Origin of the sequence: Nonomuraea helvata (genome assembly GCF_039535785.1) — a bacterium.
GTDB lineage: Bacteria > Actinomycetota > Actinomycetes > Streptosporangiales > Streptosporangiaceae > Nonomuraea > Nonomuraea helvata.
Genome location: NZ_BAAAXV010000012.1, coordinates 1 through 112,290, shown reverse-complemented (window position 1 = coordinate 112,290; position 112,290 = coordinate 1). Strand labels below are relative to the sequence as shown.

Annotated in this window: 111 protein-coding genes and 4 pseudogenes (1 of these 115 only partly in view); 67 read left to right on the top strand and 48 right to left on the bottom strand. The window is 71.1% G+C overall.

The window, feature by feature from the left end; all coding sequences use genetic code 11:
- On the bottom strand, positions 1-1,001 hold the 5' portion of the coding sequence (locus tag ABD830_RS50570; protein ID WP_345002774.1) for a globin domain-containing protein. Its footprint begins 118 nt before the window's first position; 1,001 of the gene's 1,119 nt are visible here — the first part of the coding sequence; its start codon is at positions 999-1,001; its stop codon lies beyond the left edge, outside the window.
- Between the two features lie 293 nt (positions 1,002-1,294).
- Between ABD830_RS50570 and ABD830_RS50565 the strand changes: the two genes are divergently transcribed.
- Positions 1,295-1,585, top strand: coding sequence for a hypothetical protein (locus tag ABD830_RS50565; protein WP_345002773.1), 291 nt, complete (start codon positions 1,295-1,297; stop codon positions 1,583-1,585).
- Between the two features lie 20 nt (positions 1,586-1,605).
- Here ABD830_RS50565 and thyX read toward each other — a convergent pair whose 3' ends face one another.
- The 3 genes from thyX to ABD830_RS50550 form a co-directional block, all read right to left on the bottom strand.
- A complete protein-coding gene (gene thyX, locus ABD830_RS50560; protein WP_345002772.1) occupies positions 1,606-2,340 on the bottom strand; it encodes an FAD-dependent thymidylate synthase in 735 nt (244 codons plus the stop codon).
- Between the two features lie 109 nt (positions 2,341-2,449).
- Entirely contained in the window at positions 2,450-3,601 is a 1,152-nt protein-coding gene (locus ABD830_RS50555) for an amidohydrolase family protein (protein WP_345002771.1), read from the bottom strand.
- A gap of 61 nt (positions 3,602-3,662) precedes the next feature.
- Positions 3,663-5,789, bottom strand: coding sequence for an anthranilate synthase component I (locus ABD830_RS50550; protein WP_345003457.1), 2,127 nt, complete (start codon positions 5,787-5,789; stop codon positions 3,663-3,665).
- Positions 5,790-6,034: 245 nt separating this feature from the next.
- Between ABD830_RS50550 and ABD830_RS50545 the strand changes: the two genes are divergently transcribed.
- The 7 genes from ABD830_RS50545 (at position 6,035) to ABD830_RS50515 (ending at position 16,378) form a co-directional block, all read left to right on the top strand.
- Positions 6,035-7,225 (top strand): cytochrome P450, encoded by a 1,191-nt coding sequence (locus ABD830_RS50545; protein WP_345002770.1) that lies wholly within the window; start codon positions 6,035-6,037, stop codon positions 7,223-7,225.
- A complete protein-coding gene (locus tag ABD830_RS50540) occupies positions 7,222-8,079 on the top strand; it encodes an oxidoreductase (RefSeq protein WP_345002769.1) in 858 nt (285 codons plus the stop codon). The genes ABD830_RS50545 and ABD830_RS50540 overlap by 4 nt, the downstream gene beginning before the upstream one ends.
- Positions 8,076-8,705: a TetR/AcrR family transcriptional regulator gene (locus ABD830_RS50535; RefSeq protein WP_345002768.1), complete on the top strand. Its 630-nt coding sequence runs from the start codon at positions 8,076-8,078 to the stop codon at positions 8,703-8,705. Before ABD830_RS50540 ends, ABD830_RS50535 begins: the two co-directional genes overlap by 4 nt.
- 11 nt (positions 8,706-8,716) lie before the next feature.
- Positions 8,717-10,144 carry a glycosyltransferase family 39 protein gene (locus tag ABD830_RS50530; protein ID WP_345002767.1) on the top strand — a complete coding sequence of 476 codons (1,428 nt, stop codon included), beginning with the start codon at positions 8,717-8,719 and terminating at the stop codon, positions 10,142-10,144.
- A gap of 139 nt (positions 10,145-10,283) precedes the next feature.
- Complete coding sequence (locus ABD830_RS50525; RefSeq protein ID WP_345002766.1) at positions 10,284-13,778, top strand: S8 family serine peptidase; 3,495 nt, start codon at positions 10,284-10,286, stop codon at positions 13,776-13,778.
- Positions 13,779-13,874: 96 nt separating this feature from the next.
- The gene (locus tag ABD830_RS50520) at positions 13,875-15,455 is read left to right on the top strand and encodes a CocE/NonD family hydrolase (protein WP_345002765.1); all 1,581 of its coding nucleotides are present in this window, start codon (positions 13,875-13,877) and stop codon (positions 15,453-15,455) included.
- On the top strand, positions 15,437-16,378 hold the full coding sequence (locus tag ABD830_RS50515; protein ID WP_345002764.1) for a helix-turn-helix transcriptional regulator: 942 nt from the start codon (positions 15,437-15,439) through the stop codon (positions 16,376-16,378). The genes ABD830_RS50520 and ABD830_RS50515 overlap by 19 nt, the downstream gene beginning before the upstream one ends.
- 1 nt (position 16,379) lies before the next feature.
- Here the strand turns inward: ABD830_RS50515 and ABD830_RS50510 are convergent, their stop codons facing one another.
- The gene (locus ABD830_RS50510) at positions 16,380-17,270 is read right to left on the bottom strand and encodes an SDR family oxidoreductase (RefSeq protein WP_345002763.1); all 891 of its coding nucleotides are present in this window, start codon (positions 17,268-17,270) and stop codon (positions 16,380-16,382) included.
- 305 nt (positions 17,271-17,575) lie between these two features.
- Between ABD830_RS50510 and ABD830_RS50505 the strand changes: the two genes are divergently transcribed.
- From ABD830_RS50505 to ABD830_RS50485, 5 genes are all read left to right on the top strand, one after another.
- Positions 17,576-17,785, top strand: coding sequence for a DUF3311 domain-containing protein (locus ABD830_RS50505; protein ID WP_345002762.1), 210 nt, complete (start codon positions 17,576-17,578; stop codon positions 17,783-17,785).
- Complete coding sequence (mctP, locus tag ABD830_RS50500) at positions 17,782-19,395, top strand: monocarboxylate uptake permease MctP (RefSeq protein ID WP_345002761.1); 1,614 nt, start codon at positions 17,782-17,784, stop codon at positions 19,393-19,395. Before ABD830_RS50505 ends, mctP begins: the two co-directional genes overlap by 4 nt.
- A gap of 133 nt (positions 19,396-19,528) precedes the next feature.
- On the top strand, positions 19,529-20,323 hold the full coding sequence (locus tag ABD830_RS50495) for a CPBP family intramembrane glutamic endopeptidase (RefSeq protein ID WP_345002760.1): 795 nt from the start codon (positions 19,529-19,531) through the stop codon (positions 20,321-20,323).
- 299 nt (positions 20,324-20,622) lie between these two features.
- Positions 20,623-21,342 (top strand): ABC transporter ATP-binding protein, encoded by a 720-nt coding sequence (locus tag ABD830_RS50490; RefSeq protein ID WP_345002759.1) that lies wholly within the window; start codon positions 20,623-20,625, stop codon positions 21,340-21,342.
- Complete coding sequence (locus tag ABD830_RS50485) at positions 21,339-22,160, top strand: ABC transporter permease (protein WP_345002758.1); 822 nt, start codon at positions 21,339-21,341, stop codon at positions 22,158-22,160. The genes ABD830_RS50490 and ABD830_RS50485 overlap by 4 nt, the downstream gene beginning before the upstream one ends.
- Here ABD830_RS50485 and ABD830_RS50480 read toward each other — a convergent pair.
- Positions 22,114-22,767, bottom strand: a complete 654-nt coding sequence (locus ABD830_RS50480) for a TetR/AcrR family transcriptional regulator (RefSeq protein ID WP_345002757.1) — start codon at positions 22,765-22,767, stop codon at positions 22,114-22,116. The genes ABD830_RS50485 and ABD830_RS50480 overlap by 47 nt on opposite strands.
- A 65-nt stretch (positions 22,768-22,832) precedes the next feature.
- Positions 22,833-23,270, bottom strand: a complete 438-nt coding sequence (locus tag ABD830_RS50475) for a hypothetical protein (protein ID WP_345002756.1) — start codon at positions 23,268-23,270, stop codon at positions 22,833-22,835.
- A gap of 165 nt (positions 23,271-23,435) precedes the next feature.
- Here ABD830_RS50475 and ABD830_RS50470 point away from each other — a divergent pair, with 165 nt between their 5' ends.
- Genes ABD830_RS50470 through ABD830_RS50455 form a run of 4 tightly spaced genes read left to right on the top strand, consistent with a single transcriptional unit; the run spans position 23,436 to position 28,031 of the window.
- Positions 23,436-24,206, top strand: coding sequence for a hypothetical protein (locus ABD830_RS50470; RefSeq protein WP_345002755.1), 771 nt, complete (start codon positions 23,436-23,438; stop codon positions 24,204-24,206).
- A complete protein-coding gene (locus tag ABD830_RS50465) occupies positions 24,203-25,333 on the top strand; it encodes a hypothetical protein (protein WP_345002754.1) in 1,131 nt (376 codons plus the stop codon). Before ABD830_RS50470 ends, ABD830_RS50465 begins: the two co-directional genes overlap by 4 nt.
- Positions 25,330-26,757, top strand: coding sequence for a hypothetical protein (locus tag ABD830_RS50460; protein WP_345002753.1), 1,428 nt, complete (start codon positions 25,330-25,332; stop codon positions 26,755-26,757). Before ABD830_RS50465 ends, ABD830_RS50460 begins: the two co-directional genes overlap by 4 nt.
- The gene (locus ABD830_RS50455; protein WP_345002752.1) at positions 26,754-28,031 is read left to right on the top strand and encodes an AAA family ATPase; all 1,278 of its coding nucleotides are present in this window, start codon (positions 26,754-26,756) and stop codon (positions 28,029-28,031) included. Before ABD830_RS50460 ends, ABD830_RS50455 begins: the two co-directional genes overlap by 4 nt.
- 45 nt (positions 28,032-28,076) lie before the next feature.
- On the opposite strand, the gene ABD830_RS50450 is transcribed toward ABD830_RS50455, so the two are convergent.
- Both ABD830_RS50450 and ABD830_RS50445 read right to left on the bottom strand, forming a co-directional pair.
- Positions 28,077-29,018 (bottom strand): GNAT family N-acetyltransferase, encoded by a 942-nt coding sequence (locus tag ABD830_RS50450; RefSeq protein ID WP_345002751.1) that lies wholly within the window; start codon positions 29,016-29,018, stop codon positions 28,077-28,079.
- A 74-nt stretch (positions 29,019-29,092) separates the two neighbouring features.
- Positions 29,093-30,631, bottom strand: coding sequence for an MDR family MFS transporter (locus ABD830_RS50445; RefSeq protein WP_345003456.1), 1,539 nt, complete (start codon positions 30,629-30,631; stop codon positions 29,093-29,095).
- A 134-nt stretch (positions 30,632-30,765) separates the two neighbouring features.
- Here ABD830_RS50445 and ABD830_RS50440 point away from each other — a divergent pair, with 134 nt between their 5' ends.
- Both ABD830_RS50440 and ABD830_RS50435 read left to right on the top strand, forming a co-directional pair.
- Positions 30,766-31,311: a TetR/AcrR family transcriptional regulator gene (locus ABD830_RS50440; RefSeq protein ID WP_345002750.1), complete on the top strand. Its 546-nt coding sequence runs from the start codon at positions 30,766-30,768 to the stop codon at positions 31,309-31,311.
- A 43-nt stretch (positions 31,312-31,354) separates the two neighbouring features.
- Positions 31,355-31,849: an ATP-binding protein gene (locus ABD830_RS50435; RefSeq protein ID WP_345002749.1), complete on the top strand. Its 495-nt coding sequence runs from the start codon at positions 31,355-31,357 to the stop codon at positions 31,847-31,849.
- Positions 31,850-31,931: 82 nt separating this feature from the next.
- Here the strand turns inward: ABD830_RS50435 and ABD830_RS50430 are convergent, their stop codons facing one another.
- Positions 31,932-32,288: a hypothetical protein gene (locus ABD830_RS50430; RefSeq protein ID WP_345002748.1), complete on the bottom strand. Its 357-nt coding sequence runs from the start codon at positions 32,286-32,288 to the stop codon at positions 31,932-31,934.
- A gap of 58 nt (positions 32,289-32,346) precedes the next feature.
- Positions 32,347-33,309 (bottom strand): Ppx/GppA family phosphatase, encoded by a 963-nt coding sequence (locus tag ABD830_RS50425; protein ID WP_345002747.1) that lies wholly within the window; start codon positions 33,307-33,309, stop codon positions 32,347-32,349.
- A gap of 321 nt (positions 33,310-33,630) precedes the next feature.
- On the opposite strand from ABD830_RS50425, the gene ABD830_RS50420 reads away from it, so the two are divergent.
- The 3 genes from ABD830_RS50420 (at position 33,631) to ABD830_RS50410 (ending at position 38,337) form a co-directional block, all read left to right on the top strand.
- On the top strand, positions 33,631-34,446 hold the full coding sequence (locus ABD830_RS50420; RefSeq protein WP_378521074.1) for a formylglycine-generating enzyme family protein: 816 nt from the start codon (positions 33,631-33,633) through the stop codon (positions 34,444-34,446).
- A 4-nt stretch (positions 34,447-34,450) separates the two neighbouring features.
- Positions 34,451-35,581 (top strand): UDP-N-acetylglucosamine--N-acetylmuramyl-(pentapeptide) pyrophosphoryl-undecaprenol N-acetylglucosamine transferase, encoded by a 1,131-nt coding sequence (locus tag ABD830_RS50415; RefSeq protein WP_345002745.1) that lies wholly within the window; start codon positions 34,451-34,453, stop codon positions 35,579-35,581.
- 128 nt (positions 35,582-35,709) lie between these two features.
- Positions 35,710-38,337 carry a SpoIIE family protein phosphatase gene (locus ABD830_RS50410; RefSeq protein ID WP_345002744.1) on the top strand — a complete coding sequence of 876 codons (2,628 nt, stop codon included), beginning with the start codon at positions 35,710-35,712 and terminating at the stop codon, positions 38,335-38,337.
- 19 nt (positions 38,338-38,356) lie between these two features.
- Here the strand turns inward: ABD830_RS50410 and ABD830_RS50405 are convergent, their stop codons facing one another.
- The 4 genes from ABD830_RS50405 to ABD830_RS50390 form a co-directional block, all read right to left on the bottom strand.
- Positions 38,357-39,238, bottom strand: coding sequence for a hypothetical protein (locus tag ABD830_RS50405; protein ID WP_345002743.1), 882 nt, complete (start codon positions 39,236-39,238; stop codon positions 38,357-38,359).
- A gap of 21 nt (positions 39,239-39,259) precedes the next feature.
- Positions 39,260-40,180, bottom strand: coding sequence for a hypothetical protein (locus ABD830_RS50400; protein ID WP_345002742.1), 921 nt, complete (start codon positions 40,178-40,180; stop codon positions 39,260-39,262).
- 23 nt (positions 40,181-40,203) lie between these two features.
- Positions 40,204-41,106 (bottom strand): hypothetical protein, encoded by a 903-nt coding sequence (locus ABD830_RS50395; RefSeq protein WP_345002740.1) that lies wholly within the window; start codon positions 41,104-41,106, stop codon positions 40,204-40,206.
- A gap of 269 nt (positions 41,107-41,375) precedes the next feature.
- Positions 41,376-42,749 (bottom strand): phospholipid carrier-dependent glycosyltransferase, encoded by a 1,374-nt coding sequence (locus ABD830_RS50390; RefSeq protein WP_345002738.1) that lies wholly within the window; start codon positions 42,747-42,749, stop codon positions 41,376-41,378.
- Between the two features lie 149 nt (positions 42,750-42,898).
- On the opposite strand from ABD830_RS50390, the gene ABD830_RS50385 reads away from it, so the two are divergent.
- Both ABD830_RS50385 and ABD830_RS50380 read left to right on the top strand, forming a co-directional pair.
- Positions 42,899-43,555 (top strand): response regulator transcription factor, encoded by a 657-nt coding sequence (locus ABD830_RS50385; protein WP_345002737.1) that lies wholly within the window; start codon positions 42,899-42,901, stop codon positions 43,553-43,555.
- Positions 43,552-44,727, top strand: coding sequence for a sensor histidine kinase (locus ABD830_RS50380; protein WP_345002736.1), 1,176 nt, complete (start codon positions 43,552-43,554; stop codon positions 44,725-44,727). The genes ABD830_RS50385 and ABD830_RS50380 overlap by 4 nt, the downstream gene beginning before the upstream one ends.
- On the opposite strand, the gene ABD830_RS50375 is transcribed toward ABD830_RS50380, so the two are convergent.
- Positions 44,719-47,541: an NACHT domain-containing protein gene (locus ABD830_RS50375; RefSeq protein WP_345002735.1), complete on the bottom strand. Its 2,823-nt coding sequence runs from the start codon at positions 47,539-47,541 to the stop codon at positions 44,719-44,721. The genes ABD830_RS50380 and ABD830_RS50375 overlap by 9 nt on opposite strands.
- 75 nt (positions 47,542-47,616) lie before the next feature.
- Positions 47,617-49,482 carry a propionyl-CoA synthetase gene (locus ABD830_RS50370; protein WP_345002734.1) on the bottom strand — a complete coding sequence of 622 codons (1,866 nt, stop codon included), beginning with the start codon at positions 49,480-49,482 and terminating at the stop codon, positions 47,617-47,619.
- A 45-nt stretch (positions 49,483-49,527) separates the two neighbouring features.
- Here ABD830_RS50370 and ABD830_RS50365 point away from each other — a divergent pair, with 45 nt between their 5' ends.
- Positions 49,528-50,166 (top strand): nucleotidyltransferase domain-containing protein, encoded by a 639-nt coding sequence (locus ABD830_RS50365; RefSeq protein WP_345002733.1) that lies wholly within the window; start codon positions 49,528-49,530, stop codon positions 50,164-50,166.
- Positions 50,163-50,918 carry a nucleotidyltransferase domain-containing protein gene (locus tag ABD830_RS50360; protein ID WP_345002732.1) on the top strand — a complete coding sequence of 252 codons (756 nt, stop codon included), beginning with the start codon at positions 50,163-50,165 and terminating at the stop codon, positions 50,916-50,918. The genes ABD830_RS50365 and ABD830_RS50360 overlap by 4 nt, the downstream gene beginning before the upstream one ends.
- 129 nt (positions 50,919-51,047) lie before the next feature.
- Here ABD830_RS50360 and ABD830_RS50355 read toward each other — a convergent pair whose 3' ends face one another.
- The gene (locus ABD830_RS50355; protein ID WP_345002731.1) at positions 51,048-51,509 is read right to left on the bottom strand and encodes an arylamine N-acetyltransferase; all 462 of its coding nucleotides are present in this window, start codon (positions 51,507-51,509) and stop codon (positions 51,048-51,050) included.
- Positions 51,510-51,545: 36 nt separating this feature from the next.
- Positions 51,546-52,481, bottom strand: coding sequence for a GNAT family N-acetyltransferase (locus ABD830_RS50350; RefSeq protein WP_345002730.1), 936 nt, complete (start codon positions 52,479-52,481; stop codon positions 51,546-51,548).
- Between the two features lie 133 nt (positions 52,482-52,614).
- Between ABD830_RS50350 and ABD830_RS50345 the strand changes: the two genes are divergently transcribed.
- Complete coding sequence (locus ABD830_RS50345) at positions 52,615-53,553, top strand: hypothetical protein (RefSeq protein WP_345002729.1); 939 nt, start codon at positions 52,615-52,617, stop codon at positions 53,551-53,553.
- Positions 53,554-53,574: 21 nt separating this feature from the next.
- The gene (locus ABD830_RS50340; RefSeq protein WP_345002728.1) at positions 53,575-54,090 is read left to right on the top strand and encodes a hypothetical protein; all 516 of its coding nucleotides are present in this window, start codon (positions 53,575-53,577) and stop codon (positions 54,088-54,090) included.
- 78 nt (positions 54,091-54,168) lie between these two features.
- Here the strand turns inward: ABD830_RS50340 and ABD830_RS50335 are convergent, their stop codons facing one another.
- Positions 54,169-54,963, bottom strand: a complete 795-nt coding sequence (locus ABD830_RS50335; protein ID WP_345002727.1) for a class I SAM-dependent methyltransferase — start codon at positions 54,961-54,963, stop codon at positions 54,169-54,171.
- A gap of 499 nt (positions 54,964-55,462) precedes the next feature.
- Between ABD830_RS50335 and ABD830_RS50330 the strand changes: the two are divergent.
- Positions 55,463-56,518 (top strand): annotated as a pseudogene (locus ABD830_RS50330) (RNA-guided endonuclease InsQ/TnpB family protein); the annotation flags it as partial.
- Between the two features lie 8 nt (positions 56,519-56,526).
- Complete coding sequence (locus ABD830_RS54550) at positions 56,527-56,736, top strand: substrate-binding domain-containing protein (RefSeq protein ID WP_378521148.1); 210 nt, start codon at positions 56,527-56,529, stop codon at positions 56,734-56,736.
- Here ABD830_RS54550 and amaB read toward each other — a convergent pair.
- From amaB to ABD830_RS50315, 3 genes are all read right to left on the bottom strand, one after another.
- Entirely contained in the window at positions 56,726-58,252 is a 1,527-nt protein-coding gene (gene amaB, locus ABD830_RS50325) for an L-piperidine-6-carboxylate dehydrogenase (protein ID WP_345002726.1), read from the bottom strand. The two genes, ABD830_RS54550 and amaB, sit on opposite strands and share 11 nt — an antisense overlap.
- Positions 58,253-58,267: 15 nt before the next feature.
- Positions 58,268-59,422, bottom strand: a complete 1,155-nt coding sequence (locus tag ABD830_RS50320; RefSeq protein WP_345002725.1) for an NAD(P)/FAD-dependent oxidoreductase — start codon at positions 59,420-59,422, stop codon at positions 58,268-58,270.
- Positions 59,423-59,545: 123 nt separating this feature from the next.
- Entirely contained in the window at positions 59,546-62,404 is a 2,859-nt protein-coding gene (locus ABD830_RS50315; protein ID WP_345002724.1) for an FAD-binding and (Fe-S)-binding domain-containing protein, read from the bottom strand.
- Between the two features lie 70 nt (positions 62,405-62,474).
- Here ABD830_RS50315 and hglS point away from each other — a divergent pair, with 70 nt between their 5' ends.
- Positions 62,475-63,884 (top strand): 2-oxoadipate dioxygenase/decarboxylase, encoded by a 1,410-nt coding sequence (gene hglS, locus ABD830_RS50310; protein ID WP_345002723.1) that lies wholly within the window; start codon positions 62,475-62,477, stop codon positions 63,882-63,884.
- Between the two features lie 7 nt (positions 63,885-63,891).
- On the opposite strand, the gene ABD830_RS50305 is transcribed toward hglS, so the two are convergent.
- Positions 63,892-64,638, bottom strand: a complete 747-nt coding sequence (locus ABD830_RS50305) for a GntR family transcriptional regulator (protein WP_345002722.1) — start codon at positions 64,636-64,638, stop codon at positions 63,892-63,894.
- A gap of 118 nt (positions 64,639-64,756) precedes the next feature.
- On the opposite strand from ABD830_RS50305, the gene def reads away from it, so the two are divergent.
- From def to ABD830_RS50280, 5 genes are all read left to right on the top strand, one after another.
- The gene (def, locus tag ABD830_RS50300) at positions 64,757-65,296 is read left to right on the top strand and encodes a peptide deformylase (protein WP_345002721.1); all 540 of its coding nucleotides are present in this window, start codon (positions 64,757-64,759) and stop codon (positions 65,294-65,296) included.
- A gap of 7 nt (positions 65,297-65,303) precedes the next feature.
- Positions 65,304-65,924, top strand: a complete 621-nt coding sequence (locus ABD830_RS50295) for a helix-turn-helix domain-containing protein (RefSeq protein ID WP_345002720.1) — start codon at positions 65,304-65,306, stop codon at positions 65,922-65,924.
- Positions 65,917-67,440 carry a pyridoxal phosphate-dependent decarboxylase family protein gene (locus ABD830_RS50290; RefSeq protein WP_345002719.1) on the top strand — a complete coding sequence of 508 codons (1,524 nt, stop codon included), beginning with the start codon at positions 65,917-65,919 and terminating at the stop codon, positions 67,438-67,440. Before ABD830_RS50295 ends, ABD830_RS50290 begins: the two co-directional genes overlap by 8 nt.
- Positions 67,441-67,527: 87 nt before the next feature.
- Positions 67,528-67,944, top strand: a complete 417-nt coding sequence (locus ABD830_RS50285; protein WP_345002718.1) for a CBS domain-containing protein — start codon at positions 67,528-67,530, stop codon at positions 67,942-67,944.
- A 10-nt stretch (positions 67,945-67,954) separates the two neighbouring features.
- Entirely contained in the window at positions 67,955-68,317 is a 363-nt protein-coding gene (locus tag ABD830_RS50280; protein ID WP_345002717.1) for an MmcQ/YjbR family DNA-binding protein, read from the top strand.
- Between the two features lie 345 nt (positions 68,318-68,662).
- On the opposite strand, the gene ABD830_RS50275 is transcribed toward ABD830_RS50280, so the two are convergent.
- The 3 genes from ABD830_RS50275 to ABD830_RS50265 form a co-directional block, all read right to left on the bottom strand.
- On the bottom strand, positions 68,663-69,190 hold the full coding sequence (locus ABD830_RS50275; RefSeq protein WP_345002716.1) for a hypothetical protein: 528 nt from the start codon (positions 69,188-69,190) through the stop codon (positions 68,663-68,665).
- A 78-nt stretch (positions 69,191-69,268) separates the two neighbouring features.
- Positions 69,269-69,994, bottom strand: a complete 726-nt coding sequence (locus ABD830_RS50270; protein ID WP_345002715.1) for a helix-turn-helix transcriptional regulator — start codon at positions 69,992-69,994, stop codon at positions 69,269-69,271.
- A 22-nt stretch (positions 69,995-70,016) separates the two neighbouring features.
- On the bottom strand, positions 70,017-70,871 hold the full coding sequence (locus ABD830_RS50265; protein ID WP_345002714.1) for a D-alanyl-D-alanine carboxypeptidase family protein: 855 nt from the start codon (positions 70,869-70,871) through the stop codon (positions 70,017-70,019).
- An 88-nt stretch (positions 70,872-70,959) separates the two neighbouring features.
- Here ABD830_RS50265 and ABD830_RS50260 point away from each other — a divergent pair, with 88 nt between their 5' ends.
- From ABD830_RS50260 to ABD830_RS50205, 12 genes are all read left to right on the top strand, one after another.
- Positions 70,960-71,721 (top strand): DeoR/GlpR family DNA-binding transcription regulator, encoded by a 762-nt coding sequence (locus tag ABD830_RS50260; RefSeq protein ID WP_345002713.1) that lies wholly within the window; start codon positions 70,960-70,962, stop codon positions 71,719-71,721.
- On the top strand, positions 71,718-72,698 hold the full coding sequence (pfkB, locus tag ABD830_RS50255; protein ID WP_345002712.1) for a 1-phosphofructokinase: 981 nt from the start codon (positions 71,718-71,720) through the stop codon (positions 72,696-72,698). The genes ABD830_RS50260 and pfkB overlap by 4 nt, the downstream gene beginning before the upstream one ends.
- Before the next feature lie 33 nt (positions 72,699-72,731).
- On the top strand, positions 72,732-73,865 hold the full coding sequence (gene mtlA, locus ABD830_RS50250; protein ID WP_345002711.1) for a mannitol-specific PTS transporter subunit IIC: 1,134 nt from the start codon (positions 72,732-72,734) through the stop codon (positions 73,863-73,865).
- A gap of 3 nt (positions 73,866-73,868) precedes the next feature.
- Positions 73,869-74,177, top strand: a complete 309-nt coding sequence (locus tag ABD830_RS50245) for a PTS sugar transporter subunit IIBC family protein (protein WP_345002710.1) — start codon at positions 73,869-73,871, stop codon at positions 74,175-74,177.
- Positions 74,170-74,598 carry a PTS mannitol transporter subunit IIA gene (locus tag ABD830_RS50240; RefSeq protein ID WP_345002709.1) on the top strand — a complete coding sequence of 143 codons (429 nt, stop codon included), beginning with the start codon at positions 74,170-74,172 and terminating at the stop codon, positions 74,596-74,598. Before ABD830_RS50245 ends, ABD830_RS50240 begins: the two co-directional genes overlap by 8 nt.
- A complete protein-coding gene (locus ABD830_RS50235) occupies positions 74,595-75,599 on the top strand; it encodes a zinc-dependent dehydrogenase (protein ID WP_345002708.1) in 1,005 nt (334 codons plus the stop codon). Before ABD830_RS50240 ends, ABD830_RS50235 begins: the two co-directional genes overlap by 4 nt.
- 10 nt (positions 75,600-75,609) lie before the next feature.
- Positions 75,610-75,903, top strand: coding sequence for an HPr family phosphocarrier protein (locus tag ABD830_RS50230; RefSeq protein WP_345002707.1), 294 nt, complete (start codon positions 75,610-75,612; stop codon positions 75,901-75,903).
- Positions 75,896-77,572, top strand: coding sequence for a phosphoenolpyruvate--protein phosphotransferase (ptsP, locus tag ABD830_RS50225; protein ID WP_345002706.1), 1,677 nt, complete (start codon positions 75,896-75,898; stop codon positions 77,570-77,572). The genes ABD830_RS50230 and ptsP overlap by 8 nt, the downstream gene beginning before the upstream one ends.
- A gap of 81 nt (positions 77,573-77,653) precedes the next feature.
- Entirely contained in the window at positions 77,654-78,151 is a 498-nt protein-coding gene (locus tag ABD830_RS50220) for a SigE family RNA polymerase sigma factor (protein WP_345002705.1), read from the top strand.
- The gene (locus tag ABD830_RS50215; protein ID WP_345002704.1) at positions 78,148-78,903 is read left to right on the top strand and encodes a hypothetical protein; all 756 of its coding nucleotides are present in this window, start codon (positions 78,148-78,150) and stop codon (positions 78,901-78,903) included. Before ABD830_RS50220 ends, ABD830_RS50215 begins: the two co-directional genes overlap by 4 nt.
- A gap of 99 nt (positions 78,904-79,002) precedes the next feature.
- Positions 79,003-79,620 carry a hypothetical protein gene (locus tag ABD830_RS50210; RefSeq protein WP_345002703.1) on the top strand — a complete coding sequence of 206 codons (618 nt, stop codon included), beginning with the start codon at positions 79,003-79,005 and terminating at the stop codon, positions 79,618-79,620.
- Positions 79,568-79,753: a hypothetical protein gene (locus ABD830_RS50205; RefSeq protein ID WP_345002702.1), complete on the top strand. Its 186-nt coding sequence runs from the start codon at positions 79,568-79,570 to the stop codon at positions 79,751-79,753. Before ABD830_RS50210 ends, ABD830_RS50205 begins: the two co-directional genes overlap by 53 nt.
- A 100-nt stretch (positions 79,754-79,853) precedes the next feature.
- Here the strand turns inward: ABD830_RS50205 and ABD830_RS50200 are convergent, their stop codons facing one another.
- From ABD830_RS50200 to ABD830_RS50190, 3 genes are all read right to left on the bottom strand, one after another.
- Complete coding sequence (locus tag ABD830_RS50200) at positions 79,854-80,342, bottom strand: ricin-type beta-trefoil lectin domain protein (protein ID WP_345002701.1); 489 nt, start codon at positions 80,340-80,342, stop codon at positions 79,854-79,856.
- A gap of 197 nt (positions 80,343-80,539) precedes the next feature.
- Positions 80,540-81,175 carry a response regulator gene (locus tag ABD830_RS50195; RefSeq protein ID WP_345002700.1) on the bottom strand — a complete coding sequence of 212 codons (636 nt, stop codon included), beginning with the start codon at positions 81,173-81,175 and terminating at the stop codon, positions 80,540-80,542.
- Positions 81,172-82,263: a sensor histidine kinase gene (locus ABD830_RS50190; protein WP_345002699.1), complete on the bottom strand. Its 1,092-nt coding sequence runs from the start codon at positions 82,261-82,263 to the stop codon at positions 81,172-81,174. The genes ABD830_RS50195 and ABD830_RS50190 overlap by 4 nt, the downstream gene beginning before the upstream one ends.
- 123 nt (positions 82,264-82,386) lie before the next feature.
- Here ABD830_RS50190 and ABD830_RS50185 point away from each other — a divergent pair, with 123 nt between their 5' ends.
- Complete coding sequence (locus ABD830_RS50185; RefSeq protein WP_345002698.1) at positions 82,387-83,175, top strand: CPBP family intramembrane glutamic endopeptidase; 789 nt, start codon at positions 82,387-82,389, stop codon at positions 83,173-83,175.
- Between the two features lie 104 nt (positions 83,176-83,279).
- Here ABD830_RS50185 and ABD830_RS50180 read toward each other — a convergent pair whose 3' ends face one another.
- From ABD830_RS50180 to ABD830_RS50165, 4 genes and pseudogenes are all read right to left on the bottom strand, one after another.
- A complete protein-coding gene (locus tag ABD830_RS50180; RefSeq protein ID WP_345002697.1) occupies positions 83,280-85,778 on the bottom strand; it encodes an ATP-dependent Clp protease ATP-binding subunit in 2,499 nt (832 codons plus the stop codon).
- Positions 85,779-85,855: 77 nt separating this feature from the next.
- Entirely contained in the window at positions 85,856-86,134 is a 279-nt protein-coding gene (locus ABD830_RS50175) for an aldo/keto reductase (protein WP_378521146.1), read from the bottom strand.
- 277 nt (positions 86,135-86,411) lie between these two features.
- Positions 86,412-86,891, bottom strand: coding sequence for an aldo/keto reductase (locus ABD830_RS50170; RefSeq protein WP_345002696.1), 480 nt, complete (start codon positions 86,889-86,891; stop codon positions 86,412-86,414).
- A gap of 5 nt (positions 86,892-86,896) precedes the next feature.
- Positions 86,897-87,570 (bottom strand): annotated as a pseudogene (locus tag ABD830_RS50165) (NAD(P)H-binding protein).
- A 24-nt stretch (positions 87,571-87,594) separates the two neighbouring features.
- On the opposite strand from ABD830_RS50165, the gene ABD830_RS50160 reads away from it, so the two are divergent.
- A complete protein-coding gene (locus tag ABD830_RS50160) occupies positions 87,595-88,287 on the top strand; it encodes an HAD family hydrolase (protein WP_345002694.1) in 693 nt (230 codons plus the stop codon).
- Positions 88,288-88,350: 63 nt separating this feature from the next.
- Positions 88,351-89,775 carry an NADP-dependent phosphogluconate dehydrogenase gene (gene gndA, locus ABD830_RS50155; RefSeq protein WP_345002693.1) on the top strand — a complete coding sequence of 475 codons (1,425 nt, stop codon included), beginning with the start codon at positions 88,351-88,353 and terminating at the stop codon, positions 89,773-89,775.
- A gap of 254 nt (positions 89,776-90,029) precedes the next feature.
- On the opposite strand, the gene ABD830_RS50150 is transcribed toward gndA, so the two are convergent.
- Entirely contained in the window at positions 90,030-90,908 is an 879-nt protein-coding gene (locus ABD830_RS50150; RefSeq protein WP_345002692.1) for a potassium channel family protein, read from the bottom strand.
- Positions 90,909-91,170: 262 nt separating this feature from the next.
- Between ABD830_RS50150 and ABD830_RS50145 the strand changes: the two genes are divergently transcribed.
- The 3 genes from ABD830_RS50145 to ABD830_RS50135 are packed head-to-tail and all read left to right on the top strand — an operon-like array spanning position 91,171 to position 92,626.
- Positions 91,171-91,509, top strand: coding sequence for an ArsR/SmtB family transcription factor (locus tag ABD830_RS50145; protein WP_345002691.1), 339 nt, complete (start codon positions 91,171-91,173; stop codon positions 91,507-91,509).
- Positions 91,506-91,976, top strand: coding sequence for an SRPBCC domain-containing protein (locus ABD830_RS50140; protein WP_344998904.1), 471 nt, complete (start codon positions 91,506-91,508; stop codon positions 91,974-91,976). The genes ABD830_RS50145 and ABD830_RS50140 overlap by 4 nt, the downstream gene beginning before the upstream one ends.
- Positions 91,973-92,626, top strand: coding sequence for a dihydrofolate reductase family protein (locus ABD830_RS50135; protein ID WP_345002690.1), 654 nt, complete (start codon positions 91,973-91,975; stop codon positions 92,624-92,626). The genes ABD830_RS50140 and ABD830_RS50135 overlap by 4 nt, the downstream gene beginning before the upstream one ends.
- Before the next feature lie 381 nt (positions 92,627-93,007).
- Here the strand turns inward: ABD830_RS50135 and ABD830_RS50130 are convergent, their stop codons facing one another.
- Together ABD830_RS50130 and ABD830_RS50125 are read right to left on the bottom strand one after the other, a co-directional pair.
- On the bottom strand, positions 93,008-95,287 hold the full coding sequence (locus ABD830_RS50130) for a heavy metal translocating P-type ATPase (protein ID WP_345002689.1): 2,280 nt from the start codon (positions 95,285-95,287) through the stop codon (positions 93,008-93,010).
- Positions 95,288-95,479: 192 nt separating this feature from the next.
- Positions 95,480-96,565 carry a saccharopine dehydrogenase family protein gene (locus tag ABD830_RS50125; protein WP_345002688.1) on the bottom strand — a complete coding sequence of 362 codons (1,086 nt, stop codon included), beginning with the start codon at positions 96,563-96,565 and terminating at the stop codon, positions 95,480-95,482.
- Positions 96,566-96,636: 71 nt separating this feature from the next.
- Between ABD830_RS50125 and ABD830_RS50120 the strand changes: the two genes are divergently transcribed.
- Positions 96,637-97,584 (top strand): helix-turn-helix domain-containing protein, encoded by a 948-nt coding sequence (locus ABD830_RS50120; RefSeq protein WP_345002687.1) that lies wholly within the window; start codon positions 96,637-96,639, stop codon positions 97,582-97,584.
- Positions 97,585-97,671: 87 nt separating this feature from the next.
- On the top strand, positions 97,672-98,022 hold the full coding sequence (locus tag ABD830_RS50115; protein ID WP_345002686.1) for a VOC family protein: 351 nt from the start codon (positions 97,672-97,674) through the stop codon (positions 98,020-98,022).
- Between the two features lie 4 nt (positions 98,023-98,026).
- Here ABD830_RS50115 and ABD830_RS50110 read toward each other — a convergent pair whose 3' ends face one another.
- From ABD830_RS50110 to ABD830_RS50100, 3 genes are read right to left on the bottom strand one after another with little or no spacing between them, the layout of a single operon-like run.
- Positions 98,027-98,971, bottom strand: coding sequence for a helix-turn-helix domain-containing protein (locus tag ABD830_RS50110; protein WP_345002685.1), 945 nt, complete (start codon positions 98,969-98,971; stop codon positions 98,027-98,029).
- Between the two features lie 35 nt (positions 98,972-99,006).
- Positions 99,007-99,789 (bottom strand): acyl-CoA thioesterase domain-containing protein, encoded by a 783-nt coding sequence (locus ABD830_RS50105; protein ID WP_345002684.1) that lies wholly within the window; start codon positions 99,787-99,789, stop codon positions 99,007-99,009.
- A 4-nt stretch (positions 99,790-99,793) separates the two neighbouring features.
- Positions 99,794-100,738 (bottom strand): helix-turn-helix transcriptional regulator, encoded by a 945-nt coding sequence (locus ABD830_RS50100; protein ID WP_345002683.1) that lies wholly within the window; start codon positions 100,736-100,738, stop codon positions 99,794-99,796.
- A 51-nt stretch (positions 100,739-100,789) separates the two neighbouring features.
- Between ABD830_RS50100 and ABD830_RS50095 the strand changes: the two genes are divergently transcribed.
- Both ABD830_RS50095 and ABD830_RS50090 read left to right on the top strand, forming a co-directional pair.
- The gene (locus ABD830_RS50095) at positions 100,790-101,866 is read left to right on the top strand and encodes an epoxide hydrolase family protein (protein WP_345002682.1); all 1,077 of its coding nucleotides are present in this window, start codon (positions 100,790-100,792) and stop codon (positions 101,864-101,866) included.
- 46 nt (positions 101,867-101,912) lie between these two features.
- Positions 101,913-102,344, top strand: coding sequence for a type II toxin-antitoxin system PemK/MazF family toxin (locus tag ABD830_RS50090; RefSeq protein ID WP_345002681.1), 432 nt, complete (start codon positions 101,913-101,915; stop codon positions 102,342-102,344).
- Here ABD830_RS50090 and ABD830_RS50085 read toward each other — a convergent pair.
- A complete protein-coding gene (locus tag ABD830_RS50085) occupies positions 102,341-103,339 on the bottom strand; it encodes a LacI family DNA-binding transcriptional regulator (RefSeq protein ID WP_345002680.1) in 999 nt (332 codons plus the stop codon). The genes ABD830_RS50090 and ABD830_RS50085 overlap by 4 nt on opposite strands.
- 84 nt (positions 103,340-103,423) lie before the next feature.
- Here ABD830_RS50085 and ABD830_RS50080 point away from each other — a divergent pair, with 84 nt between their 5' ends.
- The 4 genes and pseudogenes from ABD830_RS50080 to ABD830_RS50070 all read left to right on the top strand — a co-directional run bounded on the left by ABD830_RS50080 (position 103,424) and on the right by ABD830_RS50070 (position 105,465).
- On the top strand, positions 103,424-104,053 hold the full coding sequence (locus ABD830_RS50080; RefSeq protein ID WP_345002679.1) for a GAP family protein: 630 nt from the start codon (positions 103,424-103,426) through the stop codon (positions 104,051-104,053).
- A gap of 390 nt (positions 104,054-104,443) precedes the next feature.
- Positions 104,444-104,599 (top strand): annotated as a pseudogene (locus ABD830_RS54545) (IS5/IS1182 family transposase); the annotation flags it as partial.
- Positions 104,600-104,716: 117 nt separating this feature from the next.
- Positions 104,717-104,959 (top strand): annotated as a pseudogene (locus ABD830_RS54540) (hypothetical protein); the annotation flags it as partial.
- Positions 104,842-105,465, top strand: a complete 624-nt coding sequence (locus ABD830_RS50070) for an IS5 family transposase (protein ID WP_378521135.1) — start codon at positions 104,842-104,844, stop codon at positions 105,463-105,465. The pseudogene ABD830_RS54540 and the gene ABD830_RS50070, both read left to right, overlap by 118 nt.
- A gap of 14 nt (positions 105,466-105,479) precedes the next feature.
- Here the strand turns inward: ABD830_RS50070 and ABD830_RS50065 are convergent, their stop codons facing one another.
- Together ABD830_RS50065 and ABD830_RS50060 are read right to left on the bottom strand one after the other, a co-directional pair.
- Positions 105,480-105,956 (bottom strand): hypothetical protein, encoded by a 477-nt coding sequence (locus ABD830_RS50065; protein ID WP_345002677.1) that lies wholly within the window; start codon positions 105,954-105,956, stop codon positions 105,480-105,482.
- A 244-nt stretch (positions 105,957-106,200) separates the two neighbouring features.
- The gene (locus ABD830_RS50060) at positions 106,201-106,632 is read right to left on the bottom strand and encodes a hypothetical protein (protein WP_345002676.1); all 432 of its coding nucleotides are present in this window, start codon (positions 106,630-106,632) and stop codon (positions 106,201-106,203) included.
- A 63-nt stretch (positions 106,633-106,695) separates the two neighbouring features.
- Here ABD830_RS50060 and ABD830_RS50055 point away from each other — a divergent pair, with 63 nt between their 5' ends.
- Positions 106,696-106,797 (top strand): VOC family protein, encoded by a 102-nt coding sequence (locus ABD830_RS50055; protein ID WP_344993115.1) that lies wholly within the window; start codon positions 106,696-106,698, stop codon positions 106,795-106,797.
- Positions 106,798-107,304: 507 nt separating this feature from the next.
- On the opposite strand, the gene ABD830_RS50050 is transcribed toward ABD830_RS50055, so the two are convergent.
- Positions 107,305-107,448: a hypothetical protein gene (locus ABD830_RS50050; protein WP_344993112.1), complete on the bottom strand. Its 144-nt coding sequence runs from the start codon at positions 107,446-107,448 to the stop codon at positions 107,305-107,307.
- A gap of 256 nt (positions 107,449-107,704) precedes the next feature.
- Between ABD830_RS50050 and ABD830_RS50045 the strand changes: the two genes are divergently transcribed.
- A complete protein-coding gene (locus ABD830_RS50045; protein WP_344993110.1) occupies positions 107,705-108,151 on the top strand; it encodes a hypothetical protein in 447 nt (148 codons plus the stop codon).
- Between the two features lie 223 nt (positions 108,152-108,374).
- Positions 108,375-108,656 (top strand): PIN domain-containing protein, encoded by a 282-nt coding sequence (locus tag ABD830_RS54535; protein WP_378521134.1) that lies wholly within the window; start codon positions 108,375-108,377, stop codon positions 108,654-108,656.
- Between the two features lie 29 nt (positions 108,657-108,685).
- Here ABD830_RS54535 and ABD830_RS50040 read toward each other — a convergent pair whose 3' ends face one another.
- Positions 108,686-108,907, bottom strand: a complete 222-nt coding sequence (locus ABD830_RS50040) for a hypothetical protein (protein WP_344993108.1) — start codon at positions 108,905-108,907, stop codon at positions 108,686-108,688.
- A 239-nt stretch (positions 108,908-109,146) separates the two neighbouring features.
- Here ABD830_RS50040 and ABD830_RS50035 point away from each other — a divergent pair, with 239 nt between their 5' ends.
- Entirely contained in the window at positions 109,147-109,758 is a 612-nt protein-coding gene (locus ABD830_RS50035; RefSeq protein WP_344993106.1) for a hypothetical protein, read from the top strand.
- Between the two features lie 109 nt (positions 109,759-109,867).
- Here ABD830_RS50035 and ABD830_RS50030 read toward each other — a convergent pair whose 3' ends face one another.
- Both ABD830_RS50030 and ABD830_RS50025 read right to left on the bottom strand, forming a co-directional pair.
- Positions 109,868-110,017, bottom strand: coding sequence for a hypothetical protein (locus ABD830_RS50030; protein WP_344993103.1), 150 nt, complete (start codon positions 110,015-110,017; stop codon positions 109,868-109,870).
- Between the two features lie 69 nt (positions 110,018-110,086).
- Positions 110,087-110,644: a hypothetical protein gene (locus ABD830_RS50025; protein WP_344993100.1), complete on the bottom strand. Its 558-nt coding sequence runs from the start codon at positions 110,642-110,644 to the stop codon at positions 110,087-110,089.
- Between the two features lie 61 nt (positions 110,645-110,705).
- Between ABD830_RS50025 and ABD830_RS50020 the strand changes: the two genes are divergently transcribed.
- On the top strand, positions 110,706-111,155 hold the full coding sequence (locus ABD830_RS50020; RefSeq protein ID WP_305917685.1) for a hypothetical protein: 450 nt from the start codon (positions 110,706-110,708) through the stop codon (positions 111,153-111,155).
- Between the two features lie 541 nt (positions 111,156-111,696).
- Here the strand turns inward: ABD830_RS50020 and ABD830_RS50015 are convergent.
- Positions 111,697-112,158: a hypothetical protein gene (locus ABD830_RS50015; RefSeq protein ID WP_344993094.1), complete on the bottom strand. Its 462-nt coding sequence runs from the start codon at positions 112,156-112,158 to the stop codon at positions 111,697-111,699.
- Positions 112,159-112,290 lie beyond the last annotated feature (132 nt).

The window sequence follows — 112,290 nt, the reverse complement described above, 5'->3', positions numbered from 1 at the left end:
TCGGCCCAGGAGTGGAAGCGCTGCGTGACCTCGGGCAGGTGGCCGCGCATCCCATCGTACGAGGGCTCGTCCGACACCACGGGCAGCACCCGCAGCCAGGGGAACGACGACTCCATCCTGATCAGGTCCGGCAGGTCGTACAGCTCCTCGGACGTGCGCGCGCCGTACAGCAGGTGGATGTTGGGGCGGCGGCCCGAGGCGATGATGTGCTCGATGATCGCCTTCAGCGGTGCCAGCCCGGTGCCGCCCGCCACGCAGAGCACGTCACGGGTGCTGTGGTCGCACGGGGCCATCGTGCCCATCGGCGGGCCCAGCATGAGCGTGTCCCCGATGCGGGTGTGCCTGGCGAGCGTGGTGGAGACCCAGCCGCCGGGGACCGAGCGGACGTGCAGCCTGATCGTGTTGTCGGGGCGCGGCGCGTTCGCGATGGAGAAGGTCCGCCAGACGCGGGGCCAGCGCGCGGTCTGCACGGTGACGTACTGCCCCGGTGTGAACGGCAGCTGCTCCGTGGGCCGCAGCGTGAGGACCGCGATGTCGTGATGGCGCTGCTCGTGGTCGATCACGTCGGCCAGCCACCAGGCGGGCGCGGCTCCCGAGTCCGACCCGGCCGCCTCGATCATGAGATCCGCGGCCGCCGTGTACGCCGCCACCCAGGCGGCCTCGATCTCGTGGTTCCAGACGTCGGCCGCGAAGCGGCGGACGGTGGCGAGCAGCGCGTTGCCGACGGCGGTGTAGTGCTCGGCGAGCACGCCGTACTTGCGGTGGTCCCTGCCCAGCTGGCCCAGGTAGGCCGCGAGGCTGTCCGGGCTGTCCAGGCTCCACACGATCCGTGTCAACGCGCTGAACAGGCGGTCCCGCTGGACGTCCATGGCGGGCGGGAACATGCCGCGCAAATGCGGGCTTTCGGCGAACAGCCGGCCGTAGAAGTAGGCCGTGGCCTTGTCGGCCTGCGGTTCGATGACGGAGAAACTCTCTTTTACCAGGCGCGGATTCAACGACATTTACCAACCCCACCTAGGGACCGGAAAGGCTTTCCGGTCGTGTCGTTCACCTCCTTGACGGCTCCGGGTGTTGAGCGCCCGGTCCCCTCCCCGGCACTCCGATGCGCTCGAAATTGAGTCTTACACCACCGATGACCCGCCACAACCGTTTCTCCCCAATACGGTGCGATGCGAGCTATCCGTAGCCGTCTGGTGATTTTCCGTGCCTGTTTTTCGGTCGGTGAATGCGAGTAAAAATCACATTCAATGCCCGCGGCTGGTGGAAGCGGAGCGGGCGGGCGTACCATCCGGCCATGGCAGCCCTCCATCCCCGCCGGGTGGCCTGGGAAGGCGCGCGGATCTTCGTCTGCGCCGCGAACACGGACGCCTACTGGTGGCTCAGCGACACGATCGGCCGCGGTCTGGGGAACATCTACCAGCTGCAGCTGCGCGAGACGCGGCTGCGGTTGCAGGCGGAGGCGGAGGCGGTCCACGCCGAGGCGGGTGTCTGGCGCGCCCGGTTGGACGAGCTGCTCGACACCCACCCCACGGCGGCGGAGATCCTCACCCAGATGATCAGCGAGACCACCTCCCGCCTGCCCTGACAGCCGATCAGGCGCCTGGTTCAGGGACAGACGCGCCCGTTGGCCTCGAACGCCTCATGGGTGAGCGGCATGAGCTCCGCCCACAGCGCCTCCATCTTCTCGGCGACCATCTCGATCTCGCGCTGCGGGAACGACGGGAACGTGGAGTCCTCCCGTTTCACCCGCAGCGACAGGAAATTCATCAGGGCACGGGCGTTGCAGGTGGCGTACATCGAGGAATAGAGGCCCACGGGCAGGACGGTGCGGGCCACCTCGCGCGCCACCCCCGCTTCGAGCATTTCCAGATAGGCCCGGTAGGACTGCCGGCAGCTTTCCTGGGTCGCCTCCGTCACCAGCTTGTGCTGCTCGGCCGTGCCGTCCAGGAACACATACTTGCCGGGCTTTCCCTCTTGCACCAGCTTCCGGTCGGGCCCCGGCACATAGAAAACCGGCGTCAACTTCCGGTATCTTCCGGACTCCTCGTTGTAGGAAAAGGTGCGGTGCCGCATGAACTCCCGGAAAACGAAGATCGGCGCGCTGATGTAGAAGGTCATGGAAGAGTGCTCGAACGGCGTGCCGTGCCGGTCGCGCATCAGGAAGTTGATGAGGCCCTTGGACCGCTGCGGATCGGCTTCGATCTCCGCCAGAGAGCTCTCACCCTTCGTGGAGACGCGGGCGGCCCACAGCACGTCGGCGTCGGACGCGGCGGCCTTCACCAGCTCGACGTCCACATCGCTGCGGAACTTGATCTCGGTCTCGGGTTCGGCGTTGCCCATGAAGCCCCCGCTCAGGTTGGGTGTCGTGACGGCCTCAAGCAAACCAGGTCGGGGCCACTCGGCGCGAGTCGGCGGCGGCCGGCCACCTGATCATGCCCGTGAGGGGGGTTCACAAGCGGTAGACGCGGCGGGCGTTGCCTGAGCCGATCATGTGGGCGACCCGGGCCGCGTCGGCGGGGCTCCACTCCCCCGACGCGAGCCGCGACGCGAGCGACGCGCCCAGCGCCCGCCGGAACGAGAGCGCGCCCAGGTAGCCCGTCTCGGCCACGCTGTGGCAGCCGGAGCCGAACAGCTGCTTGTGGAAGGGGGCCAGCTCGAGCAGCTCGTCCACGACCCTGGCGGAGGCCGCGGCGGTGTGCGGGAGTGTGAGGCCGACGTCCACGTACACGTGCGGGTAGACGCCGGCAAGATAGGCGGCCTGGCGATGGTACGGGTAGCAGTGCAGCAGGATGAGCGGCACGCCGAGCGGCTGCAGCATCCCGGCGAACTCGCCCAGCCTGCCCGGGTCGGTGCGGTGCAGATCGAGCCCCGAGCCGCCGAACCCCGTGTGGAACTGCACGGGCAGCCCCCGCTCCCTGGCCACGTCGACCGCGCTCCACAGCAGGTGGCGCAGCATGACCTCGTCGGTCAGCGGCCGCTTCGGGTCCGACAGCCGCCGGTTGGCGGCCGCGATCACCGATCCCCTGCTCGGCCTGGCCGGGTCGAAGTCGAGGCCGCACAGCGCGCCGATGACGGTCTTGAGCCCGACCGCCCTGGCGGCCCTGGCGGCCAGCTCCTCGCCGAGCGCGTCCAGGTAGTCCACGGCGAGCTGGGCCGTCTCGGCCACGTCCCGTTCGATCTGCTCGATCCGTACGAGCTCGTCGGCGGCGGCCCCGCCGTGGCGGCCCATCTCGGTGGCCGTCAGCACCTCCATGTCCTCCGCCCCGGGGGCGGTGTCCACGAGGAACGCCACCACCCCGGCCCCCGCCAGCAGCCGCCGGTTGACCTCGGCCGCGCCCAGCTCCTCACGGCGGGAAAGGTAGACGGCGGGCGGCGCGTGCGGCTCCAGGTCGAGCACCGGGGCGCACCAGCGGCGCACGGCCGCGCCGAACGGCGTGTCGAAGTGGGTGGTGCCGGGCGGCGCCGGGCTGCCGCCCTCGTTGATGAGCAGCTCGAACCGGGCTCTGCTCAGGTCGTCCCGCCGCACCCCGTGACAGTGGTGGTCGACGAGCGGGGCGAGCAGCGCGTCACGCACCGTGGAGGGTAGATCTACGGGGAGCATGCGGAGACTCTAGGGGAGCCCCGCATGCCCCCGCGGCGGTTTTACCTACGCCAGGGACCGCTCACCTGCGGCACAGGCGCAGCACGTTCGCGATGACCTTCGCGCCCGCGCCGCCCTCCTGCGTGAGGATCGACTCGGGGTGGAACTGCACGGCGAAGCGCCGCCGCTCGACGTCCTCGATGGCCATGACGTTGCCGTCGGGCGTGAGCGCGGTCGCCGTGAAGCCGACCACGCCCGGCTGCTTGGCGTGCAGCGAGTGGTAGCGGGCCGCGGTGAACTCCTCGGGCAGCCCCTCCAGCAGCGCGCTGTCGCCCAGCCGGGAGACCTGGCCGCGCTTGCCGTGCTCGGGGTAGTCCAGCAGCTCCAGCGAGCCGCCGGCCTGCTCGACCATGGCCTGCAGCCCCAGGCAGACACCGAAGACGGGCAGGTCACGGGCGTAGATCTGGTCGATCAGCGCCGACATGCCGAAGTCGGAGGGCCAGCCGGGCCCGGGCGAGAGCACCACCAGGTCGGGGGCGATCTCGTCGATCATGTGGGCGGGGAAGCCGTGGCGCAGCGTCACCACGGCGGCGCCTTCCTGCCGGAAGTAGTCGGCCAGCGTGTTGACGAAGGAGTCCTCGTGGTCGACGAGCAGCACCTTCATGCCCTGGCCCGGCTGCGGCCTGACCTCGGGCGCCGGCACGGAGTCCGGCCGGTTGACCGCGGCCAGGGCGCCGAGCAGGGCGCTGGCCTTGAGCTCGGTCTCGCGCTCCTCCGACTCGGGGTCGGAGTCGAACAGCAGGGTGGCCCCGGCCCGCACGGTCGCCACGCCGTGCTTGACCTGTGCGGTACGCAGGGTCAGTCCGGTGTTCATGGAGCCGTCGAAGCCGATGAAGCCGATGGCGCCGCCGTACCACCTGCGGGTGGTGGCCTCGTGGTCCTCGATGAACTGCATGGCCCACGTCTTGGGCGCGCCGGTCACCGTGACGGCCCACATGTGGGTGAGGAACGCGTCGAGCGCGTCGAACTCGGGGCGCAGCCGCCCCTCGATGTGGTCCACCGTGTGGATCAGCCGGGAGTAGAGCTCGATCTGGCGGCGGCCGATGACCTTGACGGTGCCCGGGACGCAGATGCGCGACTTGTCGTTGCGGTCGACGTCGGTGCACATGGTCAGCTCCGACTCCTCCTTGACGCTGGACAGGAGGGTGCGGATGGCCTCGGCGTCCTCGACCGGGTTGCTGCCGCGGGCAATGGTGCCGGAGATGGGGCAGGTCTCCACGCGGTCGCCGCTGACCCTGACGTACATCTCGGGCGAGGCGCCGACCAGGTGCTCGCCCTCGCCGAGGCTGATGATGAACTCGTACGGCGCGGGATTGCTGTGCCGAAGGCCGCGGTAGAAGGCGGACGGGTCGGCGCAGACGGCGTGGAAGACCTGGCCGGGCACGACCTCGAACAGGTCGCCGCGCTTGAACCGCTCCTTCGCGGCGGCCACGACCTTGGCGTATTCGCCCTTCTCCGGGTCCTTGGGCAGCTCGCGCGGGATCACGGGCTCAGCGGTGGCGCCGGTGCGCTCGAGGCCGCGGGTGGTGGCGCCGTCGACGGTGAACTCGTAGCGGTATTCGACGCTGGTCTCGCGCTGCCGGTCGATCACGACGAGCCGGTCGGGCAGGTGGAGGACGAGGTCGCGCTGGTCGTCGGGGCGGACGAGCTCCTGCCTGATGGGCTCGAACTGGAAGGCCAGGTCGTAGCCGAACGCGCCGTACAGGCCGAGGTGCGGGTCGTCGCCCTTGAAGGCGGCGATGACCTCGCGGATCGCGGTGAACACGGTGGGCCGGCGGCTGCGCTGCTCCTCCGGCAGCAGATCCTCGGATTCCGGTACGTGCACCGCGACGTGGCCGGGCGTGGGCTCGGAGACCGGCTTGCCCGCGGCCAGCAGGCAGGAGGCGACGGCGGGCAGCACGACCCTGCCGCGGTCGTTGAGCGCGGTCGCCGAGATGACGCGGCCCTTGGCAACCAGCTCGATGCAGGGGTCGACGTAGCCGAAGGCCCATCGGCTGTAGCGGCCCGGGTAGTCCATGCCCGAGGAGAACGCGCCGCCGCGCCTGGTCCCGAGCGCGGTCACGATCTCTTCCAGCGCGGCCTCGTCCACCTCGCGCGCCTCGCGCTCGACCCCGATGCCCCCGGCGGTGGTATATCCGCTCGTCTCCACTTCGTGCCCCTTCACCAGGTCAAATGATCGAGCCCCGGGGGCGGACACACGAAAGGCCGCCATCCGGGGCGGCCGTCCGTTCAGAAATGCGAAACACAACGCCGCCTAGGAGCGGCGCCACCACTGCAGCTGGACGTGATTTCGCATGAGGACAGACTAACCGCCGGACCATGATCGCGCAACGCGAACCCGGTTCCGCTATTTCAATACAGAGCTGTACTGTATTCATAGGAAGGAGATCCGACATGACCGAGACCGAGGCGATCACGTTCCCCACCGAGCGGCCCACCCCGTTCGACCCGCCAGAAGACCTCGCCAAGCTGCGCGAGACCCGGCCCATAGCCCGGCTGGCCTACCCCGACGGCCACCAGGGCTGGCTCGTCACCAGCCACGCGCTGGTGCGCGCGGTGCTGGCCGACCGCCGTTTCAGCACCCGCTCCGAGCTGCGGCACACGCCCATCGAGAGCACGAGCGAGGCCCGGCCCGCGCCTCCCGGGTTCTTCATCGGGATGGACCCGCCCGAGCACACCCGCTACCGCCAGCTGCTCACCGGCGAGTTCACCGTGCGCAGGATGCGCCTGCTCACCGAGCGCATAGAGGAGATCACCAAGGAGCAGCTGGACCTCATGGAGCGGCAGGGCCCGCCGGCCGACCTGGTGCAGGCGTTCGCTGCTCCGGTCCCCGCGGTGGTGATCTGCGAGCTGCTCGGCGTGCCCGATGAGGACCGGGCCGGCTTCATGACCGGGGCCGACGCGCTCCTGCGGCCGGATCTCCCGCAGGAGGAGAAGGTCTCCGCGTTCCTGTCCATGCAGGCGCAGATGCGCGAGCTGGTGACGGCCAAGCGGGCGGCGCCCACCGACGACATGCTGAGCGGCCTCACCAAGAGCGATCTGAGCGACGAGGAGCTGGCCAACATCGGTTTCATGCTGGTGGGCTCCGGTCTTGACACGACGGCGAACATGCTCGCCCTGGGCACGTTCGCGCTGCTGCGCCACCCCGACCAGCTGGCCGTCCTGCGCGACGAGCCCGAGCGGGTGGACCAGGTGGTGGAGGAGCTGCTGCGCTACCTGAGCATCGTCCCCTTCCTGGTGCGTACGGCGCTGGAGGACGTCGAGCTGGGCGGCGAGCTGGTCAGGAAGGGTGAGACGGTCACCGTCTCCATCCCGTCCGCCAACCGCGACCCGGGCCGCTTCCCCGACCCCGACACCCTCGACCTGCGCCGGGACACCGCCGGGCACGTGGGCTTCGGCCACGGCGTGCACCAGTGCCTCGGCCAGCAGCTGTCCAGGGTGGAGATGCGGGCGGGCTATCCCGCGCTGTTCCGGAGGTTCCCGTCACTGCGGCTGGCTGTCGAGCCGAGCGAGGTGCCGCTCCACACCGACATGCTCATCCACGGGGTGCACAGCCTCCCGGTGACCTGGGACACGGCACGATGACCGGCGCGATGACCGGCACGATGACCGGCACGATGACCGGCAAGGTGTGTCTCGTCACCGGCGCGTCGTCCGGCATCGGCCGGGCCACCGCGCTGGAGCTGCTGCGCGCCGGCCACACCGTCTACGGCCTGGCACGCCGGGTGGAGAAGATGGACGTCATCCAGGACGCCGGCGGCCACGCGATCGGCGCCGACGTCACCAGCGAGGCCGACCTCGACCGTGCCGTGCAGGCCGTCCTCGACCAGCACCAGCGCATCGACGTGCTGGTGAACAACGCGGGCACCGCCGTGCACGGCGCCGCCGAGGAGGTGCCGATGGAGCGCGCCAGGCAGGTGTTCGAGGTCAACCTCTTCGGCCTGGCCCGGCTGACCCAGCTCGTGCTACCGCAGATGCGCGAGCGGCGCTCGGGCACGATCGTCAACATCTCCTCGATCGCGGGCGAGATCTCGCTGCCGCTGGGCGCCTGGTACCACGCCTCCAAGCACGCGCTGGAGGCGTACTCGGACTCGCTCAGGCAGGAGGTGGCCCGGTTCGGCGTGCGCGTGGTGGTGGTGCAGCCGGGGATCATCAAGACCGGGTTCGAGGACGACACGCCGCGCCAGCTCAGGGAGATCTCGGGGCACGGCCCGTACGCGGAGGTCGCGGAGTGGATGGCACGGCGGGCCGAGGAGGGGTTCGGGCCGGGCAGCAAGGCGTCCGACCCCCGCGTGGTGGGCCGGGCCGTTGCCGAGATCGTGGCCGCGCGCGACCCGAAACCCCGCTACGCCGTCGGCCACCTGGCCGATCTGCTGCTGTGGGTCAATAGACTCCTGCCGGACCGCCTCTACGACAAGATGGTGACCCGCCAGGCATGATGACCACCGACGACCTCGCCGCGCGAGCACCGCGGCCCGCCGGCCGGCCGCGCAGTCAGGAGGCCGACCTGGCCATCCTCACGGCCGCGCTCGACCTGCTCATCGAGCAGGGCGCGACCCAGACCAGCATCGAGCAGGTCGCCAAGCGGGCCGGGGTGACGAGAGCGACGGTCTACCGCCGGTACGCCGACAAGACCGCGCTGCTCGTGCAGGCCCTGCAGTTGGCGCACCACGACGACGACCCCGCTCTCACCGGCTGGCGCGACCTCGACGACATGTTCGGTGACTGGGCGGGGCACATATCCGTGCCGCGCAACCGGGTCCTGCTGCGCCGGGTCTTCGGCACGGTCGACGACTATCCCGAGCTGATCAGGGCGTACCACGAGGCCAACACCGGGCGGCGGGCGGCGGTGGTGCGCGAGGCGCTCCTCCTCGCCCGCGACCGCGGTGAGCTTCCCGCGCACATCGACGTCGACGTGGTGGCGGACGTCCTGAGCAGCGCGGTGATAGGCCATCTCGTCGGCCGCCCCGACGACCAGAGCGCCGAGCAGATCAAGGCGTACTTCCTGACGATCATGAAACAGTTCGGCTATCGACCGGTGACAAAGGGGTCCGAAAAGATCTAGCTTTGGGGGCCATGGAGCGGCCCTTAGCCTGGCGTCCGGTGACGGTGATCGCGGTCCTGCTGTTCGGGGTGCTGCTGGCGCTGAGCCCCTGGTACGGCTATCACCGTGACGAGCTGTACTTCCGCGTGCTGTCCGAGCATCCCGCCTGGGGGTACGTCGACCAGCCGCCGCTGACGCCGATGCTGGCCAGGACCGGGATCGCGCTGTTCGGCGACACGCTCACCGGCATCAGGGCGTTCCCGGCGCTGGCCGTCGCGATCCTGGTCGTGCTCATGGCCCTGATCGCGCGTGAGCTGGAGGGCGGCAGGGCGGCACAGGTGATGGCCGCGCTGGGCACGGCGACGGGCGCGTACTCGCTGATCGCGGGGCACTCGCTGCTGACGCTCAGCTTCGACCTGCCGCTGTGGGCGGCGGCCATCCTGTTCCTGCTGAAGGCGCTGCTGCGCGAGCAGCCGCGCTGGTGGCTCGCGGCGGGCGCCGTCATCGGGCTGGCCACGTTCAACAAACACCTCATCGCGCTGCTGGTGATCGGGCTCGCGGTGGGGCTGCTGACAGCGGGGCCGCGGCGGATTCTGGCGAGCCCGTGGCTGTGGGCGGGGGCGCTGGTCGCGGTGGTGATCGCCCTGCCCAACCTCATCTACCAGGTGACCCACGACTGGCCGCAGCTCAAAATGGCGGCGGCGCTCAGCGCGAACAAGGGCGCCGAGATGCGGGTGCTGTTCGTGCCGATGCAGCTGACGCTGTTCGGCCCGGTGGTGTCGGTGCTCGCGGTGTGGGGGTTCGTGCGGCTGTGGCGCGACCGGCGGGTGCGGGCGCCGGCCGTCGCCTACCCGGTGGCGGCGGCGCTGACGCTGATCAGCGGCGGGCGCTTCGACTACACGGCCGGGCTGATCCTGCTGCTGTTCGCCGCGGGCTGCGTGGGCGCCGAGAAGGCCTGGCGCCCGTGGCTGGCGGGCCTGGTGCTCAGCGGCCTCGGCTCGGCCGTGATCGCGCTGCCGCTCATCCCGGTGGCCGAGCTGGCCTCGAGCCCGGTGCCGGCGATCAACGAGGTGGCGCGCGAGTCGGTCGGCTGGCCGCGGTTCGTCGCCGCGGTCAACGGCGTCCTGGGCGCGCTCCCCCCTGACGAGCGGGCCAGGGCGGTGATCGTGACCGGCAGTTACGGCGAGCACGGCGCTCTGGCCCAGGCCGGGGTGCCGCGCGTCTACTCGGGCCACAACCAGCTCTGGGAGTACGGCCCGCCGCCCGAGACCGCCACGACCGTGATCCTGGTGAACTTCGGGCCACGTGGCCTCGCACAGTTCGGCTCCTGTGAGGAGAAGGCCAGGATCGACAACGGCGCGGGCGTCGACAACGAGGAGCAGGGCCTGCCGGTCTACCTGTGCAGGGGGCCAAAACAGCCCTGGTCCACCATGTGGCCTATGTGGCGACATTTCAGCTGACCAGATTACATTTCTGCCAGTCACGTTACATTTCGCGGCACCTCTTGCTTTCCAGACAAGATCTCTTCACGCTTCTCGACAGAGGCGTGAAGATCACCTCTTGTCTCGAAAGTCTCAGAAGTCTCGAAGGAGAGGCGCGGTGCCCCACACCCCCCGCTGGCGGGCGATCCTCACCGGGATCGTCGTCATCGCAGGCTTATCCGTTCCGCAGGCCGCGGCCCACGCGGCGCCGGATCCCGCGAAAATAGACGCGACCGTCCAAGCGAAACTGGCACGGGACGACAAAGCCACTTTCTGGGTCCGGATGAAAGGGGCCGCCGACCTGAGCGGCGCCCGCCGGGCCGTCACCAAGGACGCGAAGGCCGAGCTCGTCTTCGAGGCGAAGACCGACCGGGCCAAGAACTCGCAGCAGAACCTGCGCAAGCTGCTCGACTCCCGCCACGCCGACTACACCCCGTACTGGATCGTCGACGCGGTGCGGGTGACCGCCGACGAGAAGCTGGCGGGCGAGATCGCCAAGCTGCCCGAGGTCCAGAGCCTCGAGCCGGTCCGTACCTACACCCTCCCCGAGCCTGTGTCCGGGAGGGCGGAGGCCAAGGTGAACGCGGTCGAGTGGAACATCGACCGGATCAACGCGCCGCGTGTCTGGAGTGAGCTGGGCAACCGCGGCGAGGGCATCGTCGTCGCCCACATCGACTCCGGCGCCCAGTTCGACCACCCCGAGCTGGTCCAGAGCTACCGGGGCAGGAACCAGGACGGCACGTTCACGCACGACTACAACTGGTTCGACCCGGCGCACGTGTGCCCGACGGCCGCGCCGTGCGACAACAACGGCCACGGCACCCACACCATGGGCACGATGGTCGGCGCGAACGGCATCGGCGTCGCGCCCGGCGCCAAGTGGATCGCCGCCAAGGGCTGCGAGGTCAACACCTGCACCGACGCCTCCCTGCTGGCGGCCGGCCAGTGGATCCTGGCGCCCACGGACCTGAACGGCCGTAACCCGCGCCCCGACCTGGCGCCCGACATCGTCAACAACTCCTGGGGCGGGCCGGGGAACGACTTCTGGTACAAGGAGATCGTCGAGGCCTGGGTCGCGGCCGGGATCTTCCCGGCGTTCGCCAACGGCAACGAGGGCCCCGCCTGCCGCACCAGCGGCTCGCCCGGCGACTACGTGAGCAGCTACAGCGCGGGCGGTTTCGACGTCAACAACACGCTGTACAGCCGGTCGAGCAAGGGCGAGGGCGAGAACGGCGAGATCAAGCCGAACATCGCGGCCCCGGCCGTCAACGTGCGCTCCTCGACCCCCGGCAACACCTACAGCAGCTACACCGGCACGTCGATGGCCTCGCCGCACGTGGCGGCCACGGTCGCGCTGATCTGGTCGGGCTCACCGGGGCTGCAGGGCAACGTGGCGGCCACCCGGCCGCTGCTCGACAGCACCGCGATCGACGTCAGCGACACCAGCTGCGGCGGCACCGCCACCGACAACAACGTCTGGGGCGAGGGCAGGCTAGACACGTACGCCGCCGTGCAGGCCGCGCCCCACGAGGGCGTCGGCGACCTGCGCGGCACGGTCACCGCGGGCGGCGCGCCCGTGGCCGGGGCGACGGTCACGGTCTCCGGGCCGCTGAGCCGCACGGTGACGACCGGCCAGGACGGCACGTACGCCGTCCCGCGCCTGCTGCCCGGCGACTACCAGGTCAGCGCGGAGAAGTTCGGCTACGACAAGGCCACCGCGCCGGCCACGATCACGGCCGGGCAGTCCACGACCGCGGACGTGGCCATGACCAGGCAGGCGGCGGGCACGGTCTCCGGCACGATCAGCACGGCGGGCACGCCCGAGCAGGGCGCGACGGTGGCGGCCACCGGCACGCCGGTGAGGGCCGTGACCGACGCGGCGGGCCGCTACAGCCTGACGCTGCCGCACGGCGACTACGAGCTGACGGTCACGCCGGTCTCCCGCTGCTCCAGCGGCACGACGGCGTCCGTCTCGGTGGCCGGCGACGTGGTCAAGGACATCGAGCTGCCGCTGCGCGGCGACAACTTCGGCTACACCTGCAAGAGCGGCGCGCAGGCGTACGTGGCGGGCACCGAGAAGCTGGCGCTGACCGGTGACGACGACGCCCAGCAGGTGACGCTGCCGTTCCCGGTGCCGTTCTACGGCACGGGGTACGGCAAGGCGTGGATCGGCACGAACGGCAACATCTCGTTCGCCACCGACAAGGCCACCACCGGCAGCAACGGCCGGCTCCCGACGACGACCGCACCCAACAACGCGATCTACGCGTACTGGGACGACCTCACGGTGGACGCCCAGGCCGGCGTCTACACCGCGGTGACGGGCACGGCGCCGCACCGGACGTTCGTGGTGGAGTGGCGCAACGTCGGCTTCTACAACGCGAGCGACCAGCGGGTGTCGTTCTCGGCGCTGCTGGGCGAGGACGGCTCGATCGGGTTCCGGTACAAGGACATCGACAGCGAGCGCGAGCAGGGCTCCAGCGCGACCGTCGGCATCGAGAACGCGGCGGGCGACGACGCCATGCTGTACGCGTACGAGGAGCCCGTGCTCTCCACCGGGCAGGGCCTGACGTTCACGGCCAGCAGGCACGGCCTGGTCATCGGCGCGGTCACCGACGCCAACGACGGTCAGCCGCTGGCCGGGGCGACGGTGAAGGTGGGCGACGTGGCCACGTTCACGCCCGGCGCGGACGGCTCGTTCTACGGGCAGGTGCCGGCCGGCGACTACGAGGTCGTGGTCTCCAAGGAGCACTACGGCACCTTCACCAAGGCCGTCACGGTGGCGGCCGCCACGGTGACGCGGATCGACACGGCGCTGGTCACCGGGCGGGTGAGCGCGTCAGCCGCCGAGCTGACCGTGGTGATGCCGGCCGGGTCCACCCGTACGCGGACCCTGGAGCTGACGAACCTGGGCTCGCCCACGCCGTACACGGTGGTCTCGGAGCCGTGGTTCGCCACGACGCCGGCCTCGGGCAGCCTGGCCAAGGACCAGAAGGTGACGCTGAAGGCGACGCTCTCCAGCGCCGGCGTCGCGCCAGGAACGGTGAAGACGGGCAAGCTGCTCGTTCAGTCGGCCAGCGGCCGGCAGCCGACCATCGAGATCAAGGTGACGGTCGTGGTGCCCAAGCTGCAGGTGGCCGTCGACGTGGGCGCCGGCAAGAACGTGGTCGACAGCGCCGGTGACACCTGGACGCCCGACAAGAAGTACGCGGCCGGGAGCTACGGTTACGTGGCCACCTCGACCAGCACGTCGAGCACGTCCAGGACCATCGCGGGGACCGCCGACCAGGCGCTCTTCAAGACCGCGCGGGAGAAGATGCTGGAGTACCGGTTCGACAACGTGCCCGCCGGCACGTACACCGTCGAGCTGGACTTCGCCGATCTCAAGAGCACGCAGCCGGGCAAGCGCGTCTTCGACGTGCTGGTCGAGGGGCAGCTGGCGATCCCGGCGCTCGACCTGGCCCTGGAGGCGGGCACGTACACGGCCGTGAGCCGGCAGTACACGGTGAAGGTCACCGACGGCCAGCTCAACGTCCGCTTCGCCACCCGGCAGGGCTCGACGATCGTGAACGCCGTCCGCATCTCGGAGCGCCCGGACAAGGCGCTCCCGTAGCGGGACCCGGGTAAGGGCTGTCCCGGGGCAGCCCTTACCCGGAACGGACGCCCCCGGGATACCGCGGACCGGGCGGCGTATGTTACTGGTAAGTACATGAGACGCTTTCGGCTCCAGCGGGATCTTCCCGTGCCGATGCCCGACGGCGTGACGCTGCTGGCCGACCACTACGCGCCGGCCTGCGGCGGCCCGGCGCCCGTCATCCTGATGCGCTCACCGTACGGCCGGCGCGGCCTGTTCGGCTGGTTCTACGGCCGCGGCTTCGCCCGGCAGGGCTTCCACGTCGTCATCCAGAGCTGCCGCGGCGGCTTCGGCTCCGGTGGCCTGCTCGACCCGCTCGGCGACGAGCACGACGACGGGCTGGCCACCGTGGCGTGGCTGCGCGGGCAGCCGTGGTACGGCGGCTCGTTCGCGATGTTCGGCCCCTCCTACCTCGGCTACACGCAGTGGGCCGTCGCGCCCTACGTGGGACCCGAGCTGAAGGCCATGGCCACGCAGATCACCGCCTCCCAGTTCAGGGACGCGGCGTACGTGGGCGGCGCGTTCGCGCTGGAGTCGACGCTGAGCTGGACCACGCTCACCGACACCATGTCGCGCCGCTTCGGCGGCGCCGCGGTGCTGACCGCTCCGAGACTGGCCCGCAGGGCGGTCCTGTCGGGCCGTCCCCTGGCCGAGCTGGACCTGGCGTCGGTCGGGCGGCCGCTCCGGTTCTACCAGGACCTGCTCACGCACCACGCCGATCCGGCCGTCGCCTATTGGGACAGGCGTGACTTCTCCCTGAAGGTCGGCGAGGTGGATGCGGCGGTCACCATGCTGGGCGGCTGGTACGACGTGTTCCTGCCGTGGCAGATCAAGGACTACACGGCGATGCGGGCCACGGGGCGGCGGCCGTACCTGACGATCGGGCCCTGGTACCACGTCGACACCCGGCACGGGCGGCCCGCCATGGCCGAGGCGTCGGCCTGGTTCCGCGCGCACCTGCTGGGCGACCGCTCCGGGCTGCGGGCCGAGCCCGTGCGGCTCTACGTGACGGGGGCCGAGGAGTGGCGCGACTACCCCGACTGGCCGGTGCCGGGGATGCGGGAGCAGCGCTGGCACCTGCAGCGCGGATTCGGGCTGGGGACCGAGGGGCCGCTGGAGTCCCCGCCCGACCGGTTCCGGTACCACCCCGCCCATCCGACGCCCGTGATCGGCGGCCCCGTGCTGCTCGGAGACTCCAGGCCGCGCGACCAGCGGCGGCTGGAGCAGCGGCGCGACGTGCTGGTGTACAGTTCAGCGGCGCTGAAGTCGGACGTGGAGATGATCGGGCCGGTGCGGGCTGAGCTTTTCGTGCGGTCGAGCACGCCGCATGTGGACGTGGTGGTACGGGTGTGCGACGTGCACCCGGACGGGCGCTCGCTCAACGTGTGCGAGGGCGTGCGCCGGCTGGCGGACGCCGGTCCCGGGATGCGCCGGGTCTCCGTCGATCTCTGGCCGATCGCGCACCGCTTCAGGCGCGACCACCGGATCAGGGTGCACGTGGCGGCGGGGGCGTACCCGACGATCGCCCGCAACCACGGCACCGGCGACCCCCTGGGCGGCGGCGACGGCGCGATGGTGCCCGCCGACATCGAGGTGTTCCACTCCCCTGACCGTCCCTCCGCCGTGGTGCTGCCGCTGTGCGCGCCTCGCGGTTGATGTCGCTGGTCCTGCTGCTGCAGGGCCGGGGCGGGATGACGGCGGCCGAGCTGGCCAAGGAGCTGGAGGTCTCGGAGCGCACGGTGCACCGGGACATGCTGGCGCTGTCGGAGGCGGGCGTGCCCGTGTACGCCGACCGGGGGCGTGGCGGCGGGTACCGGCTGCTGGACGGGTACCGGACGCGGCTGACGGGGCTGGACCGGGCCGAGGCGGAGGCGCTGTTCCTGTCGGGGGTGCCGGCGGCGCTGCGGGAGATGGGGCTGGAGGAGGTGGCGGCCACGGCCCGGCTGAAGGCCGCCGCCGCGCTCTCCCCCGCGCTGCGGGACGCGCCCGCCGTCGCGGCGCAGCGCTTCCACCTGGACGCGCCCGGCTGGTTCGCGAGCGGCGACCCGCCGCCGCCGGCCCTCGCCCCGCTGGCCAGGGCCGTGTGGAACGACCGCCGCGTCTCGGCCGTCTACAAGGAGCGGGTGCGTACGCTGGAGCCGTACGGGCTGGTGCTCAAGGCGGGCACCTGGTACCTGGCCGCGCGGCTCGGGACCCGGTTCCTGATCTTCCGGGTCCCCCGGTTCGGCGCGGTGTCCGTGCTTCCTGAGTCCTTCGACCGTGACCCCGCCTTCGACCTGGCGGCCTTCTGGGCGGGGCAGTCGGCGCAGTTCAGCCGGTCGCTGCTGCGGGAGGTGGTCACGTTGCGGCTCAGCGAGCGGGGGGTGCGGATGCTGCGGCACATCGCCGACCCGGCCGCGCTCGAGGAGGCCCTCGCCTCGCTCCGGCCGGACGGGACGGTGCGGCTGGGGGTGGAGTCGGTGGAGGTGGCCTACTCGCAGGTGCTGCGGTTCGGGCCGGAGGCTGAGGTGCTGGACCCGCCGGAGCTGCGGGCGATGGTCGCCGACGCCGCCGCCCGCATGTCCGCCCTCTACCGGTGAGTCATCGGTAGTCGGCCGGGTCGAGCTCCTTGCCCGGCTCGCGTGGCTCCGTGAGGAAGCTCCACACCCGCGGCCGGCTGCCGTCCACGTCCGTGAGGCCGTACGCCTCGGCCAGCTCCTCGCTCGACACCGACCGGCCGGACCAGCGCTGCCGGTCCGGGTCCGTGGCGAGGGCCGCCACGCCCCTGCCGACGTACGCGGGCGTCTCGGACACCTGCCAGGCCGGGTCCACCTTCGCCTCCCGCCAGTTGTCCTCGGTGACGCCGAAGTTGTCGAGCATGGCCTCCGAGCGCAGGAAGCCCGGCGTGACCGCCACCCCGGTGCCGCCGTACGGGCGCAGCTCGTTCGCCCAGGCGAAGCCGAGCCGGTTCACCGACACCTTGGCCAGGTCGTAGTAGACGTTGTCCCGGTAGCGGGTCTCGTTGAAGGCCCAGGTGCCGTCGGTGACCTCCACGACCAGGCCGCCCTCGTTCCTGATCATCAGCGGGAGCAGGTGGCCGCTGGTGATGACGTGGGTGTCGATCGCCAGCCTGAGCAGCCGGAACCCCTTCTCCATGTCGTGTTTCCAGACCGGCGTCTCCCAGTCCCACAGGTGGTCGCTGCCCCACACGTCGTTGACCAGCACGTCCAGCCTGCCGTGCGCGCGGTCCACCCGCTCGGCCAGCGCCTCGACCTGGGCGGGGTCCAGATGGTCGACCTGGACCGGGATGCCGGTGCCGCCTGCGGCGGTCACCAGCTCCGCCGTCTCCTCTATGGTCTCCGGCCGGTTCATCTCGGAGCGCTGCCGCCGGGTGCTCCTGCCCGTGCAGTAAACCGTCGCGCCGGCCGCGCCCAGCGCGACCGCGATGCCTCGTCCCGTTCCGCGGGTTGCCCCCGCCACCACAGCAATCATGCGAGCGATCGTCCTGGGAAAACCCGACACCTGATGTCATCTTTTCCCGCCGGCTTCCGCCCGGCTGCTTGACCGCTCGGCGCGGAGAAACGACCACTCGGCGAGCGGGGAGGGATGGCGACATCGCACGCGTATAAGGTTTGCCCAGGTGAGAGGTGGTGCTAGCGGGGCTGACGCGGCATTTTAGGCCAAACCGTAATACTACCGACATTGGGTTTAATACCCCCGCAAAGTAATCTCCCTCCATTGACTAACCGTCAGGATCCGGTAACAACACCGCTCCTGATCCACTCATCGGAGGGTCGATGACTACCGGGGAACCCGGGCAGCCGCGCACCGACCGCAGCCCATGGAACTGGCTGCTGGTCCTGCCCATCGTGCTGCCGCTGCTGACGTTCCTGTTCAACGCCGACGAGCCACGCCTGCTGGGCTTCCCGCTCTTCTACTGGCTGCAGCTCGCCTTCATCATCGTGGGCGTCGTGTCCACGACCATCGTCTACAGGATGACCAAATGAACGGCCACACGACCGAGCTGGTCGTCTTCATCCTGCTGTTCGTGCTGGTGAGCGGCATGGGGTTCGTCGCCGCGCGGTGGCGGCGGCCCAACGACCTGGCGAGCCTGAACGAATGGGGCCTCGGCGGGCGCAGCTTCGGGTCATGGATCACATGGTTCCTGGTCGGCGGTGACCTCTACACCGCCTACACGTTCGTGGCGGTGCCGGCACTGGTGTTCAGCTCCGGCGCGCTGGGGTTCTACGCGCTGCCGTACACGGTGGTGGTGTACCCGCTGGTGTTCCTGGTGCTGGCGCGGATGTGGTCGGTCTCGCACGTGCACGGGTTCGTCACCCCGGCCGACTTCGTACGGGCCCGCTTCGGATCGCCGACCCTGGCACTGGTGATCGCGATCACCGGGCTGGTGGCGACGATGCCGTACATCGCGCTCCAGCTCGTCGGCATCGAGGCGGTGCTGAAGTCGATGGGCATCACCGGGCACCTGCCGATCATCATCGCGTTCGCGATCCTGGCCGCGTACACCTACCAATCGGGCCTGCGGGCGCCCGCGCTCATCGCGTTCGTCAAGGACGCGCTGATCTACATCGTGATCCTGGCGGCGGTCATCTACATCCCGGCCAAGCTGGGCGGCTGGGGCTCGATCTTCGACGCGGCCAAGCACAAGTTCGACACCACCCCGCTGCCGAACGACGGCATCACCCTGAACGCCAACAACCAGCTCCAGTACGTGACGCTGGCGTTCGGCTCGGCGCTGGCGCTGTTCCTCTACCCGCACAGCCTCACCGGCGTGCTGGCCTCGAAGAACCGCAACGTCATCAAGCGCAACATGTCGGCGCTGCCCGCCTACAGCTTCGTGCTCGGCCTGATCGCGCTGCTCGGCTTCATGGCCATCGCGGCGGGCACCAAGCCCGTGGTGAACGCGGCCACCGGCAAGCCCGACACGAACACGATCGTGCCCATGCTGTTCGACCAGATGTTCCCGAGCTGGTTCGCGGGCGTCGCGTACGCGGCCATCGGCATCGGCGCGCTCGTCCCCGCGGCGATCATGTCGATCGCGGCGGCGAACCTGTTCACCCGCAACATCTACCGCGAGTACATCAACAAGAACGCCTCCGACGCCCAGGAGGCCAACGTCTCCAAGATCGTGTCGCTGGTCGTCAAGGTGGGCGCGGTGCTCTGCATCCTGCTGCTCGACCCGCAGTTCTCGATCGACCTGCAGCTCATCGGCGGCGTGATCATCCTGCAGACGCTGCCGTCGGTGGCCCTGGGCCTCTACACGCGCTGGTTCCACAAGAGCGGCCTGATCGCCGGCTGGGCGGCCGGTCTGGTGGCGGGCCTGTGGATGCTGTACCTCATCCCCAACCCCGCCAACGGCAAGCTGCACTTCGGCGGCTCGGCGTTCGGGCTGGCGAACCTGGGCTTCGACACCAAGATGACGATCTACGCCGGGTTCCTGGCGGTGATCGTGAACCTGGTGGTGGCGGCGCTGGGCACGCTGCTGTTCCGGGCCGCCAAGGTGGCGGACGGCGAGGACGCGACGGCTCGCGGCGACTACTTCGCCGACGAGGGCGACCCGCGGGTGAAGGACCTGGATCTGGCCGACTCCCACTGATCCGGCCGACCTGATCCGCCCGACCTGATCCGACTGACGGCCCGCCCCACCGCGAGGGGGCGGGCCGTCAGCCTTTCAGGCAGGATGCAGCCTCTTTATCCTGGTCGGATCATGTAGGGGCTAGTCTGCGGCCATGCGCACAGAGTCCCCCGCCGCGTCCCCCAGCGCGCCGTCCCCGGTGCTCGCGCCGAAGCTCATCCGGGCCGAGCTCTTCGTCGTGTTCTCGGTCTCGCTCGGCGCCAGCGGCCTCGTGGCGCTCGTCCGGCTGATCGGCGCGCTCACGGCGCCCAAGGAGCTGAAGGGCCAGCAGGCGGTGCTCGTCGGGTCGATGGCCCCCGGGCGGCCGTGGCTGGACCTGACGCTGCAACTCGTCGACATCGCGATCACGGTGGCGCCGGTGGGGCTGGTGGCGTACCTGATGGTGCGCTCCGGGGAGTCGCTGCGCACGATCGGCGCGGACTTCGGGCAGAAGACGCGCGACGTGGCGCGCGGAGCGGTGCTGGCGGCGGCGATCGGCGGCACCGGGCTGGCCTTCTACCTCGCCGTGTGGGCCCTCGGCGTCAACCTGACCGTGGTCCCCGGGCAGCTCCCGCAGGTGTGGTGGCAGGTGCCCGTGCTGCTGCTCGCGGCCGCGCAGAACGGGGTGCTGGAGGAGGTGCTCGTCGCCGGATACCTGCTGCACCGCCTGGGGCAGGCCGGATGGAGCCCGTGGAAGGCCGTCGTCGTGTCGTCGGTGCTGCGCGGGTCGTACCACCTCTATCAGGGGTTCGGGGGATTCGTCGGGAACGTCGTGATGGGGCTGGTGTTCGGGCGGCTCTACCAGCGGTGGGGCCGGGCCATGCCGCTGATCGTGGCGCACACGCTGATCGACACCGTCGCCTTCGTCGGGTACGCCTTCCTGCACGGCCGCGTGAGCTGGCTGCCCTGAAACCGTTGACCTGACCACCGGATTCGGGTGTGATCCGGAACATGAGCTTCGCCGTGCCCGACAGCGTCCGGCCGATCCGCGACGCCGCACCCGGTGTTCGAGCTGGCGCTGCGCCGCCTGGCCGCCGACCGGCCGGGCGTCATCTGCGTCATGCAGACCATGCGGCACCTGCGCGGCGGCGCGCGGTCGGTGGAGCCGGCCGGGATCGGGCGGCGCGTGTGCGAGAACGAGTGGACCTGCTGCGGATGCTGCGGGAAAACCCGTTGCCCCGGCAGCCCGGGGGAACGCACGCTTGAACGGTGGCCATCCTCGAAGCGTCCCATCTGGTCAAGCGGTTCGGAGGGGTCACCGCCGTGCGCGACCTCAGCCTCTCCGTGGGCGACGGCGAGGTCGTCGGCCTGCTCGGCCCCAACGGCGCCGGCAAGTCGACCACCCTCCACATGCTGCTCGGCCTGATCACCCCTGACGCGGGCAGCATCAGGCTCTTCGGCCTCGACCTGGCCAGGCACCGCACCGAGGCGCTCAGCCAGGTCAACTTCGCCGCCAGCTACGTGGACCTGCCCGGGGTACTGCTGGTGCACGAGGTGCTCGACGCGTTCGCCAGGCTCTACGCCGTACGCCATCCGCGCCGCCGGGTCGAGGAGCTGATCGAGCTGTTCGAGCTGGGCCCGCTGCGCAAGCGGCAGCTGATGGCCCTGTCGTCGGGCCAGCGCACCCGTGTGCAGCTCGCCAAGGCGCTGGTCAACGCGCCCAGACTGCTGGTGCTCGACGAGCCCACGGCCAACCTCGACCCCGACGCCGGCGACCGCATCCGCGGCCTGCTGTCCCGCCTGGCCAGGGAGAACGGCAGCGCCATGCTCATCACCTCGCACAACATGCGCGAGGTCGAGCGCATGTGCGACCGCATCCACTTCGTCTCGGACGGCGTCGTCGTGGCGGCTGGCAGCGCCAAGGAGCTGGCCGGCCACTACGGGGCCGAGGACCTGGAAGAGGTGTTCCTGAAGGTGGCACGCGGATGACGTCCCTGACTCTGCCTCCCGTGAGCCTGGCCGCGCGGCGCACGCGGATCCTCGGCGTCGTCCGGCGCGACTTCGCGGCGCTGCGGCGCAGCCCGGTCAGGATGTTCGAGATCCTGTTCTGGCCGACCGTCGAGCTGGTGCTGTGGGGGTTCGTCACGCTGTTCCTGCAGGCGCAGCGGGTGCCGTTCGTGGTGGCGTTCCTGCTCGGCGCGGTGCTGCTCTGGCAGGTGCTGCAGAAGGCCAGCAACGAGATCTCGATCGCGTTCCTGGAGGACATCTGGTCGCGCAACCTGCTCAACGTGCAGGTCAGCCCGCTGTCCAGTGCCGAATACCTGATCGGGCTCGTGCTGTTCTCGCTGGGCAAGGTGGTCTTCGCGGTCGCGGTGATGGCCGGGCTCGCCTTCGTGCTGTACGGGTTCGGGGTGACGAGCCTGGGCGTGGGGCTGGTGCCGTTCATGGGGGTGCTGCTCGTACTCGGCTGGTCCCTCGGCCTGGTCGGCATCGCGGCGGTGCTCCGCTTCGGCGAGAACGCGCAGGTGATCGCCTGGTCGCTGGTGTTCGTGGTGCAGCCTTTGGCCGGGATCTTCTACCCGATCTCGGTCCTGCCCGCGCCGCTGAAGGCGGCGGCCTGGCTGCTGCCGGCCTCGCACGTCTTCGAGGGCATGCGCACGGTCATGGCGGGCGGCGCGGTGCCGTGGGACCGGCTGGTCTGGGCGGGCGCGCTCAACGTGGTCTACCTGGCGGGCACGCTCGGGCTGTTCGCGTGGGCGCTCAGGTACGCCCGGCGGCGTGGGAAGCTGTCCCGCTTCGGGGACTGACGGCGGCGCCCCGTGAGCCGAGGGCGGCGGCGCTCCGGGGGCCGAGAGCGGCGGCGACCACGTCCACCAGGCCCTCCACCACCTCCGCGCGGTCCACCTCGGGGTGCTCCAGCCACCAGTCGCAGGTCGTCTGCACCATACCGACGAACGCGTGCCCGATCACCTGCGCCTTCGTCGGCTCCGTCACCACGCGCTCGGCGACGAGCAGGCCGCCGAGCTCCTCCCCCAAGCCCCTGACCAGGGCCGTCATGTGTGAGCGGATCCTGGAGTCCTCGGAGCTGGCCCGGTGGAACAGGAACCGGTAGAGGTTGCGGTTGGCCGAGATCAGGTCGAGGTAGACGCCGATGGTGCGCCGCGCCCTGCTGCGCAGGTCCGCCCCGGGGGCGGCGAGCTCGGGGCGCAGCTGGGCGATCACGGTGCGGACGTGGCGGTCCGCCAGCGCCTGGTAGAGGCCGCTCTTGTCGCCGAAGTGGCGGTAGAGGATGGGCTTGGTGATGCCAGCCTCGGCGGCGATGGCCGCCATCGAGACCTCGGGGCCCTGGGTCAGGATGACCCGGTCGGCGGCGTCGAGCAGCACCCTGCGCCGGTCCGGGTCCCGTCCACTCACCCGCCCAGGATAGGCCGCCGCCGATCTCGCGCCTCACCCGCCCGGGGCGCACCCAGTCGGGGCGGTCACCTACCGAAGAGGGACCGCAGCCGGCCGGGGAGCAGTGCCGAGAGCACCAGCAGCGCGCCGATGAGCGTGTACAGGCCGGTCATGCCCGCCATGGTGCCGGGCGGCTCGGCCAGTTCGGCCCACGGCGCGGCGTCAGGCGGCGACCACGGCAGACCGCCCGCCGCCGCCCACGGCAGGCTCCCCGCCACGCCGAGCGCGGCGGGGAGGTCGAGCGCGAACACGGCGCCCGCGGCGACCAGCGGGATGCCGCAGCCGAGGGCGGCCGCGGGCCAGGCGGTCAGGAGGGTGACGATGACGGCCACTGCCGCCAGGTAGGCCAGCGCCGCCGGGGACGGGCCGAACGTGGCGTTGCCTGTCCGCAGCGCCCGGGCGGCCGCCTCGGTCAGGTAGTAAACGGGCACGAGGGCGACCACGCCCGCGACGCCTCCCACCATATGACGAGTCTCACGAGTCACATGGCCTTTCGTCCCCGTCTGACGCCTTGGTTACGCACGGTGGTCGCGAATCGTCGGCGCCCGCCTTTACACTGTAGATCACATATTGGCTGCTATATCGCGAAATTACTGGAAAATACTGGGACTGTTGATACGCTCGCCACCATGAGTGACCGGCTGGACGATCTCGAGCGGCGGATCGACGAGCTGCGGGCGGGGGTGCGCAAGGCGATGCGAGTCAAGGACGGCGGCACCGCCCGCGCGCTGCGCGCCGAGCTCCGTACCGCCGAGCGGGAATGGGACGCCCTCGTGAGCGGCGAGCAGCCCCAGGCCAAGCCCGCGCCGCCGCGCCTGGTCACCGTGCGCGAGCAGGTGCACCAGGGGCTGCGGCTGCTCGGCGCGAGCGCCCAGCCGCGGCTCATCGTGGCCGTCAGCGACGCGTTCTTCGGCGGCACGATCCGCAGCGCCCAGCTCACCAGCCTGCGCAGGGACGAGGAGCGCTCGTTCAGGTCCTCGCCGCACGGGCGGCCGTACTATCTGTGCGCCGCGCTCACCGACCGCCTCTCCCCCGCCCGCGGGCTGCTCACGCTCAGCACCTGGCCGCTGGAGCGGCGCGTAGTCGGCCCGCTCAGCCCGCGCGTCGACTTCCTGACCTGCGCCATCGCGGTGGCCTCGCACGAGTCCGTCGACGGGCGGGCCGACCGGTTACTCGTCCGGATGGCCAGGAACATCCCCGGCGCCACCGACGGCACGCTCGGGCCGCCCGACCCCGGCCGGGTCATCGAGGCGGCCCGCGCCGAGCTGCGCGTGCACGGCGACCGCGACACGCGGGATCGCGCCGAGCTGGCCCAACGCGCCGCGGCGCAGCTCGGTGACGTGGCTCGCCTGTTCGGCGCCGCTACGCTGAGCACGATCAAGAAGGAGAAGGCGGAGTGAGCGGCTTGAAGCGCGAAGGCGACCCCATACAGCGGCTCGACGCGTTGCGGGGCACGACGCCGCCGCGCCCGCACGACGCCCGCGCCATCGCGGCCCTGGCCGCCAACCCCGGCTGCACCCGCCGCGCCCTCCTCGACGGCGCCGGCATCGACAAGGACGCCGCGGCCCGGCATCTGGGCTTTCCCGCGCCGTTCGGGCAGTCGCCGTTCGCGATCACGCGCGGCAACGTGTTCGAGGGGCTGGTCAAGGCCGACGGGTGCGCGGAGCTGCTGCGCATGCTGCGCGAGCTGCTGGACCTGCCGGTCGCCGAGGTCGCCTACCACGACGTCGAGAACGTCGGCGCCCACCTGCGCCACGCCCACACCCGCACCCTGATCGACCGGGCGGCGCGCGAGAGCCAGGACGCGGGCACGCTGTACGACCATCCGCTGCTCAGCCTGGAGATCGCCGGCCACACCGCCTACCTGGAGCCCGACGTGGTGGCCTTCCAGCTCGGCGGCCGCTTCCACATCGTGGAGATCAAGTCATTCTCGGTGATCGACGGGCAGGCCGATCCCTCCGCGGTGGCGGCGGCGGCGCGGCAGGCGGCGGTGTACGTGCTGGCGCTGCGCACGCTCCTCGAGGAGCTCGGCCACGACCCGCTGAAGGTCTCCCACGACGTGGTGCTGGTCTGCCCCGAGAACTTCGCCAACCGGCCCGTCGCGACCCTGGTCGACGTGCGCAAGCAGCTCGCCGTGCTGCGCCGCCAGCTGACCCGGATGACGACGCTCGACCGGCTGCTCGAAGGGCTGCCCGACGATCTCACGTTCGACCTGCGGCCCGGCGAGGACGGCCGGCCCACCAGGCCCGTGGCCGAGCTGGCCGACGCGCTGCGCAGGACGACCGCCCGCTACGCGCCCGACTGCCTGTCCACGTGCGACATGTGCTTCTTCTGCCGGGACGAGGCCCGCCAGGAGGGCGCGTCCGACCTGCTCGGCCGGCAGGTGCGCGACGAGCTCGGCGGGGTGGCCTCGGTGGCGGAGGCGCTCGGGCTGGCCGACGGCGCCCGCGACCCCGCGGCGGGGCAGGAGGAGATCGCCCGGCTGCTCCGCAACGCCGAACGCCTGCGCAGGGAGTGCCTCACGTGAGTCTGCTGACCTCGCTCGCGCGGCTGCGGGCCCTGGACGAGGGCATCGCGCAGCCCGTCGCGACCGTCAGGCACTGCCATCTGTCGGACCGGCCGATGGTGTTCATCCCGCTCAAGCTGTCCGGTGAGGCCGCCGCTCCCCTGGCCGCCATGCTCGGCACCGACAGGGAACGGCCGCAGCTGCTCGTGGTGACCCAGCCGCGCAACCGCGACCTGCGCTTCGCCTGGGCCGCCGACCTGGCCGGGGTGCTGCTGCCGTACATCGAGAGCTTCATCGCCGACACCGAGACGGTGGAGCGCAAGAACGCCGACCCCTACGAGCGGGTGCTGGACGCGCCGCAGATCGTCGTCCCGAACCCGGGCGGCGTCGCCTTCGCCAGGCTGCTCGGCCGCTCGACGCGGTTCCGCAGCACCGACGGGCCCTATCCGGTGCCCGAGGGGGTGCCGCTGCTGGGGCGGTGGCTGACCTATTTCGGGGAGCGGGCGGCCTACCCGGGCTCGTCGCTGATGACGGCGGCGACCGAGGAGCTGGCGCGGCACTGGGCGAGCGGGCAGAGCTCCCTGGAGGACGCCAATCTGGCCGCGCTGCTCGCCTGGATCACCACGGGGCCGAGCGACGAGGCCGAGGACCCGCTGATCTGGCCGCCCGCGGGGCCCGCGACGGATCCGGGGTTCGACGCGGAGGTGCTGGCGCCGGCGATCGAGAGCGGGGCCGCCGAGCGGATCACCGAGGCGCTGCGTACGCAGCTGGAGCCCACGTGGCGGCTCATGTGGCAGGCCATCGACCTGCTCGCCGGGCTTCCTGAGGGGGCCGGCGTGGCTCAGCGGTGGGAGCAGGACCGCGGCTCGTTCAGCGGCATGGCGGCGCACATCGCCGAGGGCACGGCGCCGCAGCCCCGGCGTGACGGCGCGGTCGCCGCCGCGGCCAAGCTGGCCCGCATGGAACGCGCCCAGGCCGCCTACGACGTGCAGCGGGCGTACGACGATCCCCTGGTCATGGCCGAGTACCGGCTCACCGGGGAGGCGTTCGCGGGCGAGGTCGTCGAGACCGTCCCCGACAACACCGAGGGCGAGGGCCGCTCACGCAAGCTCCGCCCGCTGGTGGTGATCAAAACCGACGATCCGGTACGCCTCGCGCCCGGCACCTCCCTGGGCACCCCGCAACGCCGCGGCCAGGGCGCCGAGCTGGTCTCGGCCGACCAGGGCCTGGTCACCCTGAAGATCACCAAAGGCATGGGCAGGGGAAAGACGGCGGCGCCCGGAGCCGTTCCCGAGGTCGGGGAGCGCGTCTGCTACACCTCGCTGACGGACGACTTCCAGGGCTCCCCCGCCCTCCCCGACACCGAGGCGACGCCGTGGACGCACGGCGGGCCGCCGCAGGAGTACGTACCCGACGACGAGGACGCGCAGGAGGAGTGGTCGTGACCGACAGCCCGGAGCAGGTCATCAGGAACGTCCTCGCCGACCTGCCCCGGCACCGCGGCGTGGTGGTCGACTCGCCGCCGGGAGCGGGCAAGTCCACGCTGGTGGTACGGGCGGCCGCGCACATCGCGGCGACCGGCGAGCCTCTGATGATCGTCGCTCAGACGAACGAGCAGGTCGACGACCTGGTGACCCGCATCTCCGAGAAGCACCCCCACCTGACCGTGGGACGGCTGTCGGCCGGCGGGTACGTGCCGCCGCTGCGGCTGCTGGACCTGCCCGGCGTACGGGTCGGCACCCGGATCCAGGATCTGAGCGACCCGGACATCGTCATCGCCACCGCCGACAAGTGGGCCTGGATCGGCGGCCGGGTGTGGCCCTGGGCGATCGTGGACGAGGCGTACCAGATGCGCTCGGACAAGCTGCTGCGGATCGCGGGGCTGTTCGAGCGGGCGCTGTTCGTGGGCGACCCCGGGCAGCTCGACCCGTTCTCGATCGTGGACGGGGACCGGTGGTCGGGGCTGTCGTGGGATCCGCTGCAGAGCGCGGTGTCGGTCCTGCTGCGGCACAACCCGGACCTGCCGGTGCACCGGCTGCCGGTCTCGTGGCGGCTGCCCGCCTCGGCCGCGCCGGTGGTGTCGCAGGCGTTCTATCCGTTCACCGGGTTCCGGTCGGGGACCAGTTTCGAGGATCGGCGGCTGGAGCTGATGACCGGCGGCATGGGGACCGTGCACGACCGTGCCCTGGAGGAGGCGGCCCGGTCGGGCTGGGCGCTGCTGGAGCTGCCCAACCGGCACACGGTCCGTACGGACGGGGAGGCCGTGCAGGCGGTGGCCCAGCTGGCGGCCCGGCTGCTGCAGCGGGGGGCCGTGGCCTCCTCCGAGCAGGGCGAGCGCCCGGTGACCGCGGACCGCATCGCCGTCGGCGCCGCCCACCGCGACCAGGTCGCCGCGATCCGGGCCGCCGGGGTGCCCGCGGAGATCACCGTGGACACGGCCAACCGCCTGCAGGGGCGCGAGTACGACGTGACCGTCGTCCTCCACCCGCTCTCGGGGCGCCGGGACGCCACGGCCTTCCACCTGGAGTCGGGGCGGCTGTGCGTGCTGGCGTCCCGGCACCGGCACGCGTGCGTGGTGGTGGCCCGGGCGGGGATCGCCGAACTCCTGGACGCCCACCCGTCGGCGGAGCCGGTGCAGCTGGGGGTGCCGGTCAAATTCCCGGACGGGTGGGAGGCCAACCAGTCGGTCCTGGACCACCTGTCCCGTCACCGCGTCTGACGTCCTGGGGGGTGGGGCATCAGGCGGACGGTGGCCGTCCGGGCGTTACAGGCGGCGGCGCCAGACGTCGATGACGAGGACCGGATGCATGCCCGCCGACTCGTACAACCCCAGCGCGGGCGTCGTGTTGTTGGAGTCCACGTGAAGAATGGTTCCCCGCCGGCCCCGCGCGGCGTCGGAGGCGAAGGCGTGGCGCAGGAGGAAGCGACCGATGCCCCTGCCCCGGAACTCCGGCAGGACCGCCAGGACGGCCACGTAGCCGCAGTCCTCGTCCGGGAGGAACTGGTTGTTGCCGATCACCACCCCGGCGGGGCGGCCGTCGGCGCGGGCGAGCGTGAGCTGGGACCAGTCGTTGACCGACTGCGCCTGCCGGCGCGCGTACCAGGAGTCGTAGTCGACCGGCACGAACCCGAAGTGCTCGGCGAAGCCCGCCTGCTGCACCCCGTGCGCCTCGCGCCGCACCTGCTCGCTCTCCCCCGTGTGCAGCGTCACCCCGTCAGGCGGGACGGGCGCGTCCACCGAGCCGGAGTGGTCGATGCGCATGCGGTGGAAGCTGGTGCCGGGCTCGAAGCCGAGCTCCTTGGCCTGGGTCTGCTTGGCCTCGTCGGAGCGGTGGACGTCGAGGTCCACGGTGACGTGGTCGTGGCCGCGCTCAGCGCCCAGCTCGCGGGCCCGGGCGATCACCAGCCGCCACAGCTCGGCGGCCAGCTCGTCCGCCTCCTCAGCCCCGGGACGTACGATCACCTGGACGTTCACCAGGTCGCCGTCGCCGATGCGGTGTGCCCAGGCCCAGGCGGTGAGGCGGCCGCCCGCGTCGCGGGCCAGCCAGCCGTCCTGGCCGAGGTCGAAGCCCGGCTCGGCCAGTTCGTCGGCGACGTCGTCGAGCGTGACGTCGGGGGCGCCGATCACCGCGGTGTCGTAGGCGGCGATGAGCTCGTGGATGGCCGGGGCGTCGTCCACGCGTGGGCGGCCGAGGGTGTGGTGCATAGCGGCGATTGTCCACAAAACGCCCACCGCTCGCCTCCTGTTTTCCGCGGGCGCCGGCGCCCCACTCAAGAGGATCAGCCGGCCGCCGAGGTGACGGCCTGCTCGTCCGCGGCGGCCGCGGGGGCGCCCCCGCGCAGCGGGATCTCCTTGACGAACGCCGCCAGCAGCGGCACGACGACCGCGAACGCGATGGCCCACCAGAAGACGCCGGAGATGGAGGTCGCCAGCGACTCCAGCAGCCCGGTGCGCATCTGGGCCGGCATCTGCGCGACCGTCCCGGGGTCCATCCGGCCGCCGCTCTTGGCCACCCGCTCGGCCGCCTGCGCGCCGAACCTGTCGGTCAGCTCGGACAGGAAGTGGTTGTTGAAGATCGCCCCGAACAGCGAGACGCCGAACGAGCCGCCGATCGACCGGAAGAACGTGGTCGCGCTGCTGGAGACGCCCAGGTCCTTCTGCTCGACGCTGTTCTGCGCGATGAGCATCGTGGTCTGCATGAGGAAGCCCATGCCGAGGCCGAGCACCGCGATGTAGACGCCGGTCTGCCAGGCGGTCGTGGTGACGTCCATCGTGGACAGCAGCCACATGCCCACGGCCATGCCGATGCCGCCGAGCACCGGGTAGATCTTGTACTTGCCGGTCGAGGTGATGGCCTTGCCGACGAACAGCGACACGACCATCGCGGCCGCCATCATCGGCAGCATGAGCAGGCCGGAGTTGGTGGCCGTCGAGCCCTGCACCATCTGCTGGAACAGCGGCAGGAAGTTGATCGCGCCGAACATCGCGAAGCCCAGCAGGAAGCCGATGGCCGAGATGAGGGTGAAGTTGCGGTTGCCGAAGAGCTGCAGCGGCATGATCGGCTCGACGGCCTTGCGCTCGACCGCGATGAAGGCGACCAGGGTGACCACGGCGACCGCGATCAGGCTGAGGATCTGCCAGGAGCCCCACGCGTACTCGTTGCCGCCCCAGGTCGTGATGAGCACCATCGCGGTGATGCTGATCGACAGCAGGATCGCGCCCGCCCAGTCGATGCGCACCTTGCTGTGCAGCTTGGGCAGGTGGAGCTGCAGCACGATGACGGCCAGGGCGAGGGCGCCGATCGGCAGGTTCACGTAGAAGGCCCAGCGCCAGTCGAGGTGGTCGGTGATGAAGCCGCCGACCAGCGGGCCCGCGATCATCGCCAGCGACATGACGCCGGCCATGATGCCCTGGTACTGGCCGCGCTCGCGGGGCGGCACCAGGTCACCGATGATCGCCATGACGTTGACCATCAGGCCGCCCGCGCCGAGCCCCTGGATCGCGCGGAACGCGATCAGCTCACCCATGCCGCCGTCCGGCCCGCCGAGCATCGACGAGCCCGCCATGCCGCAGAGCGCGGAGCCGATGAGAAAGATGACGATGGAGATGATGAAGATGTTCTTGCGCCCGTACAGGTCGCCGATCTTGCCCCAGATCGGCGTCGAGACGGTGGTGCCCAGCACGTACGCCGTGACGACCCAGGACAGGTGAGTCAGACCGCCGAGCTCTCCGACGATGCGCGGCATGGCCGTGCCGACGATCATGTTGTCCAGCATCGCCAGGACCATCGCTAACATCAGCCCCGGCAGAACGACCATGACCTCGCGACGCCGTCCGGCTGTCTCCGCCACCACATACCCCCAGTGAGTTGCACACTTGCTTACTTGCCGCCCGGCAAGCATAGAATAAGGTAGATACTTACTTGCCGGCCGTCAAGTCGAAAAGGTGTGAAGTGCGGGAAGACACGCGAAGCCGGATTCAGGAGGTCGCGCTCAGGCTGTTCACCGAGCAGGGCTACGAGGCGACGTCGCTGCGGGAGATCGCCGAGGAGCTCGGGGTGACGAAGGCCGCCCTGTACTACCACTTCAAGACGAAGGACGACATCGTGGCGAGTCTCGTCGACTCCCGGCTGGCGGAGCTCGACGAGTTGCTCGAATGGTTCAAGGGCCGGGAGAAGACCACCGAGACACGGCGCGAGCTGGTCGAACGCTACGCCGACCTGCTCAGAGGGACCCGGCACATCGAGGTGGCGAGGTTCCTGGAGCGCAACCAGACCGCGATGCGGGACCATCCGACGCTCATCAAGATCCGCGACAGGATGATGGATCTCGCGGCCGAGATGAGCGGCCCCGGCGCCACGCCCGTCGAGCGCATCAGCCGCTCGCTGGCGATGTTCGCCGTGCACGCGGGCAAGTGGCTGCTGAAGGAGGGCGAGCTCTCCGAGGACGAGGTCCACAAGGCCGCCCTGGAGGTGGCCAGGCGCCTGCTGGAGATCTGACCCTTGGGACGTCAAACGTCTAAAGAGACGATTGACTCATCCGATGGAGGGCAGAGGATCCCTGCACGCATCCGAGTGGGAGGAGGAGTCGGCGGTGGAGGCCACAATAGCGCTCCGGCTGCCCAGGGATGCGGCGAGCGTCCCCTTGACCAGGCAGATGTTGGACGGCACGCTGCGATCACTTGGCGTCGAACCACAGGTACGCGATGACATCGAGCTCATGCTCACCGAGGCCTGTTCCAACGTGATCAGGCACGCTGCGCCGAGCGACGACTACACGGTCAGCGCGACCGTCCACGATCATCTGTGCATCATCAAGGTCATCGATCACGGGAACGGGTTCGACCCGGACAAGGACCCCAACAAGATCGCCGCCCCCGAGCCCGGTTCCGAGCACGGACGCGGGATGCAGATCATGCATGCGCTCGCCGATGACATCCGCTTCACCAACAGGCGCGAGAACGGGGCAGTGGTCTGCCTGGAGAAACGCCTGAAGTACGCCCCCGGAGCGGCTGGACAGTCCCTCATGGCCACCTGAGACCAACAACCCGCAAGCAGCCTTGAGGCGGCCATCCGAAAGGTGGCCGCCTCAAGGTTGCCGCGTGAAACGGCCCCGCCCGTCAGAGCCGCGTGTGCCGCTCTGCCGGGCGGTGCGCGTGGATCCTCGAACGGTGCGGGCCCCCGCCACGCCGGTGCGCCCAGGCCTGAGCGCCGCCGAGCGGGAGCCGGCGGCGCATCCGGGGCACGGCCCCGCTCAGCTCCGCCCGCAGCCGGTCGGGAATCGCGCTCCCGCTGAGCTTCAGCGTGAGCTTCGGCTTGCGGTGGCCCAGCCGCCGCCGCAGCGCGCGCCAGTCCGCCATCGAGCCGGCCAGCACGGCGAACGCCACGAGGGCGAGCACCGAGATGGCGAGTACGGCCACGACGATGAGCAGGAGCGCGGCCATCAGGGAGCCGATCGTGCCGATCACTTCCAACATTTGGCAAAAAGTGCCCGCCGACCAGCCCTTTATTCCAACTTCTCTGGATATATCGGTCTTACTCTGGCGTACCGCCACTGAGCTGGTCGAGCCGCCCGGGCAGGAGGTCGAGCCGGCGCAGTATCACTCCCTCCCGCAGCGCCCACGGGCACACCTCCAGCCGGTCCACCTCGAACAGGTCCATGGTCGCGTCGGCGACCAGCGCCCCGGCCGCGAGCTGCGCGGCCCGCCCCTCGGACACGCCGGACAGCTCGGCCCGCTCGGCGGCGCCCATGGTGGTCAGCTTGATCACCCACTCGGCCATGTCCTCCCGGGACAGCGAGCGCGAGACGTACGGGCCCTCGCTGGAGGGCGCCGCGCCGGCGATCCTGGCGAGCTGCTTGAACGTCTTGGACGTGGCCACCGCGCGGTCGGCCTCGCCGTATCTGACGACACCGCCGACCGTGCGGGCGATCTCGGTGCGTACGTGCCTGCGCAGCGTGCGGACCTCCTCCGGCGACGGCGGATCGCCGGTGAACCAGTCGCGCGTCAGCCGCCCGGCGCCCAGCGGCAGCGAGACGGCCACGTCGGGCTCCTCGTCGACCCCCGCCGCGATCTCCAGCGAGCCGCCCCCTATGTCGAAGGCCAGCAGCCGCCCCGACGACCACCCGAACCACCGCCGGACGGCCAGGAACGTCAGCCTGGCCTCGTCGCGCCCGGACAGCACCTCGATGTGCACGCCGCTGCGCGCCTCGACCTGCGCGAGCACCTCCTCGCCGTTGGCCGCCTCGCGCACGGCGGAGGTGGCGAAGGCCAGCAGGTCCTCCACCCCCTTGTCCTCCGCCAGGTGCACGGCCTCCTCGACGAACGCGGCGAGCCGCTCGATGCCCTCGTCGGCCAGCCGGTTGTCCTCGCCCAGGTATTCCGTGAGGCGCAGCCCCTCCTTGTGGGAGTAGGCGGGAATGGGCCGGGCGCCCCTGTGGGCGTCGACGACCAGTAAATGGACGGTGTTCGAACCGATGTCCAGCACGCCGAGTCGCATGGGAAAACGCTACCGGTCTGCGGCTTCGACAGCGAAGCGGAGTCCCGCGTGACCGAGCGTGTCGCGGCAGGTCCGCCCACCTCACGGGCGGTCCGGCTGAGCACCCGGACAGGCCCCTTGCCCCGTCGCGATCGTGGGCAGGCCCGAGGCATTACCCTTCCTTGATGGTGTGACACGTTGGGGGGACCTTTGAGCGCTTGCTGTGGCCCGAGCAGAGGCGAAGCCGCCGGAGCCGCCGGAGCAGCGGGTGCCGCGGGAGTCGCCGCGGAGCCGTTCCGGCAGCCTGCCGGGGTCGCCGCGCGGCCGGCGGCGCCGCGCGGGATGGTGCGCATACCGGGAGGAACGTTCCTCATGGGCGGCGACGACCCGGACGGGCGGCCCGAGGACGGCGAGGGGCCGGTGCGCGAGGTGCGGCTGGAGCCGTTCATGATCGACCCGGCGTGCGTGACGAACGCCCAGTTCGCCACGTTCGTCAAGGACACCGGGTACGTCACCGAGGCGGAGCGGATCGGCTGGTCGTTCGTGTTCCGTCAGTTCGCCGCGCGCGGGATGATGGACGCCACGGTGCCGGGCGCGCCCTGGTGGGTGGGGGTCGAGGGCGCCACGTGGCGCTCGCCGGAGGGCCCGGGGTCGTCGGTGGGCGACCGGCAGAACCATCCCGTCGTGCACGTGTCGTGGAACGACGCCACCGCGTACGCCACGTGGGCGGGCAAGCGGCTGCCCACGGAGGCCGAGTGGGAGATGGCGGCCCGCGGCGGCCTGGAGCGCAAGCGCTACCCCTGGGGCGACGAGCTGGCGCCCAAGGGGCGGCAGCGCTGCAACATCTGGCAGGGCCCCTTCCCGGCCGCGCCGAGCAAGGGGACGGTGCCGGTGAAGTCGTTCCAGCCCAACGGGTACGGCCTCTACAACGTCTCGGGCAACGTCTGGGAGTGGACGGCCGACTGGTGGGGCACGGAGTGGGAGCCGTCCGCCGACAACCCGGCCGGTCCCGCCGAGGGCACCGCCAAGGTGATCCGCGGCGGCTCGTACATGTGCCACGACTCCTACTGCAACCGCTACCGCGTGGCCGCCCGCACGTCCAACACGCCTGACTCCTCCACCGGGCACACGGGTTTCCGCTGTGCGGCCCTAGTCTGATCGCATGTCACGAACCCTGCGACTGTTGATCACCGGCGGCGGCACCGGTGGTCACACCTATCCGGCCCTGACCACTCTGGCGGCCGTTCAGCGACGTCAGGTGCCGCACGACGTGCTCTGGGTGGGCACGGCCAACGGCCTGGAGGCGCGGATCACGGCCGAGCACGGCATCCCGTTCAAGGCGATCACGACGGGAAAGCTGCGGCGCCGCCCCAACCTCAAGGAGCTCGGCACCAACATCGCCGACGTGTTCCGCATCCCGATCGGCGTGCTGCAGGCCGTGGGGCACGCGGCCCGCTACCTGCCCGACGTGGTGCTGTCGACGGGTGGGTACGTGGCGGTGCCCATCGGGGTGGCGGCCAAGCTGATCCGCCGGCCTCTGGTGATGCACGAGCAGACGACCGTGATCGGGCTGGCCAACCGGATCCTGGCCAGGCTGGCCACCAGGATCGCGCTGTCGCACGAGTCGTCGCTGGAGTACCTGCCGGCCTCCGCGCGGTCGAAGGCCGTGGTGACGGGCAACCCGATCAGGCCGGAGCTGCTGCAGGGCAACCGGGCGGCGGCGTACGACCTGTTCGGACTGACGTTCGAGGTGCCGCTGATCTACGTGACGGGCGGCGCGCAGGGCAGCAAGCAGATCAACACCTTGATCGCGGAGATTCTGCCGCGGCTGCTGCCGCACGCGCAGATCGTGCACCAGTGCGGACCGGCGTGGATCGACCAGATGCGGGCCGTGGAGCTCCCTCCCGACCTGGCCGATCGCTACCATCCGGTGCCTTATGTGGGCGGGGAGCTGGCCGACCTGTTCGCCGCGGCCGACGTGGTGATCTCCCGCAGCGGGGCCGGGACGGTGTCGGAGCTGACGGCCATCGGCAGGCCCTCCGTGCTCGTCCCGTTGATCCCGGCGGGCGGTGACGAGCAGCGCAAGAACGCCGCGTACCTGGCCTCGGCGGGGGCGGCGCGGGCCCTGCTGGAGCCGAACCCCTCTGCCGAGCAGCTGCTGTCCGAGCTGATGCCGCTGCTCGCCGATCCTGAGCTGCGCCAGACGATGGGGCAGGCGGCGGCCAAGGTGGGCCGCGTGGACGCGGCCGACGCGCTGTGCGACCTGCTCCTGGAGACCGCCCGCCCCGTCTGAGGGCTTCCCGCCTCCCGAGAGCGTGTTCGCCGCTGCTACCGGCCTGGTAATACCCTGGACATGCAGATTGCTCCTCGCCCTGAAGGGGACCCCGGCGACGCGGTGAAGGGCAGGGGATGGGGATGGGGATGGGCGAACGGCGTACGCCAGGCCTGCGGATCAGAAGGGCGGACCAGGTAGCCGAGGAGCGCAAACGGCTCCTGGCGCTGGCCGGCGACGAGCTGTGGGGGCTCGAGCTCCTGCGGTTCGCGATCCAGCAGGCGGTTGCCGAGCTTGCCGGGCTGGGCGGCATGGTGCATCTTGGCAGTCCCGGCTTCGGCGGAGGGCTGCGCCTCGCGGTGACCAGCGGGCTCCCCCGGGCCTTCACCCAGGAGTGGGAGCGCGTTGACGGGAACGGCCCGCTCGCCCCGGCACGCGCTTTCCGGGACGGTGTGTTCGTACAGACCTCGGCGATGACGGCCGTCCCGCTGTTCGGCCCCGGCGGGCCGGTCGGCACGCTGTCGGTCGTGACGGCCTCCTCGTGCAGGCCGTCGGCCGGGCGACGGGCCTTCCTCGACCTCCTGGGCCGGTGGGCCGGAGAGCGCCTGGCCAAGCCCCCGGCGCCGCCGCCCGATCCGGCCCGCACGGGATGGCGGGAACCGAGCCTGCCGCAGGACCCGCAGGCGGTCGGCACGTGGGACTGGGACATCCGCACCGGTGACATCCTCTGGAACGACGCGATGCCCACGGTGCTCGGTCTCGATCCGGCCACCTCCGACGGCCGGATCGACACCTGGATGGGCACCATCCACCCCGAGGATCTGCCATGGGTGCTGGCCGACATGGACGAGGCGATCTACACGGGGAGGATGCACAGCACCGAGTACCGGGTGTGCCGCCCTGACGGGACGATCGTCTGGGTGCGCGTCCGCGGCCGGTTGGTGCTCGACGACGACGGGGAACCGGCACGCATGATCGGCACATTGTGGGACGTCTCCAGTTCCCACGACATCCTGGAGATGGTCACCGACCCGCAGGCGCAGAACGCCGAGAGCGCTTCCGCGGAGCGGGCCTCCCATATCAGGCGGCTGGCCGGCGCGCTGGCCGAGGCGGTCTCCGTGCGGGACGTCGTCGACGCCTCCGCCGATCACATCCTGCCCTCGTTCGACGCCTCCGGGCTGATGCTCACCTTCCTGGACGGCGACCACCTGCGCCCGGTCGGGTTCACCGGGTACCCCAAGGAGTTCGTCGATCGGATAGCCCGCATGCCGGCCTCCTGGGGGTTCCCCATCACGGGGGTGCTGCGGGAGCGCACCCCGATCTTCATCAGCTCCTCGGAGGAGTACATCGAGCGCTACCCCGCGACGGCCGACATCCCGGCGGTGGCAGGCAAGCAGGCATGGGCCTTCCTGCCGCTGATCGCCTCGGGACGCCCGGTGGGCAGCTGCGTCGTCTCCTTCACCGATCCGCGCCCGTTCACCGGCGTGGAGCGCAACCTGCTCACCACGCTCAGCGGGCTGATCGCCCAGGCCATGGAGCGAGCGCGCCTGTACGACAGGGAGCACACGCGGGCCAGGGAGCTGCAGCGCGGGCTGCTCCCGCGCGAGCTGCCCAGTCTGCCCGCGGTCACGCCCGCGGCCCGCTACCTTCCCGCGGGCACGGACATGGAGGTCGGCGGCGACTGGTACGACGTCATCCCGCTGTCAGCGGACCGGGTCGCCATCGTCATCGGCGACGTCATGGGCCACGGCGTCGCCGAGGCGGTCACCATGGCCCGCCTGCGCACCGCGGTCCGGACTCTCGCCGACCTGGAACTGTTCCCCGATGAGCTGCTCTCCCACCTCAACGACCTGGTCAGCGACCTCGGCGACGACTTCTACGCCACCTGCCTGTACCTGGTCTACGACGCCACCAACCGCTCCTGCGTCCTGGCCCGCGCCGGCCATCCACCGCCCGCCGTCGTCCACCCCGACGGGAGCGTCCGCTTCCCCGACGCCGACCCGAACTCCCCCCTCGGCGCCGCCACCCCGCCCTTCGACACGATCGAGATGGAACTGCCCGAAGGCAGCCTGCTCGTGCTGTACACCGACGGCCTGGTCGAATCCCCCACCATGGACATCGACCAGGGCATGACCCGGCTCGCCAAGGCGCTCAGCGGCACGGTATCCGGAGCTCTGGCCGGACACCAGGACCACTCCGCGGTGTCGGACGGGGCAGGGCTCCACTGCGCCGAATGCCTCGAGTCCCTGTGCGACAGCCTCACCGCCACCCTGCTGCCCGGCAGGAAGCGGACGACCGACGACGCGGCGCTGCTGGTCATCCGCACCCACGCGCTGGCCAGCGACGACATGGCCTGCTGGCCACTGCCCGAGCACCCCAAGGCCGCGGGCGAGGCCCGTGAACACGTCCGCGCCCAGCTCGGCGCCTGGAACCTGGACGACCTGTCGATGACCACCGAACTGCTGGTCAGCGAGCTGGTCGGCAACGTCATCCGGCATGCCAGGGGGCCCATCAACCTGCGCCTGCTCCGCACCGACGTGCTCACCTGCGAGGTCTCCGACGGCAGCCTCACCACACCCCGCATCCGCCGCGCCGCCGACACCGACGAGGGAGGGCGCGGACTCCAACTGGTCGCCGCGATCGCCCATCGCTGGGGCACCCGCTACACCGCGACCGGCAAGTGCATCTGGACCGAACAGCCCTTGAAATCCGAACCGCCCATCCTGCTTCCCGAGCAAGCCGGCCTGGACCTGTTGGACCTGCTGGACGACGAGTGAGCCTACGGGTCGAGGGAGCCTACGGGTCGAGGGAGCGGAAGGCCTCGTGGGCGGAGCGGACGCTGCGCCGGAGCGCCTGTTCGAGCCGGTCGGCGTCCTGCGCCAGGCGCTCCAGCTCCGGCACGGCGAACCCGTCGGCCCCGGTCTCGGCCACCAGCTCCTCGTACTGGTGCACCCGTCCCCGCAGCTCCTCGATCTGGTGGTGGGCCAGGTACGCCCGCTCGGCGTCGGCCACGTTGGCCGCGTAACGTTCCAGCGCCTCCACGCGGGCGAGCACGGCCTCCTCGCTGCTGTCGAGCGCCCGCGCCAAGGGCTCGGCCACGGCCTCGACCTCGGGCGTGACCCCCTTCGACACGGTCTCCCTGTGCTTGGCGCGCAGGGCGGAGAGCTTGGCCAGCAGCCGGGCGATCTCCCACTCCTGGGCCGGCAGCATCACGGCGTTGCGCACGTCGTCGAGCAGGCCCTCGGCGTTGACCCGGGACTCGGTGACGGCGGCGATGGCGCGCTGGGCGCGGGAGAGGAGCTGGGCGGAGGACTCGTCGAGGTCGTCCACGAGCACGTAGCGGCCCTCGTACCAGCGCAGCTGCTCGTACACCTCGCGCTCGTGCTCCTCCTCCTCGTCCCCCGGCCGGTCGTTGCGGACGAAAAGCGCGATCATCATGGGAATGCCGAGGAGCACGAACATGAATCCGAGACCCCGGCCCACCCATCCGATACTGGCCAGCACCCCGAAGAACAGCACCGACAAGACCATCGCCAACATGCGGTAGTGCGTGCTCGACATGGCCCGCTTCGGCTCGGGGGCCCAGCCCTGGCGCATCTTGATCAGCACCTGGCGGCTCTCCCTGAGCAGCTGCGCGTCATCCGGCGGCACCTCTGGGTCAACCACCACATCAGCCACGAATCCGGATACTAAGGGAAGTCACCCCCTTAGGTGGCGAAAAGCTTCATGCGCGGAGCTGACGCTGTCGCGTAGTGCCTGCTCCAGGCGGTCGGCGTCGTCGGACAATCTGCTCAGCTCGGGCATGGACGACCCGTCGGCGCCCGACTCGGCGAGGAGTTCCTCGTAGCGGGGCAGCTTGGCGCTGAGCCGCTCGATCTGGTGGCGGGCGCGGTAGGCGCGCTCGGCGTCGGCGACGTGGCCCGCGTAACGTTCCAGCGCCTCGACGCGGGCCAGCACGGCCTGCTGGCTGCTGTCGAGCGCCTGGGCGAGGGGCTCGGCGACGGCGGCGACCTCGGGGGTGAGGCCTTCGGAGACGACCTCCTGGTGCTCGGCCCGCAGCTCCGACAGCTTGGTCAGCAGCCGGGCGATCTCCCATTCCTGGGCGGGCAGCATCACGGCGTTGCGCACGCCGTCGAGCAGGCCCTCCGTGTTGACGCTGGAGTACATGACCTGGTCGATGGCCCCCTGGGCGCGGGCCATCAGGGCTCTGGCCGGCTCGTCGAGCTGCTCGCGGAGCACATAGTGGCCCTCGTGCCTGCGCGCGCCGTCGTAGACCTCCCGCTCCAGCGCGTGCGTACGCTCCACCTCGGCGTCGGGCCTGGGCCTGAGCAGGACGCCGACGATCAGCAGGGCCGCGCACGTCATGATCACGACGAAGGGCGTGTAGCGTCCGGCGACGAAGAGGGCCAGGCCGTAGACGGCCGCTGCCACGGCGGTCACCGTCGCCGCGAGCCTGGCGACGAGGCCGGCGAGGGGGCCGGAAAAGGGGCGGTGGCGCTTGTGCGGGGGCACCCAGCCGGCGTGGATGCGTAAGAGGAGCTTGCGGTTGTCACGTAAGAGGGCCGCGACGTCGTCGGGCACCGCCGGATCGACTATCACCTTCGCATGACGTCCGGGCACGTTTTTGATCCTATGCGGATAAATCAACCTTCGAGGTAGCGAAAGGCCTCGTGGGCGGACTGGACGCTGCGTCGTAAGGTGCGTTCGAGCACGTCGGCGTCGTCGGTCAGCCGCTCGATCTCGGGCACGGCGAGCGAGTCCGCGCCCGACTCGGCCAGCAGCTCCTCGTAGCGCGGCAGCCGGGCGCGCAGCTCCTCGATCTGGCTGCGGGCGTGGAAGGCGCGCTCGGCCTCGGCGACGTGGGCGGCGTAACGTTCCAGCGCCTCCACGCGGGCGACCACGGCGGCCTCGCTGTTGACCAGTGCGCGCTCGAGCGGCTCGATCACCGCGGCGACCTCGGGCGCGATGCCCCTGGCCAGCAGCTCCCTGTGCTCCAGGCGCAGCGCCGAGAGCTTGGCCAGCAGGCGGGCGATCTCCCACTCCTGGGCGGGCAGCATCACGGCGTTGCGGGCGTCGTCGAGGAGCCCTTCGGCGTTGACGTGGGAGCGCAGCACGGATCCGATGGCGCGCTGGGCCCTGAGCAGGACTGCCCCGGCCTCCTGGTCGAAGTCCTCGGGGAGCAGGTAGCGGCCGTCATACCAGCGGGCCTGCTCGTACACGCCGCGATCGTAGGGCCGGTGGCCGGCCTCCGGCCGCCACGCCGTCGCCTCGTTCATGGAGGCGATCCGGACGAGGACGATGAACACGTACACGCCGAGCAGCACGAAAGCGGCCGGTCTGACCGGCGAGGCGAGCAGGACGGCCATGAGGGCGACCATGACGGGGGTGGCGGCCAGGAGCGCCGCGCTGGTGGGGCTCTTGGGCCGCGGCGAGGACACCTCGGCGGGCGGCACCCATCCGGCCCTGATCCTGGACAGCAGCGGGGCGTTGGCACGCAGCAGTCCGGCAACTTCCGGAGATACTCCGGGATCGACGACCACACCCACGCTCTGTCCTGGCACCCTGGCGCCCCCAACGCTCGTGATGTTCGTGATATTACGTAACATTCCACCGAAGTGTCAGCCTCTGAAAGGTCAGACGGGGGAACCACAGAGCTCGCTCAGAGGGCGCTTCCAGGACGGCGGGCAGGCATCACCACGGCCTCCACCAGCACCGCAGCGGCCGCCCCCGCCCCTTTGGACGCGTGAGGCGCGCTCGCCGATGCTCTCCGGCGCGCAACATGATCGTAGCCACCGGGATAATGTGGGCCTGCTCGTCAGCGACGGATCCCGTGCACGGTCAGCGCCGCGGCCACGCAGGCGAGCGGGATGGCCGGCAGGACGTACCGGTGATCGAAGTCGAGCGCGGCCACCGGCGCGACGAGCAGGAACATCGCGAACGACCACGGCAGCGCGACCGGACGGCGGCGCACCACCGCACCCACTCCCCCGGCCGGCAGCAGGACGCCGAAGAGCGTGCCGTGCAGGAACCACGGGTACGGGTAGGCGACCAGCACCGAGGCGAAGGGCTCGACGGAGCGCATGCCGCGGATGTCCGGGTCGTAGTCGTTCCGCACCTGGTCGATGAGGGCGTATCCCGAGGGGAGCGGCCACGAGCCGCGCGAGAAGGCCGTGGACGGGGTCATCCGCCTCGGATGGGCGACGGGCTCCCAGGTGAAGGCGAGCGAGGTGTCGCGGACGACCTCGCGCAGGTAGTCCAGGGGCTGCGCGGCGATGGCTCTGAGCGCGAACGACCTGGCCAGGTCGTTGTGGGCGAACCGGTCGCCGGGCAGGCGGTTGAGCGAGGCCCGGGGGTCCCAGACGTACTCGGAGGCGGCGTCCAGGACGGTGCCGTTCGGGCAGAGCACGGCCTGCTCAGGGGGCGGCTTGATGACCGAGCAGTCGGCGAAGGTCATGGTGCGCGCCCACAGGGCGACGCCGTCCGAGCCGCTCAATGCGAACCTGCCGTGGTGCTGGGCGTACCAGCCGGCGTAGGCGAGCAGCGGCAGCGTGCCCGCCACCGCCAGCGCGAGGGCCTGCCGCCAGGACGCGCGCTGCGCCAGCAGGTAGAGGGCGGCCAGGCCGATCAGCGGCACGGTGGCGGTACGGGTCAGGCCGGCGAGCGCGAGGAGCACCCCCGCCACCGCGCCTGTCCACGTGGCGGCCCGCGTGGACACCTCGGGCCGCCACAGCAGCACGAGCAGCGCGGCCACGACGAGGAAGATGACCTGCGAGTCCGACAGCACGGCGTGCTCCAGCCGGACGAACGCCGGGTCGAACAGCACCGGCGCCGCCGCCAGCGCCGCGCCCCAGCCCGGCAGCGACCGGCGGCGCAGCAGCAGGTAGATCATCGCCCCGGTGGCCAGCCCCATCGCGTGCTGCACGCCCACGACCAGCTCCACGCTGTGGAAGGGCCGCAGCGCCCACAGGAACCACGAATAGCCCGCCGGGTGGAACGCGCCCTGCGGCCGCATGTGCACGGCCGTGTCCAGGTAGGTGAACGAGTCGTACCAGTAGAGCCGCGCCGTGTCGTACCCCAGCATGACCAGCACGCGCAGCGCGGCGGCGAGCACGAGCACGCACCCGAACAATCCATGACCGCGCAGGAGACCCGGACGTTCCAGGCGTCCCCTCACGAGCGTGGACGCCATGGCCTTCTCCCCCGGAAGAGCCGGGCGGATCCCGGCTTCGGGCGGCCAGTCCAGTGCGTCACCTATAACCTGAACGTCACCGATTCTGGTTATGCGCGCGTTATGCCGAGCGGGGCAAACTGGCGGCTTTTAGATCTTTTGGGGGCGCTGTGCGCGTTTTGGTCGCCGAGGACGAGCGGATGCTCGCCGACTCGATCGCCGAGGGGTTACGGGGGGAGGCACTGGCCGTCGATGTCGCCTACGACGGGGACGCGGCGCTCGAACGGCTCGGTGTGCACGACTACGACGTGCTGATCCTCGACCGGGACCTGCCGATGGTGCACGGGGACGAGGTGTGCAGGACCGTGGTCGAGCAGGGCTGGCTGGTGCGGGTGCTCATGCTGACCGCCGCGGGCGACGTGCGGGCCCGGGTGGCCGGGCTGTCGCTGGGGGCCGACGACTACCTGCCCAAGCCGTTCGCGTTCGAGGAGCTGGTGGCCCGGGTGCACGCGCTCGGGCGGCGGGCCAGGCGGGCCGACCCGCCGATGCTGGAGCGGGCGGGGGTGCGGCTGGACTGGGCGCACCGGCAGGTGTTCAGGGAGGGCAGGTACGTGCCGCTCGCCCGCAAGGAGTTCGGCCTGCTGGCCGAGCTGCTGCGCGCCCAGGGGGCCGTGGTGTCGGCCGAGACGCTGCTGGAGAAGGTGTGGGACGAGCACATCGACCCGTTCACGAACACGGTGCGCACGACGATGATGAAACTGCGCAAGAAACTAGGCGAGCCCCAGGTCATCGAGACCGTGCCCGGATCGGGGTACCGCATTCCATGAGCATGCGCCTGAGGTTCGCGCTGGCCTGCGCGGGCGTCTTCTTCGTGGTCTCCGGGACCGCGCTGGTCTCCGTCTACTTCGTTGTCCGGGCAAGCCTGCAGTACCGGGCGAGCGTGTTCACTCCCAACTCGATCGTGCTTCCCGACGATCGATATGGCTGGCTGTCGAGCGAGCGTTTCCATGAAGGTTATGAGCTCGCCCGGAAGTTCGCACTCAAGGTGCACGGCACCTACCAGGACAGTGTCCTCGGCAACCTGCGCAACGCCGGTGCGCTGACCGTGCTCGGCGGCACGGGGATCGCGTTCGGGGTCGGCTGGCGGACGGCCGGCATGGTGCTCATCCCGCTCAGGAACGTCACCGACACCGCCCGCCGCATCGTCCAGAATCACGACCTGAGCGAGCGCATCGGGTACAAGGGCTCGCGCGACGAGATCAAGGAGCTGACCGACAGCTACGACGTGATGCTCGACCGCCTCGCGCGCTCGTTCGACGGGCAGCGCAGGTTCGTCGCGAACGCCTCGCACGAGCTGCGCACCCCGCTCACCATCAACAGGACGCTCGTGGACGTGGCCGTGCGCCGGCCGGACGCGACCGACGACGTCAAGCGGCTCGGCGAGTCGCTGCTGCTGGTCAACGCCCGCCACGAGCGACTCATCGACGGCCTGCTGGCGCTCACCGAGGGCGAGCAGGCGGTGCTGGACCGGCGGCCGTTCGACCTGACGGACGTGGCCGAGCACGTGCTGGACCAGGCGGCGGGTGAGGCGTCGGAGCGTGAGGTGACCATGCACCGGCTGCTCGACCCCGCTCCGACGGCGGGCGAGGCGGTGCTGGTGGAGCGGCTGGTGCAGAACCTCGTGGAGAACGCCATCAGGCACAACCACCCGAAGGGCGAGGTGTGGGTGACGACCCGGCGGCGGGCCGACCGGGTCGAGCTGGTCGTGGCCAACACGGGGCTGCAGGTGCCGCCGTACGAGATCGAAACGATCTTCGAGCCGTTCCGGCGGCTGCACGGCGACCGGCTCCGCTCGGACCGGGGCAGCGGGCTGGGCCTGTCGATCGTACGGGTGATCACCGAGGCGCACGGCGGCACGGTCACGGCCACGCCCAGAGAGGAAGGCGGGCTGACGATCACCGTCGAGCTGCCCGTCCACGCCGAGGGCGGCTCAGTCTAGACCCTGGATCTCCCAGAGCGCCGTCTCCGGAATGCCGGCCTTGACGAGCAGCTCCCACGTGCCCATCCGGTCGGCCGGGTCGGCGAGCATGGCGCGCAGCAGCGGCCGCAGCTGCGCGTGGTCGGCCCCGTCCTCGGCCCACATCGCCCCGAGCGCCCGGTGCATGGCGGGCGAGCGCACGGCCACCGTCCGCACCAGCTCCTCCAGGATCGCCAGGCGGTCCCGGTACGGCAGGAAGCGGCCCTCCCCCAGGGCCCGCACCAGCAGGTCGAGCAGCCGCCGGTGGCGGGGCGAGTGGCCGGTGACGACCGCGACGACGACGTCGCCCATGCCGCCCGTCCCGTCGCCTCCGAGCACGACGTCCTCCTTGCCGTCCTCGACCACGCGGTGCGCCGCCAGCGCGGTGACCAGCCCGGTCCAGCCCTCCTGGCCGAGCTGCCCCTTCCACAGGTGGCTGAGCGAGGACCACTGCTCCAAGTGGTCGGGGCCGGGCAGGATCGACGAGACGCGGACCGGCTCCTCCGACGCGCAGACGACGAGCAGGGTCAGGTTCGCGGAGTAGGCGGCCAGCCGGCGGGTCAGCGTGTGGCGTACGGGCCGGAACCCGGTGAAGTGGCGGCGCGGCCGCTCGTGCAGCGATCGGCGCAGCAGCCCGGCCAGCAGCTCCACGCAGCGCGCCCGCACGGCGGAGGGCACCTCCTCCAGCAGCTCCAGGACGAACCCCACGGTCGGGCCGCGCTCGGCCAGGCACGAGTGGGACGTGACCGCGTACAGCAGGTCGTCGTCCACGGCCTGCACCACCGCGAGCGGCTCGTCCCCCGCCAGGCGGCGCCTCCTGTCGAGGTCGCGCAGCGCGTAGACGGCCAGCCAGGCCACCAGGAACTCGCCGAACGTGGCGTGCAGGAACGCGTAACCGGTCCTGGGGCCGTTCCCGCGCACGAAGAAGAACCGCTCGGTGGCCTTGCGCGCCCAGTCGATCCGGTCCTCGTCATCCGGCTCGTCCTCGCCGCCGTGGCAGAGGGCCGGCAGGTCGCGGTCGAGCGCCTCGTCGGTGATGAGCTGGCGGCCGCGGGCGAGCATGGACAGCGCCACCGCGCCGAGCAGGACCAGCTCCTGGTCGATGGCCACCCGCCGCACGCCGCCGGTCTCGCGCTCGGTGTAGTCGCGCAGCAGCACCTCGTACAGGCGGGCGCGGCCGAGCGGCCCGTGGTCGTGCTGGAGCGCGTTGCCGCCCGCATCGTAGAGGGCGAGCAGCAACAGCAGCAGCGGCTGCCTGGCCATCTCACCGTGGACCAGCGCCGCCTCGGCGGGCAGGGGCTTGAGTTCGCGGCGGGCGAGCAGGGCGCGGTTGGCCTGGTCCCAGATGGTCAGCCACTGCCGCACCTGGTCGTCGTCGAACGGCTGGAGCTGCAGTCCCAGCAGCCCGTCGGGGAGGCGCATCCGTTCGGCCACCACCGTGCGGCTGGTCACGATCACCGCCGCCGGGCGGCCCAGCTCCGCCTCCCTGGCCTGGAACTCCTGCACGCGTTCGAGGTAGTCGTAGCGGTTGACGCCGCCCTGCACCAGCTCGTCGAACCCGTCGAGGAGGATCACCGGCATGGCCCCGTCCGCGGCCGTCACCAGCTCGGCGTAGCCCACCTCCTCCCCCAGCACGGCCGCGAGGGCCTGCTCGATCTGCTCGATGACGCCCGCCCGCGCGGCCACACTGCCCAGCTCCACTCTGATCGGCAGGAACTCCGACCTGGCCAGCCGCGCGGCGAACACCTCGGTCAGCTTGGTCTTGCCCGAGCCTGGCTCGCCCAGCACGAGCAGCGGCGCCTGGGTGGCGCGCAGCGAGGTGAGGTGGCCGACCAGGAACGCCTCGGTGTCGGGCAGCAGCCGCTGGTCCTCCCACCAGCTCAGCTGCGCGGGCGCGGCCTCGCGGGTCAGCTCGGCGACCCGGAAGCGGGGGCTGAGGTAGCCCTCGCCGAGCAGCGGGAGCGAGACGGCCTCGGGGAGCTTGCCGGCCAGCAGCAGCGGCCGGTCGAGCAGGTTGGCGGCCATCCTGGCCAGGTGGATCATGGGGCGGTCGCCGACCCGCGGCGGGGCCAGCTCGGCCAGCAGCCAGGCCACCCGCGACAGCGCCGTGGCGGGCGGCGGCTTCTCGGTGACGAGGCTGCGCACCCCGAACTCGTGGCTGTCGAGCGCCAGCGACCGGTAGTCCTCGTCGTAGATGCGCAGCGCGTGCGCGGGCGGGCCCTCGGCGAGCATGCGGGGCAGCAGGAGCTGGTCGTCCACGGAGAGCTCGTCCCAGAGGGCCAGGCCGCTCACGTATCCGGTCATGGCCTCGGACATGCGCAGGTAGGCACGTTCCACGGCCAGCCGGGTCCCGGTGTACGGCACGTGCGGCTCGGGCGTGGGCAGCCGCTCCAGGAGCAGGCTCGCCACCAGCCTGGCGAACCGCTCGGGCGTCGGCACCCCGTGGGAGATCTTGTCGCCGCGGTCGAGCTTGTCGAGCGTGAACGGCAGCTTCGCCTCGCCGAGCGCCTCGAAGTAGGCGGAGACGACGATCACGGCGTGCGCGGCGGCCAGCCGCTGCGTGCGGGTGAACCGGTCGACGCCGCTCTTCAGCTCGGGCAGGCGGCGTACGACGTCCTCGCCGTACAGGGCGATGCTGTTGCGCAGGTCGGCCAGGCCGGTGGCGAGCTGCCCCGCGCCGGCCAGCGCCCAGCCGGTGCGCGCCGCCGCCGAGGCGAACCCGATCACCTTGACGAGCCTGGCGTCCTTGCATCCGAGGATCCTCAGGGCGTCGGCGTAGCTCGGGGTCTCGATCATGTGCCTTCTCCCGGGGACGGAGATGTCCCATCATGCGCCGTACGGGCGGACTTTTCGGCGGAAGTTACCGGCCCGTCATGTTCGCTTCACGGCCTCCTCGATCTCCGGCAGCGCCGCCGGATCCTCGATGGTGGACGGCGTGGAGTACGGGTTGCCGTCGGCGATGTCCCGCATCGTGGCGCGCAGGATCTTGCCCGACCGCGTCTTCGGCAGCCGAGACACCACGACGGCGCGGCGGAAGGCGGCGACGGGGCCGATGCGCTCGCGTACGAGGGCGGTCAGCTCGCGCTCCAGCTCCGCCGGGTCGCGCACGGCCCCGGCCTTGAGCACCACGAAGCCGACGGGGAGCTGGCCCTTCAGCTGGTCGGCCACGCCGATCACGGCGCACTCGGCCACGTCGGGATGGGAGGCGATGACCTCCTCCATCGAGCCGGTCGAGAGCCGGTGTCCGGCGACGTTGATCACGTCGTCGATGCGGCCCATGATGTACAGGTAGCCGTCGGCGTCCACGTGGCCGCCGTCGCCCGTGAGGTAGTGGCCGGGGTAGCGCTCCAGGTAGGAGCGGGCGAAGCGGGCCTCGTCGCGGTAGAGCGTGGGCAGCGCGCCGGGCGGGAGCGGCAGCTTGACGGTGACGGCGCCGTCCACGCCGGGCGGGCACTCGTTGCCGTCGGGGTCGAGGATCCGGACGTCCCAGCCGGGGACGGCCTTGGTGGGTGAGCCCGGTTTGAGCGGCAGGCGTTCGAGGCCGACGCAGTCGGCGGCGATGGGCCAGCCGGTCTCGGTCTGCCACCAGTGGTCGATGACGGGGATGCCGAGCAGGTCTGTGGCCCAGTGGTAGGTGTCGGGATCGAGGCGCTCGCCGGCCAGGAAGAGGTAGCGCAGCCCGGACAGATCATGCTTTTTCGCGAAATATCCGGATGGGTCCTCTTTCTTGATGGCCCGGATCGCGGTCGGCGCGGTGAACAGCGTCCGGACCCCGTGCGTGGCCACCACCCGCCAGAACGCGCCCGGGTCGGGAGTGCCGACCGGTTTGCCCTCGTACAGCACGGTCGTGCAGCCCGCCAGCAGCGGCGCGTACACGATGTAGGAGTGGCCGACCACCCAGCCCACGTCGGAGGCGGCCCAGTAGACCTCGCCGGGGGCGGCGCCGTACACGTGGGACATGCTCCAGTGCAGCGCGACCGCATGGCCGCCGTTGTCGCGCACGACGCCCTTGGGCATGCCGGTCGTGCCGGAGGTGTAGAGGACGTAGAGCGGATCGGTGGCGGCCACGCTCACGCACGCCGCGGGCTCGGCCTCGCCTACCGCCTGCGCCCAGTCGAGATCGCGCCCCTCCTCGAGCTTGGCGGGGCACTGCGGCCGCTGGAGGATCACGCAGTGACCTGGCCGGTGCTCGGCCTGCTCCAGCGCGGCGTCCAGCAGCGGCTTGTACGCCACCACCCTGGACGGTTCGATGCCGCAGGACGCCGAGAGCACCACCTTGGGCCTGGCATGGTCGATCCGCACGGCCAGCTCCCTGGCCGCGAACCCGCCGAACACCACCGAGTGCACGGCCCCTAGCCGGGCGCAGGCCAGCATCGCGACCACGGCCTCCGGCACCATGGGCAGATAGATGACCACGGTGTCGCCCTTTTCCACGCCGAGATCCCTGAGCATCCCCGCGGTCCTGGCCACCTGGTCGAGCAGCTCGGCGTAGCTGAAGGTCGCCGTGGTGCCGGTGACGGGACTGTCGTAGATCAGCGCCGCCTGGTCGCCGCGACCGGCCGCGACGTGCCGGTCCACCGCGTTGTGACAGGTGTTGAGCCGCCCGTCGGGGAACCACCGGCCGTCCGCGGTGACGGTGGCGGGGGGCACGTCCCAGTCGATGCCGCGCGCCGCCTCCGCCCAGAACGCGCCGGGGTCCTCGATGCTCCGCCGGTAAGCCTCGTCATAAGCGCCCACTTTTCGATCAGACCAGCCACCGGCCCCATGGCGCAAGATATCCGGGTGACCGATGACATGATCCTTACCGTCGTCATGGGCTCGCGGGCGTACGGGCTCGAGACGGACGCCTCCGACACCGACAGGCGGGGCGTCTTCGTGGCGCCGACGGCCGCGTTCTGGCGGCTGGAGAAGCCGGCGACGCACCGGGACGGGCCGCTGCCCGAGCAGTTCTCGTGGGAGGTCGAGCGCTTCTGCGTCCTCGCCCTCGAGGCGAACCCCACCGTGCTGGAGTGCCTGTGGTCCCCCATCGTGGAGGTGATCACGCCGGCCGGGCGGCGGCTGCGCGACCTGCGCCCGGCCTTCCTGTCGGAGCGGGCCCGGCAGTCGTTCGCCGGGTACGCCGAGTCGCAGTTCCGCCGGCTCGACCCGGCCGTGCCCAAGTGGAAGCAGGCGATGCACATGGTGCGGCTGCTGCTCAGCGGCCTGCACCTGGTGCGCCACGGGGAGCCGCTCGTTCAGGTGGGGCCGTACAGGGAGCGGCTGCTGGCGATCCGGCGCGGCGAGGTGCCGTGGGCGGAGGTGGACGCCTGGCGGGCCGAGCTGGCCGCCGAGGTGGCCGCGACCCCCGGCGTGCTGCCGGAGCGGCCGGATCGGGAGCGGGTGGAGGACTTCCTGGTGGGCGTGCGGAAGGAGTACCTGTGAACCTTCCCGGATGGCTGGCTGAGGTGGCCGGGGAGCAGCCGTACCCGCTGGTGTTCGCGACGGTGAGCGGGGCCCACCTGTACGGGTTCCCCTCGGTGGACTCGGACGTGGACCTGCGGGGTGTGCACGTGCTGCCGGTCGAGGAGGTGGCGGGGCTGCGGCACGGGCCGGAGACGCTGGAGCGCATGTGGACGCGCGACGGCGTGGAGGTGGACCTCGTCACGCATGACCTGGCCAAGTTCTGCCGGTTGCTGCTGGGGCGCAACGGCTACGTGCTCGAGCAGTTGCTGTCGCCGCTGGTCGTGACGTCGTCGCCGGTGCACGAGGAGCTGGTGGCGCTCGCCCCTGGATGCCTGACGCGGCATCACGCCCACCACTACCTGGGGTTCGCGCGTACGCAGTGGCGGCTCTTCACGAAGAGCGGGGAGCTCAAGCCGCTGCTCTACACCTTCCGCGTGCTGGCCACGGGGACGCATCTCATGCGCACCGGCGAGCTGGAGGCCGATCTGACGCGCCTGTACGAGTACGGGCCCGCGTACCTGCCGGACCTGGTCGCCGCCAAGCAGGAGGCCGAGCACGGGCCGGCGCCGTCCGTGCCCGGGCTGGAGTCGGATGTGGAGCGCATGACGGTAGCGCTGGAGGAGGCCCGTGACTTCGCAGGCCTGCCTGAACGGGCGACTGCCGAGGCAGCGCTGCATGATCTGGTTGTGCGGGTGCGGCTGCGCGGGTGGGGTGGAGAATCCATGATGTGACATTGGTGGGCAGAAAGGACGCGCTGGGAGTCGTCGGCGAGGTGCTGGCGACTGGTTCGGGGTGTGTGGTCGCGGAGGGGCCCGCTGGGATCGGCAAGAGCCGGCTACTGGAGGAGGCGATCGAGCGTTTCACCCGTTCCCGGGCCCTCCGATCGTCTTGGACGACGTGCAGTGGGCGGACGAGCTGACCTGTCTGGCGCTGCGGCAGCTCGTTGCCGGGCCGGCCGGGTCGCCCGCCAAAGTCAGAGCCTGGGCAGCAGGGCCTCCGCATCCGCCTCGGTGACCTGGATGCCCAGGCGGTCCCGCAGGGCCGACAGGAGTTCCCCGGCGGTCGGCCAGCCACGTGCGGCCGTCCACCTCGACCGTGAGCGTGGCGTGCGAGCGCGGCAAGTGGTAGCGGCCCAGCCGGATCCTGGCCAGGTGCCGCTTCAGGGCGAAGCCGAGGAGCACGTCGAGGTTCTCGAAGGGGATGGAGCGCACGTGCGCCAGGTGCACCTGGCGCAGCGTCTCGAACGTCGGCTCGAGCGGGCCGCCGCAGCCGATCCTGGCAAGGTACGCGTCGAGGTCGAGCTTCTCAATGTTCCATGTCATGAGATCGACGATGACGCGTGCGACGGCCCGCGCGCATCACGCGTTCACGGGATCCGGCGACAGGACGAGCCTGACGGCGAAGGTGCGGTACCCGGCCCGTTCGAACGCCCTGGCCATCGGGACGTTGCCGGCGTCGGTGTCGGCCGCGATCCGCTGGACCCCTCGCTCGGCGAGGAAACGGGTGATCTCGGCGAGCAGGTCGTCGACGTACCCGTGGCCGCGGTGCTCGGGCACCACGCCGAGGTAGCCGACCACCGGCCCGCCGTTGTTGGCCGACGGCAGGGCGACCCCGACGAGGTCCCCGCTCTTGTCGTACGCCAGCCGCCACCACGACCGGTCGCCCGGCATGGACTTGTAGTCGTGGACGTCCTCGCGGGCCTGCGCCACGGGGTCCATGGTGGCCAGGGCCTGCCGCGTGTGGAAGTCGAGCGTCCCGGCGGCCACCCGGCGGAACGCCTCCACGAACACCTCGTCGTCCTCCTCGCCGCGGAAGACGAGCCGGTCCGACGGCTCGGGGACGGGCCCGTCCGTCCACTCGTAGCGGAGCCGTTCCAGCTCGTGGGTGAGCCCGACGCGGCCCGCGGCCTCCCAGCGCCAGGCGATGGCCGCCGCGGCCTTGGGGTCGTCGCGCCAGCCGTTGCCGACGAACACGTGGTACTCGGGTGCCAGCCCGTACGCCTCGTGGGCGTGGCGCAACAGCTCGGCAGCCAGACTCACGCGGTCGCTCACCGAGGGGTGGACGTAGACGCAGTCGAGCGCGAGCGGCTTGTCGCCGTCGGGGAAACCCCACCAGACGGCGCGGGCCAGGATCTCGCCGTCGTCGGCGACGGCGAGCCAGATGCGGTCGAAACGGTAGTTGCCGTTCTCCAGGAACGAGAGCAGCCGTTCAGGATGCGCCCAGCTGATGGACTCGTCGACGACGCAGCCGAGCAGGCGGTCTAGATCTTCTTCGACCGCGGTGCGGAAAAGCACGATTCCTCCGAGAAGCAGAAGTGGACGGCGCGGTAAGCGCCCGAAGCCATGCCGAACATCTCAGCGCCTCCTTTCTCCTGACTTTTCGGTGTCAGATGGCACTGTAGCGGAAATATCGCGACAGGATGGGCTCGTGAGGTCCTACGACGACACCCTGCCCCTGCAACCCCCGGTCCGGCTGCCGGAGGAGGCCACGCTCGCGGCGGCCGTACGTGCCGCTCCCCTGGCCGAGGAGCTGAAGCCGGAAGGCTCCGACGCGGAGGTTCTGGCCTTCTGGGCGGACCACTGCCGCGAACGGCTGGCCGCCGACGAGGGGCTGCTGCTGGAGCTCATCAGGATGTTCCTGTCACGCGAGCCGCATCCGGGCCGGGTGCCCGAAGAGCTGACCGGTCTGGGCCTGGTACGGCAGGCGGAGCCGTACACGCTGAGCTGGCTCGGCCTGTGGACGGCGCGGCTGATCGTCGCGGAGACCACGGGACAGGACGTCCCCGTCATGGGGTCGCTCGCGGACGCCGACGCGGCGGCGCTGCTGCACGGCCTGCGCTCCTATCCGGAGGCCGAGCGCGGCGAGGAGCTGGCGGGCTGGCTCAAGGGACGGGACACAGCGCGGGACACGGGCGCGGCGGCGGCCGAGATCGCCTCGGTGCTCGGCACGGTGAGCCCGCTGAGCCGGGCGGTCGGCGTGGAGCTGCTGTCGTCGGACTTCGGGGAGTCGGGACGGTCGGCGCTGTCGGGACTGCTGGAGGAGCCCAGGCTCGGGGCGGTGATCGCCGCCAGGACGGGACGCGAGGACCGACAGCCCGCGCCGGGCGAGATCGCGTGGGTGCTGGTGGACATGGCGGCGGCGCTGCTGGAGTTCGGGGGCGAGACGGGCGAGGTGATCGAGTCCATCGCCATGGGGATGGACGCCGAGGAGCAGGCGGGGACGATCGCCATCCTGGCCTTCGGGGACCATCCGTGGACGGGGCAGGTGCTGCGGGTGTTCATCGACCACCATCCCGACGAGCGGGTCGCCGCCGCGGCGCGCAAGGCCCTGCGCCGGCTGCACGGGCTGGCGGACGTGCGCGACTGAAGGTTCTGTAGAGTCGGCTCGATGACGACGCATTCGATCTTTCCGCAGTCCGGCATCCTGGGTGACGCGTTCGCCTGCGAGTGCGGCGCCGTGCTGGCCGGGCGGATGACGGCCGAGCTGCACGCCGCCGAGAACGGGCTGTGCTCGGTCTGCCTCGGCTCCGCCCAGGAGGAGGTGGTGCCCGAGCTGACGCAGGCCTGCACGGCGTGCGCGGCCACCGGGCGCCGCAAGGAGCAGATCACCTGGCAGCTCGCGTACGCCGAGGCCGAGCAGCTCATCACGTCGGCCGTCGTGCGCGGGGTGGTGGCGGGCTTCGAGGGGCCGTTCCACCTGTCGGAGATCGCCGACGCGGTGCGGGCCGGGCTGGGGCTGCCCGCGGGGCGGCTGCCGGTCGGGCCTCGGGTCCGCGATCTGCTGCTGGAGCTGCAGGCCGTGGGCGAGATCACCATGCTGTCGGCGCCCGACGAGATGATCGGCAACGACATGGTCCTCTACCGCGACCCGCAGTGGCAGCGCGCCCGCACGCTCGGCCTGTGACCCGCCCTCGCCACACCCGCCCGCTCGGCGTCTGAGACACGTGGGCGTCCGCCGTCCTGGGGCGCGGCGCGCGGGGCGTCAGGCGCGGCAGAGGATCTCGCCGTGCAGGACGGAGATCCAGCCGTCCTCGGCCGCCGCCCACTTCAGCCAGCCCTCCGAGATCCGCCGCAGCCCGGCCTCCGTGGCGGCCCCGCTCGCCAGGGCCTGCTCGGCCATGGACGAGCTCAGGACCCGGTCCGCCCACATCCCGCCCCACCAGGCCCGGTCGTCAGGCGTCGCGAAGCACCAGGTGGACGAGGTGGCCGTCACGTCGGTGAAGCCCGCGGTCCTGGCCCACGACAGCAGCCGCCGCCCCGCGTCGGGCTCGCCGCCGTTCGCCCGCGCGACCTTCTGGTACAGCGCCATCCACTCGTCCAGCTCCGGCAGCAGCGGATACCACGCGAACGCCGAGTAGTCGCTGTCGCGTACCGCCACATAACCGGTGGGCTTGGTCACCCTGCGCATCTCCCGCAGCGCCGCCACCGGGTCGCCCACGTGCTGCAGCACCTGGTGGGCGTGGACCACGCAGAACGTGTCATCGGGGAAGTCGAGCGCGTGGACGTCCGCGACGGCGAAGTCCACGTTCTCGACTCCCCTGGCGGTCAGCTCGGCCCTGGCCAGGCCGAGCGCCTCCTCGGTCACCTCGGACGCCGTCAGGTGCCCGACCAGCCCCGCCAGGTCGGCGGTGATCGTGCCGGGGCCGCTGCCCACGTCCAGCACCTTCATGTGCGGCTTGAGGTGGGGCAGCAGGTACGCGGCCGAGTTCTCGGCGGTGCGCCAGCGGTGCGAGCGCAGCACTGACTCGTGGTGGCCATGCGTGTAGACGGCGTTCATCGCCAAACTCCTTCGTTCCGCTCCGATGTCTACCACCCTAGCGCTCGTCTCACAATTCAAGAAGAATTGTCTTGATATTTGAGATACATGCAACCCCTTGACGTGCGCGCCGGGCGAGCGGCATCGTCGACCCTGATGAGATCGATCTCACGTTGGAGAGCGGAATGAGCCAGGTCCGCGTGCCCGTCCGCCCCTTGCGGAGCATTCCCGAGACTTTCCGGACCGATCTCGACCAGGTGGTCATCCCTCAGATCGAACCCCAGGTAACCGCTTTCGTGGAGAAGGCGCTCAAACCGACGACGCGTGGCCGCTGTGGATGGGGAGGTGGCCGACAGGCGGACGCGATTAACCTCGCCGTCGAACGCGGCCGGGGCGGTTGCGGAGTCGGTGCAGACGGTCCGGCCTTCATGAAAGCCAAGCGAGCGAGCAAGACGGAAACGCAGGGACTGCCAGTCCTGTTTCGCTGTGCTCGGCCGTAAACCAACCTACGATAGATCTCGTGCAGTTGCGGTATTCCTTCCGCATCGACCCGACGCCGGGGCAGCGCATCGCGTTGGCCAAGGCGTTCGGGTGTGCGCGGGTGGTGTTCAATGACGCGCTCGCGCTGCGCAACCACACCCACGAGCAGGGTCTGCCGTTCATCACCGATGCCGAGTTGTCCCGCCGAGTCATCACGCAGGCCAAGCAGACACCTGGACGGGCCTGGCTGGGCGAGGTGTCGGCGGTCGTCCTCCAGCAGGCACTCGCCGACTGCACCACCTCATTCCGCAACTTCTTCACCTCGGTCAAAGGCGAGCGCAAAGGGCCGAAGATGGCCCCGCCCCAGTTCCGGTCCCGCAAGGACCATCGGCAGGCGATCCGGTTCACCAAGAACGCCCGCTTCGCCGTCACCACTTGCGGCAAGCTGCGCCTGCCGAAGATCGGTGACGTGAAGGTGCGATGGTCACGCCGGCTGCCCGCCCAGCCGTCCTCGGTCACCGTCATCAAGGACGCGGCCGGCCGCTATGTCGCCAGCTTCGTCATCGACGTGCGCGAGCAGGCGCTGCCCGCCACGCTCGCCGAGACGGGGATCGATCTGGGGCTCGGCCATTTCGCTGTTCTGGCCGACGGCCGGAAGATCGACTCGCCGCGGTTCCTGCGCCGGGCGGAGAAGAAACTCAAGAAGTTGCAGAAAGCGCTGTCGCGTAAGGAGAAAGGATCATCGAATCGGGCCAAGGCCCGGGTGAAGGTGGCCCGCCAGCATGCGAAGGTCGCTGATGCGCGCCGTGAGTTCCATCACCAGACCTCCATCAAGATCATCCGTGAGAATCAAGCGGTGTATGTGGAGGACCTGGCGATCAAGGGGCTGGCGCGCACGAGGCTGGCCAAGAGCGTGCATGACGCGGGCTGGTCGGCGTTCGTGCGCATGCTGGAGTACAAGGCGAAACTGTACGGCCGCACCTTCGCCAAGGTCGGCCGGTTCTTCCCGTCCTCCAAGCTCTGTTCGGCCTGCGGGAGGCTGGCCGCCACGATGCCGTTGCACGTTCGTTCCTGTCCGAACGCGACATCCCGATCCCCGATCAGGTGTCGCTGCTCGGGTTCGACGACCTGGAGTGGACCACGCTGGTGCGCCCGCGGATCTCGGTCGTCGTGCAGTCGGCGTACGACATGGGCCGGGCCGCGGCCGACCGCCTGTTCGCCCAGATCGGCGGGTCGGGCGCCGCCCAGGGGCGGCGCACCGTGGTGCCGACGCGCTTCCTCGAGCGCGAGAGCGTGGCGGCGGTCAGACGCTGAACTCGACTCCCTGGGCGAGCGGCAGCTCGCCGGAGTAGTTGATGGTGTTCGTGGCCCGGCGCATGTAGGCGCGCCAGGCGTCCGAGCCCGACTCGCGGCCGCCGCCGGTCTCCTTCTCGCCGCCGAACGCGCCGCCGATCTCGGCTCCTGAGGTGCCGATGTTGACGTTGACGATGCCGCAGTCGGAGCCCTCCGGCGACATGAACAGCTCGGCCTCGGCCTGGTCGCGGGTGAAGATGCTGGACGACAGGCCCTGCGGCACCGCGTTGTTGAGCGCGATGGCGTGATCCAGGGTTTCGTAGGGCATTACGTACACGATGGCCCCAAACGTCTCCTCGGTCACGATCGGCGTCTGCTCGCCCATCCGCACCAGCGCCGGCTCGGCGTAGAAGGCGTCGGGCGCCTGGTCGGCGAAGCGGCGGCCGCCGCCGGCCACCACCGTGCCGCCCTGCTCCACGGCGGCCTCCAGCGCGGCGCGCACGGCCGCGTGCGCCCGCCCGTTGATGAGCGGCCCGACCAGGGTGCCCGGCGCCATCGGGTTCCCGATCGGCAGCCTGCCGTAGGCGTCGGCGAGGCGCTCGACGAGCGTGTCCGCGACGTCGGTGTGCGCGATCACCCGGCGCATGGTGGTGCACCGCTGGCCCGCCGTCCCGGCGGCGGAGAACACGATGCCGCGCACGGCCAGGTCCAGGTCCGCCGACGGGCAGACCACGGCCGCGTTGTTGCCGCCGAGCTCCAGCAGCGACCGCCCGAACCTGGCGGCCACGCGCGGACCCACCGCGCGGCCCATGCGGGTGGAGCCGGTGGCGCTGACCAGGGCGACCCCGGGGTGGTCCACGAGCGCCTCGCCCACGTCGGGGCCGCCGACGAGGACCTGGCTCAGGTACGCCGGCGCGCCCTGCTCGGCGGCGGCCCGCTCCAGCAGGGCCGCGCAGGCCAGGGCGGTCAGCGGCGCCAGCTCCGACGGCTTCCAGACGACCGGGTCGCCGCACACCAGGGCGATCGCCGTGTTCCACGACCAGACCGCCGCCGGGAAGTTGAACGCGCTGATCACGCCGACGACGCCCAGCGGATGCCAGGTCTCCATGAGCCGATGGCCGGGCCGCTCGGAGCTGATCGTGCGCCCGTACAGCTGGCGGGACAGGCCCACCGCGAAGTCGCAGATGTCGATCATCTCCTGGACCTCGCCGAGCGCCTCTGAGGTGATCTTGCCGACCTCCAGGCTGATCAGCGTGGCGAGGTCCGCCTTGTGCTCCGACAGTAGCTCGCCCAGCCGCTTCACCAGCGCGCCCCGCGCCGGCGCGGGCACCGCCCGCCAGGTCAGGAACGCCTGCCTGGCGCGCGCGACCGCGTCGTCGACGGCGCCGGCGTCCACCCAGTCCACCGTGGCCAGGCGCGCGCCGTTGATGGGCGAGGTGGTCGCGACGGCGCCGTCCGGCACCTCCACACCGCAGCGTTTGGCGGTCTCCCGCGCCATCGCGGCCAGCTCGTCGGCGCCGGGCAGCGTGTGCACCATCAAGTTCTCCCCTTATCAGACGATATTGAGTTCAGGCCTGGCACCGGCCAGGGCGAAGCGGCGGGCGTCGAAGCCGGAGACGTCCACGAACGGCGTCCGGCCCAGGTAGAGGTCGCGGACCACCTCGCCGACGGCCGGGCTCATCAGGAAGCCGTGGCCGGAGAAGCCGGTGGCGTAGATGAACCGGTCGACGTCCGGGGCGGTCCCGATGAGCGCGTTGTGGTCGGGCGTCACCTCGTACAGGCCGGCCCATCCGGTGGCGATGCCGGTCTCCATCAGCGCCGGGGCGCGGCGGGCCATGGCCTCGCCCAGCCGCGGCAGCCACGCGTCGGACCGGTCGAGCTTGAACCCCGGTGTCTCGTCGGGGTCGGACATGCCGAGCAGCAGCCCCGGGCCCTCGCGGTGGAAGTAGAACGTGGTGCCGAAGTCGATGGTGAACGCGGTCGGCGGCAGATCCGGGACGGGCTCGGTGACCAGGATCTGCCTGCGCAGCGGGGTCACCGGCAGGTCGACGCCCGCCCACGCGCCGATCGGCTGCGACCAGGCGCCGGCCGCGCAGATCACGGTGTCGGTCTCGATGCGGCCGCCCTCGGTCAGGACGGCGACGATGCGGCCGTCCGCCGTCTCGATGCCGGTCGCGGCGCAGCCCGGCAGCAGCCGCGCGCCGAGCCGCCGGGCCGCGCCCGCGTAGCCGAGGACCACGGACTCGGGCGTGCAGTGGCCGTCGGTGGGGCAGTAGGCGGCGGCCAGCAGCCCATCGGCGTCGATCAGCGGGGACAGCTCCATGGCCTCCCGGACCGAGATCATCCGGCTGGGCACGCCGAGGTCGTTCTGGACCGCGACGTTCTTCTCGAACTCGGCGACCGACTCGGGCGAGTCGAGCAGGAACAGGTAGCCGGGCTTGTGCAGGTCGATCTCCTGGCCGAAACGCTCGGCGAAGGTCTCGAACGTCTCGAGGCTGCGTACGGCGAGCTCGATGTTGACCCGGTCGGAGAACTGCGCGCGCACGCCGCCGGCCGCCTTGGAGGTCGAGCCGGAGCCCAGCGGCCCCTTGTCGATCAGGACCACGTCGCTGACCCCGGCGGCGGCCAGCGCGTACGCCGAGCTGACGCCCATGGCGCCGCCGCCGATGATGACCGCCGAGGCATGCGAGGGGAGCTCACGTCCCATTGATCGGTTCCTTTCACCAGTGACCACCTCCAGCATCGCGGATCGGACAGAGCCGGAGGAAGCGGCCAAGCAACACCATTTGTCGGCAGTTCGCGGGCGTGGCGGATCGGGCATGAGCAGACCTCATGGCAGTCGATCGGCGAGCAGCTGGGCCAGGTGGACGCCCTGCCGGGACGTCAGATCGGCGATCTGCGTACGGCAGGAGAAGCCGTCGGCCAGGACCGCCGTCTCCGTCCCTGCCTGCCGGAGCGCGGGCAGGAGCTGCTGCCCGGCCACCGCCACGGACACCTCGTAATGTCCCTTCTCCACGCCGAAGTTGCCCGCGAGGCCGCAGCAGCCGCCCAGCCGCCGCACGTCCGCGCCCGCCTCGCGCAGCAGCCGGGCGTCGTGGTCCCAGCCCATGACGGCGTGGTGATGGCAGTGCGGCTGGGCCACGGCCTCCAGGCCGTGCAGCGGGGGCGGCCGCCAGTCCGGCGTCTCCAGCAGCAGCTCGGCGAGCGTCCGGGTCATCCCCGCCACCGGTGCGGCCGTCTCCTCGCCGAGGAGTTCCAGCGCGTCCGAGCGCAGGACCGCCGTGCAGGACGGCTCCATGCCCACGATGGGCACGCCCTCCGCCGCGGCCTCGCCCAGCTCGGCGACCGTACGGCCGAGGATCTTCCTGGCCGTGTCGAGCTGGCCGGTGGAGATCCAGGTGAGCGCGCAGCACTGGCGGCGCTCGCTGATCCGCGGCCGGTAGCCCGCGGCCTCCAGCACTTTCACCGTGGCGCGGCCGGCCTCCGGCGCGAAATGGTCGGTGAAGGTGTCGACGAACAGCAGCACCGGCCTGCCTTCCGCCGGGCGCCTCCGCCTGAACCACGCCCGGAAGGTCTCCGGCGCGAACGCGGGCAGCGTGCGCCGCCGGTCCACTCCCGCGATCGCCGGCAGCCCCGGCACCCGCAGCAGGGCGTTCGCCGCGCGCGGCAGCCGGCTCGCCAGCCTCGCCCAGAGCGGCAGGCGGCCCAGGGAGTAGTGCGTGACCGGGCGGAGCCGCCCGCGGTAGCTCTGGTGGAGCACTTCGGACTTGTACGCGGCCATGTCGATCCCGGTCGGGCAGTCCGAGGCGCAGCCCTTGCAGGACAGGCAGAGGTCGAGGGCCTCGTGGACCTCGTGCGAGCGCCAGCCGCCCGCGACGGCGGAGCCGTTGACCATCTCCTGCAGCGCACGGGCGCGGCCCCGGGTGGAGTCCTTCTCCTCCCTGGTGGCCAGGTAGGAGGGGCACATCACGCCGCCGGTCGCGGTGTTGTCGGCGCGGCACTTTCCCACGCCGGTGCAGCGGTGCACCGCCTGACTGAAGTCGCCGCCGTCGTGGCGGTAGGCCAGGGCGAGCCGGTCGCGCACCGGACGGGCGGCCGGGATCCGCAGGTCGGCGTCCACGGGACGGGGGCGGACGAGCACGCCGGGGTTGAGCACGTCGCCCGGGTCGAAGATCGCCTTGACCCGCGCGAAGAGGTCGATCGCGGCCTCGGAGTACATGAGGGGCAGCAGCTCGCTCCGGGCGCGGCCGTCGCCGTGCTCGCCCGACAGCGAGCCGCCGTAGCCGGCGACCAGCGTGGCCGCGGCGACCAGGAAATCCCGGAACACCTTCGGCCCACCCGGCCGGTCCAGCGCCCCGCCTGGCCGGTCCAGCGCCCCGCCTGGCCGGTCGAGAGCCCCGCCCGACCGGTCCAGCGTCCCGCCTGGACGGTCCAGCGGTACGTCGAGCCGGATGTGCAGGCAGCCGTCGCCGAAGTGCCCGTACGGCAGGCCGGTCAGGCCGTGCTCGGCCATCAGCGCCTCGAAGTCGCGCAGGTAGCGCCCCAGCATCGCAGGCGGCACCGCGGAGTCCTCCCACCCCGCGTGCGCGGGCAGCCCGGCGGGGCTGCGCCCGGACAGTCCCGCGCCGTCCTCCCTGATGCGCCAGAGCGCCGTGGCCCGCGCCGGGTCGGTGACGACGAGCGCGTCCTCGCCGCCGGACGCCAGCCGCGCGGCCCGCTCCCCCACCTCGGCCGCGTCGTCCCCCGCCACCTCGACGAACAGCCAGGCCGCCCCGCGCGGCAGCGGCGGCACCGCCTGCGGTCCCCGCCGCCGGCGCACCACGTCCACGATGCGCGCGTCGATGCCCTCGCAGGCCGTGGGCCGGTGCTCCAACAGGGCGGGGGCGGCGTCCCCGGCGGCGGCGATGTCGGGATAGCCGAGCACCACGAGGGCCCGGTGCGCCGGGTCGGTCACCAGCTTCACCGTGGCCTCGGTCAGCACGGCGAGCGTGCCCTCGCCGCCGGTCAGCAGGCCGGCGACGTCGAAGCCGCGCTCCGGCAGCAGGTGCTCCAGCGCGTACCCCGACATCTGCCGCCCGAACCCGCCGAACTCGGTCCTGATCGTGGCCAGGTTGGCCATCACGAGGTCGCGCAGCGCGGCCGGGCCCCCTTGCGCGGGGAGGTCCAGGGCCGTGCCGTCGCCGGCCACCGCCTTGAGCCCGGCGATGTTGTCGCTGGTGCGGCCGTAGCCGAGCGTCCTGGAGCCGCACGCGTTGTTCCCGATCATGCCGCCGATCGTGCAGCGCGTGTGGGTGGACGGGTCGGGGCCGAACCTGAGCCCGTACGGCGCCGCCGCCCGCTGCAGCGCCGCCTGGACGACGCCCGGCTGGACCACCGCCGTGCGCGTCTCGGCGTCGACGTGCAGCACCCGGTTCATATGACGGCTGAAGTCCAGCACGAGCCCGGGACCGATGGCGTTCCCGGCGACGGACGTGCCGGCGCCGCGCGCGGTCAGGGGGATCTCGTGCTGTGCGCACAGCTCGATCGCGGCGGCCACATCCTCGGCCGACCTCGGCCGCGCGACCAGCAGGGGCGGCACCCGGTAGAGCGAGGCATCGGAGGAGTAGATCGCTCGTGTGGTGGAGTCGGTGAGCACGTCGGTGACTCCGCGCCGGCGGAGGTCGTTCGCGAGAGCGGCGGCCCGATCCATGAGTAGCATGCTACATGCGACCCCTGTAACATGCCACTCACCCGTACCAGCGGCAAGGGAGAGAAGAGGCATGATGGTCGGCTCCACCGCGCTCCGGGCGGCCTTCGCCCGGCGCCTGTCCACGATGTACGGCACGGAGGTCCCGGCGTACAACACGCTCGTCGACGTCGCCCAGGAAGTGAACGGCGAGGTGATGGAGCGGATGGGAGCCGACGCCGAGCGGCTCGGCTCCATCGGCCGCGTCACCGCGGAGCGGCACGGCGCGATCCGCGTGGGCACCCCGGCCGAGCTGGCGCAGGTCGCGCGGATCTTCGGCTCGATGGGCATGTACCCCGTCGGCTACTACGACCTGCGCGAGGCGGCCGGCAGCTCCGTGCCGGTCGTCTCCACGGCGTTCCGTCCCGTGGACGAGGCCGAGCTGGCCGCCAATCCCTTCCGGGTGTTCACGTCCATGCTCGTGACGGGCGACCGGCGCTTCTTCGACGAGGACCTGGAACGCCGGCTCGGCGAGTTCCTCGGGGCCCGCCGGCTGTTCCCGCCGCGCCTGCTCGACCTGGCCGACCGCGCCGAGGCCGAGGGCGGCCTGGACGACGCGGCGGCCGAGGAGTTCCTCACCCTCGCCACGCGGGCGTTCGAGCTGTCCGCGGAGCCCGTCTCGCGCGGCTGGTACGCCGAACTGGAGCGGGTGTCAGCGGTGGCCGCCGACATCGGCGGCGTGTCGAGCACGCACATCAACCACCTCACCCCGCGCGTGCTCGACATCGACGCCCTCTACGCCCGCATGAGCGAGCGCGGCATCACCATGATCGACGCGATTCAGGGCCCGCCCCGCTGGGACGGCCCCGACCTGCTGCTGCGCCAGACCTCCTTCCGCGCGCTGGCCGAGCCGCGGCTGTTCCGGGAGGAGGACGGCAGCGTCGTACGGGACGACCTGCGAGTGCGGTTCGGGGAGGTGGAGGCGCGGGGCATAGCGGTGACACCGGCCGGGCGCGCGCTCTACGACGACCTGTCCGCCGAACTCGACGCGATGCTCCACGGCCGTTCCGTCACCGCGGAAGAACGCAACGAGCTCGCGGCCAAGCTCTGGGAAGGCCGCGTGCCGCGCAGCGAGGCCGAGCTCGTCACGGGCGACCTCGCCTACTTCACCTTCCACGTCCGCGACGCCCGCCCCGGCGCCGTGCCCCCGGCCGACCTCACCACCCTCCTCTCCGAGGGCTGGGTGAGCGCCCGGCCCATCGTGTACGAGGACTTCCTGCCGCGCTCGGCCGCCGGGATCTTCCAGTCCAACCTGACCTCCGACGGCACCAAGGACGCGACCAGGACCGGCGCCGACTTCGGGCCCGACGCCCTGGCCGCGGTGCTCGGAAGACCGCTGCACGACCCCTACGAGCTGTACGCCTCGGTCCGGGCGGCGTCGCTGGCACGCGTGCGCGCGGAGCTCGGCCTGGACGGCGAGATCGCCCTGCCCGGCGCCTCCTGACCTCTGATCACGCCTCGTCGACGATGGCCGCCCACAGTGCGTCCACGTCGACCGGCTCCCCCTGGGCCCTGGCCGCCTGCCCGGCCAGGATGAGACCGGTGTTGGTCAGGTGGGCCCGCATCGCGCGCACCGCGCCGTCCGCGTCGCCCGCCGCGACGGCCGCCACCACGGGCTCGTGCTCCTCGTGCACCTGCCGCAGCGTGCGGGACCGGTCGTCGGTGGACGTGCCGAGGATGCGCATGGTGTCGCGCAACCCGCCGACGATCGCGCGGGCCCTGCCGTTGCCCGCCGCGGCCAGGATGTGGTCGTGCAGCGTCTGGTCCAGGTGGAAGAAGAGGGACTCGTCGCCCGCGCCCACCGCGGCCGCCATCTCCTCCATCGTGGCCCGCAGGGACGCGCCGAGCCCGGCGGCCCCACCACCGGCCGCCCGCCGGACGGCGGGCAGCTCCAGCGCGAGCCGTACCCCGAAGATCTCGACGATCTCGCGCGGGTGCGGCAGCACGACGCGGAACCCCCGGTTGCGCTCGACCTGCACCAGCCCCGCCTCCGCGAGCCGCAGCATCGCCTCGCGCACCGGGCTCCTGGAGACGTTGAGCTGCTCGGCCACCTGATAGACGGAGTAGAGGCGGCCGGGGACCATCGCGCCCGTGTGCACCGCCCGGCGCACCTCCGAGATCACCTGCTCGGCCAGCGACCGCCCCGCCTGCGGCAACGGCTGCAGCTTCAGCTCGGCGTGTTCGCGGGTGGGCGGCATGGTGGCATGTTACCCGTACGGGAAGAGCCGCGATCATCCCCGCGCGCCGGAGCAGTCTGCGCAGGTGAGCACTACCATGTCGGGACGCGCTGTTGACGATTCGAGAGAGGCGTTGGTCGTGGGAGAGGTCCGGCCGATCGTGCACGTGGGCGACCCGGTGCTGCATCACCCGTGCGAGCCGGTCACCCGGTTCGACGGTGAGCTCAAGGCGCTGGTGGACGACATGTTCGCGAGCATGTACGCGGCGGAGGGCGTGGGCCTGGCCGCCAACCAGATCGGCGTGCCGCTGCGCGTGTTCATCTACGACTGCCCCGACGCCGACGGACAGCACCACAAGGGCGTCGTCGTCAACCCCACCCTGGAGCTGCCGGGAGTCGGCGAACGTCACCTCGACGCGGACGACGAGGGCTGCCTGTCGGTCCCGGGCCAGTACGCGCCGCTCCCCCGGGCCGACCGCGCCACCGTCCACGGGTTCGACGCCGACGGGGAGCCCGTCACCGTCGAGGGCACGGGGCTGCTGGCCCGCTGCCTGCAGCACGAGACCGACCACCTCGACGGTCACCTGTACATCGACCGCCTTCCCGCCAAGCGCCGCAAGCAGGTGCTGGCCGCGTACAAGGAGGCCCATTCCGCTATTGCGGACAAACCACCGCTATAGTGGACACATGGAAGGCGAAGGGGTCCTGTCGAGCGGCCTGTCGATGGCCGAGCTCGGGCAGCGGATCCGCTCGGGGCGGCGGGCGCGCGGGCTGACCGTCGAGCGGCTGTCCGCGCTGAGCGGCATCAGCCGGAGCATGGTCTCGGAGGTCGAACGGGGCGCCAAGACACCGACGGTGCTGGTGCTCGACCGGCTGGCCACGGCCCTCGGCACGTCGATCGCCCGGCTGCTCGACGAGCCCGCGCACGCGGCCATGCGGGTGCTGCGCCTCGAGGAGCAGCGGGTGCTGCGCGACCCGTCGGGCTGGGAGCGGCGGGTGCTGTCGCCGGTGCTGCCGGACGTGGAGTTCGAGTTCATGCGGACGACCATCGGGCCCGGCGTGGACGCGGGCGAGTTCGCGCCGCACGCGCCGGGGTCGCGGGAGTATCTCGCGGTCGAGCGCGGCAGGCTGCGGCTGACGATCAACGGCAGGCCGTACGAGCTGGGGGCCGGTGACTCGGCGTACTACCCGGGCGACTGCCGCCACGCCTTCGCCAACGACGGCGCCGTCGACTGTGTGTATTACCTGGCGATGGAGCTGGGCGGCGCCGGGGAGCACAACCCTTGGAAGGAATCGCCCGATGCCTGACCGCGCCCCGCACCTCGCAGCCGACGCGAGCGCACATCAAGAGCACCTCGCCGACGCGACCGCACGCGACGAACGCCCCGGCGACACGAGCGCGCAGAGCATGCGCGCGGCCGATGCGGTGGACGGCGGGCTGCGTAGGGCCGGGGCCGCGGCGGCGGCGATCGCGGCCGAGCACCTCGCGAGCCTCGGTGAGCGGCCCGTGTGGCAGCCCGTGCCGGACGCCGAGCGGGCCTGGCTGAGCGGCCAGAAGCTGCCCGAGCGCGGCCGGGCGCTCGACGAGCTGCTCGAGGACGCCCGCACCCACGTGCTGCCGTACCCGATGGGCAACGGCCACCCCCGCTTCTTCGGCTGGGTGAACTCCCCGCCCAACCCCGCCGGCGTCCTCGTCGAGCCGCTGGCCGCCGCCCTGAACCCGAGCTGCGCCGGAGGCGACCACGCGGGCCCGCACCTGGAGCGGGCGGTGGTGCGGTGGCTGGCCGAGCTGGTCGGGTTCCCGCATCCGCCCGGCGGTGGGCTGCTGACCAGCGGCGCGTCCATGGCCACCGTGATCTGCCTGGCCTCAGCCCGCCAGCGGGCGGCGCTCGCCGACGGCTGGGACGTCCGCGAGGAGGGGCTGTCCGGACGGCCGCCCATGGTCATGTACGTCACCGAGGAGGGCCACAGCTGCCTGCACAAGGCGGCCCAGCTGCTCGGCCTGGGATCGCGGCAGGTCCGGACGGTCCCGGTGGACGGCGCGTACCGGATGGACGTGGGCGCGCTCCGTACCATGATCAAGGAGGACGTCGGGCGGGGCCTGCGGCCGTTCTGCGTGGCGGGCAGCGCGGGCACCGTCAACTCCGGCGCGGTGGACCCGCTGGACGAGATCGCCGACGTGGCGGCCGAGCACGGGCTCTGGTTCCACGTGGACGGCGCGTACGGCGGGCTCGGCGTGCTGGCCGACGGCGCGGCGCCGCACTACGCGGGCCTGGATCGGGCCGACTCGCTGGCCCTGGACCCGCACAAGTGGCTCGGCGTCCCGGTGGGCTGCGGCTGCGCGCTGCTGCGCGACCCGAGGGCGGCGCGGGCCGCGTTCAGCCTGGTGCCGTCGTACCTGATCGACGACAACGCGGGCGATCTGGGGTGGTTCTCCGAGTACGGTCCCGAGCAGACCCGCCCGTTCCGCGCGCTCAAGACCTGGGCGACACTGTCGCACCTGGGCCGGTCCGGCGTCACGCGGCTGGTGAACCACACGGCGGGGCTGGCCCGCACGCTCGCCGCCATGGTCGAGGAGGCGGACGACTTCGAGCTCGTCGCCCCCGTCACCACCTCGATCACCGCCTTCCGCTACCGCCCGGGGTCGGACGCGGTCAACCGGGCGATCCCGGGTGCGGTGCAGGCACGCGGTAACGCGTTCATCACCGGCACCCGGCTGGGCGGCCGTCATGCGCTGCGGGCGTGTTTCCTGCACCCCGACACGACCGAGCGTGACCTGGCCATCCTGCTCGACGAGATCCGCCTGGCGGCCAAGACGCTCTAGCCGAACGCAGAGACACGACAAAGTCCCGTGAATCGCCTATCCGCCCGGGTAGAGGGTCGGCTGGACCGCTCTAGCAGGAGGATTCCCATGGCGAAGACCGTGGCCGATGTAATGACGTCCCACCCCGCGACGGTTGAGGCCGACCAGCCGGTGTCCGTCGCGGCGGCGCTCATGCGCGACAACGACGCGGGCGCCGTCATCGTCAACGACAACGGGCGGATGCAGGGCATCATCACCGACCGCGACATCACCGTGCGCGTCGTCGCGGCGGACAAGGCCCCCGGGACTCCGGTACGCGAGGCCTGCAGCCCCTACGTCGAGGCCGTCGGCCCGGACACCAGCATCGACCAGGCGGTCCAGCTCATGCGCTCGCACGCCGTGCGGCGCCTGCCGGTGGTCGAGGACGGCCGCGCGGTCGGCATCGTCAGCCTCGGCGACCTCGCCCTCGAACGCGACCCCAACTCGGCGCTCGCCGACATTTCGGCCGCGGAGGGCAACCAGTAACGTTTGCCGCGTGTTCACAGTCGACGATGTACGGCAGTTCGCGCGCACGCTCCCACGCTCCTCGGAGCACCTCATCCGGGACCGGGTGAAATTCCGGGTCGGCAAGATCGTCTACGTGGCGTTCTCGCGGGACGAGACGCTGATGGGCTTCGGGTTTCCGAAGGAGGAGCGCGCGGCGCTGGTGGCGGCCGAGCCGGACAGGTTCCTCATGCCGAGGGAGTCCGACATGCGCTTCAACTGGGTGGTGGCGCGCGTGGCCGCCCTCGACGTGGCCGAGATGCGGGAGCTGGTGCTGGAGGCCTGGCGGATGTGCGTGCCGAAGAAGGTGCGCGTGGAGCAGGAGGCTCTGCAAGCCGGCCGGACGCCTTCTTAGGCAGTCGTGCCCGCAGCCGCTGCCGCAGCCAGTGCAGCGATGCTTGCCCAGCACGGTGGCCATGCCGACCAGATGGCGGTCGGCGCCCGGCCCGGCATCGGCCGCCAGCCGCAGCAGGAAGCCGGCGTGCACGGCGAGGAAGGCGTTGACCGGTTCCGGGCCGAGGTCGCGGGTCAGCGGATGCTCCTCGCTCAGCGGCTGCGGCGTCGAGCAACCGGGGCACCGGCACCTCACCGGGGAGCAGCCGGGAGACCTCGATCTCCCGGCGGTGGAACCGCGCCGTGCCAGGCGACACGAGCGAACTGGCCGCCTTGACGAACGCGCGCCTGCCGTCGGCGATGAGTGCTAGACCGTCCGGGTCGTCACAGTGCGCCAGCCGAAGGAGACCGCGCCGATCAGCAGCACCACCCCGGACAGCACGCCGCTGACGAACGGTACCCAGGCGACGGCGGCCGTCAAGGCCAGAACCAGGCCACCGGTGCCCAGCAGGGTGAGAACCACCCCGGGCACGGCGATCCCCCGGTCCTTCCAGATCGGCGCCAACGCGATGAAATGCACGCCAACCACCAAGGCCACCCACGCCACGTTGGCCTGTTCGGGACCTCCCAAGGCGGCCAGCACCCGAAGCCCGCCGAAGAGCAGGATCGCCTCGGCGGCGACGACGACCAGGTATCCGCGGCCGAACATGTTCCGCTGCGATCCCGCGGCGGGCCGCTCTCTCCGGGCGGTGGCGAACCACATGGCGATGACGCTCGCGGCCGCCAGGCAGGCGGCTGCCCGCAGAAGGTTGACGGTCACGGCGTTCAGCGGGCTCTGCGCGTTGACGACGACGAAAACCGCGCCGAAGATCGCGCCGATCAGTAATCCAGTCATTCTTTGCACGACGTCATTGAACTTCGCCCGGGATTCCGCGTGCGCGGGGGCTAGGGCGAGATCGCGGTGGGCTTGGCCCTACCTCACCGTGCCGCGCAGGTAGGCGAGCACCGCCAGCACCCGCCGGTTGTCGTCAGCGGTTTCGGGCAGCTCGAGCTTGGCGAACAGGCTGGCGACGTGCTTGCCGACAGCCGCCTCCGTGATCGACAGGGCGCGCGCGACGGCGCCGTTGGAGCGCCCCTCCGCGATCAGGGCGAGCACCTCGCGTTCGCGGGCACTCAGTCGGTGCGTCGGCTCGTCGAGCTCCCTGGCCGTCGCCCAGGTCCGCTCGAACAGGTCGATGAGAGTGGCGAGGAGACTCTGCTGCCTGATCACCAACGTGCCCGGCGCGTAGGTGAAGGGGGTCATCCGCAGGAACGCCACAGCGCGATCGAAGATGATCACCTGTTGCATCGGCTCGTCGACGACCCGGTGCAGGTCACCGGAGGCGTGCAACTGCCTGATCCGGGCCGCCTTGCGAGGGTCGTCCAGCACGCTCGCGTGGACGATCGTGCGCATCGTCATGCCACGCTCCAGGGCATCGAGCACCCTGCGCCTGCTCCTCTGCTCCTCGGAGCCCTTCTCCGTCGCGCTCAGAGGCTGCATGGCGCGCAGTTCGCCGGCCGCGGGGACGACCTGCGCGATCTGCTCCCGGACGAGCGCATCGTCATCCACCCGCTCGACGTCGACCGGGATGCCCCGTAGGTCATCCACCACCGCTTCCAGGCGATGGACAAGCTGGGCCAACGACACGCTGTCGCCCATAGGTCTCCTTCGCTGCGGGCGTCTAGGACAGACCGCGGTACAGCTCGCTCGTCAGCGTGGTGATGCGCTTGACGGAGGCGCTCCACGCGCCGCCCGCCGGGTGCGCCGTCAGCACCGCCATGACGTACCGGTCGTTCTTGCCCACCAGCCCCGTCGTATGCAGCACCGGGCGGCCGTAGTCGGGCACCCCCGAGCCGACGGCCCGCCGGGAGATCCACGAGATGGGCGCCCCGACGGCCCTGGCGTCGGAGCAGCGCGTGGGCGGGGTCGTGCCGAAGCCCGACCAGCCCTGCTTGACCGCCCACGGCCGCGGCACCGCGTCGGGGATGCCGAACGTCTGGTCGAAGCCGTCGGTCCCGCACGGCGTGGACTGCCGCAGGTGGCCGAGGATCGTGTCCCTGACCCGGCTGTCGGCCCGGTCGAGCAGGTAGCGGTAGGTCCGCACGATGTCGTACGCGCTCAGCGAGGTGTAACCCCAGAACCCGGGCTGCGAGGCGGGCGGCGGCGCGGTGTCGGACAGGCCGAGCTTGCGCGCCATGCGCACGACGATCTGCCCCTTGCCGTCGCGGTCCCAGAACGTCGAGGCCGCGTCGTCGTCGCTGGAGCGCAGCATGACCTTCAGGAGCCTGGCGTCAGCGGCGGGCACGCTCTTGCGCCGCTCCAGGTAGTCGATCGCGATGAGGATCTTGACGACCGAGGCGGAGCGGAACTTCCTGTGCGCGTTCCGGGTGGCCACGAACTTCCCGACCTGCCGGTCGAACACCAGCCACGACGCCGTGGTGCCCGGGGGGACCTTCGGAGCGGCATACGCGGGCGCGGCGAGCCCGACGACGAGGGGTACGGCTGCCGCCGCGGCGGCCAGGGGCTTGCTTCGCATTCGCCTATACCTACCAGCCCTTGACCGTCCAACGAAAACGGGTTCAAATACAGAAGAAACCAACCCGAAACGGCGGTGAACCAACATCATGTACGCCGAGGAGCGGCAGCAGGAGATCCTGCGCAGGGCGCGGGCCGCGGGCCGCGTCGACGTGGTGACGCTGGCCGCCGAGCTCGACGTGACCACCGAGACGATCCGCCGCGACCTCACGTCGCTGGAGCGGGCGGGCGTGCTGCGCCGGGTGCACGGGGGCGCGATCCCCGTGGAGCGCCTCGGGTTCGAGCCCGCGCTGGCCGCCCGCGACGAGGTCCTGACCGCCGAGAAGGAGCGCATCGCCAAGGCCGCGCTGTCCGAGCTGCCCGAGGACGGCTCCGTGATCATCGACGCGGGCACCACCACGGGCCGCCTGGTCAAGGTGCTGCCCGCCGACCGCGAGCTCACCGTCGTGGTGAACTCGCCGCCGCTGGCCACCGCGCTGGCCGCCCGCGCCAACCTGCACGTGATCATGCTGGGCGGCCGGGTGCGCGGCAAGACGCTCGCCACGGTCGACGACTGGGCGCTGCGCCCGCTGGCCGGTCTCAACGTGGACGTGGCCTTCATGGCGACCAACGGCTGCTCGCTGACCAGGGGGCTGACCACGCCCGACCCGGCGGAGGCGGCGATCAAGCGGGCCATGGTCAAGGCCGCGCAGCGCAGCGTGCTGCTGGCCGACCACACGAAGTTCACGAACACGTACCTGGCGAGGTTCGCCGAACTGGGCGAGATCGACGTGGTGATCTCCGACACCGGGCTGGACGTCGCCCTGGCCGCCGACCTCGCGGCGGCGGGCCCGGAGGTGATCAGGGCATGATCCTCACCCTGACGCTCAACCCGAGCCTCGACCGGACCATCGAGATCGCCGCGCTCGACCGCGGCACGGTCATCCGCGCCGCGGCCGCCCGCCTGGACCCCGGTGGCAAGGGCGTGAACGTCTCACGCGCGCTGCTGGCCAACGCCGTGGCGAGCCGGGCGGTGGTGCCGTTCGGCGGCGACGAGGGCAGGCAGCTCGTACGGCTCCTCGCGGCGGAGGGGCTCGACATGGTCACCGTCCCGGTGGCCGGCCCGACCAGGTCGAACGTCACGCTGGCCGAGCCGGACGGCACCATCACCAAGATCAACGAGCCGGGCACGGCGCTGTCGGCCGGCGAGCTGGACACGGTCGCCGACGCCGTGCTCGCCGCCGCCCATGAGGCCGACTGGGTGGTCGCCTCGGGCAGCCTGCCCCCGGAGGTCCCGGCCGACGTCTACGCCCGGCTGTGCCGCAGGTTCGCGGGGGCGGGTATCCACGTGGCGGTCGACACCAGCGGCGCGGCGCTCGCCAGCGCGCTCGGCGCCGCGCCCGCGCTGGTCAAGCCGAACCTCGAGGAGCTCTCCGGCGTCACCGGCATGCCCATCCGCCGCCTCGGCGACGTGGTGGAGGCCGCCGGCAAGCTGCGGGCCGCGGGCGCGCGTACCGTGCTGGCCAGCCTCGGCGCCGACGGCGCCGTGCTCGTCGAGGACCAGGGCATCTGGTACGGCGAGGCCCCCGTCACCGAGCCGCGCAGCTCCGTCGGCGCCGGCGACGCCATGCTGGCCGGTTTTCTCGCCGGCGGCGGGCACGGCCCCGGCGCGCTGGCGCGGGCGCTGGCCTGGGGCGCCGCGGCGGTCCGCCTGCCCGGCAGCCGCATGCCGGGCCCTGCCGACATCGACGCCGCCGTCATCGACCCCGCGGCCGTCACCGTCGGCCCGCCGGACCCGTCCCGCCTCCTCACCTCCGCAGGAACCCCTCTGACCCAGCACAGCGGCTGATCAACTGCTCATCCCCCCGAAGGAGCAAGTCCCATGGCCGACAGTTACACTCCCCCGGTCACCGGAACCGGTGTCAAGGCCACCATCCAGCGCATCGGCGGCCACCTGGCCGGCATGATCATGCCGAACATCGGCGCGTTCATCGCCTGGGGCCTGATCACCGCGCTCTTCATCCCGACCGGCTGGCTGCCCAACGAGACGCTCGCGAAGATGGTCAGCCCGATCATCTCGACCCTGCTCCCCATCCTCATCGCCTACACCGGCGGCCGGATGGTGCACGGGCAGCGCGGCGCGGTCGTGGGCGCGGTGGCGGTGATGGGCGTCGTGGTGGGCACGGAGGCCCCGATGTTCCTCGGCGCCATGATCATCGGCCCACTCACCGCCCTGATCCTGAAATATGTGGACAAGTTCACGGAGGAACGGACCAAGGCCGGGTTCGAGATGCTCGTGGACAACTTCTCCGCGGGCATCGTGGGCGGCGCCATGGCCGTGGTCGGGATGCTCGGCATCGGCCCGATCGTCCAGACGGTCACCACCGCCGCCGGCCACGCGGTCAGCTGGCTGATCGGCCACAACCTGCTCCCGGTCGCCTCCGTGCTGATCGAGCCCGCCAAGGTGCTGTTCCTGAACAACGCCATCAACCACGGCGTGCTCGGCCCGCTCGGCGTCGCCCAGGCGGCGGAGACGGGCAAGTCGATCCTGTTCATGCTGGAGTCGAACCCGGGGCCCGGCCTCGGCCTGCTGCTGGCGTACCTGCTGTTCGGCCCGCGCCAGCTGCGCCCGAGCGTGCCCGCCGCGATGATCATCCACTTCTTCGGCGGGATCCACGAGATCTACTTCCCGTACGTGCTCATGAAGCCCCGCCTGATCCTGGCCGTCATCGCGGGCGGCGCGGCCGGGGTGTTCACGTTCATGGTCACCGGGGCCGGCCTGGTCGCCACGCCGTCGCCCGGCAGCATCTTCGCCTACATCGCGGTCACTCCCAAGGGCGGCTGGCTCGGCTCCAGCCTGGGGATCCTCGTGGCCGCGGGCGTGTCGTTCGCCGTCGCCGCGGTCCTGCTCGGCTTCGGCAGGGGCGAGAAGAAGGACGAGCCCGAGGGCTCGCAGGAAGCCGTCACCGAACCCGGCACCGAACCCGCCACCAACTCCGCCAACAGGGAGGCCTGACCCATGGCCGGCATCGACAGCAAGGACATCCGCAAGATCATCGTGGCCTGCGACGCGGGCATGGGCAGCAGCGTGATGCTCGCCTCCACGCTGCGCAAGCAGCTCAAGTCGACCGGCGTCACCGTCGAGCACACGCCGGTGAACTCCATCCCCGACGACGCCGACGTGGTCCTGTGCCACGCCGGGCTCGCCGACCGCGCCAGGGCCGCCGCCCCCGGGAAGGTGCTGGTGCCGTTCCAGATCTTCCTCGGCGATCCCGCCGTGACCAAGCTGATCAACACCATCAAGAACGGCGGCACGGTCGATGCGTGACGGCCTGCTCGACCCGCGGGCCGTGCTGCTGCACGAGAGCGCCCCCGACCGCGCCGCGGCCATCCGCCGGTGCGGGCGGGCGCTGGTCGAGGTGAGGGCGGTCGCGGAGCCGTACGTCGAGGCGATGCTCGAGCGGGAGCGGACGATCTCCACGTACGTCGGCGAGGGCGTGGCCATCCCGCACGGGACGAACGCCTCCAAGGAGGACATCAAGCGGGACGCCATCTGCGTGGTGCGCTTCCCCGGCGGCGTCGACTGGGACGGCGAGCGGGTCACGCTCTGCGTCGGCATCGCGGCCAAGGACGACGGGCACGTGCCGCTGCTGGCGGCGCTGGCCGAGATCCTGCTCGACCCCGACCGCGCCAGGGCGCTGCGCGAGGCCACGGAGGTCTCCCAGGTGATGAAGGAGCTCGCAGCATGAAGGTCGCCAGATTCCACGCTCCCGGCGACATCAGGATCGAGGACGCGCCCGAGCCCGTCGCCGGGCCGGGCGAGCTGAAGATCCGCGTACGGAACTGCTCGACGTGCGGCACCGACGCCAAGATCCTCAAGTTCGGGCACCACCACATCAGGCCGCCCCGCGTGATGGGCCACGAGATCGCCGGCGAGGTCGTGGACACGGGCGAGCGGGTGCAGGTGATCGCCGCGATCCCGTGCGGCACGTGCCCCGAGTGCCGGCGGGGCCGCCTGACGGTCTGCCCCAACCAGGAGTCGATGGGCTACCACTACGACGGCGGCTTCGCCGAGTACATGGTGATCCCCGCCAAGGTGCTGGCAGTGAACGGCGTCAACGCCATCCCGCCCGGCGTCGGCTTCGCGGAGGCGTCGGTGGCCGAGCCCCTCGCCTGCGTGCTGAACGGCCAGTCGCTGGCACGCGTGGGCGCGGGCGACGACGTGGTGGTGATGGGCGCAGGGCCGATCGGCTGCCTGCACGTACGCCTGGCGCGGGCGCGCGGCGCCGCCCGCGTCTTCCTGGTGGACGTCAACGCGCAGCGACTGGCGATGGCCTCCGAGCTGGTACGCCCCGACGCGGCGATCGACGCCGACCCCGTCGAGCAGGTGCTCAAGCTGACCGGCGGGCGCGGCGCCGACGTGGTGATCACGGCGGCGGCCTCGGGCGCGGCGCAGGAGCAGGCGGTGCGGATGGCGGCCAGGCAGGCCCGGATCAGCTTCTTCGGCGGCCTGCCCAAGGACGATCCGCTCGTCACGCTGGACTCCAACCTCGTCCACTACCGCGAGCTGACCATCGTCGGCGCGAACGGCTCCAGCCCCGCCCACAACGCGGAGGCGCTACGGCTGGTGGCCTCCGGCGACGTGGTGGTCTCCGACCTCATCACCCACCGGCTGCCGCTGCCCCAGGTGCTCGACGGGATCGACCTCGTCAGCCGGGGCGCGGCCATCAAGGTCACAATTGAACCCTAGGAGGTGCGGGATGGCACAGCGAACGGTGGTCGTGGCCTCTGCCAGCGGCCTGCACGCCCGGCCGGCCAAGCTGTTCGTGCAGGCGGCGGCGCGGCTCGGGGTGCCGGTGACGGTGCGGCTCGGGGAGAAGACGGTGCCCGCGAAGAGCATGCTCGGGGTGCTGTCGCTGGGGGCCGTGCACGGCACGGAGGTGACGCTGGAGGCGGACGGGCCGGGGGCGGAGGAGGCGCTGGACTCGCTGGTGGCGCTGCTCGCGCGCGACCTGGACAGCGATCTGGACACGGAAGAGGCCCTCGATGCCTGAGCCCTCTGCGCCTGATCCCTCTGCGCCTGATCCCTCTGGGCCTCTCACGGGCCTCGGGGTGAGCCGGGGGCGCGCGGCCGGGCCGTTGATCCGGATGGCCGCACCTCCGACGCTGCCCCCGCCACGCCCGGTCACCGACCCCGCCGCCGAGGCGGCCGCCGTCGCCTCGGCCCTGACGGCGCTCGCCGCGGACCTCACGCGGCGCGCCGCCAGCGCCGGACACACTGCCGGGCACGCCAACGGGCACGCCGACGGGCACGCCGACGGCGCGGCCGCCGAGGCGGCGGAGATCCTCGAGGCGCTGGCCATGATCGCCGAGGATCCCATGCTCCTGGAGGACGCCGAGAGCCGGGCGCGCGACGGCATGGACGCCGCCCACGCCCTGGACGCGGCCTTCACCCAGCACCGGGAGGCCCTGGCGGCGCTCGGCGGTTACCTGGCCGAGCGGGCGGCGGACCTCGACGACCTCAGGCACCGGGCGGTGGCGTTCGCGCTGGGCCTGCCCATGCCCGGCCTGCCCGCCCCCGGCCACCCGTACGTGCTGGTGGCCGAGGACCTCTCCCCCGCCGACACCGCCGGGCTGGGCCCGGACGTCCTGGCGCTGGTCACCGAGCGGGGCGGCCCGACGAGCCACACCGCGATCCTGGCCCGGGGCCGGGGCCTTCCCGCGGTCGTGGCGTGCGCGGGGATCATGGACGTCCCCGACGGCACGGTCGTCGGCGTGGACGGCGGCACCGGCGAGGTCGCCGTCGGGCTCACCGAGGAGCAGGCGGCCGAGGTCCAGGAGGGCGACCGCGCGGAGCGGGCCAGGCTGGCGGCGGGCAGTGGCCCGGGCAGGACGAAGGACGGCCACCCGGTCAAGCTGCTGCTCAACATCGGCTCCGCCCAGGACCTGCGGCCGGACGCGGAGGGGGTCGGGCTGTTCAGGACGGAGTTCCTCTTCCTCGACCGTACGACGGCGCCGTCGTTCGAGGAGCAGGTGGCCGCGTACGCGGAGGTGTTCGCGCAGACGGAGAGCGTGATCGTGCGGACGCTCGACGCGGGCACCGACAAGCCGCTGCCGTTCCTCGGCCTGCCCGCCGAGCCGAATCCGGCCCTGGGTGTACGCGGCCTGCGTGTGGACCGCCTGCTGCCGGACGTACTGGACACCCAGCTCGACGCGATCGCCGAGGCGGCCCGCAAGACGGGCGCCGAGGCGTGGGTGATGGCGCCCATGGTCACCACCGTGGCGGAGGCGGCCGGGTTCGTGCGGCGCGCGAGAGCCCGCGGCATCGCCCGGGTGGGCGCGATGGTGGAGGTCCCGGCGGCGGCGCTGCGGGCCGGGCGGCTGCTGCGTGAGGTGGACTTCCTCAGCATCGGCACCAACGACCTGGCCCAGTACACGTTCGCCGCCGACCGCCAGCACTCCGCCCTCGCCGATCTGCTCGATCCGCGTCAGCCCGCGCTGCTGCAGCTGATCGCCATGTGCGCCGAGGCCGGGCAGGAGGCGGGCAAACCGGTCGGGGTGTGCGGGGAGGCGGCCGGCGACCCGCTGCTCGCGCCCCTGCTGGTGGGGCTCGGTGTGACGAGCCTGTCCATGGCCCCCGTGTGCGTGCCCGCCGTACGGGAGACGCTGGCGGGGCTGACCCTGGCGGAGTGCCGCGACCGCGCCGTGGCGGCCCTGTCCTGACCACGCCGGCGCGGCCCTGTCACCCGGATCACTCCGCCAACCGGTAGTACACCGTGACGGGGTACGGATCTGGAGGACACGATGGCGGATGGGTTCGCCGAATATGTCGGGCAACGACACGAGCGGTTGTGCCGTACGGCGTACCTGCTGACCCGGGACTGGCAGGCGGCCGAGGACCTGGTGCAGACGGCGCTGGTCAAAGCATGGACGGCGTGGCGCAGGATCGAGGCCGACCCCGATCCGTACGTGTACCGGATCCTCGTCAACACGCACGCCTCCTGGTGGCGGCGGCGCTGGCGGGGCGAGGTGCCGACCGAGGCGCTGCCTGAAGGCCCGGCCGAGCCGGACTTCGAGACGGACGTCGCCCGGCGCTCGGCCCTCTGGGCGGCGGTCGGCGGCCTGCCGGCCCGGCAACGCGCGGCGCTCGTCCTGCGCTACTTCGACGATCTGACCCCGGAGCAGGTGGCCGACGTGCTCGGATGCTCGGCCGGCAGTGTGAAGAAACAGCTGAGCAGGGCGCTGGCGCGGCTTCGCGTGGATCCTGCGCTGGACGACCTGAAGCTGGAGGCGCTCCGATGACCCAGTACACCGAGGACGACCTGCGTGCGGTGTTCGCCGAGAACAGCGTCCGCGAGGACGGGCCGGCTCCCCTGGTGCGCGAGATCAGGCGACGGGGAACCAGGACGCGCCTGCGCCGGCGGGTGGCGGCGGGTGCGGCTGTGGCGGCGGCTGCCGCGGCGGTCGTCTCTCTGGCCGGAGCACCGTGGCCCGGCGGGAACCACGGCGAGCCGGCCACGGGCGTCACGGCGCACTTCCTGAAAGGGGTCGAACTGCCGCAGACCGTGGAGAGCATGTACGGGCCGGTGTCGTTGATCTCCGGTCAGTCTTATCAGTCGGTGGGGGAAAGGGTACGGGTCACATTCCGGCCGACCAGCGTCCACACGGGGATCGCGATCCGGTGCGCCAACCCGAAGTCGTGGGTGCTGATCCGGGACGTGAAGGGCACGTGGCACGATCTCACCCCGTGTGCACGGCTGGGCCAGGGTCTCGAAGTCCAGTTCAGGGAGGAGGGCGTGACACCGGACTGGCTGCGGGCACCGCAGGATCTCGAGGTCTGGGTCTTCCCCGCCGACGCACCGATCGGCTCGGCCGGGCTGGCTGACAAGTGCGCCCTCGCCGACCGGCGGGCGGGGAAGTGCGACGGACCGTGGGATCGCGAGGCGATCACCGCGATGCCGGAGCGCCTGGCGGCCGAGACCGGCCCCCAGCGGGGCCTCTGGTCGGTCGGAATCTACGACCAGGAGCCGCGCCCCGGCCCGGGCGGTGCGTGATGCGTCGCTCCGTGTCTACGTGCGGGCCGACGATGCAGGGGAGGAGCAGCACCTGGTCGTCGTGTTCCCGGGTGCGTCGAGGAAGCGGCTCAAGAGGACGTGGCGCCCCAGGCGATCGCCGCCTTCATCCCCTTCGCCCAGGGGCGCATCGCCCTGCTCGGGACCTGCTTCATCGCCGCCGCCCTACTGTTCGGCCTCGTCGAGTTCGGATTGAGCCGCCGGCCGGCGGGCCTCATGCTCGGGACGGGCTTCCTGAGCGCCGCCTACATGGCCGCGATGCCGGTCGTCTACGTCCTGAACCCGGTCACCGGCTACGACGAGCAGTTTCCCGCCCCGTCGGGCGGATACGCCACGATGCCCTTCGACATGGGCGCGCTGTCGCCGCCGTGGTACCTGCCGCTGCTCGGCTCGGTCCTCGCCGCCGCCGCGATCGCTCAACTCCTCGCCGTGCGCGGCATCGCGCGCCGGGACGCGGTCCTTCCGCTTTCCCCCTGGAGCGCGTGGCTCCTCCTGCTCCCGTTGGCGTTCCTCCTGGCCTTCGCCGTCGTGCCGGCCGCCGGTCTGGCCCTGCACGGGGATCCTCCTGCGCAGGCACGGCCTTCGCCCGCGCTCCCTGCTGATCGTCGGCGTCTTCACGGTCGTCTACCTGTTGACGCTGCTCCTCGTGGAATTGGGCAACCTGCAGATGTACAGCAACGAGCAGTCAGGTTTCTCTGAGCACCTCCCCGGCTGGCGGGAGGAGGTCACCACCGGCATCCTCGCCGCCGCCGCCCTCATCCAACTCGCCGCCCTTCCACTGCTGGCCCGGCACGGGAGAACCCAGATGATCGGTGCCGGGCCTGACGGGTGAAGCCTGCAGTGCCCAGATGGTGTGATCGAGCTGGACCTCTACGCTACCGCCGTGGACTCGCCGGGAAGCCGCTGACCAGACTGCGCTGCTGCCCGCCTGATCACCGCCACCACTGCTGGTTCCACGGGCCGCAGTCCCACAGCTGAACGATCCCGCCGTTGCCGCCCGTGTTCGTGTCGGCGTCCAGGCATCGCTGGAAACGCACGTTGTACACGGAGCCGTCGTCGCGGAGAACCCACTGCTGCTGGTTCCACGGGCCGCAGTCCCAGAGTTGGACCTTGCCGCCGTTCCCGCCGGTATTGGTGTCCGCGTCCAGGCAGCGCTGGAAACGCATGTTGTAGAGGGAGCCGTCCGCACGGACTTCCCAGTCCTGCTGGTTCCAGGGGCCGCAGTCCCACAATTGGACCTTGCCGCCGTTCCCGCCGGTATTGGTGTCCGCGTCCAGGCACCGCTGGAAACGCACGTTGTAGAAGTGCCGGACGGACTGCGCCGCCGTGGCAGCGGGCTTCGCGGGCTGCGCGGACGCGGTGCCGGTACCGGCGAGGAGCAGCGTCAGCACTGTGCTGAATGTACGAGTCGCCAGTTTCATGCCATTTCCCCTTTGAATGGAATGGTGGAAGTCGAATGACGCAAACCACATATTGGCCCGCGCGGATCTCTCCACCAATCCCGATAATTAGGGGGTCCGTAACGGCTCACTCGCCGTTATTCTTATGACCGCCGCGAACAGCTCCGGCACCGCTTCAGAAGCTGACCGCCTCACGTCAAACTGCTCAAGGCAACTGGCTACAGGCCCTTCAGGTGCAGGGCGAGCTGGGTGCGGTCGCGCAGACCCAGTTTGCGCAGCGCGCTTGAGACGTGGTTCTTCACCGTCCCCTCGGTGATGAACAGCTGGGTGGCGATCTCCCGGTTGGTGGCGCCGGCTGCCACCAGCCGGGCTACTTCGAGCTCCCGGGCCGATAGCAGTTCCTGACCGGGGAATGCGCCGTGCACCGGTTCCCGTCGTAGGTTGGCGACCAGCCGAGCGGCGGCTGGGCTGCTCAGCACGATCTCGCCGCGGCTCGCCCGGAGGATCGCCGCGACCAGTTCGTCGGGGGAGCAGTCTTTGAGCAGGTAGCCGACGGCACCGCCGCGCAGCGCTCCGAAGATGTACTCGTCCTCGTCGAAGGTGCTGAGCACGATCGCCGCCACCGAGGGATGCTCGACGGTCAGGCGGTGGATCAGCGCCACGCCGTCCATCCGCGGCATCCGGGCGTCCACAAGGGCCACGTCGGGGCGGATCTCACCCACCGCCGCCAGCGCGGCCACTCCGTCCGCGGCCTCGCCCACGATCTCGATGCTCTCTTCGATCGCCAGCAGCTTGCGCAGCCCCTGCCGCATCAGTTCCTGATCGTCGACCAGCAGCACCCGGACCGCCCTCACGACGGCAGCTCTGCGCGCAGCTCGAAGCCCTTTTCCGCGTTGCCGCTGGTGAGAGTACCGCCCAGCGCTTTGACCCGCTCGGCCAGCGAGCTCAACCCGAACCCGTGGCCATGGTCACGGCCGTAGCCCTTGCCATCGTCGGCGACCACGAGCACCACCCTCCCCTTCTCGAACATCAGCGTGCCGCGTACGGAGTCGGCTTCGGCGTGCCGGAGGGCGTTGGTGAGCCCTTCCTGCAACACACGGTAGAGCACCAGCTCGGCGTCGGGCTCCAGCCGGCGTTCGGTCCCTGTCACCTCGAAGGTGACCCTGAAGCCGGTGCCGGCGAAGGAGTCTGCCAGCTGCTGAAGCGCGGCACTGCCCAGGTGACCGTTGAGGGCGAGCGGGCGCAGCGCGCGCACCCACCGGCGGGCGTCGCCCAGCGCCGCTACGGTGAGCTCCTTGGCCTGGCGCACTTCCTCCCATGCGGCTGCGGGCAGGCGGTCGCGGAAGCGCTCGGCGTTCTCCAGCCCCACCTTGATCACGGTCAGGTGGTGGCCGATCGAGTCGTGCATCTCCGCCGCCATCCTGGCGCGCTCCTCGGCGACGGTCAGCTCCCGCACCCGCTCGGCGAGTCGCCGGGCCCGCAGCACCGCCGAGGCCATGCCCATGGAGAAGGTGGCCAGCACCGCGACCACTGTCGTCTCGGCCAGCACCTGGACGATCGACCTGCCATAGAACAGGGGCACAACAACGATCATGATCACACCGAACGCGGCAAGGATGGCGGTGGCGACCCGCATGCCGTACACGAAGGCGAGGTTGGCCACGCCGATGAGCAGCAGGGGCATGTGCGTGCCGATCGCCCCGGTGAGCCCCAGCACGAACGTGCCCGCCAGGAAAACGGGCGCCACCAGGCCACGACCACGGCCGGGCCGCCACGGCATCACCAGCCACAGCCCGCACAGCAGCACGACGTCAGAGAAGAACAGGATCCGGTCCCGCGCATCGCCGGGCATCGCCAGGTTGGCCACGACCGTGGCGCCGAGCACCAGCCAGAACACCACGGTGAGGAGAACCGGACGATCGGGATCACGTAACCGCGCCATGCGACAAACCTACGATCCCGCCGAGCACCTGTGATCCCACCCAAGTCACCATGACGTTGGTCATGGTGATCTCTATCTCCGGCCCGATGCGCGCCGTACCCGCGCGTTCATAGCGTTCCCGGCGTGAAAACCTTCTGGTCCGTCCTCCTCGCCATGGTCGTCATGCTCGTTCAGGCCATCGGCGGCTCCCTCCCCGCGTCACTGCTCCTCGACCGGGCGAACCCGCTGCGAGAACCTCTCGGCACGCTCAGCGTCACGCTCACCGCGCTCCTACTGGTCTACCTCATCCGCCGCTTCCTCTACGGGCGGCCGTGGGCGGCGCTGGGCTGGCGCAACCCCTCACGCGTCCTGCTGGGCGTGCTCGCGGGCGCCGTGCCCGTGCTCGCCGCCAAGGGGCTCTCCCTCGCCGTGGGAGAGTCCACCTGGGTGTCGGCCGACCCTTCCCTTTATGCCGGGGTGCCGCTGGTCGCCGTCGTCATCCTGCTCGGCCAGGCCTTCCCGGAGGAACTGCTCTGGCGCGGCCACCTCTTCGACACCTTGTCGGGACGGCTGTCGCCACGAACGGTCATGATCATCCTCTCTGTCGGATTCGGCGCCATGCACATCATCTCCGGAGGCGGAGGGAACACCGTCACGGAAAGGCTGCTCTACGTGGTCATGGCCACGGCGCTCGGCTTCTCATGCACGGCGGCGCGGGTACGCGGCGGCGGGCTCTGGATGGCGGTCGGCGTGCACCTGGGCTTCCACCTGGGCCTGCGCGTGCTGCCCGTCCAACCGGCCCACCTCGGCGTCCTGCTCATCCTGATGGCCATCACGCTCACGCTGGCAGGAGCCGCACTGCTCAGAGGCCACCTCGGAGGCCACGGGCTGATCTCACCCGACCCGCAGGCAAGCAAAGGGGTGGCGGCCTGACAGGAGCCGGGCCTCCGGATCCAGGCCCCCTCCTCCCCAGGAGGAGGGGCGGCCTCCGTGCGGCGCCGCAGCCTCGCCGGGTCCTTCGGATGGTGTCGTGGACGTCAGCCGACCGGTTCCGGGGCGGTGGCACGGAACACGAGGTGGTCGCCCTCGACGTCCACCGTGACCGTGCCGCCTTCCGTGACCTCGCCGGTCAGCAGCATCGTGGACAGCCGGTTGTCCACTTCCCGCTGCACGGTACGGCGCAGCGGCCGGGCGCCGAACTCGGGCTGGTAGCCCCGCTCGGCCAGCCAGTCCTTGGCCGCCTCCGTGACCTCCAGCATGACCGCCTGGCCGCGCAGGCGCTGCCGGGTGCGTTCCAGCATCAGGTCCACGATCTGGCGGAGCTGGTCGCGTTCCAGCCGCTGGAAGACGATCGTCTCGTCGATGCGGTTGAGCAGCTCCGGCCGGAGCGAGTGCCGCAGCACGTCCGTGAGCCGGTCCTCGAGCTCCTTGGCGGGGCCGGACCACTCCAGGATGAGCTGGGCGCCGATGTTGCTCGTCATGATCACGATCGTGTTGGTGAAGTCCACCGTGCGGCCCTGGCCGTCGGTGAGCCGGCCGTCGTCGAGCATCTGCAGCAGGATGTTCATGACGTCCGGGTGGGCCTTCTCGATCTCGTCCAGGAGGATCACGCCGTGCGGGCGGCGGCGGACGGCCTCGGTGAGCTGGCCCGCCTCCTCGTACCCGACATATCCGGGCGGCGCGCCGATGAGCCGGGAGACCGTGTGCCGCTCCTGGAACTCGCTCATGTCGATCCGGACCATGTGCTCCTCGCCGCCGAACAGCGCCGCGGCGAGCGCCCTGGCCAGCTCCGTCTTGCCGACGCCGGTCGGGCCGAGGAACAGGAAGCTGCCGATCGGGCGGCCCGGGTCCTTCAGCCCCGCCCTGGCCCTGCGTACGGCCTCCGCGATGGCGGTGACGGCCTCGTCCTGGCCGATCACGCGCTCGTGCAGGTGCTCCTCCAGGCGCATCAGGCGCTCGCGCTCCTGCTGGGTGAGCTGGGTGACCGGGATGCCGGTACGGCGGGAGACGACCTCGGCGATGTCCTCCACCGTGACCAGGGGCACGGAGTCCGTCCCCTGCCTGGCGCGCTCCAGCTCCGGCCTGATCTTGTCGATCTGCGTCGTGAGCTCCTTGGCGCGGTCGAAGTTGTCGGAGGAGATGGCCTGGTCCTTGTCGCGGCGCAGCGCGTCGAGCCGTTCCTCCAGCTCGCGGACGTCCGCGCCGGGCGTGCGCGAGCGCAGGCGCACGCGGGCGGCGGCCTGGTCCATGAGGTCGATGGCCTTGTCGGGCAGGAACCGGTCGGCGATGTAGCGGTCGGACAGGGTCGCGGCCGCGTCCAGGGCCTCGTCGGTGATGCGCACCTGGTGGTGCGCCTCGTACGCGTCCCGCAGCCCGGCCAGGATCTCGACCGTCTCCTCCACGGTCGGCTCGGCCACCAGGATGGGCTGGAAGCGGCGCTCGAGCGCGGCGTCCTTCTCGATGTTCTTGCGGTACTCGTCGATCGTGGTGGCCGCGATGACGTGCAGCTCGCCGCGGGCCAGGGCGGGCTTGAGGATGTTGGCCGCGTCCATGGCGCCCTCGGCGGCGCCCGCGCCGACCAGGTTGTGCACCTCGTCGATGAAGACGATGACCTCGTCGGAGTGGGCGCGCACCTCGTCGATGACCTTCTTGATGCGCTCCTCGAACTCGCCCCGGTACTTCGTCCCTGCCACCATCCCGGTCAGGTCGAGGCCGACGACGCGCCGGTCCTTCAGCGGGTCGGGGACGCTGCCGTTCACGATGCGCTGGGCGATGCCCTCGACGATCGCGGTCTTGCCGACGCCGGGCTCGCCGATCAGGCACGGGTTGTTCTTGGTACGGCGCGACAGCACCTCGATGGCCTGCTCGATCTCGTCCTCGCGGCCGACGACCGGGTCGATCCGGCCCTGCCTGGCCTCTTCCGTGATGTCCCGGCCGTACTCGTCGAGCGTCGGCGTGTCGCTCGCCCGGCGGCGGTCCTCCCCCGCCGCGGCGCCACGCGCCATGTGCGGGCCGGCCAGCATGGCATCCTGCAGCTCGTTCGCGGAGACGCCCTGCTCCCGCAGGATGCGGGCGGCGCCGGAGTCGGGGTTGGCGGCGACGGCGAGCAGCAGGTGCTCGGGCCCGATGTACGACGACCGCAGGGCGCGGGCGATCCGCTGGGCGTCCAGGACGGCCCTCTTGGCCGCCGGCGAGAGCGTCGTGGGCGGCTCCCCGGCCTGGCCAGGCCCGCCCAGGTCGTCGATGCGGTCGCGCAGCCTGCCCACGTCCACACCCGCCGTACCCAGTATCGAGCGGACCGCGTCGTCCTCGGTCAACGCGTCGAGAATGTCCAGGACATCAAGATCGGGCGCGCCACGTTCACCCGCCGCGTCCAGGCCCCGGCGCAGGACCTCCCTCGCCGAGGCGGACAGCAGCCTGCCCACGTCCACGCGCTGCACGCCGGGCCGGGCCGGCGGCCAGGACTCCATGCCGCCGAACACCCGGCCCGTGAGCTCTTCGAACCCTCTGAACGGGTCCCCGCCGAAGAATGACATCGAAGTCCCCCCTCACTTCAGGGGACCCCTACCGCCGATGCCGGAAGCCACACCCCCAGAATCGGCAAAGCATCAGGTCAGGGACGCCTGCGGAGGTTCGCGTCGGCGAGCTGCGGCGGCTGCCACCCTCGGTCGGCGGGGTTGATCGTGACGCCGGGCGGGACGATCTCGTCGATGCGGTCGAGCACGTCGTCCGACAGGCGCACCTCCGCGGCCGTCAGCTGGCCCTCCAGGTGCTCCATGGTGCGCGGCCCGATGATGGCGGAGGTCACCCCCGGATGCCTGATCGTGAACGCGATCGCCAGCTCGACCAGCGTGACGCCGGCCTCCTCGGCCAGCACGGCGAGCTGCTCCACCGCTTCCGGTTTGCGCTGGTTGATCTCCTACGCATGCCAGTGCCGGTCGGGCAGCTGGCCGTGCTGCCCGACGCGTCGGCGGCGTCCTGCCCCTTGCGTTGACGTGCTCTTCGGCATGAATGCCGACGATTCAGCCCGTGCTGCACAGATGCAGCACCTCTGCGGCTTCCTGCTTCACCGAGCTGAGCCACCGGAGTGGTCTTACCAGCTCTCCACAGGCTTTCGAACCTCGAGAGGCGCCGTTCCCGCCCGTCCGGCGGTACCCAACGCGAACACGCTACCAGGCCAGGCTCTCCTTGACAGCCGATCGGCGGACCTTGCCCTGGCGTACGAGGTCGGTGAGCGCGCCGAGGGTCTCCTCGATGTCGGTGTCCGGGTCGGGCCGGTGGATCTGGTAGAGGTCGATCCAGTCGGTGCCGAGGCGGCGCAGGCTGTTCTCGACCTCCTGGATGATCCAGCGGCGGGAGTTGCCCCGCTGGTTGGGGCCCTCCCCCATGGCGCCGTGCACCTTGGTGGCCAGCACCACGTCGTCGCGCTTGCCCGACTTGGCCAGCGCCTGGCCGACGAACTCCTCCGACACGCCCTGGGAGTAGACGTCGGCGGTGTCGATGAAGTTGATGCCGGCGTCGAGCGCACGATCGATGATCTTGGCGGACTGGCCGGGGTCGGACTCGCCCCATCCGCCGAACATCATCGCCCCCAGGCAGAGCGGGCTTACCTTGAGTCCGGTACGTCCAAGTACGCGATATTCAGTCACACGTATCACTCTGTCGCAACAAGGTCGATGATGGGAGTTTCGCCAGAAACGAGTTCCAGGGTCCGGCGGGCCGTACCCGGCGCTTCGAGCAGGGCCATGATGACGGCGGCCACGTCGTCACGCGGCACCGCGCCCGGCGGGACCTCGGGTGCCAGCCGGACCAGCCCCGTGCCGGGCTCGTCGGTCAGCCGTCCGGGCCGCCGCTGGTCGCGTATTCTCGCGGGGACTTCGTCACCACGGTTGCTCTCCGTGCAGAGACGGCGCGCAGGTCCTCCTCAGCCTCGGTCTTGGCCCTGATGTACGCGGCCCACACCTCGTCGCCACCCCTGGGCGGCTTGCCCGCGCCCATGGACGAGATCTGGATGAACCTCCGCACTCCCGCACGTTCCGCCGCGTCGGCCATCAGCGCGGACGCGGCGCGGTCCACGGTGTCCTTGCGCGCCGCCCCGCTGCCCGGCCCGGCACCGGCCGCGAAGATCACGGCGTCGGCGCCCGCCACGATCGCCGCCACCTCGTCGAGGGTCGCCCGCTCCAGGTCGCACACGACGGCCTCGGCGCCGGTGGCCTCGACGTCGGCGACATGGGCGGGATTGCGGACGATGCCGACCGCGCCTGATTTGAGGCGTCCGGCCAGCTTGAGCGCGATTTTCCCGTGCCCACCCGCGATGATGATCCGCATAGTCGCCCATGGTGTCATGGACCCATGAGCGAGTTCCCTGAGGCCCCGACCCCCGCGTTCCTCTTCGACCTGGACGGCACCCTGATCGACAGCGTCTACCAGCACGTGATCGCGTGGCGGCAGGCACTGTCGAGCATGGGGATCGATCTGTCGGTGTGGCGCATCCACCGGCGCATCGGCATGAGCGGCGGCCTGTTCGTCAGCGCGCTGCTGCGCGAGACCGGGCTGAAGCTGACGCGGGAGCAGATCGACACGTTGCAGACCACGCACATGGAGGCCTACGAGCAGCAGGTCCACTCCGTGCGGCCGCTGCCGGGCGCGGCCGAGCTGCTGTCGGAGCTGACCTCGCGCGGCGTGCCGTGGGCCATCGCCACCAGCGGGTACGCCCGCACGGCGCGGCTGGCCCTGGGCATGCTGGGACTGCCGGAGGACACCCCCATGATCACCCGCGACATGGTGCGCAGGGCGAAGCCGGACCCCGACCTGTTCCTGGCCGGGGCGGCGCTGGTGCGCGTGGATCCCGCGCATGCCATGGTGGTGGGCGACAGCGTCTGGGACCTGCTCGCCGCCCGCCGGGCCGGCGCGCTGGGCATCGGGCTGCAGTCCGGTGGGTACGGCAGGGACGAGCTCGAACGTGCGGGGGCGTTCAGGGTCTACGCCGATCCGGCTGACATGCTGGACAGGCTGGACGAACTGGGTGTACGGCAGAGCGACTGATCCTGGAATATCCCGCGGAACCACCGGGCTTGCCCATGCGTATCCCCCACAAAGGAGCTTGAGATGGACATGGCAGACATCGGCGTCACCGGCCTGGCCACCATGGGACGCAACCTGGCCCGGAATCTGGCCAGGCACGGATACGCCGTGGCCGTGCACAACCGGACATACGGCCGCACCCAGCAGTTGGTCAAGGAGTTCGGCGGCGAGGGCACGTTCGTGCCGTCCGAGGAGATGGCCGCGTTCGTGGCGTCGCTGAAGCGGCCGCGGCGCGCGATCATCATGGTGAAGGCGGGGGCCGGCACCGACGCGGTGATCGACCAGCTCGCCGACCTGATGGAGCCGGGCGACATGATCGTCGACGGCGGCAACGCGCACTTCGAGGACACCCGGCGGCGCGAGGCGGCGCTGCGCGAGCGCGGCCTGCACTTCGTCGGCACCGGCATCTCGGGCGGCGAGGAAGGCGCGCTGAACGGGCCCAGCATCATGCCCGGCGGCTCCAAGGAGTCGTGGGAGGCGCTCGGGCCGATCCTCCAGGACATCGCGGCCAAGGTGGACGGGGTGCCGTGCTCGGTGCACGTCGGCCCTGACGGTGCCGGACATTTCGTGAAAATGGTCCACAACGGCATCGAATATTCGGACATGCAGCTCATCGCCGAGTCGTACGACCTGCTGCGCCAGGCCCTGGGCGCGACGCCGGCCGAGCTGGCCGAGGTGTTCCGCGAGTGGAACCGGGGTGACCTCGACTCGTACCTGATCGAGATCACCGCCGAGGTGCTCGACCAGGTGGACGCCGAGACCGGCAAGCCGTTCGTGGACGTCGTGGTGGACCAGGCCGAGCAGAAGGGCACCGGCCGCTGGACCGTGCAGAGCGCGCTCGATCTGGGCGTGCCGGTGACGGGCATCGCCGAGGCCGTCTTCGCCCGCGCCCTGTCCGGCCACCCTGAGCAGCGCGCCGCCGCCGCGTCCCTGCAGGGGCCCAGCCTTTCCGGCGTCGGCGGGCATGAGCTGGTGGAGGACGTGCGGCAGGCCCTGTACGCCTCCAAGATCGTCGCGTACGCCCAGGGCTTCGACCAGATGTCCGCCGCCTCCCGCGAGTACGGCTGGGACCTGGACCTGGGAGCGATGGCCACGATCTGGCGCGGCGGCTGCATCATCCGCGCCAAGTTCCTGGACCGGATCCGGGCCGCGTACGACGCCAACCCGGCCCTGCCGACGCTGCTGGCGGACCCGACGTTCGCGGCCGCCCTGGACGTGGCGCAGGAGTCGTGGCGGCGCGTGGTGACGACCGCGGTCCAGATCGGCGTGCCCACGCCCGGCTTCTCCTCGGCCCTGGCCTACTACGACGGCCTGCGCCGCGACCGCCTCCCGGCGGCGCTGGTGCAGGGGCTGCGCGACTTCTTCGGAGCGCACACGTACCACCGGGTGGACAAGGAGGGCGCCTTCCACACGGACTGGTCCGGCGACCGCACGGAACGCCAGGCGTAACCGGACCGGCCTCGCAAAACCTGGGGAGCTGGGCACCGTCGGCGCACTTCACGACGGCGCCCGGCCCCGCCTCCACATGTAGCGCGCACGCACCCGGCCCCCGACCAGGCACGATGACTCTCCCATGCCTTCGCTCACATGCGAGTGCCAAGGGGAGCACGAGCTCAAGCCGGAGCCTCTGAAAAGCAACGTTCGCCCCCTTGATGGCCACCTCGCGGGGCCCCGAAGGCAAGCCGGATGGACAGGCAGGGCGCTCAGGCCTCGGTGCGGGCGCGACCGTGGTCGGCCGCGTACGCGGCGAACACCTCCGCGGGGGTTCCAGCCGTGTGGAGGAAACGCTGGTCAAGGATGGTGGCGAGGTCCTCCAACGCCCCAGCGAGCAGGGTGGCCGTCAGGCGCACCTCTGCCCGTCGGGCTGCCTGCCCGAGCTGGGCGAGGTGAGCGGCATAGCCGATCGTGGCCGCCAGGGACGAGTGGTCATCACCGTCATGGAAGTAGTAGGCCTCGGCGTACTGGGTGAAGTCGATGCGGACATGTGCCACCTCGGTGGCCAGGCTTTCCAGCAATGACGCACCTGCAGCGCAGTCGAGCTGCCGCACCGACGGGTCCGAGCGGTGCAGCAGCGCCAGCCGGATCGCGAGCACCCGTCGGCGGGTCAGCGTCGGATAGATCTCCAGCACCCAGGAGACGGTGGCCGTCAGGAGGACGAAGCCCATGAGAGCTTCCAGGGGCGAGACCAGGCGGAGCCAGCCTGCGGCAGGCACGATGTCCCCGAGCCCGAGGGTGGCGACCATGACGAGCGACAGGTAGAGGGAGTCGAGCAGTTCCGGCTCCTGCGACAGTCCGGAACCGGGTGCGAAGACGAACGCCTCCGGCATGTGGGGCCAGTAGACGATGGCCCAGCCCAGGATGATGGTGACGGCCCACATGCCGACCACCGTCACCATGGCGAGGGGACCGACGAGCCCCACCACCCGCCTGCGCGCTCGGAGATGCCGGGCCAGTTTCCACAACGCCGCCATGACGAGCCGGCTCAGGCCTCCATGGCGGGTCGGGTGCCAGAGCGTGTGGAACAGGTCTCGTAGGGCGGCCATGATGAGCGCGGCTCCGAGCAGGGAGACCAACCACTCCATTCATCTCTCCCGCAGTGACCGTCCTGTGGAGCGGCGGGGCGGCCCGTGCGACCAAGGCCGGGTGATCTGCCACCCGAGTCCGGGCCGCGCTTGGAGCCTAGGCTGCAAGCAGCGCTGGTGAGCGCAGACTCGCCGTATCTGAGGTGCAGCCAGGCTGCAATGATGAGGGAATGAGTAACTGTCGGTGACGGTTTGTGATCGCCCGCGCGGGCTCAATACTTAGCCTTTGCGCTAACCGTTCGGGGCCACCATACTTAGCCGCATGGCACAGTATCCGGCGCAGCTCGACGGGGTCTTCGTCGCCCTCGCCGACCCGACCCGGCGCGCCGTCGTCCGGCGCCTCGGCCACGGGCCCACGAGCGTCGGCGACCTCGCCCGCGAGTTCCCGATGACCCTCCCCTCGTTCATGAAGCATGTGCGGACGCTCGAATCGAACGGGCTCATCCGCACGGTCAAGTCCGGCCGGGTGCGCACCTGCGTGCTCAATCGCGAGCGGCTCGCCTTGGTCGACGATTGGCTCGCCGAGCAGCGCCGCATCTGGAACGAGCGCACCGACCGCCTCGAACAGTTCGTCACCGACCCAGAGGAGAACAGGCAGTGAATCCCGATCTCGACCTTGCTCTGGAGCGGATCATCCACGCCCCGCGCGCGACCGTATGGAGAGCCTGGACGGACCCGTCCCGGCTTGAGCAGTGGTGGGTCCCGGCTCCGTCCCGCTGCCGGGTGGACCGCCTGGACCTGCGGCCCGGCGGGGCGTTCGTGACCCGGCTGAGCGACGACGGGGCCGAGTTCGTCCCGCACCTGGACGCGTGCTTTCTCGCCGTGGACGAGCTTGAGCGGATCGTGTTCACCAACGCGATCGACAGCACGTGGCGTCCCGCGAGCCCCGCCCCGGTCGCGATGACCGCCACGATCACGTTGAACGATCACCCGGACGGCACGGACTACCGGATTGTCGTCCGGCACGGCGACCCGGAGGCCCGCGCTCATCACGAGAAGCTCGGCTTCGCCGACGGCTGGGGGACGGTCACCGCCCAGCTGGCCGCACGCACCGAAGGCAGGCAATGAAGATCACTCTCACCGAGTTCGTCACGCTCGACGGGGTCAGTCAGGGCCCCGGCTCGCCGGGAGAGGACACCAGCGACGGATTCACCCGTGGCGGCTGGCTCGTCCCCCACATGGACCGGACTTTCGTCCAGCGCGCCTCCGAATGGCTCGACCTCGCCGACGGCCTGCTGCTCGGACGGCGGACCTACGAGGCGTTCGCACGCGACTGGCCGAAGATCACCGACCCGGCCGACCCGTTCACCGAGCGCATGAACACCCTGCCGAAATACGTCGCGACGAACACCCTCACCGAAGGAACCTGGCACCCCACGACCGTCCTCAAGGGCGACCCGGTCCATGCGGTCACCGAACTCAAGGCACAGCCAGGCCGGGAACTCCAGATCCACGGCAGCGCCCGCCTCGGCGACTCCCTGCTGTCGGCGGGCCTGATCGACATGATCCGCCTCGCGGTCGCCCCCGCCGTCCTCCGGACCGGCCGGCGGCTGCTGACCGGCGCGGGCGCCCCGTCCGGCCTCCACCTGCTCCGCCACGAAGCCACGCCAAACGGCCTGCTGCTCCTGGAATACGAGGTGACCGGCCAAGCACGCCAAGGCGAATACGAGGGCCTCACCGCCTTCGCGTGCGGGCCGGCGTGTCAGTCGAGCGTGTAAGCGCGGCGAACGAACTCGGCCCCTGCTCATCCGCATGCGCGAGGTCACCCACGCCGGGATCGGCCGGCTACGCACCGGCGCATTTCGCCCGTGACAAGCGCCGAGGCCCCCGCAATCACCCCCATCTCAGTCTGAGAAGACAGCGCGGCTCAGGGGCGTTTCACCCGCGCCGCGGCGGCGAAGGCGAACTGCTCGATGGTGTCCGCAGGTGTCCGGACGATCAGCTCGCGTAGGTCGGAGTGCCAGCACGCCAGGCGGGACACGACCAGCTCGCGCAGCTGCTTCCCGCGCGCACCGCGTCACTCCGGGGCCATGGAACGGCGGCGTCACGGCGGAGTAGCGATCAGCCCGGTCTCGGCGATGAACCCGTCAACGCATTCTTCACTCGGCTCGGCCGGCCAGCGAGAAGTAGGCCTCCTCTTCTTGCGCGAAGTGCAGGGTCAGGACGGCGTGCAGCCCATACAGGCACGCCCGGAGATCGTCGATCTGTTCCGGCTTGGGCCCGTCCCCTCCAGCGAGTTCGACGTGCCGAGCCAATCTGGCCGCGAGCCTGGTGATCTCGGCGTGTGCCCTGCTCATGGTCACGGTCGCCTCGGGGTCGCCGAGCAGCCTGCTCAGCGCCGGGTACAGGCGCTGCTCCTCGGCCTGCTCGTGCGGCAGGATCTCACCGGTCAGCACGTCGTGGACGTGCCGCAGCAGGGGCAGCGTGGTCGACGCGGGCCGATCGAGTGCGTCGGCGGCCTCGCGGAGCAGGTCCAGCGCGGGACGCAGCGCGGCATGCTCGCGATCGAAGCGGTGCAGCAGGGCATCGGTGGGGGCGTCCACGTGCAGGCGGGTTCCTCTCGCCGGGCGCAGGGCGCGCAGCGCGTTGAGGATCACCGCGACATCGATGCCCTCCTGCAGAAGCGCGCCGGCGGCCGGCGGAAGGCCGCCCAGAGCCGCCACGAACATCGCGACCAGCGACAGTCCCATGCCGACCCCCGCGCTCTGCACCGCGATGCGCCGGGCACGGCGGGCCACGTCCATGGCATCGGCCAGCCGGTCGAGCCGGTCGGTGGTCAGCACCACGTCGGCCGCCTGAGTGGAGGCCGCCGACCCGTGCGCGCCCATGGCCACCCCGACCTGGGCGGCGGCCAGGGCCGGTGCGTCGTTGATGCCGTCGCCGACCATCACGGTCGGTGCGCGTGCGGCCTCCTCGCGCACTGCCGCCACCTTCTGCCCGGGTGTCCGCTCAGCGAGCACGTGATCGACGCCGAGCACGGTGGCCACGCTCTCGGCGACCTCGGCCCGGTCGCCGGTGAGCATCACCACGCGTTCGATGCCCGCGGAGCGGAGCCTGCGCAACGTACGAGGAGCGTCCGCGCGCACCGCGTCGCGAAGGAGGATCACTCCGGCGACGTCTCCGTCCACGCTCACCCAGACGGTCATCGCGCTGTCGAGCGCCGCCCTGGCCCGCTGTGCGGCCATCCAGGCCGAGTTCAGCCCTTTCGGTGCCTTTCCCACGTGCACCAGCCGCCCGTCGACGGTTCCCGTCGTGCCTGATCCGGCCTCCTCGTGCACCCGTTCGGCAGTGAACGGCTCCCCACCGCGCTCGTCCGCGGCCCGGGCGATGGCGGCGGCCAGGACATGGGAGGACATCCGATCGACCGCGGCGGCCAGGCCCAGCACCTCACGTACGCAGAAACCGTCCGCGGCGACGATGTCGACGACCTCGGGGCGTCCCTGGGTGAGCGTCCCCGTCTTGTCCAGGACGAGCGTGCGGGCGCGGCCCAGCGTCTCCAGCGCGCCTCCGCCCTTGACGACTACACCTCGGCGTGCCGTACGCGACAGCCCGGAGGCGATCGCGGCGGGCGCGGCCAGCAGCAGCGGGCACGGGGTCGCCACCACCAGCACCGCGACCGCCCGTACCGCCTCGCCCGACAGCGCCCACGCCAACCCGGCCAGCGCCAGCGTCGCGGGCAGGAACCAGGCGGCGAACCGGTCGGCCAGACGCACCACCGGAGCGCTGTCCGCCTCGGTCTCCCGGGCCAGCCTGACCACGCCGGCGTAGGTGCTCTCCTCGGCCGTGCTGGTGGCCCGCAGGTCGAAGGCCGGGCCCGCGTTCACGACGCCGCTGCGCACGCTCTCCCCCACCGGATACTCCACCGGCAGCGCCTCACCTGTGAGGGCGGACTCGTCCAGCAGCGCTGCGCACCTGACGACCACGCCGTCGACCGGCACCATGTCACCGGCCGGGACCAGCAGCAGGTCTCCTCGCGACACTTCGCAGACGTCCACTCGACGCGGGCCATCGCGTTCATACCGGTGCGCCCGGCGCGGTGCCCGCTCGTACAGCGCGGTCAGATCACGCCGCGCCCGGCGCATCGCGTACTCCTCCAGCGCCCGCCCGCCGGCCAGCATCACCGCGATCAGCGCACCCGCCAGATACTCCTGTACGGCCAGCGTCCCCACCAGGGCGAGCACCGCGATCGCGTCCACCCCCAGACGGCCCGCGCGCAACGCCGAGACCACCCACCAGGCGGCCGGCCCGACGGCCACGATCGTCCCCGCCGCGAGCACCACATCGCCCCAACCGGGCAGCCCGACCAGGCTCAGGACGCCCCCAACGGACAGGGCGGCCACCGTGAACCCCAGGAAGACCATCGGCCAGAGACGCTTCACACCCTCAGCCTTCCCGCCTGACCGGCCCCCTCCCAGAGACCTTCGGCCTGCCTCGACAGGCCGGTACCCGCTATGCCTCAGCGGTCCCCGCCCGTTCGTGCCCGGTGGGGCCTGGACCACACGAGCGGGGCGGCTCCGGGAGGCCGGCGGACACACAGCCCTCGGGAGCGGCCCCGCATGCGAGGCCCCGCGTCAGCCGCGTGTGTCGAGCGGGACGTGCAGCGACAGGTGCGGGGACAGGGCGCGGAGGAAGTCCGGGGCGTCGAAGATCGCGCCCGCGGAGGCGACGCCGGTGGTCCTGGTCCGGCCGGTGAGGATGCGGTCCACGGCCTCCACCGCGAGCGGCGCGCTGATGGCATAGATGTCCTGACCGGCGGCGCTCACGCGGCGCTCCGAGCCGCCGGAGCGGACGAGGACGTCGACGACGAAGGTCTGCGCGGAGCGGCCGCGCTCGTCGACGGCGGCCGGCGCCGAGGTGTCAGGAGCGGACAGGTCCGCGGCCGCCCTGGCCGTCATGTACGTACGCACCTCCGCGACGGCCAGGTGGCTGGGAACGGTGACGACGTCGGCCATGGTGAACTCACCGATGACGCTCTGGGGGCCGAGCGGTGCCGGGAAGGGCCACTCCAGGGTCGGCAGAGCGTCATCGTGGTACTCCAGCCGCCCGCCGGTGAAGCGGACCCGGCGGCCGTTCCGCCGCTGCCCCGAGACGACGCCCGAAGCGCGCGTTCCGCCGGTGGGGTGCCAACTGCTCAGGCCATAGGCGATGTGCGCCTCGTCCGCCGCGGTCCAGTCGCCCATCGCGGTGGTGACCAGCAGGTCGCCGAGGCCGCCGTAGAAGGCCATCGCCGGGACCACCACGGTGCCCGCGGCGCGGGCGCGCTCCGCGAAGTGCGCGAACGTGTCGACGTTCGCCTCGATCTCGGCTGCCACGTCCACGTACGGGATGCCGGCGCGCAGCGCCGCCTCGACCAGCGGGGCGGCGGTCGAGGCGAAAGGGCCGGCACAGTTGATCACAGCGGCCGCGCCGTTCAGCGCGCGGTCCAGCGAGGCCGGGTCGTCGACCGACGCCTGCCGCCCCTCAAGCCCGGGGTACGCCTCCACCAGCGCCAGCAGCTTGCCCCGGTCACGACCGACGAGCAACGGGACGTATCCGCGCTCGCGCAACTCCGCCACCACGAACCGCCCGGTGTGCCCGTAAGCGCCGTACACCGCCACGTCCCGACCCGATCCCATGCCCGCTCCCATGCCCGCTCCCACGTGCTCGAAGTGATTCACTGCGGAAATCCTGGCCGGTTGGCGCATCGATGCCCAGTGTCTGGAACGACATGACCCGTACAATTTCCGACATGATGTCTGTCCCGCGCTCCCTCGCGGTCGCCGCCACCGACGGAATGCTCCACTTCGAGCTGGCCCTGGCCTACGAGGTCTTCGGCTCCGCCCCGGACGCCGTGCCGAGCCCCTGGTACGACGTCCGGGTGTGCGGCACGCACGCCGTCCGGGTCGGCCGGTTCCTGCTGGAACCGGACTGCGGGCTCGACTGGCTGGCGCACGCCGGCACCGTGATCGTCCCCGCCCTGGCGGACGTCGACGAGGACCCGCCGGCCGATCTGGTCCAGGCGGTACGCGCGGCCCACGAGTCGGGCGCGCGGGTGGTCTCCCTGTGCACGGGCGTGTTCGTGCTCGCCGCCGCCGGCCTGCTGGACGGGCTGCGCGCGACCACGCACTGGGCCCACACCGAGGCGCTGGCCGCGCGCTATCCCCGGGTGGAGGTCGACCCGGACGTGCTCTACGTGGACAACGGCAGCGTGCTCACGTCCGCGGGCAAGGCCGCGGCGATGGACCTGTGCCTGCACCTGGTCCGCCGCGACCACGGCTCGGCGATCGCCAACGTGGTCGCCCGCCGCCTGGTCGTGCCGCCCCACCGGGCGGGCGGCCAGGCCCAGTTCGTCTCCACACCGGTGCCGGCCCAGGACGACCATCCCCTGGCCGAGCTGCTCACCTGGGTGATGCGGCGGCTGGACCAGCCGCTCACCGTGGAGGACCTGGCCCGCCAGGCGAACATGAGCTCGCGCCACCTGGCCCGCCACTTCCGCTCGGCAACCGGCACCACCCCGCTGCAGTGGCTGCTGACGCAGCGGATCCGCCGCGCGCAGGAGCTGCTGGAGACCACGGACGACAGCGTCGACGCCATCGCCTCGGCCGCGGGCATGGGCACGGCGACGACACTGCGCCGCCATTTCCACCGCACGGTCGGCGTGCCGCCGGACGCCTACCGGCGCACGTTCCGGGCGTGAGGCCGCAGCCCTCGGCGCTCAGGCATCCCCGGTGGCGGTGCAAGGATGTTCAAGACCGGGCCGTCCCGTCGCCGCCAGGCTGGGTGCATGACAGCGACTCTTACCTCCATCGTCATCGACTGCGCCGACCCCGCCGCGCTGGCGGCCTTCTACGCCAAGGCCACCGGGCTGCAGGTCGGCTCGGGCGATGACGACTTCGTCGGGCTCGAAGGCGGCCCGGTGTCGATCTCGTTCCAGCGGGTCGACGGCTATCAGGGGCCCGGCTGGCCGAACGGCGGGAAGCACGTGCACCTCGAGTTCAAGGTCCCCGACGTCGAGGCCGCCAAGAAGGAGCTTGCCGGGCTCGGCGCCACCGTGCCCGACGTCCAGCCGGGCGGCGCCGACTGGACCGTGCTCATCGATCCCGAAGGTCACCCCTTCTGCGTCATGGAAGGCTGAGACATCAGGAATCTCGGGCGGCGAGCAGGCGGCGCAGGGCCGTAGGGGTCTGGCCGGCGTGGCGGCGGATCGTACGGGTCAGGTGGGCCTGGTCGGCGAAGCCCAGATCGGCGGCCAGGCCGGCCAGGCTCGTCTCCCCGTCCTCCAGCCGGTCGAGCGCCCGCCCCACGCGCACGCGGTTGCGGTAGTGGGTCAGGGAGACGCCGAGCTCCCGGGTGAACGCCCGGCTGAGCTGGTACGGCGAGACGGCCAGGAGCTCGGCCAGCGACAGCAGCCCGCCGGCCGCGGGGTGATCGGCCCCGATGGCCTCGCGAGCGGCGTCGGCGATCGCCGCGCTGGTCCTGACGACGGCACCCGGCGATCCCCCGCTCCCCCGGCCGGATCTCCCCTTGATGACACGTCCTCCGGAGAATCTGCCGGTACGGGCGCTCACCTCGGTGCTGCCCGTACCGGTGGCAGCAGCGGTGGCCGCTCTCGACGCTCCCCCGCCGGAGGGGGCGGGCGTCAGCTGCCCGAGGGCGGCGCCGATGAGGGAGAGCAGGGACTCGGCCAGCTCGAAGGCCGGGTCGCCGCCGCGCGCCGCCACGAGAAAGCGCCGGTGGGCGAGGTCCAGGCGGGCGTCCACGTAGAGGGTGGGACGGGCCGGGAGCGGGCCCTCACCGGCGAGCTTGTGCCACAGCCGAGGCGACAGGGACACCGAGGTGCACACGTCGCCGCCGGCCGGATGGGCGAAGTGCTCCTCCTCGCCGGGCACCGAGAGGTATGCCATCGTCGGGTCGAGCACGGCGGCCCGGCCGTCCGCCATGCGCCGGAACATGCCGCGACGCACCAGCACCAGGCCGTGCCGGGAGCCGACCTCGGGCGCCGACCACCCGCGATGGTCGTCGACGCAGGTCACCGCGTCGAGACGGAACCCGTCACCGGCGGCGAGACGAACAGCTGAACGCACCCGCCGAACGCTACGCCACGGGTACGACAATCCCGTCAGGACCGGCGGCCGCCGATGGCGACCGGGTTGGCCAGCGCCGTGACCACGCAGAACCCGAACGGTCCGGTCGTGTCGTGCATGGTGACCTGCCCGGTCGCCACGCCGTCGGCGCTCAGGTGGCCGGTGGTCTCGACCCCGATCAGCTCATCGGCCGGGAGCCGGGCGAGCGTGAGGGTGTAGTCGGCGTTGATGAACTGCAGCCCCTCCACCCCCGCGTTGCTCAGCGGGCTGGCGAAGTCGGCGGCCAGCGCCGCACGGACGAACGGGGTCAGAGGCTCCTCGTCCACCAGCGGATGCGTCTCCCGCACCCACACCCGCCCGGGACCCGGCTCGCCCCACTCCGTCACCCGCCACAGGTCGAACGGCGGGGACCACGCGACGCGCCCGTCCACCGGCGGCGGCGCGTCGGGCGGGGGCGAATCCCACGCGGGCGTGACGAACGTCTGCTCGCCGCCCGGCTGCTCGCCCTGCCGCAGCAGCACCGCGCCGGCCCGCCCGATCACCCCCTGCTCGGTGGAGATGATCGCGTCGGCCACCAGGATCCGGCGTCCGGACCTGATCATCGAGGTCTCCACCGTGACCGGCATCATCGGGCTGCTGCGGAACAGATCGACCGTCAGCCGGGCGAAGTGCAGCCCCGGCTGGGCGTACCGCGTCTCGATGGCCCGCGCGGCCAGCCCGCCGAGCAGGCGGCCGTGGAGCATGTCGGAGGACCAGGGGCCGCGGGCGTGCGGCGCGGGCACCAGCTCGCCCTGCTTCTGCGTGAAGAACGCTGACACAGAATCAGATTCTAGAGGAGAGCAGCCGTTCACCGAGAGCGCGCAGCTGTTCCTTCAGCTCCACCGGCTCCAGCACCTCGACCTCCACGTCCAGGAACGCGACCGCCACGGCCATCAGCCGCAGGTCGTCCCCGCGCAGGGTGAGCAGGCACGTCCGGTCGTCCACCGGCTCGACCGTGCCCGACGTCCTGTCCGCGAGCCGCTCGGCGGGGGCGTGCACGAGGAAGCGGGCCTCGAAGGGCCACATCTGGTGCGCCAGCCGGTGCTGCACCCAGGCGGCCACGTCGGGCTCGGGCGGCTCGCGCGGGGTGAAGCGCGGGCCGTTCGGGGTCCGCAGGCGCATCCGGTCGGCACGGTACGTGCGCCAGTCGCGGCGATCGGCGTCCCAGCCGACCAGGTACCAGCGGTTGCCCTTGGTGACGAGGCTGTGCGGCTCCACCCTCCTGAGCGCGCTGTCGCCCTGGTGGCCGGTGTAGTCGAAGCGGAGCTGCTCGCGGTCGCGGCAGGCGGCGGCGACGCGGGTGAGCACGTCGGCGTCGACGGTGGGTCCCTCGCGGTTGATCCGTACGGTGTGGCGCTGCAGCGTGTTGACGCGGTCGCGCAGGCGGGCGGGCAGGACCTGCTCGAGCTTGGCCAGCGCGCGCAGGGAGGCCTCCTCGATGCCGGTCACGGTGCCGTTCGCGGCGGTGCGCAGGCCGACCGCGACCGCGACGGCCTCCTCGTCGTCGAGCAGCAGCGGCGGCAGCTCGGCGCCCGCGCCCAGCCGGTAGCCGCCGGCGACGCCGGGCGTCGAAACGACCGGGTAGCCGAGGCTGCGCAGCCGGTCGACGTCGCGGCGCACCGTCCTCGGGGCGACGCCGAGCCGCTCCGCCAGATCGGCGCTGGACCAGTCGCGCCTGGCCTGGAGAAGCGACAGCAGGCGCAGCAGTCTCGCCGACGTGTTCAACACGGTCACCATTGTGGCCCGATTCTGGCCGCATTGGCGTCTAGCGTCGGGGACATGGACGAATTCGTCATCGACATATCCCAGGACCGGCTCGACGACCTGCGCGAGCGGCTGGAGCGCACCCGCTGGCCGGATGCCCTGGACGGGGTCGGCTGGTCGTACGGCGTGCCGCCCGAGGCGGTGCGCGAGCTGGCCGGCCACTGGCTCGACGGCTACTCGTGGCGCGCGCACGAGGCCCGGCTCAACGCGTTCCCGCAGTACACCACCGTGATCGACGGCCAGCGGGTGCACTTCGCGCACGTGCGCTCGGCCCGGGCGGACGCGCTGCCGCTGCTGCTGACGCACGGATGGCCCAGCACGTTCGCGGACTTCTCGCGCGTCGCCGGGCCGCTCAGCCGCGACTTCCATCTGGTGATCCCGTCCATCCCCGGGTTCGCGTTCTCGGGCCCGACCACGGAGCCGGGCTGGGGCGTGCGGCGCGTCGCCGCCGCCTGGGTGGAGCTGATGTCGCGGCTCGGCTACTCCCGGTACGGCGCGCACGGCGGCGACTTCGGCGCCCTGGTCTCGCCCGCCGTCGCCCGGCTGGCTCCAGAACGGGTGGTGGGCGTGCACGTGAACGCCCTCACCGCGTTCGTCACCGACGACATGTCGGGGCTGACGGAGGCGGAGGTGGAGCGGGCGCGCGGCGTCGAGCGGTGGCGGCGGGAGTTCTCCGGGTACGCGGCCATCCAGGGCACCAGGCCGCAGACGCTCGCGTACGCGCTGGCGGACTCCCCCGCCGGGCTGCTGGGCTGGACGCTCGACGCGTTCGCCTCATGGGGGCGGGACGTGGGCGGGGTGCCCGCCGACGACATCCTCACCGATGTCACCCTTTTCTGGCTCACCGGCACGGCCGGGTCAGCTGCCCGCATCTACCGGGAGAGCGGCGGCGACTGGGAGGTGCCGGACGCGCCGGGGAAGACCCCGACGGGCGTGGCCGTGTTCCCGGGGGACAGCACGGTCAGGCGGTACGCCGAGCGGGCGCACAACGTGGTCCACTGGTCGGAGTTCCCGACCGGCGGCCACTACGCCGCCCTGCAGGCCCCCGAAGCGCTGGCCTCCGACATCAGGGCGTTCTTCGAGGTTCTCTGACTCCACCAGCGCCTCGGTGCGAGACCTGGCGCGGTAGGCTCCCCCAATGCGCGATCTAGGTGAGGACCCCCGGCCCGCCCGGGGTGCGGTACGCGAGATCCACTCCCTCAGCGGCCCCGCCACTCTGGCGTACTCCCCCGACCTCGACGGTCTGGCCGACCCCGGCGAGATCGTCTGGGCCTGGGTGCCGTACGAGGAGGACCCGGCACGCGGCAAGGACCGGCCGCTGCTGATCGTGGGCAGGACGGGGCGCAGGCTGCTGGGCCTGATGCTGTCCAGCAAGGGCGACGAAGGGCCCGACTGGCTGGAGCTCGGCGCCTGGGGCCGGGACGACCGGGTGTCGTACGTACGGATGGACCGGGTCTTCGTGCTGGACGAGGACGACATCCGGCGGGAGGGCGCGGTGCTCGACGGCGAGCGGTTCGCCCGGGTGGCGGCCTGGCTCATGAAGACCCACGGCTGGGAGGCCGGCCGCTAGCCGGTGGAGGCTCGCGCGATCAGGTCGGGCTGGTAGATCACCTGGCGGTGCTCGTGGTCTTCCGGCTCGTTGGCCTCCTCCAGCAGCATCAGCGCGGCGGTGTGGCCGAGCTCCTCGCGCGGCTGCCGGATGGAGGAGAGCGGAACGGCGGCCGCGGCGGCGAAGTCGATGTCGTCGTAGCCCAGGATGGCCAGATCGGCCGGGACCCGCAGGCCGCGCTGGGTCATCTCCTGCAGCACTCCGATGGCGACCAGGTCGTTGGCGCAGAAGACCGCCGTGGGCCGGTCGGCGGCCGGCAGGGTGGCGATCTCCTCGCCGGCCGCGCGGCCGGTGGCGACGGTGAGGTCGGGCAAGGGGATGACGGTCAGCTTCCCGGCCCGGCCGAGCACGGCGGACAGGCCGTCGTGCCGCTGCCGCACCTGGCGTACGGTGAACGGCCCGCCGGCGAAGGCGATGTGGCGGTGCCCCCGCTCCAGCAGGTGCCGCCCGGCCAGCCGGCCGCCGAGCAGGTCGTCCACGGCGACGGCACAGCCGTTGTGGTGCGGCGCGGAGCTGTCGAAACGCACCACCGGGATGCCACGGGAGACGAGCCGGCCCAGCCGCTCCTCCTCGCCGGGGTCGTTGACCGGGGTGATCAGGACGCCCAGCGGGCGCTGCTCCTCGAACGTCTCCAGCAGCCCGGCCTCGCGATCGGCGTCCTTGTTGCTGTTGAAGACCATCACGGTGAGGCCCTCGTGCTGCGCGGCCGTCTCGACGCCGCGCAGCACATCGATGAAGAACGGGTTGGCGAGGTCGAGCGCGACCACGCCGATCGTGCGGCTGCGCCCGGCCCGTAGCTGGCGGGCCGAGCCGTTGCGGACGTAGCCGAGCCGGGCGATCGCCGCCCGCACCCGCAGCCGGGTGTCGGCGGCCACCATCTCGGGCCGGTTGAGCACGTTGCTCACGGTGCCCACGGAGACCCCGGCCAGCCGGGCGACCTCTTTGATGCTCGACATCGTTCCTCGTCGCAGGCGTGTTGTTTGATCATAACGCCTTCGGCCACGGGTCCGGCACCACGTCCCAGGGGGTATCTCCCCGGCATGGACCTCACGATACTGCCGCTCGCCATCACGATGATGATGGGACCTCAGATCATGTCCGCCATCGTCCTGGCGACGAGCGAGCGGCCTGTGCGGGTGTCGCTGGCCTTCCTCACCGGCGTGGCCGTCGCCGCCACGGCCGGCGTGGCGATCGCTTGGGCCGTCTTCGCGTTGCTGGCCGGAAAGGTGGAACTCGGCCGGCCCTCCGAGCCCGGATCGCTGGGCACGATCCTCCAGATCGGATTCGTCACTCTGCTGGCCCTGCTCGCGATCAGGAACTACGTCACCCGGGCGACCGCCGAGCCGCCGTCATGGCTGGCCGCGCTCATGTCAGCCGGACCCCGCAAGGCCTTCACGACCGGGCTGCTGGTGATCCTGCTCATGCCCTCCGACATCATGGTGATGGCCACCGTGGGCGCCAGGCTGGCGCAGGCCCACGAGACCCTCGCGGCGACGGCGCCCTTCGTCGCAGCCACGGTCCTGATCGCCGCCGTGCCTCTGCTCGCCGTCCTCGCCTTTCACCGACGGGCGAAGCTCGCCATGCCACGGGTGCGGGAGTGGGTCGACACGCATGGCTGGCTCGTGAACATCGTTGCCTGTCTCATCTTCATCGCACTCGTCCTGGCGTGACCGCCTCGTCCTCACGACCTGTGACAGTGCCTGCCGAACGAACTCCTCCGCGAGCGTGGCCAATGGATGGCCGGAAGAGGCGTCCAAGCCATGATCGACGGCACCATGGACAACGAGATCGACACCCAGGCCACCGACGGCGACCCAGCCGAGGTGGCCGAGCTGGGCAGGAGCATCCGCCGCACTGGATGGGACGCGCTTCCTGACTGGCCCCGCGACGCGGCCGGGCTCGAGACCTGGCCACCGCCCGGGCACGAGGTCACGATCAGCCTCACCGAACAACAAGGGAACCTCGTGGTCTCTGCGCTCGATGCATGGGCGGAGATCGCGGACCAAGAACATGACGCTGCAAATCCACTATGCCTGCCAAGGCGAACCCGACACCTACGGCTGTACTCGGCGGTGCTGCTGGATGCGGTCGCCACCCAGGACACCATCACCCAGCTGATCGCCGCGATCCGCCGGGTGGCCCGCCAGGTGCCCGACGCGAGCGCGCTGGTGGCGGCACGCTGTCACGCTCACGACTACACCGACCCGGGCCATCCCATCACGAGGCCGCCGTCGCCCCCGGCCTGCTCGCCGCCGAGGACTACTGTCCAGTGGTGTGCGCCATGGACAGAGGGCAAGCGGCGCACAGCCCGGTGAAGGTACTCGTGGAGAGATCTACCGCCCTGCTACGGCAAGTGGAAGACGGCTTACAACCGGCATCGCCGCTGGTCACTGGATGGCACGTGGGAACGGATCCTGGATGGGTTGCGCGCGGGATGCGACGAGGCCGAGGGCGAGGACTGGACGGTCAGCGCGGACTCCACCGTGGTGCGGGCGCACCAGCACGCAGCCGGGGCGCAGCATGCGCTGGCCGTCGATATCCCTGTAAAGGGGCCGCGGAAGATCACAAACGGGTGACGTCGGGCCGGGAGGCGCTCGGCCGGTCGCGAGGCGGCTTATCCACCAAAATTCACCTGGTCGCCGATCGGCGCTGCCGTCCGATCGCCCGGCTCACCTCGCCGGGCCAGCACGCCGACTGCCCGCAGTTCATCCCGCTGATGGAATCCATCCGCATCCAGCGCCGAGGGCTCGGGCGGCCGCGTACGCGCCCGGCGCGAGCGATGGCCGATAAGGCCTACTCGTCCCGCGCCAACCGCCGCTACCTGCGGCGGCGCGGCATCAAGGCGGTCATCCCGATCAGGAAGGACCAGCAGGCCAACCGGCAAAAACTCGGTTCCAAGGGCGGACGGCCACCAGTCTTCGACCGTGATCGCTACAAGGAGCGCAACACCGTGGAGCGCTGCGTCAACAAGCTCCGCCAGCATCGCGCCGTGGCCACTCGGTACGACAAGCGGGAGCGCATCTACCAGGGAACCATCGACGTTGCCTCTATCCACATCTGGCTCCGCGACCCGGTCACATGATCACGGGGCGCGTGCTAGTCCAGGCCGCGAGCGGGAATTCCCTCGATCATCCCGCGGTAGGGATGCCTCTGGCCGAAGGTTTCCTCCCACAGCACGACATCCCCTTGCGCAGGTGCCAAGCCGGGCCGATAGCTCCGAATCGGCCATCGACGGTCATCGCAGTAAGCGCGATAGAGGACCACCCACAGCTCCTCCACCGCGGATCTGAACTCCGCGAACGGAATGCTCCTGCTTCGCAACGGATCGAAATGATCTTCCATGGCCGCGTGCTCTGGAGTCAGCGCCACCGTCACTTCGTCGCCCACGATGACCTCTCGGCGCGATCGACGCTGCCATATCTGAGCCGTGTGATACAGAACCACCAGGCACTTGTAAGGATCTGTGTCGATGCCGAAGTGCAGGAATGTCCCTAGCGTGGCGTCGTACTCATCCGGGATTGCCAGAAAGCCCCCATCGGTCAGATCGAGGCACTTCAGACGTTCCTCATCCATACCAATGATCTACACCAAACCACCACCAAAGATCACAGGACACGCCCCAATCCGCGAGACGGGATTCGGGACGTTCGTGCAACGTTGGCCGCCTCCTTCGCGGCTGTGCTGCGCGGCATGTCCGAGTGGGCCAGGGACGGGGCCGACGTCACCGAGCTCAGATCGGTCGCGGAGCCGGCTCTCGCCGTCTGGCCCGGGCCGAAGTCATAGCAGGGCGGCGGCGTAGAGCCTCTTCCACTACTGCCTACTTGATCGTGATGTAGCCGGAGCTGTTCAGGCACTTGGTGCTGTTACAGGTGCGCAACATGTACTTGTAGACGGTGCCGGTGGAAGCAGTCCAGTTATAGCCGGTCTTCGAGTGGCCGCAACCGTTGTCGTTCTTCTGCACCCAGCCGCCGATCCAGATCTTGGGGCCGTACTTGTCGCACTTGGTGTCCCTCGTCCTGAACCAGATGTAGTCCTGGTCGATGCGCTGCCATCCACTGCCCTTGACGGTGCATCCCCTCTTGACATACCCCTCGGCGGAGGCGCCGGTGATGCTCGTGGAGAAGGTCTGCGTGGACTTGCAGCCCGTGACGGTGAGGGCTGCGGCAGGTGCCGCATTGAGGGTGATGGTCGTGGCGGCCGCGACCACGCCGACGGCAATCGCGGCGATGCGCTTGGAAGTCAACTTCATGAGCCATGAAGCTAGCGACGTCTGGTATATCGCCGGTATATAGGCCTTCCCGGGGCGGGCGAGGTGCTCGAGCTCGGCGCGTCCAAGCACGCGCACCAGCCCGGCAGGTCCTTCCGGGTCTTCCTCGACCCGGAAGGGCATCCGTTCTGCCTGTGCGCGAGCTGACACGTCTATGCCTCGGATGAGCTGGTTGGTCCGTCCCGCCGTTGCCGCCGGCTTGCCCCGGCGCTGCGCGTTATGGGCTTGCGGGCCTCTCGGTTGTAAGTTCCGGCAGTAAATGGCCGGGAATCTCCGGAGCTACTCGGCAGGACATGATCTCTTGACGGCAGGAGTACAGCCCTCAGGACCAGTCCTGCCAGAGAATCCTGCCACCGGTGCTGGACCCGAAGCGTTAGCTGCCGGGCGGCAGCGGGATCAGCACGCACGGCTTGACCGGGCCCTCGATCAGCCCGCCCGAGAACGCCCAGCCCGGACCGCCCATCATGGATGACGTCCACCAGCAGGGTCCGCCCAGGACCGAGGAGGCGCGGGTCGAGGTTGAACCCATTCCTGCTGGGATTGAGGAGTTCACGTGTTTTGAGGTGAATCCGCTTTTCCCGCTCCGGGTCGCACGTCTGGCCGCGCGGGACAAAGCTGATGTCGGTGTTCACCCCGGGGTCCTTCAGATCCTGTTCAAGCCGCTCGGACTCTCTGAGCTCCTCGAACTCCGTCGCTGACGTTCCACGACAGCGAGTTGGCCATTGCCGGCTGTGCCAAGGCGAAACTCGATGCGATCGCGATGGCGCCGATGGCGGCGGTCTTGAGCAGCTTCTTCATGATGCTCCTTCTGTCGGGGCGGGTTCTGGTGCCCGCCGAGAAGGAGCATGGATCAAGGGTTCGAGTCAGGCGACAGATCCCTTGGACACAGTTCGGCCGCAGCCGTGCGGACTTTGGTCGTCGGCTGCCTGGTCGTCGAAACCTGCGTCTGACTAGCGTCCCACTAGCGCGCTCCGAGTGGTCTGATTGGGACATACCTCCGCCATACCGCGTCTCCGTATGGTCTCACCTCGACGGGAATCAACGGAGGGACCACATGAAGATCATGCGTACCGCGGTCGTCGTCGGGGCCATGGGGGCCGTGGCCATGATGGGCGCGCCCGCGTCGGCGTCGGTGACCGCGTCCGCCTCGGCGTCCGCGCCGGCGGTGTCGGTGACCACGTCGGCAGCCAAGGCCCTCGTCGCAACCTGTTCGAAGGGGTCCTACAGGCTGAAGGTGACCGTCACCTACATCAACACGTCGTTTGGGCACCACTTCAGCCGTGTCCGCTGGACGGCCTCCGGAGGCCCCACCACGGTCAAGGTCAGCCTCGTCCAGGATCGCGGCGGCCTTCCGGACGCCGAGTTCCTGGCGACCGTGATCACGGGCAACTCCGGCAGCAGGGCGATCTCGGTGACCCGGCCGATGGCGCATCGGGTCTTCGTGAAGCTGGCCGGTAGGAACGGTGTCACGAGCTGCGTCGGGCAGAGCGGCGTCATCTGATCCGGACCTCTCGCGCCCGCCGTCGCGGGAGACGGCGGGCGCCGGAGGTCAGAGCGAGGGGTGGGGGAGTTCGAGGTCGACCACGATGGGGAAGTGATCGGAGGCCTCGGTGCCGATGACGGCCACCGAGGTCGTTTGATGTCGCGAGAGGTCATGACGTAGTCGATGCGCTGGTACGGCCTGCTCACGCTGTAGGCGAAGCCGTCGCCCGCACCGTGGTGCGATTACGATCGACCTGTGGCCAGACCCGCCCGGCCACGTCCGTCTGCCCCGTGCTGATGATGAGATCATCGCCCGGGCGGTGGCGTTCCAGGCGCTCGCCGGTCGGCCGGTCACTCTTCTGACCGGCGACATCGGCATGTCCACTCGAGCGCGGATGGCTGGCCTCCAAGCGCTCAGGCTCGACCTGCCTGATGCGACCCACAAGCCGAAGAAGCCGCCGCGCGGCACCCAGCATCCGGTTCTGCAGAATGTGAGTTCTCAGGATGGGGCGGCCGGGTCTTAGATCGGTCCGACGTGGCCGCCCGCTTTCCGTTATGACGCCGGGAACACCGCTTCTTGCTGGACCCGCGCCACCACGTACGTGACGGGACTCTTCTTGGCGGAGGCCGCCGTGGCGGCACCCTGGGCGTCCGCAAGAGCATCGTCCAGGTTATGGACGCTGTAGGTGTAGGTGCCGTGAACGGACAGGCGGCCGTTGCTGTGGTTGAACTCCATCACGACAAACTCGGTTCCGGAAAGGGTGCCGTCGACCACGAGGATCTCCTTCGGCTGGGGAGCCAGGCTTTCAGGGTAAGCCCGCTGTGTTCCTCCGGAACTGATTCTGTCGGTGACATGCGAACGGACAGTGGGCCGATGTTTTATCGCAGATAGGGAGGTGCTCCAGCCACCACGTGGCCAGCCGACCACACCGCCTGGGCCACGGCCGTTGTGCGACCCCGGCAGTCGGCGCAAAGCCCGGGCGGGTGCCTGAGGCACGGCGTAGCGTCACGGTCGTGACACGCCAGAACGAGGCAGCCGACCCGCCCCGCGGCGGTGTCGACCCGGTGGCCGCGCTGATCGGCGCCTGCCACCACTTCGCCACCCACATCGACGTGCTGGCCGACCAGCTCAGCGCAGTCGGCGTGGTCGGCCTGAGCGCCGATGACGCCGAGCGCGTCAGCGACGCGATCACACGCGCCTTCACCGCGACATCGCTGGCCAGCGCCTTGACCGTCGGCCTGCGACGCGCGTGCGACGACGACGAGTGCCCGCACTCCAACATGCTCACCGACGCCGAGTGGGCCCGCCTGACGGCTGGCAGGATCGCGGTGAACGCCCGCAAAGCCACCTACTCGTGCGAGCTGGAGCCCGGCCACCCGGGCCCGCACATGTCGCTGGCCCAGTCGTATGGCGAGCACGACACCTGGATCCGCTGGGCCGACGGCGCGCGGGAGCTGGTCGACCTCGCGCTCTGCCCGTCCTCGGTCATTCTTGCCGATGATCCCGAGCCGTGTCTGTTGTTCGACGGGCATCCCGGCAATCACTCCTACGACCGGGGCGCCGTTCCTGACGACGGCGGGGGCCCTTCACCGGAGCGCGGGATGGACGGCGTGCCCGGCGAGTAGAAGGCAGGCCTTATCGGTCGCCCGCGTGTTCGGTGCCTTCTCGGATTTCGGTCCGGTGAGGCCGCAGCAGGGCACGGGACCACGGAACGCCCGTGGTCCCGCCTGCAGGTCAGTCAGTCAGGTGAGGGTCGTTTGCCATGTCGATCAGCTTTTGCTGGTTGGCCGCCGAAGGGACACGGCCCGCGATGCTGCTCGGCATCTGCCAGCTGTGGGCCCCGAAGTGCCCTGCAGGCAGCTGGCACAGCACGCTGTCGTCCACGTCGTCTTGGGTGGCTATGCAGGTGGAACCGGGAGCCATATGTCGGTCGGTTTGAGAGCCACTTGCTGATCAACTGCCCTGGAGTGTTAGTGAAAACGAGAGCCACGTCCCCGTGCATCTAGGGCATGGCTCTGGTGACGCTGGGTGAATGTGATCAGAGCTCCGCCAGGAGCGTCCGGGCTCGGATGGGGCGAGCAAGCCCGCGTGCAGGGCATCGCGCGCGATCCGCTCTGCCTCGGCCCGCAACACCGCATCGCCCTTGTCGATCAGCTCTCGGGCGAGCCTCTCCGGCTCGTCCACGTCAGCGGTCTCGATCACGCGGACGGCCTGGTAGAGCAGTTCGCCGACGGGTTCGCCGCGCAGGGTGTCGGGGTGGACGGCGATCTCGGCGCTCAGCCAGGCGATGCGAACGCGGGTCGGTAGGTCCGCCTCGCGCCAAGTCGGCCAGGGCCGGGTCCGCAGGTGTAGGTGGAGGCGGGGAAGGGCCAGCGCTGCCTCCGGTGCGGCGGGCAGCGAGTCCGGCAGCACGGTCAGGCGGGACACTTGGTGAGCGTCGAGGCGTTCGGCCATGCCGATGAGGCGCTTGGCCCGCAGGTGTGGATCCACGTGCTTGTCGACCGATGTCATCGGCGCTCAACTCCATCCGGTCCGGCGAACAGCGCCCAGCGTAAGGGTCCACACTGGGATCATGACCCGCCCCCAGGACTTGGCCGCCGAGATCGAACGGGTCAGCGACGCCCTGGAGGCGATGATGCCCACCCGTCACGTGGTATCGCTGGCGCTGTACGGGCCGGTGCCGCGCGACAGGGAGGTGTTCGAGTTGGTCCGGGACCTCTACCGAGCGCACGGACCGGCGGGGACGGCCGAGTCCGTCGCGGCGCCCGAGGACCCGCAGGTGCTCCTGGCGCAGATCCGCTCCTGGTACGGCGTGTCCGACATCGGCGAGGCCGCCGGACGTGCGGAGGCGGAGTTCCTGGCTCAGTACGCGGTGGAGCTGATCGCCGAGACGCTCGGCCCGACCCGCTCCGTCCACCCGGTGGAGTTCCGACCCAATGGCTGGTACGCGGCGGTGTGGGCCGAGCGGTTGCTGCTCACCGAGGAGTGGGCGGCGATTATCTCGCTGACGGGGGACTCCTGACCGCTCCCCCGCCCAGACCGTGAAGCAGATGGAGTGAGCCGTGCGCCATCCGAACCGCGCTGCCCGGCCAGCCGGAGCCCCCGCTCATCCCGGCCGAGGGCCCTGCCGAAGCGTCCAGTTAAGTTACTCGCGGGTACCGCCAACGGCTGTCCGCAGGTTCCTCAACCCCGGACTCGGTACTTGATCGCGATCTGCCGACCCGACAGCCCTGCACGAGGATCCCGGCGAATCGCCGCGAATACCTCCACCCTGGACTGAGGGTGTGTCACCAGCGTCTCCTCACACGGAGTAACGCTTCGATACTCGCATTGCGAACCCTCAGGTGGCTCTGGAATTCGCTAACACGGCGGGAATGTCCAGATGATCCTGATGTTACGGGTAAGAGCCAGGGCGGGACATGCCGATGTCTCCGAAACTCCCGGCGTGCGTTGCGCTGGCGTTCCAGAGTGCTGTGATCTTGCTGTGTGGGTGCGCCGTCAATGGTGCAGTCCGTGTTTCGGGGAAGATCTTGATCGGTTTGCGTCGCGGGCCTGAAGACTCGTCAGGCCGGGCCCTTTGTCGGAATGCCCTCGATCCTTCCACGGTACGGGTGCGGTCGCCGCCACTGCTCCTCCCAGAGCACAAGATCGGCGAGATGCTCAGGGAGGTCGGGGCGGTACACCCGGATCGCCTGCGCGCTGTCGGGAACCGTGATGATGAAACGCCAGAAGGATTCGATCGCCGCCTTCGCCTCCGCGAACACATAGGAGGTGAAACGTTCTTCCAAGAACCGATTGGAGACGGTCACCTTGTCGGGAGCGAACTCCACATCGTAGCCCTCTCCTTCGAAGTGCTCGGCGTTCTTCTCGAGTGATTCGACGTCTGCTATGGACATCAGGGCGTTGAGGCACCCGTAGTAATTGCGGCCCAAGTCGAAGCTCAACCAGATCCCCAACTCCCGGTCGTGTTCGGGCTGGGAGCCGGCATAGCCGATCCCGCCATCGCGCTTCACGTAGAAGTCCATGCCCTCACCGTACTTCGCTACTGGTCATCGACCCATGCGGGCGGTCTCTCCTGTCGCAGGGTCAGTCCGGACGTTGCACGATCGTTCGCAAGGTAGGTCCGGACGTCGCAAGGTTCGCGCGGACTGGACAGG

Coding starts and splice junctions, on each gene's coding strand:
- ABD830_RS50220 (WP_345002705.1), top strand. CDS start 77,654: ATGGCGGATGGGTTCGCCGAATATGTCGGGCAACGACACGAGCGGTTG.
- ABD830_RS50305 (WP_345002722.1), bottom strand. CDS start 64,638: ATGCCGCCCACCCGCGAACACGCCGAGCTGAAGCTGCAGCCGTTGCCG.
- ABD830_RS50015 (WP_344993094.1), bottom strand. CDS start 112,158: ATGGACTTCTACGTGAAGCGCGATGGCGGGATCGGCTATGCCGGCTCC.
- ABD830_RS50315 (WP_345002724.1), bottom strand. CDS start 62,404: ATGGATCGGGCCGCCGCTCTCGCGAACGACCTCCGCCGGCGCGGAGTC.
- ABD830_RS50215 (WP_345002704.1), top strand. CDS start 78,148: ATGACCCAGTACACCGAGGACGACCTGCGTGCGGTGTTCGCCGAGAAC.
- ABD830_RS50235 (WP_345002708.1), top strand. CDS start 74,595: ATGAAGGTCGCCAGATTCCACGCTCCCGGCGACATCAGGATCGAGGAC.
- ABD830_RS50285 (WP_345002718.1), top strand. CDS start 67,528: ATGGCGAAGACCGTGGCCGATGTAATGACGTCCCACCCCGCGACGGTT.
- ABD830_RS50135 (WP_345002690.1), top strand. CDS start 91,973: ATGAAGATCACTCTCACCGAGTTCGTCACGCTCGACGGGGTCAGTCAG.
- ABD830_RS50200 (WP_345002701.1), bottom strand. CDS start 80,342: ATGAAACTGGCGACTCGTACATTCAGCACAGTGCTGACGCTGCTCCTC.
- pfkB (WP_345002712.1), top strand. CDS start 71,718: ATGATCCTCACCCTGACGCTCAACCCGAGCCTCGACCGGACCATCGAG.
- ABD830_RS50025 (WP_344993100.1), bottom strand. CDS start 110,644: ATGACATCGGTCGACAAGCACGTGGATCCACACCTGCGGGCCAAGCGC.
- mctP (WP_345002761.1), top strand. CDS start 17,782: ATGAACGGCCACACGACCGAGCTGGTCGTCTTCATCCTGCTGTTCGTG.
- ABD830_RS50335 (WP_345002727.1), bottom strand. CDS start 54,963: ATGAACGCCGTCTACACGCATGGCCACCACGAGTCAGTGCTGCGCTCG.
- ABD830_RS50495 (WP_345002760.1), top strand. CDS start 19,529: ATGCGCACAGAGTCCCCCGCCGCGTCCCCCAGCGCGCCGTCCCCGGTG.
- ABD830_RS50080 (WP_345002679.1), top strand. CDS start 103,424: ATGGACCTCACGATACTGCCGCTCGCCATCACGATGATGATGGGACCT.
- ABD830_RS50160 (WP_345002694.1), top strand. CDS start 87,595: ATGAGCGAGTTCCCTGAGGCCCCGACCCCCGCGTTCCTCTTCGACCTG.
- ABD830_RS50090 (WP_345002681.1), top strand. CDS start 101,913: ATGCGCGATCTAGGTGAGGACCCCCGGCCCGCCCGGGGTGCGGTACGC.
- ABD830_RS50380 (WP_345002736.1), top strand. CDS start 43,552: ATGAGCATGCGCCTGAGGTTCGCGCTGGCCTGCGCGGGCGTCTTCTTC.
- ABD830_RS50510 (WP_345002763.1), bottom strand. CDS start 17,270: ATGATTGCTGTGGTGGCGGGGGCAACCCGCGGAACGGGACGAGGCATC.
- ABD830_RS50555 (WP_345002771.1), bottom strand. CDS start 3,601: ATGCTCCCCGTAGATCTACCCTCCACGGTGCGTGACGCGCTGCTCGCC.
- ABD830_RS50150 (WP_345002692.1), bottom strand. CDS start 90,908: ATGGAGTGGTTGGTCTCCCTGCTCGGAGCCGCGCTCATCATGGCCGCC.
- ABD830_RS50340 (WP_345002728.1), top strand. CDS start 53,575: ATGACGACGCATTCGATCTTTCCGCAGTCCGGCATCCTGGGTGACGCG.
- ABD830_RS50065 (WP_345002677.1), bottom strand. CDS start 105,956: ATGGATGAGGAACGTCTGAAGTGCCTCGATCTGACCGATGGGGGCTTT.
- ABD830_RS50145 (WP_345002691.1), top strand. CDS start 91,171: ATGGCACAGTATCCGGCGCAGCTCGACGGGGTCTTCGTCGCCCTCGCC.
- ABD830_RS50115 (WP_345002686.1), top strand. CDS start 97,672: ATGACAGCGACTCTTACCTCCATCGTCATCGACTGCGCCGACCCCGCC.
- thyX (WP_345002772.1), bottom strand. CDS start 2,340: ATGGGCAACGCCGAACCCGAGACCGAGATCAAGTTCCGCAGCGATGTG.
- ABD830_RS50565 (WP_345002773.1), top strand. CDS start 1,295: ATGGCAGCCCTCCATCCCCGCCGGGTGGCCTGGGAAGGCGCGCGGATC.
- ABD830_RS50375 (WP_345002735.1), bottom strand. CDS start 47,541: ATGATCGAGACCCCGAGCTACGCCGACGCCCTGAGGATCCTCGGATGC.
- ABD830_RS50410 (WP_345002744.1), top strand. CDS start 35,710: ATGGGCGAACGGCGTACGCCAGGCCTGCGGATCAGAAGGGCGGACCAG.
- ABD830_RS50120 (WP_345002687.1), top strand. CDS start 96,637: ATGATGTCTGTCCCGCGCTCCCTCGCGGTCGCCGCCACCGACGGAATG.
- ABD830_RS50190 (WP_345002699.1), bottom strand. CDS start 82,263: ATGGCGCGGTTACGTGATCCCGATCGTCCGGTTCTCCTCACCGTGGTG.
- ABD830_RS50020 (WP_305917685.1), top strand. CDS start 110,706: ATGACCCGCCCCCAGGACTTGGCCGCCGAGATCGAACGGGTCAGCGAC.
- ABD830_RS50320 (WP_345002725.1), bottom strand. CDS start 59,422: ATGGGACGTGAGCTCCCCTCGCATGCCTCGGCGGTCATCATCGGCGGC.
- ABD830_RS50180 (WP_345002697.1), bottom strand. CDS start 85,778: ATGTCATTCTTCGGCGGGGACCCGTTCAGAGGGTTCGAAGAGCTCACG.
- amaB (WP_345002726.1), bottom strand. CDS start 58,252: ATGGTGCACACGCTGCCCGGCGCCGACGAGCTGGCCGCGATGGCGCGG.
- ABD830_RS50445 (WP_345003456.1), bottom strand. CDS start 30,631: ATGGTCGTTCTGCCGGGGCTGATGTTAGCGATGGTCCTGGCGATGCTG.
- ABD830_RS50435 (WP_345002749.1), top strand. CDS start 31,355: ATGGAGGGCAGAGGATCCCTGCACGCATCCGAGTGGGAGGAGGAGTCG.
- ABD830_RS50545 (WP_345002770.1), top strand. CDS start 6,035: ATGACCGAGACCGAGGCGATCACGTTCCCCACCGAGCGGCCCACCCCG.
- ABD830_RS50230 (WP_345002707.1), top strand. CDS start 75,610: ATGGCACAGCGAACGGTGGTCGTGGCCTCTGCCAGCGGCCTGCACGCC.
- ABD830_RS50505 (WP_345002762.1), top strand. CDS start 17,576: ATGACTACCGGGGAACCCGGGCAGCCGCGCACCGACCGCAGCCCATGG.
- ABD830_RS50240 (WP_345002709.1), top strand. CDS start 74,170: ATGCGTGACGGCCTGCTCGACCCGCGGGCCGTGCTGCTGCACGAGAGC.
- ABD830_RS50530 (WP_345002767.1), top strand. CDS start 8,717: ATGGAGCGGCCCTTAGCCTGGCGTCCGGTGACGGTGATCGCGGTCCTG.
- ABD830_RS50260 (WP_345002713.1), top strand. CDS start 70,960: ATGTACGCCGAGGAGCGGCAGCAGGAGATCCTGCGCAGGGCGCGGGCC.
- ABD830_RS50060 (WP_345002676.1), bottom strand. CDS start 106,632: ATGAAGTTGACTTCCAAGCGCATCGCCGCGATTGCCGTCGGCGTGGTC.
- ABD830_RS50270 (WP_345002715.1), bottom strand. CDS start 69,994: ATGGGCGACAGCGTGTCGTTGGCCCAGCTTGTCCATCGCCTGGAAGCG.
- ABD830_RS50095 (WP_345002682.1), top strand. CDS start 100,790: ATGGACGAATTCGTCATCGACATATCCCAGGACCGGCTCGACGACCTG.
- hglS (WP_345002723.1), top strand. CDS start 62,475: ATGATGGTCGGCTCCACCGCGCTCCGGGCGGCCTTCGCCCGGCGCCTG.
- ABD830_RS50535 (WP_345002768.1), top strand. CDS start 8,076: ATGATGACCACCGACGACCTCGCCGCGCGAGCACCGCGGCCCGCCGGC.
- ABD830_RS50485 (WP_345002758.1), top strand. CDS start 21,339: ATGACGTCCCTGACTCTGCCTCCCGTGAGCCTGGCCGCGCGGCGCACG.
- ABD830_RS50520 (WP_345002765.1), top strand. CDS start 13,875: ATGAGACGCTTTCGGCTCCAGCGGGATCTTCCCGTGCCGATGCCCGAC.
- ABD830_RS50265 (WP_345002714.1), bottom strand. CDS start 70,871: ATGCGAAGCAAGCCCCTGGCCGCCGCGGCGGCAGCCGTACCCCTCGTC.
- ABD830_RS50245 (WP_345002710.1), top strand. CDS start 73,869: ATGGCCGGCATCGACAGCAAGGACATCCGCAAGATCATCGTGGCCTGC.
- ABD830_RS50475 (WP_345002756.1), bottom strand. CDS start 23,270: ATGGTGGGAGGCGTCGCGGGCGTGGTCGCCCTCGTGCCCGTTTACTAC.
- ABD830_RS50420 (WP_378521074.1), top strand. CDS start 33,631: ATGGTGCGCATACCGGGAGGAACGTTCCTCATGGGCGGCGACGACCCG.
- mtlA (WP_345002711.1), top strand. CDS start 72,732: ATGGCCGACAGTTACACTCCCCCGGTCACCGGAACCGGTGTCAAGGCC.
- ABD830_RS50275 (WP_345002716.1), bottom strand. CDS start 69,190: ATGACTGGATTACTGATCGGCGCGATCTTCGGCGCGGTTTTCGTCGTC.
- ABD830_RS50450 (WP_345002751.1), bottom strand. CDS start 29,018: ATGCACCACACCCTCGGCCGCCCACGCGTGGACGACGCCCCGGCCATC.
- ABD830_RS50430 (WP_345002748.1), bottom strand. CDS start 32,288: ATGTTGGAAGTGATCGGCACGATCGGCTCCCTGATGGCCGCGCTCCTG.
- ABD830_RS50355 (WP_345002731.1), bottom strand. CDS start 51,509: ATGACATGGAACATTGAGAAGCTCGACCTCGACGCGTACCTTGCCAGG.
- ptsP (WP_345002706.1), top strand. CDS start 75,896: ATGCCTGAGCCCTCTGCGCCTGATCCCTCTGCGCCTGATCCCTCTGGG.
- ABD830_RS50425 (WP_345002747.1), bottom strand. CDS start 33,309: ATGCGACTCGGCGTGCTGGACATCGGTTCGAACACCGTCCATTTACTG.
- ABD830_RS50390 (WP_345002738.1), bottom strand. CDS start 42,749: ATGGCGTCCACGCTCGTGAGGGGACGCCTGGAACGTCCGGGTCTCCTG.
- ABD830_RS50470 (WP_345002755.1), top strand. CDS start 23,436: ATGAGTGACCGGCTGGACGATCTCGAGCGGCGGATCGACGAGCTGCGG.
- ABD830_RS50295 (WP_345002720.1), top strand. CDS start 65,304: ATGGAAGGCGAAGGGGTCCTGTCGAGCGGCCTGTCGATGGCCGAGCTC.
- ABD830_RS50045 (WP_344993110.1), top strand. CDS start 107,705: ATGAAGATCATGCGTACCGCGGTCGTCGTCGGGGCCATGGGGGCCGTG.
- ABD830_RS50415 (WP_345002745.1), top strand. CDS start 34,451: ATGTCACGAACCCTGCGACTGTTGATCACCGGCGGCGGCACCGGTGGT.
- ABD830_RS50540 (WP_345002769.1), top strand. CDS start 7,222: ATGACCGGCGCGATGACCGGCACGATGACCGGCACGATGACCGGCAAG.
- ABD830_RS50050 (WP_344993112.1), bottom strand. CDS start 107,448: ATGAAGAAGCTGCTCAAGACCGCCGCCATCGGCGCCATCGCGATCGCA.
- gndA (WP_345002693.1), top strand. CDS start 88,351: ATGGACATGGCAGACATCGGCGTCACCGGCCTGGCCACCATGGGACGC.
- ABD830_RS50085 (WP_345002680.1), bottom strand. CDS start 103,339: ATGTCGAGCATCAAAGAGGTCGCCCGGCTGGCCGGGGTCTCCGTGGGC.
- ABD830_RS50290 (WP_345002719.1), top strand. CDS start 65,917: ATGCCTGACCGCGCCCCGCACCTCGCAGCCGACGCGAGCGCACATCAA.